Origin of the sequence: Corallococcus terminator (assembly GCF_049194865.1) — a bacterium.
GTDB classification, from domain to species: domain Bacteria; phylum Myxococcota; class Myxococcia; order Myxococcales; family Myxococcaceae; genus Myxococcus; species Myxococcus terminator_A.
Map to the genome: position 1 here is coordinate 1 of NZ_JBLZWL010000096.1, position 115,343 is coordinate 115,343.

At 67.9% G+C, this 115,343-nt stretch carries 77 protein-coding genes and 2 pseudogenes (1 of these 79 running past the window's edge); 42 read left to right on the forward strand and 37 right to left on the reverse strand.

Going from position 1 to position 115,343, the window contains the following annotated elements:
- Positions 1 to 173: 173 nt before the first annotated feature.
- Positions 174 to 686: a methylated-DNA--[protein]-cysteine S-methyltransferase gene (locus tag ACN469_RS29150; RefSeq protein WP_498773035.1), complete on the reverse strand. Its 513-nt coding sequence runs from the start codon at positions 684 to 686 to the stop codon at positions 174 to 176.
- The gene (locus tag ACN469_RS29155) at positions 686 to 2,197 is read right to left on the reverse strand and encodes a DNA-3-methyladenine glycosylase 2 family protein (protein WP_498773037.1); all 1,512 of its coding nucleotides are present in this window, start codon (positions 2,195 to 2,197) and stop codon (positions 686 to 688) included. The genes ACN469_RS29150 and ACN469_RS29155 overlap by 1 nt, the downstream gene beginning before the upstream one ends.
- 158 nt (positions 2,198 to 2,355) lie before the next feature.
- On the opposite strand from ACN469_RS29155, the gene ACN469_RS29160 reads away from it, so the two are divergent.
- The 4 genes from ACN469_RS29160 (at position 2,356) to ACN469_RS29175 (ending at position 6,744) form a co-directional block, all read left to right on the forward strand.
- Positions 2,356 to 2,520, forward strand: coding sequence for a hypothetical protein (locus ACN469_RS29160; RefSeq protein ID WP_498773039.1), 165 nt, complete (start codon positions 2,356 to 2,358; stop codon positions 2,518 to 2,520).
- A 340-nt stretch (positions 2,521 to 2,860) separates the two neighbouring features.
- A complete protein-coding gene (locus ACN469_RS29165; RefSeq protein ID WP_498773041.1) occupies positions 2,861 to 4,099 on the forward strand; it encodes a M12 family metallopeptidase in 1,239 nt (412 codons plus the stop codon).
- A 160-nt stretch (positions 4,100 to 4,259) separates the two neighbouring features.
- Positions 4,260 to 4,805: an alpha/beta fold hydrolase gene (locus tag ACN469_RS29170; RefSeq protein WP_498773043.1), complete on the forward strand. Its 546-nt coding sequence runs from the start codon at positions 4,260 to 4,262 to the stop codon at positions 4,803 to 4,805.
- Positions 4,806 to 4,989: 184 nt separating this feature from the next.
- Complete coding sequence (locus ACN469_RS29175) at positions 4,990 to 6,744, forward strand: LVIVD repeat-containing protein (RefSeq protein WP_498773045.1); 1,755 nt, start codon at positions 4,990 to 4,992, stop codon at positions 6,742 to 6,744.
- A 155-nt stretch (positions 6,745 to 6,899) separates the two neighbouring features.
- On the opposite strand, the gene ACN469_RS29180 is transcribed toward ACN469_RS29175, so the two are convergent.
- The gene (locus ACN469_RS29180) at positions 6,900 to 19,394 is read right to left on the reverse strand and encodes an amino acid adenylation domain-containing protein (RefSeq protein ID WP_498773047.1); all 12,495 of its coding nucleotides are present in this window, start codon (positions 19,392 to 19,394) and stop codon (positions 6,900 to 6,902) included.
- Positions 19,395 to 19,718: 324 nt separating this feature from the next.
- Here ACN469_RS29180 and ACN469_RS29185 point away from each other — a divergent pair, with 324 nt between their 5' ends.
- Entirely contained in the window at positions 19,719 to 21,083 is a 1,365-nt protein-coding gene (locus tag ACN469_RS29185; RefSeq protein ID WP_498773049.1) for an AHH domain-containing protein, read from the forward strand.
- Positions 21,084 to 21,098: 15 nt separating this feature from the next.
- Entirely contained in the window at positions 21,099 to 22,358 is a 1,260-nt protein-coding gene (locus ACN469_RS29190) for an imm11 family protein (RefSeq protein WP_498773051.1), read from the forward strand.
- A gap of 25 nt (positions 22,359 to 22,383) precedes the next feature.
- Here the strand turns inward: ACN469_RS29190 and ACN469_RS29195 are convergent, their stop codons facing one another.
- A complete protein-coding gene (locus tag ACN469_RS29195) occupies positions 22,384 to 22,881 on the reverse strand; it encodes a hypothetical protein (RefSeq protein ID WP_498773053.1) in 498 nt (165 codons plus the stop codon).
- A gap of 277 nt (positions 22,882 to 23,158) precedes the next feature.
- On the opposite strand from ACN469_RS29195, the gene ACN469_RS29200 reads away from it, so the two are divergent.
- Positions 23,159 to 24,307 carry a hypothetical protein gene (locus ACN469_RS29200; protein WP_498773055.1) on the forward strand — a complete coding sequence of 383 codons (1,149 nt, stop codon included), beginning with the start codon at positions 23,159 to 23,161 and terminating at the stop codon, positions 24,305 to 24,307.
- 127 nt (positions 24,308 to 24,434) lie between these two features.
- The gene (locus ACN469_RS29205; protein WP_498773057.1) at positions 24,435 to 24,707 is read left to right on the forward strand and encodes a DUF4265 domain-containing protein; all 273 of its coding nucleotides are present in this window, start codon (positions 24,435 to 24,437) and stop codon (positions 24,705 to 24,707) included.
- 113 nt (positions 24,708 to 24,820) lie between these two features.
- Here the strand turns inward: ACN469_RS29205 and ACN469_RS29210 are convergent.
- Positions 24,821 to 25,279 (reverse strand): annotated as a pseudogene (locus ACN469_RS29210) (ISL3 family transposase); the annotation flags it as partial.
- A 106-nt stretch (positions 25,280 to 25,385) separates the two neighbouring features.
- Here ACN469_RS29210 and ACN469_RS29215 point away from each other — a divergent pair.
- The gene (locus ACN469_RS29215; protein WP_498765577.1) at positions 25,386 to 26,972 is read left to right on the forward strand and encodes an IS1182 family transposase; all 1,587 of its coding nucleotides are present in this window, start codon (positions 25,386 to 25,388) and stop codon (positions 26,970 to 26,972) included.
- 438 nt (positions 26,973 to 27,410) lie between these two features.
- Positions 27,411 to 28,209 (forward strand): IS5 family transposase gene (locus ACN469_RS29220; RefSeq protein WP_498765451.1). Its coding sequence is split into 2 segments (ribosomal slippage): positions 27,411 to 27,734 and positions 27,736 to 28,209, totalling 798 coding nucleotides; the frame shifts between segments, so codons are not numbered across the junction.
- A gap of 639 nt (positions 28,210 to 28,848) precedes the next feature.
- On the opposite strand, the gene ACN469_RS29225 is transcribed toward ACN469_RS29220, so the two are convergent.
- A complete protein-coding gene (locus ACN469_RS29225; RefSeq protein WP_498773059.1) occupies positions 28,849 to 29,325 on the reverse strand; it encodes an SMI1/KNR4 family protein in 477 nt (158 codons plus the stop codon).
- On the reverse strand, positions 29,325 to 29,624 hold the full coding sequence (locus ACN469_RS29230) for an HNH endonuclease (protein WP_498773061.1): 300 nt from the start codon (positions 29,622 to 29,624) through the stop codon (positions 29,325 to 29,327). The genes ACN469_RS29225 and ACN469_RS29230 overlap by 1 nt, the downstream gene beginning before the upstream one ends.
- A gap of 259 nt (positions 29,625 to 29,883) precedes the next feature.
- Between ACN469_RS29230 and ACN469_RS29235 the strand changes: the two genes are divergently transcribed.
- On the forward strand, positions 29,884 to 30,561 hold the full coding sequence (locus ACN469_RS29235; RefSeq protein ID WP_498773063.1) for a DUF4386 domain-containing protein: 678 nt from the start codon (positions 29,884 to 29,886) through the stop codon (positions 30,559 to 30,561).
- On the opposite strand, the gene ACN469_RS29240 is transcribed toward ACN469_RS29235, so the two are convergent.
- Complete coding sequence (locus ACN469_RS29240) at positions 30,539 to 31,144, reverse strand: Crp/Fnr family transcriptional regulator (protein WP_498773065.1); 606 nt, start codon at positions 31,142 to 31,144, stop codon at positions 30,539 to 30,541. The two genes, ACN469_RS29235 and ACN469_RS29240, sit on opposite strands and share 23 nt — an antisense overlap.
- 132 nt (positions 31,145 to 31,276) lie before the next feature.
- Between ACN469_RS29240 and ACN469_RS29245 the strand changes: the two genes are divergently transcribed.
- The gene (locus tag ACN469_RS29245; RefSeq protein WP_498773067.1) at positions 31,277 to 32,725 is read left to right on the forward strand and encodes an FAD-binding protein; all 1,449 of its coding nucleotides are present in this window, start codon (positions 31,277 to 31,279) and stop codon (positions 32,723 to 32,725) included.
- Positions 32,726 to 32,786: 61 nt separating this feature from the next.
- Here the strand turns inward: ACN469_RS29245 and ACN469_RS29250 are convergent, their stop codons facing one another.
- The 3 genes from ACN469_RS29250 to ACN469_RS29260 all read right to left on the reverse strand — a co-directional run bounded on the left by ACN469_RS29250 (position 32,787) and on the right by ACN469_RS29260 (position 36,682).
- Positions 32,787 to 34,205 carry a hypothetical protein gene (locus ACN469_RS29250; protein WP_498773069.1) on the reverse strand — a complete coding sequence of 473 codons (1,419 nt, stop codon included), beginning with the start codon at positions 34,203 to 34,205 and terminating at the stop codon, positions 32,787 to 32,789.
- 107 nt (positions 34,206 to 34,312) lie between these two features.
- Entirely contained in the window at positions 34,313 to 35,641 is a 1,329-nt protein-coding gene (locus ACN469_RS29255) for a M12 family metallopeptidase (protein ID WP_498773071.1), read from the reverse strand.
- Between the two features lie 219 nt (positions 35,642 to 35,860).
- Positions 35,861 to 36,682 carry an AraC family transcriptional regulator gene (locus ACN469_RS29260; RefSeq protein ID WP_498773073.1) on the reverse strand — a complete coding sequence of 274 codons (822 nt, stop codon included), beginning with the start codon at positions 36,680 to 36,682 and terminating at the stop codon, positions 35,861 to 35,863.
- Positions 36,683 to 36,718: 36 nt separating this feature from the next.
- Here ACN469_RS29260 and ACN469_RS29265 point away from each other — a divergent pair, with 36 nt between their 5' ends.
- Positions 36,719 to 37,606 (forward strand): siderophore-interacting protein, encoded by an 888-nt coding sequence (locus tag ACN469_RS29265; RefSeq protein WP_498773075.1) that lies wholly within the window; start codon positions 36,719 to 36,721, stop codon positions 37,604 to 37,606.
- 84 nt (positions 37,607 to 37,690) lie between these two features.
- On the opposite strand, the gene ACN469_RS29270 is transcribed toward ACN469_RS29265, so the two are convergent.
- The 7 genes from ACN469_RS29270 to ACN469_RS29300 all read right to left on the reverse strand — a co-directional run bounded on the left by ACN469_RS29270 (position 37,691) and on the right by ACN469_RS29300 (position 44,730).
- Entirely contained in the window at positions 37,691 to 38,647 is a 957-nt protein-coding gene (locus tag ACN469_RS29270) for an alpha/beta hydrolase (protein ID WP_498773077.1), read from the reverse strand.
- Positions 38,648 to 38,756: 109 nt separating this feature from the next.
- Positions 38,757 to 40,034: a hypothetical protein gene (locus ACN469_RS29275; RefSeq protein ID WP_498773079.1), complete on the reverse strand. Its 1,278-nt coding sequence runs from the start codon at positions 40,032 to 40,034 to the stop codon at positions 38,757 to 38,759.
- A gap of 56 nt (positions 40,035 to 40,090) precedes the next feature.
- A complete protein-coding gene (gene mxcH / locus ACN469_RS29280) occupies positions 40,091 to 42,691 on the reverse strand; it encodes a TonB-dependent siderophore myxochelin receptor MxcH (protein WP_498773081.1) in 2,601 nt (866 codons plus the stop codon).
- 304 nt (positions 42,692 to 42,995) lie between these two features.
- The gene (locus ACN469_RS29285) at positions 42,996 to 43,418 is read right to left on the reverse strand and encodes a DUF1801 domain-containing protein (protein ID WP_498773083.1); all 423 of its coding nucleotides are present in this window, start codon (positions 43,416 to 43,418) and stop codon (positions 42,996 to 42,998) included.
- 15 nt (positions 43,419 to 43,433) lie between these two features.
- Positions 43,434 to 43,832, reverse strand: coding sequence for a DoxX family protein (locus ACN469_RS29290; RefSeq protein WP_498773085.1), 399 nt, complete (start codon positions 43,830 to 43,832; stop codon positions 43,434 to 43,436).
- 18 nt (positions 43,833 to 43,850) lie between these two features.
- Positions 43,851 to 44,396 (reverse strand): SRPBCC family protein, encoded by a 546-nt coding sequence (locus ACN469_RS29295; protein ID WP_498773086.1) that lies wholly within the window; start codon positions 44,394 to 44,396, stop codon positions 43,851 to 43,853.
- Entirely contained in the window at positions 44,383 to 44,730 is a 348-nt protein-coding gene (locus ACN469_RS29300) for a metalloregulator ArsR/SmtB family transcription factor (RefSeq protein WP_176433512.1), read from the reverse strand. Before ACN469_RS29300 ends, ACN469_RS29295 begins: the two co-directional genes overlap by 14 nt.
- Before the next feature lie 149 nt (positions 44,731 to 44,879).
- Here ACN469_RS29300 and ACN469_RS29305 point away from each other — a divergent pair, with 149 nt between their 5' ends.
- From ACN469_RS29305 to ACN469_RS29345, 9 genes are all read left to right on the forward strand, one after another.
- Positions 44,880 to 47,258: an ATP-binding cassette domain-containing protein gene (locus ACN469_RS29305; RefSeq protein WP_498773089.1), complete on the forward strand. Its 2,379-nt coding sequence runs from the start codon at positions 44,880 to 44,882 to the stop codon at positions 47,256 to 47,258.
- A gap of 96 nt (positions 47,259 to 47,354) precedes the next feature.
- On the forward strand, positions 47,355 to 48,905 hold the full coding sequence (locus tag ACN469_RS29310; protein WP_498773091.1) for a GspE/PulE family protein: 1,551 nt from the start codon (positions 47,355 to 47,357) through the stop codon (positions 48,903 to 48,905).
- A gap of 247 nt (positions 48,906 to 49,152) precedes the next feature.
- Positions 49,153 to 50,283 carry a hypothetical protein gene (locus ACN469_RS29315; protein WP_498773093.1) on the forward strand — a complete coding sequence of 377 codons (1,131 nt, stop codon included), beginning with the start codon at positions 49,153 to 49,155 and terminating at the stop codon, positions 50,281 to 50,283.
- Positions 50,284 to 50,302: 19 nt separating this feature from the next.
- Positions 50,303 to 50,830 (forward strand): FHA domain-containing protein, encoded by a 528-nt coding sequence (locus ACN469_RS29320; protein WP_498773095.1) that lies wholly within the window; start codon positions 50,303 to 50,305, stop codon positions 50,828 to 50,830.
- A gap of 56 nt (positions 50,831 to 50,886) precedes the next feature.
- Positions 50,887 to 52,068 carry a GNAT family N-acetyltransferase gene (locus ACN469_RS29325; protein ID WP_498773097.1) on the forward strand — a complete coding sequence of 394 codons (1,182 nt, stop codon included), beginning with the start codon at positions 50,887 to 50,889 and terminating at the stop codon, positions 52,066 to 52,068.
- Positions 52,069 to 52,193: 125 nt separating this feature from the next.
- Positions 52,194 to 53,189, forward strand: coding sequence for an NAD-dependent epimerase/dehydratase family protein (locus ACN469_RS29330; RefSeq protein ID WP_498773099.1), 996 nt, complete (start codon positions 52,194 to 52,196; stop codon positions 53,187 to 53,189).
- 61 nt (positions 53,190 to 53,250) lie between these two features.
- Positions 53,251 to 54,108: a WGR domain-containing protein gene (locus ACN469_RS29335; protein WP_498773101.1), complete on the forward strand. Its 858-nt coding sequence runs from the start codon at positions 53,251 to 53,253 to the stop codon at positions 54,106 to 54,108.
- A gap of 34 nt (positions 54,109 to 54,142) precedes the next feature.
- Complete coding sequence (locus ACN469_RS29340; RefSeq protein WP_498773103.1) at positions 54,143 to 55,351, forward strand: substrate-binding domain-containing protein; 1,209 nt, start codon at positions 54,143 to 54,145, stop codon at positions 55,349 to 55,351.
- A gap of 225 nt (positions 55,352 to 55,576) precedes the next feature.
- Complete coding sequence (locus ACN469_RS29345; RefSeq protein WP_498773105.1) at positions 55,577 to 57,589, forward strand: glycoside hydrolase family 88 protein; 2,013 nt, start codon at positions 55,577 to 55,579, stop codon at positions 57,587 to 57,589.
- A 54-nt stretch (positions 57,590 to 57,643) separates the two neighbouring features.
- On the opposite strand, the gene ACN469_RS29350 is transcribed toward ACN469_RS29345, so the two are convergent.
- The 3 genes from ACN469_RS29350 to ACN469_RS29360 all read right to left on the reverse strand — a co-directional run bounded on the left by ACN469_RS29350 (position 57,644) and on the right by ACN469_RS29360 (position 59,964).
- Complete coding sequence (locus ACN469_RS29350; RefSeq protein WP_498773107.1) at positions 57,644 to 58,525, reverse strand: aldo/keto reductase; 882 nt, start codon at positions 58,523 to 58,525, stop codon at positions 57,644 to 57,646.
- Positions 58,526 to 58,617: 92 nt separating this feature from the next.
- Entirely contained in the window at positions 58,618 to 59,418 is an 801-nt protein-coding gene (locus ACN469_RS29355) for a M14 family metallopeptidase (protein ID WP_498773109.1), read from the reverse strand.
- A gap of 96 nt (positions 59,419 to 59,514) precedes the next feature.
- Entirely contained in the window at positions 59,515 to 59,964 is a 450-nt protein-coding gene (locus ACN469_RS29360; RefSeq protein ID WP_498773111.1) for a Spy/CpxP family protein refolding chaperone, read from the reverse strand.
- Positions 59,965 to 60,302: 338 nt separating this feature from the next.
- Here ACN469_RS29360 and dnaE point away from each other — a divergent pair, with 338 nt between their 5' ends.
- The 6 genes and pseudogenes from dnaE (at position 60,303) to ACN469_RS29390 (ending at position 67,423) form a co-directional block, all read left to right on the forward strand.
- Complete coding sequence (gene dnaE / locus ACN469_RS29365; protein ID WP_498773113.1) at positions 60,303 to 63,854, forward strand: DNA polymerase III subunit alpha; 3,552 nt, start codon at positions 60,303 to 60,305, stop codon at positions 63,852 to 63,854.
- A gap of 99 nt (positions 63,855 to 63,953) precedes the next feature.
- Complete coding sequence (gene sitA6, locus ACN469_RS29370; protein WP_498773115.1) at positions 63,954 to 64,664, forward strand: SitA6 family polymorphic toxin lipoprotein; 711 nt, start codon at positions 63,954 to 63,956, stop codon at positions 64,662 to 64,664.
- Between the two features lie 7 nt (positions 64,665 to 64,671).
- Complete coding sequence (sitI6, locus tag ACN469_RS29375) at positions 64,672 to 65,394, forward strand: SitI6 family double-CXXCG motif immunity protein (protein WP_498773117.1); 723 nt, start codon at positions 64,672 to 64,674, stop codon at positions 65,392 to 65,394.
- An 81-nt stretch (positions 65,395 to 65,475) separates the two neighbouring features.
- Positions 65,476 to 66,303 (forward strand): crotonase/enoyl-CoA hydratase family protein, encoded by an 828-nt coding sequence (locus tag ACN469_RS29380; protein ID WP_498773119.1) that lies wholly within the window; start codon positions 65,476 to 65,478, stop codon positions 66,301 to 66,303.
- A 25-nt stretch (positions 66,304 to 66,328) separates the two neighbouring features.
- Positions 66,329 to 66,727: pseudogene (locus ACN469_RS29385) on the forward strand (prephenate dehydrogenase/arogenate dehydrogenase family protein); the annotation flags it as partial.
- A 153-nt stretch (positions 66,728 to 66,880) separates the two neighbouring features.
- Positions 66,881 to 67,423: a chorismate mutase gene (locus ACN469_RS29390; protein ID WP_498773200.1), complete on the forward strand. Its 543-nt coding sequence runs from the start codon at positions 66,881 to 66,883 to the stop codon at positions 67,421 to 67,423.
- Here the strand turns inward: ACN469_RS29390 and ACN469_RS29395 are convergent.
- Positions 67,407 to 70,040 carry a U32 family peptidase gene (locus tag ACN469_RS29395; RefSeq protein ID WP_498773121.1) on the reverse strand — a complete coding sequence of 878 codons (2,634 nt, stop codon included), beginning with the start codon at positions 70,038 to 70,040 and terminating at the stop codon, positions 67,407 to 67,409. The two genes, ACN469_RS29390 and ACN469_RS29395, sit on opposite strands and share 17 nt — an antisense overlap.
- Before the next feature lie 102 nt (positions 70,041 to 70,142).
- Here ACN469_RS29395 and ACN469_RS29400 point away from each other — a divergent pair, with 102 nt between their 5' ends.
- The 8 genes from ACN469_RS29400 (at position 70,143) to ACN469_RS29435 (ending at position 83,752) form a co-directional block, all read left to right on the forward strand.
- On the forward strand, positions 70,143 to 70,946 hold the full coding sequence (locus tag ACN469_RS29400) for an SDR family oxidoreductase (protein WP_498773123.1): 804 nt from the start codon (positions 70,143 to 70,145) through the stop codon (positions 70,944 to 70,946).
- A gap of 177 nt (positions 70,947 to 71,123) precedes the next feature.
- Positions 71,124 to 76,652: a lamin tail domain-containing protein gene (locus ACN469_RS29405; protein WP_498773125.1), complete on the forward strand. Its 5,529-nt coding sequence runs from the start codon at positions 71,124 to 71,126 to the stop codon at positions 76,650 to 76,652.
- Between the two features lie 199 nt (positions 76,653 to 76,851).
- Entirely contained in the window at positions 76,852 to 78,804 is a 1,953-nt protein-coding gene (locus ACN469_RS29410) for a M3 family metallopeptidase (RefSeq protein ID WP_498773127.1), read from the forward strand.
- A gap of 72 nt (positions 78,805 to 78,876) precedes the next feature.
- The gene (locus ACN469_RS29415; protein ID WP_498773129.1) at positions 78,877 to 79,881 is read left to right on the forward strand and encodes a hypothetical protein; all 1,005 of its coding nucleotides are present in this window, start codon (positions 78,877 to 78,879) and stop codon (positions 79,879 to 79,881) included.
- 169 nt (positions 79,882 to 80,050) lie between these two features.
- On the forward strand, positions 80,051 to 81,058 hold the full coding sequence (locus tag ACN469_RS29420; protein WP_498773131.1) for a siderophore ABC transporter substrate-binding protein: 1,008 nt from the start codon (positions 80,051 to 80,053) through the stop codon (positions 81,056 to 81,058).
- A 12-nt stretch (positions 81,059 to 81,070) separates the two neighbouring features.
- Positions 81,071 to 82,033, forward strand: a complete 963-nt coding sequence (locus ACN469_RS29425; RefSeq protein WP_498773133.1) for an ABC transporter permease — start codon at positions 81,071 to 81,073, stop codon at positions 82,031 to 82,033.
- Entirely contained in the window at positions 82,017 to 82,997 is a 981-nt protein-coding gene (locus ACN469_RS29430) for an iron chelate uptake ABC transporter family permease subunit (protein WP_498773135.1), read from the forward strand. The genes ACN469_RS29425 and ACN469_RS29430 overlap by 17 nt, the downstream gene beginning before the upstream one ends.
- On the forward strand, positions 82,994 to 83,752 hold the full coding sequence (locus ACN469_RS29435; RefSeq protein WP_253994661.1) for an iron ABC transporter ATP-binding protein: 759 nt from the start codon (positions 82,994 to 82,996) through the stop codon (positions 83,750 to 83,752). Before ACN469_RS29430 ends, ACN469_RS29435 begins: the two co-directional genes overlap by 4 nt.
- Positions 83,753 to 83,779: 27 nt before the next feature.
- Here ACN469_RS29435 and ACN469_RS29440 read toward each other — a convergent pair whose 3' ends face one another.
- From ACN469_RS29440 to ACN469_RS29455, 4 genes are all read right to left on the reverse strand, one after another.
- On the reverse strand, positions 83,780 to 84,853 hold the full coding sequence (locus ACN469_RS29440) for a hypothetical protein (protein WP_498773138.1): 1,074 nt from the start codon (positions 84,851 to 84,853) through the stop codon (positions 83,780 to 83,782).
- Between the two features lie 82 nt (positions 84,854 to 84,935).
- Entirely contained in the window at positions 84,936 to 86,042 is a 1,107-nt protein-coding gene (locus tag ACN469_RS29445; RefSeq protein ID WP_498773140.1) for an esterase/lipase family protein, read from the reverse strand.
- A 321-nt stretch (positions 86,043 to 86,363) separates the two neighbouring features.
- Positions 86,364 to 86,840, reverse strand: coding sequence for a YybH family protein (locus tag ACN469_RS29450; RefSeq protein ID WP_498773142.1), 477 nt, complete (start codon positions 86,838 to 86,840; stop codon positions 86,364 to 86,366).
- Positions 86,837 to 89,251, reverse strand: coding sequence for a glycogen/starch/alpha-glucan phosphorylase (locus ACN469_RS29455; RefSeq protein ID WP_498773144.1), 2,415 nt, complete (start codon positions 89,249 to 89,251; stop codon positions 86,837 to 86,839). Before ACN469_RS29455 ends, ACN469_RS29450 begins: the two co-directional genes overlap by 4 nt.
- On the opposite strand from ACN469_RS29455, the gene ACN469_RS29460 reads away from it, so the two are divergent.
- Complete coding sequence (locus ACN469_RS29460; RefSeq protein ID WP_498773146.1) at positions 89,250 to 89,372, forward strand: hypothetical protein; 123 nt, start codon at positions 89,250 to 89,252, stop codon at positions 89,370 to 89,372. The two genes, ACN469_RS29455 and ACN469_RS29460, sit on opposite strands and share 2 nt — an antisense overlap.
- Positions 89,373 to 89,590: 218 nt before the next feature.
- The gene (locus ACN469_RS29465; RefSeq protein ID WP_498773148.1) at positions 89,591 to 90,181 is read left to right on the forward strand and encodes a TIGR02265 family protein; all 591 of its coding nucleotides are present in this window, start codon (positions 89,591 to 89,593) and stop codon (positions 90,179 to 90,181) included.
- Positions 90,182 to 90,212: 31 nt separating this feature from the next.
- On the opposite strand, the gene ACN469_RS29470 is transcribed toward ACN469_RS29465, so the two are convergent.
- The 6 genes from ACN469_RS29470 to ACN469_RS29495 form a co-directional block, all read right to left on the reverse strand.
- Positions 90,213 to 91,394 (reverse strand): M23 family metallopeptidase, encoded by a 1,182-nt coding sequence (locus tag ACN469_RS29470; RefSeq protein ID WP_498773150.1) that lies wholly within the window; start codon positions 91,392 to 91,394, stop codon positions 90,213 to 90,215.
- A gap of 96 nt (positions 91,395 to 91,490) precedes the next feature.
- The gene (locus ACN469_RS29475) at positions 91,491 to 95,549 is read right to left on the reverse strand and encodes a M36 family metallopeptidase (RefSeq protein WP_498773152.1); all 4,059 of its coding nucleotides are present in this window, start codon (positions 95,547 to 95,549) and stop codon (positions 91,491 to 91,493) included.
- 47 nt (positions 95,550 to 95,596) lie between these two features.
- Positions 95,597 to 99,289, reverse strand: coding sequence for a choice-of-anchor A family protein (locus ACN469_RS29480; RefSeq protein WP_498773154.1), 3,693 nt, complete (start codon positions 99,287 to 99,289; stop codon positions 95,597 to 95,599).
- A gap of 131 nt (positions 99,290 to 99,420) precedes the next feature.
- On the reverse strand, positions 99,421 to 101,277 hold the full coding sequence (locus ACN469_RS29485) for a Hint domain-containing protein (protein WP_498773156.1): 1,857 nt from the start codon (positions 101,275 to 101,277) through the stop codon (positions 99,421 to 99,423).
- 60 nt (positions 101,278 to 101,337) lie between these two features.
- Positions 101,338 to 102,573, reverse strand: coding sequence for a S8 family serine peptidase (locus ACN469_RS29490; RefSeq protein WP_498773158.1), 1,236 nt, complete (start codon positions 102,571 to 102,573; stop codon positions 101,338 to 101,340).
- Positions 102,574 to 102,831: 258 nt separating this feature from the next.
- Positions 102,832 to 103,731 carry a sigma-70 family RNA polymerase sigma factor gene (locus ACN469_RS29495; RefSeq protein WP_498773160.1) on the reverse strand — a complete coding sequence of 300 codons (900 nt, stop codon included), beginning with the start codon at positions 103,729 to 103,731 and terminating at the stop codon, positions 102,832 to 102,834.
- Between the two features lie 192 nt (positions 103,732 to 103,923).
- Here ACN469_RS29495 and ACN469_RS29500 point away from each other — a divergent pair, with 192 nt between their 5' ends.
- A complete protein-coding gene (locus ACN469_RS29500) occupies positions 103,924 to 104,988 on the forward strand; it encodes a serine/threonine-protein kinase (RefSeq protein WP_498773162.1) in 1,065 nt (354 codons plus the stop codon).
- 57 nt (positions 104,989 to 105,045) lie between these two features.
- Here ACN469_RS29500 and ACN469_RS29505 read toward each other — a convergent pair whose 3' ends face one another.
- From ACN469_RS29505 to ACN469_RS29515, 3 genes are read right to left on the reverse strand one after another with little or no spacing between them, the layout of a single operon-like run.
- Positions 105,046 to 106,539, reverse strand: a complete 1,494-nt coding sequence (locus ACN469_RS29505; protein WP_498773164.1) for a SpoVR family protein — start codon at positions 106,537 to 106,539, stop codon at positions 105,046 to 105,048.
- 40 nt (positions 106,540 to 106,579) lie between these two features.
- Positions 106,580 to 107,689: a DUF444 family protein gene (locus ACN469_RS29510; RefSeq protein ID WP_253994647.1), complete on the reverse strand. Its 1,110-nt coding sequence runs from the start codon at positions 107,687 to 107,689 to the stop codon at positions 106,580 to 106,582.
- Positions 107,690 to 107,715: 26 nt separating this feature from the next.
- On the reverse strand, positions 107,716 to 109,779 hold the full coding sequence (locus ACN469_RS29515) for a PrkA family serine protein kinase (RefSeq protein ID WP_498773166.1): 2,064 nt from the start codon (positions 109,777 to 109,779) through the stop codon (positions 107,716 to 107,718).
- Positions 109,780 to 110,390: 611 nt separating this feature from the next.
- Here ACN469_RS29515 and ACN469_RS29520 point away from each other — a divergent pair.
- The gene (locus tag ACN469_RS29520) at positions 110,391 to 111,974 is read left to right on the forward strand and encodes an ArnT family glycosyltransferase (RefSeq protein ID WP_498773168.1); all 1,584 of its coding nucleotides are present in this window, start codon (positions 110,391 to 110,393) and stop codon (positions 111,972 to 111,974) included.
- Between the two features lie 12 nt (positions 111,975 to 111,986).
- Here ACN469_RS29520 and mltG read toward each other — a convergent pair whose 3' ends face one another.
- A complete protein-coding gene (gene mltG, locus ACN469_RS29525) occupies positions 111,987 to 113,048 on the reverse strand; it encodes an endolytic transglycosylase MltG (protein WP_498773170.1) in 1,062 nt (353 codons plus the stop codon).
- Positions 113,045 to 113,515, reverse strand: coding sequence for a Holliday junction resolvase RuvX (ruvX, locus tag ACN469_RS29530; RefSeq protein WP_498773172.1), 471 nt, complete (start codon positions 113,513 to 113,515; stop codon positions 113,045 to 113,047). Before ruvX ends, mltG begins: the two co-directional genes overlap by 4 nt.
- Before the next feature lie 192 nt (positions 113,516 to 113,707).
- Between ruvX and ACN469_RS29535 the strand changes: the two genes are divergently transcribed.
- Positions 113,708 to 115,192, forward strand: coding sequence for a hypothetical protein (locus ACN469_RS29535; RefSeq protein ID WP_498773174.1), 1,485 nt, complete (start codon positions 113,708 to 113,710; stop codon positions 115,190 to 115,192).
- Between the two features lie 7 nt (positions 115,193 to 115,199).
- On the forward strand, positions 115,200 to 115,343 hold the start of the coding sequence (locus ACN469_RS29540; protein WP_498773176.1) for a tetratricopeptide repeat protein. 381 nt of this gene lie beyond the right edge of the window; the window shows 144 of its 525 coding nt (coding positions 1–144); the start codon lies at positions 115,200 to 115,202; its stop codon lies beyond the right edge, outside the window.

The window sequence follows — 115,343 nt, forward strand, 5'->3', positions numbered from 1 at the left end:
AAAGAGGGATGGGGGCCCTGTTGAGGGGGAGGGCGGGTGAAGAGGGGCCGAGGAGTGCCACAGACGGGGTGCGTGGCGGCGAGCATCTCGATCGTGACGCGATTGCGGCGCGCTATCGCGACGCCATGCGCGTGCTGCTGGGTTGATGCTTGTAGCGAGGAGCTTGTTCTGCCCTATACCGCGAACAGATCCACCTGACGCGGCATCGCTCCTTCCAACCGCAGCAGGAACTGCTTGGTCGGCAATCCGCCGCCGAAACCGGTGAGGCTGCCGTTTGTGCCGATGACGCGATGACAAGGGAGCACGATGGGAATCGGATTGCGCCCATTGGCCGCGCCCACCGCGCGCGTCGCCGTGGGTCTGTCCAGGCGCAGCGCGAGTTCGGCGTAACTGATCGTGCCGCCAAATGGAATGTTGGCGAGTTCCAACCACACCTGGCGCTGGAACTGCGTCCCCTGCGGCGCCAGAGGCAGTTCGAAGCCCCGGCGTTTGCCCGCGAAGTATTCGTCCAACTGCTTCTGAGTGTCCCGCAGGACCGCGTGGTCGCCTTCATGCCAATCCTCGCCACGACGCATCGGGTGGCGCGGTGTATGGAACTCGATCAGCCGCAGGCCCTCGTCATTGCCGGCAATCAGCAACGCCCCGACCGGGCTTTCGATGTGGCGATAGAACAGGTTGCTTTGCATTACGCGGTCACCTTTGCCTTCCTGATGGGTGGCCCCATTGAATCCTTCCACAGATGAATCACCGCATAGGCGCGCCAGGGACGCCAGGCTTCCGCCCGCGCGGTCAGCGCCTTCGCGCTCATGCGTGAACCATCGTTGGGTACCGCGCGCCGCAGCACCAGGTCGTCGGCGGGGAATGCATCGGGATGGCCCAATGCGCGCAGCGCGATGTCATGCGCGGTCCACGGGCCGATGCCGGGCAACGCGGCCCATCGCGCCGTGAAGTCGTCCAGCGTGCGCTCCGGCTTGAAGTCGACGTGGCCCTCCAGAAGTGCGCGCGCCAGGGTCCGTAAGGTCTGCGCACGCGCGCGTGTCAGGCCGATCTCACCCAGGTCGGCGTCGGCCAGCGCATCGGGCGTGGGGAAGATGTGGTCGAGTCCAGGCGCGAGGGGTGCGGGCAGTGGCTGGCCGAAGTGATGCGAAAGTCGCGTCGCCAGCGTGCGTGCGCCGGCGACGCTGACCTGTTGGCCGATGATCGCGCGCACCGCGCTCTCGAAGCCGTCCCAGCCGCTGGGAACGCGCAGTCCCGCGCGCTGCTTCAGCAACGGACGCAGCCGCGCATCGGCGCCGAGCGCTTCGATGATGGCCTGTGGATCCGCGTCGAGGTCGAACATGCGTCGCAGCCGATGGACGCTCTCCATCAGCTGCGAAGGGCGCGCGCCGTGCAGTTCGAGCCGCAGCGCATTGGCGTCCGCCAGGCGATGCGATGCGGGCCATTGCGAAACACGCAGCCAGCCCGGCGCATCGCTCGAGCCGAACATCCGCGAGTAACTCGTGGCATCCACCACTTCGACGCCGGGCAGCGCACGCCCGCGCAGGAAATCGAGCATCGCGATGAAGTCGTAGGGTGGGCGGTAACCCAGGCGCAGCGTCAAGGTCTCGCCGGGAACTTCGACGCGTTGCTTGCGCAGGTCGCGCGGAGCCATCCGATAGGCTTCGAGGAAGGCGGCGTTGAAGCGACGCAGGCTGGCGAAACCGGCCGCAAGCGCGACTTCGGTGATCGGCATCGCCGTTTCCGTCAGCAACTGTTTGGCGAACAACAAGCGTCGCGTGCCATGCACCCCCGTTGGCGACACGCCGAGGCGTTCGACGAACAGCCGACGCAGCTGGCGTTCGCCGATGTCGACGCGTTCGGCGAGCGCGGACAGTGGCTGTTCGTCGAGAACGCCTTGTTCGATCAGTTTCAAAGCGCGCGCCAACAGCGCATCGCCACGACGCCATGCGCCGTCGCCGGGTGACAGCTCCGGGCGACATCGCAGGCAAGGCCGGTAGCCGCCGGCTTCCGCGGCGGCTGCGCTGGCGTAGTACGTGAAGCGCTTGGCCATCGGCGCCGGACAGACGGGGCGGCAATAGATCTGGGTGCTGGTGACCGCGGTAAAAAACAGCCCGTCGAAACGTGGGTCGCGGGTGAGGCGTGCCTGCTCACAGGTGTTCGCGTCAGGGATCGCAGTGGCGTTGGCAAGCGTCGACATGAGTGCAGGCTAGCACCGCGCCGGGCGGCGGACTCGCCGGATTCGGACATCGTCATGAATGTCCGTTTCGTTCAGCGACTTTGTTCCGCCGCCGCCGCTCATACCGCTTTCATGGGTGGCGCATAAGAGGGAAGGGGGCCCTGTTGAGGGGAGGGAGGGTGCAGAGGGGCCGAAGAGGGCCGCAGACGGGCGGCCCGACCGATGCTCGCGGCCGGTGGACAGAGATTGCCCTGCTCTACCTCGTCATCTCCGTGCTCCTGCTCGCCGCAGGGCCAGGGAAGTTCGCGGCCGATGCGTGGCTGCAACGCAAGCTCGCGGCGTAGGCCGTGAGACCTGGTTCACAGCTTCCGTATGAACCGGGCCACAGCGACCCTCGAAGGGGGCTGCGACGATGCGTGTTGCCAGGAGTCACTCACTCCTGTGCTCACGCAGCAGCAGAGGGTCCGCGATATGTCCATGAATCCCCACATCCCATCCACCCCAGTCCCTCCGTCGACAACGACGGCCCACCACCCCCATCCATCGTTCCGGAGCCCGAGCAGCAAGCACTTGTTGCTGCTCGTGGCGTGGCTCGTCGCGTGCGGCCCGGTCAGTCCTTCGGAGCCTTCCGCTGACGACCCGAGCCCGGGGTTCGACGTCGCGGAGGTTCCACCGGATGCACCCGTGCATCACGTCTCCGTGAAGTTCCCGCTCGACTGGGAGCGCACGACGGTCGCCGCCCGGGAGCACCAGGGCTACCTCGTGCTCGGACACACCATCCTCGGCAAGGTGGAGCAGCTTCTTTCGATGAGCACCTCGGAGGTCCAAGCCCAGAGCCTGCCAGATGGCCCTACCTGGCAGAACAAACCCATCCTCTACTCGTTGGACAGCAACCTGTCCGCGAGTGTCGTGCAAGTCATTCGTGACGCGGCCACCTACTTCAACACCACCACCGAAGTGGATTGGCAGGAAGTGCCGGCCGCGACGACCAGCATGGTCAAGTTCCTGCCGAGCGGGTCCCAGAACAACTCTGGCTCTACGAGCTGGGGGCCACACACCCCCGAGTACGGATACTTCACCTGGGCAAAAGTGGAACTGGGCACCAAGGCGTCGGCGTCCGTGGTGCGCCACGAGATGATGCATGCGCTCGGTTTCTATCACGAGCAAGCCCGCCTCGACCGCGACACCTATGTGGATGTCATCTCCTCCAATGGCAACTCGGATATCAAGAACAGGAACCCCATCGGGCACTACGACCTCGTCTCGCGACTGCACTACGACTACTCCACGAGCGACTTCGTGTTCGACCTCAGAAACGACCCCAAGGTCCACACGCTCTTCCAGCGCGAGGTGCGCAAATACAACAACCTCCCGTCGGATCCCGTGGTGACGACGGAGACGGTCCGCCAATATGTGGGAGAAGGCGCGGAGTTGAGCTATCTCGACCGTTATGCGCTGAAGCTGAAGTACACCGTGAGCAACGATTCGCTGCCCTTCACGGTCAGCGCCACGGAAGAGACCGATCCGGTGAAGGTCGAGCAAGCCCAATTGTCGAGCGGGCAGAAGCTCCTCCGCCTGGGCATCACCAATCGCAGCGGACTCGACGCGGAGTCCTGGGCGCTTCGCATCGGATTCAAGGGAGAAGACACTCCCGCTCGGCTCGCACCGTTCGGCGTGCAGAATAACGGCTTCCTGTCGACCGGCCTGACTGCACCGCCCGCTCCGACGCCCCTCACACGCACCGAGGTCATCACGCCTCAAGAGGGGAACTCCCGCATCACCAACGGCAAGATCCTGTACGTGTATGTCGTGATGAACACGGGAGCAAACGGGGTGCTCGATGGCATCGGCTTCTGCCGGCTCAACTCCTTCGACTGCCTGACCACCCCCCTGCAAGGCCTGGACACGCTCCTCCCCGAGTGACGCCCGCAAGCGGCGCCGTCGAACACGCGCGAGACTGGAGAGGGGGCCCAAGAAGGGCCCCCTCCGTTCACCCGAACGCAGGGCGGGGAATGTGGGAGCAGTCCAGTTCTGTAGACACCCCACGCGCTTCGTCGAGGGGTCAGGAGGGGTTCGGCTCGCGGTGGACGAGTCGGGCCCGGCAGCGGGTGCGCCGAGCCTCCTCTTCGTGCACGGGCTCGCCCAGGGCCGAGGGAACTGGGACGAGGTGCTGCGAGGTCGACTGGCCGAGCGTCATCACCTCGTCGCCATCGACCTGCGCGGGCACGGGGACTCCGACAAGCCCGAGGGCGATGCTCCCTATGTTGACGGGGTCCACTTCGCGGGAGACCTCGCCGCGGTCATCCAGCAGCTCGGGTTGATACGGCCCGTCGTCGTGGCCTGGTCCTACGACGGTGTCGTCGTCGGCGACTACCTGCGGCGTCACGGCGACGACGCACTGGGTGGTTTGTTCTTCGTGGCGGCGGCGCTCAAGACGGGCAGGCCGGCGCGCGCGCTGTTCGGGCCGGGGATGATGTCCCTGGCTGCCCGGGGTGGGCCATATGCCCTTCCTGGAGGCGACAGCCCGGTTCGAGGATGCGCTGGAGTCCTTCGTGGCTCAGGCGCCCCCACCCTCGAGCTGAGCCAGGACAGCGGGCTCCAGGAGCGGCGCATGAGAGGGATGGGGTGAAGCCGGGACCCGGGCCATTGCAAGGACAGGACCCAGCCGGGCTGAAGCGCCGCGAGCACGGTGCGTGTCCGCGATTCCGTCATCATTCAGCAAGCATCCTCTGCCCGCATTAGCGCCAGGAGCGCGCCTCTCTATTTCTGGAGGCACCACCCGCACCTTCCGGGTGGTCTTCCCGAGGCCTTCCATGCACACACGTCCGTCATCGCAGGGTTCGTGGCGCTTCCTCTGTGTTCTCCTCCCCCTCCTCGTCGCCTGCGGCGACTCCGACTCCGGCAAGGACGCGGGCTCGCTTCCGGACTCAGGGACGCCTGACAGCGGCCTGCCTCCCGAGGACGCGGGGACTCCCGACAGCGGCCCACCTCTCGAAGACGCGGGCACGCCGGACAGCGGCTCGCCGCCCTGGGACGGCACGTACACCGTGCTCGAGGACCAGGGCGATTGGATCGACAGGGGCCGCTACGACACGTGCCAGTTCCTCGACGCCGAGAACCTGGACCCGCAGCGCTGCCAGAGCCTCTCGAGCTTCGACCTGTCGAGCTGCTCCACCGAGCAGCTCTCCGCCCTCGAGGGCCAGGGCATCTTCCAGCTCAGCACCCGCACGGAGCTGCGCGTCCGCGCGGACCGCCCCACCTCCACCTCCGTCTCCAACGGCAGCGGCGCCTTCCAGCTCAGCCTGGATGGCTCCAAGGACTCGATGGGCAATGCGCCCCTCCTGGCCCGCGTGACGGAGGGTGGCACCTTCTTCGTCGCGGGACGCCGCACCAACTGGACTCCCATGGGCGACGCCACCACCACCACCGCGTTCGCCGGCTGCCACGTCCCCTCACCCGGCGTCATCACCGGCTGTTACGTGTCGTGCTTCGACAGTCCCTTCTCCGGCTACAGCAAGACGCTCGGTACCTTCGAGGCCTACCGGATGACCTGGGTACCTGGCGAGGGCGAGTCCTCCGGTGGGCTCTCCCGCGTGGGAGAGGCCTCCACGCCCATCGGCCTGCCCGTGGACATCTACGTCGCCAAGGAGCACGCCTATGTCGTCTCACTGGGGCGGACCCCGCAGGTGGGTGGCCTGTCCGTCTTCGACGTGAAGGACCGGACGAACCCCACGCTCGTCAAGACGATCAGCATCGCCGGGGATGGTGCCTGGAACGGCGTCTGGGCAAAGGGGGACGCGCTCTACATCGCCAGCGACTCGTCGGGGCTCGTCGTCTTCGACATCAGCGACCCGGCCAACCCCGTCTTCGTGCGCCGCGCGGAGGGCCCGGCCCAAGTCCACACCGTGCTCGTCGAGGGCAACCGCGTCTATGCCAACAGCGCCGGCACGGGCACCTATGTCTATGACATCACCACGCCGCTCGAGCCCACCTTGCTCCAGCTCGTCACGCCCACGCCCGGGGGCTTCAGCGGCGGCCCGCATGACTCCTTCGTGTACGGGGACCGGCTCTACATCAGCAACGCGGACTCGGGCTTCTCCATCATGGACATCACCGACCTGGACAACGTCCAGCACCTCGGCAACTACACACCCCCGGGGTCCTTCGTCTACGCCCACCACAACGCGGTGGGCACCTTCGCGGGACGCACCATCGCCTTCGAGGGAGGGGAGGGCGCCGGCGCCCACTTGCGCGTGCTCGACGTGACGGACCCGACGAACATCCCGCTCATCGGCACGTTCCGCATGCGCGCCCCCGCGTCCATTCACAACCTGCTCCTGCGCGGCAACCTCCTCTACATCGCCTGGTACCAGGAGGGCTTGCGCGTCATTGACGTCTCCAATCCCACCCAGCCCCGGCAGGTCGCCCACTTCAACACCTTCCGCGAGGACCACCCGGACCAGATGCCCGGCAGCCTCGAGGGCGCCATCGGCGTGCGCATCCCCGGTGACGGCTACGTGTACGTCGTGGACTCGGCGCGCGGCCTCATCATCCTCGACGAGCTGTAGCGGCGGAGTCGTGCCCGGACCCGGTGGAGTGTTCCCCGGGTCCGGGCCCACGGCCCGCGCTCCACCGGCCGCCGGAAGCTGTCCGCCTGGGCGTGCTCCGGTTCGGTGGACAGACTGACGATGCCGCTGCCCATTCGAACTTGGCCGGCGCACAGTCACTTTGTCGGGGATTTCCTTCCCGTTGCGCGACCCGGCCCCTCTCCGCACAGCAGCTCGGAGAGCCGCAGGTCCGGATTCGCGCACGCAACCTCCAGGAGTCTCTGGAAGTCCTCCACGATGCGCTCCACCGTTCGCGCTTCGTAGAGGTCGCCATTGGCCTTGGCTGTCACCGAGACGCTGTCCTCCGACTCGGAGATGAAGAAGAACATGTTGACCATCAGGTTGCCGCTCTGGGGGATGCTCAGGCGGTCAAGCTGAAGTCCTTCGAGCGCGAGCTCGGATGCCCCGGCTTTCTGGAAGGTCTGCAGGTTCAGGCCGGGAAAGGTGCGCGCGCTCTGGCTGTCTGGGTTCTGCCCGATCATGTCCAGCACGCGCTGATAGGGCAGGGCGGAGTGCGCGAGCGCGCCAAGCACCGACTCGCGCACCCGTGCGAGCAACTCCTGGAAGGTGGGGTCTCCCTCCAGGTGGGTGCGGATGAGGACGATGTTGGTGAAGCAGCCAATGAGGTTCTCCACGTCGAGATGCTCGCGGGTTCCGATGTTGCTGAAGACAGAGACATCCCGAGCGCCGCTGCGCAATGCGAGCAGGGACTGGTAGGCGGCCATCGCAATCATATACAGCGTGGCGCCTTCTCGCTGGCTGAGCGCCTTGATGGCGGCGGACAGCCTCGCCGGGAAATGGGACGTCGCTGACAGCGTGCTGTAGCTGCGCGTGTCCGGGCGAGGCTTGTCCAGGGGGAAGTCGACCATGCTCACCCCACCAGCCAACTGCCGGCGCCAGTAGGACTCGAGCGACTCGAGGTGCGCCCCGCGCAGCTGCTCATGCTGCCACCATGCGAAGTCCGAGTACTGGATACGCAGCTCGTGCAGGAGCGGCTCCTCGCCGCGGGAGCAGGCCTCATAGGCCAGGCCGACCTCCTGGATGAGGATGGCCTCGGACCAGCCATCCCAGGCGATGTGGTGTGTCATCACCAGCAGCACGTGCTCCTCGGGCCCGAGCATGTAGAGCCACGCCCGGAACATCGGCGAGGCCAGGAGATCGAACGGCAGCGACGTGTCCTGCGTCACGCGGTGGCGCACCTCTTCTTCGCGCTCTTCCCGAGGCATCCAGGAGAACTCCCGCTGATCCAGCCGCACCGGCTCTGGCGGGGACACCTGGAAGACGAAGCCCTCATCGCTCCGGGCGAAGTGGGTCCGCAGGACTTCATGACGCTCCACGAGCGCGGTCAGGGCCCGCTCGAGCGCCGGGATATCCAGCCGCCCGGTGATGCGGACACACAGCGGGACGTTGCCAGTGCTCCTGGGACGGCTCGGGTTCGAGCCCGCGTAGCCGAGCCACCGGCGCTGCGCGATGGAGGCGGGGCCCGTGGCGCGCCCGAGTGCGGTGGGGCGCTTCAAGGCGAGCCGCGCGGACACCTCCGTCTCGGCTCCTCCGGTTCGCGAAACATCCGCGCCGAGCTGCTCCAGGGCCCGCGCGAGCGCCTCGAGGTTCCGGTGCTCGAAGAGCGCGCCCAGGGGGAGGGCGACACCAAAGGCGGCTCGGATGCGCGACACGACCTGGATGGCGAGCAGCGAGTGGCCTCCCAACTCGAAGAAGTCGTCGTCCAGTCCTGGCCGCGCGGCCCCCAGCACTTCGGTCCAGAGCATGGCCAGTCGCTGCTCTGTCCCCGTGCGGGGCTCCAGGTACTGACGCCCTTGCGAGCCGGTGGACTCGGGAGCTGGCAGCGCGCGCCGGTCCACCTTGCCGTTGGGCGTCAGCGGGAGGCTGTCGAGCAGCACGAGCGCCGAGGGCCGCATGTACTCGGGCAGCGTCTGGCGCAGGACGTCCTTGAGGGAGGCGGAGCTTGTCCCCGGCGCGACGACGTAGGCCACGAGGCGCTTGTCACCCGGCGCGTCCTCGCGCACGAGGGCGATGGCCTCGCGCACCTGGCCGTGCCGGCGCAGCGCGGCTTCGACTTCGCCGAGCTCGATGCGGAAGCCTCGCACCTTCACCTGCTGGTCGATGCGGCCGCCGTACCGTAGCGAGCCGTCCTCCCTCCACCGCACCCTGTCCCCGGTGCGGTACATCCGGGTCCCCGGCTCAGGACTGAAGGCATCGGGGACGAACCGCTCCGCCGTCAGCTCCGGGCGGCCGAAGTAGCCGCGCGCCAGGCCGGCGCCGGCCAGATACAGCTCTCCTTCCACGCCCACCGGTACGGGCTGCAGCAGCGCGTCCAGCACGTAGGCCCGCGTTCCCGTCAGGGGGCGGCCAATCGCTGGCTCACTTCCATCCCTCGGGGCCTGGGCCCACGTCGAGTACGTGGTGTCTTCAGTGGGGCCGTACAGGTTGTTGACGCGCTCCACGTGGGGAGCGGCCAGATGGATGGACTTCACCAGGGCGCCGGGCAACGGCTCACCGGCAAGGTTCACCGTGAGGACCGAGGACGGAATGGCCCGCGCGCGCACCAGCTCCGTCATGGCGGAAGGCACGGTGTTGATGAGCGTGACGCGACTGGCGGCCGGCAGCTCCGGCAGCTCCAGCGCGTTCTGGGCCAGCACCACGGCGCCGCCGACCGACAGGGGCGCGAAGAACTCGAAGACGGACAGGTCGAAGTTGATGGATGTGGAGGCCAGGACCCCCGCGAGCTCCGCCTCTGAGAATGCCCGGGCGGCCCAGCGCAGGAAGGCCACCGCGCTCCGGTGCTCCAGTGCGACGCCCTTGGGCCCGCCGGTAGAGCCGGAGGTGTAGAGGACATAGGACAGGTGCTCCGCGGTGACGCCGGAGCGCGGGCCGTGCGTCCGCGCTTCCGCGAGTGCGGGGCCCGTGTCCAGCTCCACTCGTGTTGCGTCGCAGGGGGGCAGCGAGTCCAGGAGCTGGCGTTGGCCCACCAGGACGAGCGGCCTTGCGTCCTCCAGCATGACCGCGAGGCGCTGGCGCGGGTAGGCCGGGTCCAGCGGCACGTAGGCACCGCCCGCCTTGAGGATGCCCAGCAGGCTCACCAGCAACGACGCGGAGCGCTCGGCGCAGACGCCCACTCGCACCTCCGGCCCCACGCCCAACCCGCGCAGCCGGTGCGCCAAGTGATTGGCGCGCTGATCGAGTTCTCGGTACGTCAGTGCCTCGGTACCGGCCACCAGGGCCACGGCGTCCGGCGTGTGCAGGGCCTGTTGTTCGAAGAGGGTGTGCAGGCACAGGTCCGATGGGTCCGTCGCGCCGCCATCGCTCCAATCCACCAACAGCTTGCGCCGCTCGGCCGCGTCCAGCAGCGGCAGCGAGAAGACGGGTTGCTCGGGATGGACCACGAGCCCTTCCAGCAGGACCCGCAGGTGCCCCAGCAGCCTCGCCATCGTGGCCTGCTCGAACAGGTCGGTGTTGAACTCCAGGACTCCTGACAGTCCCTCCGCCGACTCCGACAGGGACAGCGTCAGGTCGAACTTCGCCGTGGAACCTCCGCCGGCCTCGGCTGCCTCCATCCGCAGTCCCGGCAGGCGAATGGAGGAGACGGGCGCGTTCTGCAGGATGAACATCACCTGGAAGAGCGGAGCGCGGCTGAGGTCGCGCTCGGGCTGAAGCTCCTGCACCAGCTTCTCGAAGGGGACATCCTGGTGGGCATAGGCGCCCAGCGTCACCTCGCGCACCTGGGCCAGCAGCTGGCGAAAGGACGGGTTTCCCTCCAGCCGGGCGCGCAGCACCAGCGTGTTGACGAAGAAGCCGATGAGGCCCTCGGTCTCCGCACGGGTGCGGTTTGCGATGGGCGAGCCGACGCAGACGTCGTCCTGGCCCGAGTAGCGCGCGAGCAGCAATTGCCACGACGCGAGCAGCACCATGAAGGGCGTGGCCCCTTCGCGCCGCGCCAGCGCCGTCACCGCCTCACTCACGCTCCGGGGCAGCGTGACTGGCAGCCTCGCGCCCCGGTGGGTTTGCACCGCCGGACGCGGCCTGTCGGTCGGCAGCTCCATGGCGGAGGGGGCTCCGGCCAGCTGCTCGCGCCACCAGTCCAGCTCCTGCTTCAGCACGTCGCCCTGGAGCCACTGGCGTTGCCAGACCGAGTAGTCCGCGTACTGCACGGCCAGCGGCGCGAGGTGGGCGGGAGGTCCGCCGGTTCGCTCGCGGTAGTACGCGCCCAGCTCTCTCACCATGATGGCCGAGGACCAGCCGTCCGAGATGATGTGGTGCAGCGTCACCAGCAGCAGGTGCTGCTCGGGCGTGAGGCGCACCAGCGTGGCGCGCACCAGCGGCCCGCTCGCGAGGTCGAACGGCCGCTGCGCCTCCTCGTGTACCAGCCGCCGCGCCTCGTCCTCCCGCACGGCTTCGCTCATGGCGGACAAGTCACTCACTGGCAACTCCAGCGGAAGCCCGGCGTGGACGTGCTGTGTGGGCTCGCCATCGCGGACGACGAAGGTGGTGCGCAGGGACTCGTGCCTCCGCACCAGCGACTGCAGTGCTTCGCGCAGGGCCCCCACGTCCACGGCGCCCTCGAGCTTCAGTGCCGACGGCAGGTTGTAGGTGGCCGCGCCCGGCTGAAGCTGGTCGAGGAACCACAGGCGCTGTTGGGCGAAGGAGAGGGGAATGACGCCGTCGCGCGGCGCGGGTCGCAGCGGCGGCGGTGCGAGTCCGGGGGAGCGCTTCGCGGCGTCCACCTGACGAGCGAGCTGCTCGACGGTGGGCGACTCGAAGAGGACGCGCAGGGGCAGCGTCACGCCCAGCGCGGCGTGGATGCGCGAGACGACCTGGGTGGCGAGCAGGGAGTGCCCGCCCAACTCGAAGAAGCTGTCGGTGGCGCCTACGCGTTGCGGGCCCAGCACCTGGGCGAAGAGTCCAGCAAGCTGTTCCTCCGTCTGGGTACGCGGCGCGACATACGGACGGCGGGAGTCCTGCTGCTCCGGAGCGGGCAGGGCCTTCCTGTCCACCTTGCCGTTGGGCGTCAGCGGGAAGGCGTCCAGCGCGATGAAGAACGAGGGCACCATGTGCTCGGGCAGGTGCTCGCGGAGGAAGTCACGCAGCGCGGAGGTGTCCAACGTGTCCTCGGCCCGTGCCGACGGAGTGGGTACCACGTAGGCCACGAGGCGCCCATCACCGGAGGCGTCACGATGGACGCTGGCCACCGCCTGTTGGACGGACGGGTGGCGTGAGAGCACCGCTTCGACTTCACCCGATTCGATGCGGAAGCCGCGCACCTTCACCTGGAAGTCGGTGCGGCCCAGGAAGTCCAGCGTGCCGTCATGGCGCCAGCGCGCCAGGTCTCCGGTGCGGTACAGGCGGCCGCCCGGGACACCTGAGAAGGCGTCCGGCACGAAACGCTCGGCGGTCAGCTCCGGCCGGCCGAGGTAGCCGCGCACCACGCCGTCACCGGCGATGAAGAGCTCGCCCGGCGCTCCCGTGGGCACGGGCTGTCCGGACGCGTCCAGCACGTACAGGCGCGTATTCGCGATGGGCGCGCCAATGGAGACCGTCGCCACGCCCGTGTCGCCGTCGCTGACGGAGTGGGTGGAGGACCAGACGGTGGTCTCCGTCGGGCCGTACAGGTTGGTGAGGGTGGCGGAGGGCAGGGCCTCGCGCAGCCGCGCGGCCAGGTGCCCGGGCATGGCCTCGCCGCCGACGAGCAGGTGGCGCAGTGAGCCGAGGGCCGGGACGGACTCGGCGGCCAGCACCCTGCCGCGGGCAAAGGCGGGAGTGCATTGCAGGTGAGTGATGGCGTGGCGACTCAGCGCCTCATGCAGGGAAGGCGCCGTGCCTCGGCGAGAAGCGGTGCGCTCATCGTGCAGCACCACGTGGTAGCCGCGCGTCAGCGTCCACAGCAGCTCCAGCACCGAGATGTCGAAGGAGATGCTGGTGACGGCCAGCCAGATGCCCGGCGTGGATGTGCCCAGCAGCGCGTCCATGGCGCCCAGGAAGTTGGCGGCGGTCCGGTGCGGCACCATGACGCCCTTGGGCAGGCCGGTGCTGCCTGACGTGTAGATGACGTACGCGAGGTGATCGGGCATCGAGGCACCGGGTGCGCGCGCTTCGTCACTTGTCTCCTCGTCGATGAGCAGCACCGGAACGCCCGTGGCGGGCAGGGTGCCCAGCAGGTGGCGCGAGGTGAGCAACACCTGGGCTCCGGAGTCCTGGAGCATCCACGCGAGGCGCTCGGTGGGGTAGTCCGGGTCCAGCGGGAGATAGGCTCCGCCCGCGTGGAGGATGGCCAGCATTGCGGCCACCATGTCGGGTGAGCGCTCCAGCGACAGGCCCACGAGGGTATCCGAGCACACGCCGAGCCGTTGGAGGCGCGCGGACAGGCGCAGCACGCGCTGGTGGAGCTGGCGGTAGGTGAGGTGCTCGTCGACGAAGGAGAGCGCGGGGGCGTCCGGCGTGCGGGTCACTTGCGCCTCGAACTGCTGGTGCAAGCAGGCGGAGTTGTAAGCGCGGGTGGTGTCGTTCCACGCGCGCAAGACCTGGTCGCGCTCGTCACCGGTCAGCAACGAGACGTGGCCCAGGCGCTCCTCGGGCCGTGCCAGCAGGGCCTCCAGTGCCGCGCTCCAGTGGCGTAGCAGGCGCTCGGGAGCCGCCGCCTCGAAGCGGGCCGCGTCGAAGAGCAGTCGCAGCTCCAGCGAGGCCCCAGGGATGACGTAGGCCTCCAGCGCGGTGTCCGCCTGCTCCAGCGCGCGGAAGTCGCGGATGCCCAGCTCCGCGCTGGCCGAGCCCACCGCCGCGTCCACCGGGTAGTTCTCCAGGATGAAGAGCGACTCGAAGAGGGGCGTGCCTCGCGCGACGTCGCTCCACCCCTGCACGCGCACCAGCGGCGTGTGCTCGTACTGGCGCAGCTCCAACTGCTGCTCCTGCAACCGCTTCAGCCACGAGAGCACAGGGGCTTGATCGTCCACCTGGATGCGGATGGGCAGCGTGTTGATGAACAGGCCCAGGGCGCGGTCGATACCGGGCAGCACGGTGGAGCGGCCGGAGCCGGTGGCGCCGAAGAGGATGTCCTGCTCACCGGTGAGCCGCGAGAGCACCAGCGCCCAGGCGGCCTGCACCACGGCGTTGAGCGTGAGCTGGTGCTGGCGGACGAACGCCTGCAGCGAGGTGGTGGCCCGCGCGCCCAGGTGGACACGCAGGTGCTTGCGCTGGAGGGCCGCACCGGTCGACTTCGGCAGCGCGCCGGGCAGCGGCGTGGGGGCGGTGAAGCCTTTCAGGGCCTCGCGCCAGAACGCCTCCGCCGCCTCCAGCGGCTGCTGCTGGAGCCAGGCGATGTGCTCACGGAAAGCGGGTGCGTCGCTTCGGGCCGGGGGCTTCCTTCCGACGCGCACCGACGCGTAGGTGGTGAAGAGCTCCTGGAAGAGCAGCCCCAGGCTCCAGCCATCCAGCACCAGGTGGTGGAACGTCCAGAGGACGTGGTGGGTGCGTTCGTCCAGGCGCACCACCGTCAAGCGCATCAGCGGTGGCGTGCGCAGGTCGAAGCCTCGTGCGCGGTCCTCGTCCAGCAGGGACTGGAAGCGGGAGGGGTGCTCGGCTTCAGGGACGCCTCGCCAGTCGAGTTCGCTCCACGGCAGCTCCGCGCGCGCATGCACCTGCTGCAGCGGCTCCTCCATGCCTTCGGTGAGAAATGCAGTGCGCAGCATGGGCTGGCGTGCCACCACCACGTCCCACGTGCGGCGCAAGGCGCCCAGGTCCACCGTGCCCCCGAAGGTCCACGTCAGCTGCGTGACGTAGACGCCCGAGGCTGGCGCCATGCGGGTGTGGAAGAGCATGCCCTGCTGCAGGGGGGAGAGCGGATAGAGGTCTTCCACCGCCGTGCCCGAGGGCAGCAGTCGGTCCAGCTCAGCCTGCTCCAGCCGGGCCAGCGGGAAGTCCGTCGGTGTGTAGCGGTGCACGTCCGCCGACTCTCGCGCGGCGATGAGCTCGCGCAGCGCTCCCAGGAAGCGCTGCGCCAGGAGCTGGATGGTCTCTTCCCGGTGCGCGGCCTGGCTGTACGTCCATGCCAGCGTCAGCCGGCCCTCGAAGACGTAGCCGTTGACCTCCAGGAGATGGGAGAGCGGGGCCTCGGGAGCGCGCGTGGCGCCCATGGGCTCGCGCGTGGCGTGGAAGGGAAGCGTCATGCCGCCCTCCGGCGCCTGGTTGAACTGGCCCAGGTAGTTGAAGAGCACCTGCGCTCGCGGCTGCGTGCGCAGCCTGCGGGCCTGCTCCGGGTCCGCCAGGTGGCGCAGGAGGCCGTAGCCCAGGCCTCGCCGGGGCAGCCGCCGCAGCGTGTCCCGCACCGCGCGCAGCCGGTCACCCAGGCTGGCTGTGTCCGAGACATCCAGCACCACGGGGTAGAGCGCGGTGTGCCAGCCCACCGTGCGCGACAGGTCCACGTCGTCGAAGAGGGCTTCGCGACCGTGGCCTTCCAGCTCCACGCGCAGCTTCGGCTGCCCCGTCCACCGCGTGAGGCTTTCGGCGAGTGCCGTCAGCAGCACGTCGTTGATGTGGGCTCGCCACGCGGTCGGCGTCTCCCGCAGCAGCAGGCGCGTCTCTTCCTCGTCCAGGGAGACCTCCACCACGCGCGAGGACGCCACGGAAATCTCACCGCCGGGCCCGTCCATGGGCAGGGCGTGTGCCTGCGCCTGGCCCTGCTCCAGCCAGTAGGGCAGCTCGCTCGCGACGCTCTCGGAGCTGGCGAAGATGGCCAGCTTGGAGGCCCACGTCTTGAAGGAGGTGGATTTGGGCGGCAGGGTCACCGGGCGGCCCTGCGTAATTTGTACGTAGGCGGTGCCCAGGTCCTCCAGCAGCGTGCGCCAGGAGACGCCATCCACCGCGAGGTGGTGCACCGCCAGCAGCAGCTTCTGTTCCTGCTCCGGGCCGAAGTCGAAGAGGGCGGCGCGCAGCAGCAGTCCCTCGTCCAGGCGCAGGCTGGCGTGCAGGCGGGTGGCTTCGGCCTCCAGCGCCTGGGATGAGTCCTCACCGGACGCGGAGGAGAGGCGGATCTGCTCCAGGCGCATGGGGGCTTCGAGGCCCGCGAGCTGCTGTTGCCAGGTTCCGTCCAGGCGGCGCGTGAAGCGCAGCCGGAGCGCGTCGTGGTGTGCGACGACGGCGTGCAGCGCCTTCTCCAGGCTCGGGACGTCCACCTTCTCGCTCGCGGAGAGCATGACGGCCTGGTTGAAGTGGTTGGCCTGGGGCAGGTGCTTCTCGAAGAAGTCGTGCTGGATGGGCGTCAGCGCCACCTCGCCCAGCACCAGCCCCTGCTCGGCCCGCGGTGTGCCCTGCTGCTTCGCCACGCGCGCCAGGGCCTCCAGCGTCTGGTGTTGGAATAACTGGCTGGCCGCCAGGTGCAGGCCTGCCTGGCGTGCTCGCGAGACAACCTGGATGGCGAGAATGGAGTCGCCACCCAGCTCGAAGAAGTTGTCGTCCGGGCTGACGCGGGGCACGCCCAGCAACTGCGTCCAGACGGCGGCCAGTGCCTTCTCCTGGGGTGTACGCGGCTCGACGCGGTCACCACCGGCCTCGGGCGGCTTCGCGTCCGGTGCGGAGAGGGCCTCGCGGTCCACCTTGCCGCTGGGCGACAGCGGCAGCTCCCGCAGCACGACGAAGGCCGAGGGCACCATGAACTCGGGCAACCGCTCGGCGAGAGCGGTGCGCAGCGCCTGGACATCCAGCGCGGCTCCCTCTTCCGAGGCCGAGGGCACGCAGTAGGCGACGAGGCGCACGGTGCCGGGCACGTCTTCGCGCACCAGCACCACCGCCTCGTGAACCGAGGGGTGCTCGCGCAGGGCCGCTTCAATCTCCCCCGGCTCGATGCGCCTGCCGCGCACCTTCACCTGCGTGTCCACCCGGCCCACGAAGTCCAGCGTGCCGTCCTGGAGCCAGCGCACCATGTCCCCGGTGCGGTACAGCCGTGCCCCGAGCTCGCCGCTGAGCGCATCCGGCACGAAGCGCTCTGCCGTCAGGTCCGGCCGCCCGAGGTAGCCGCGCGCCAGCCCGTCGCCTCCGACGTACAGCTCTCCTGGCACACCGCGCGGCACGGGCCGCCCGTGAGCGTCGAGCACGTACAGTCGCATGCGGGCCAGGGGCCTACCGATGGGCACCGAGGTGGCCCCCGCCGGAAGGCTCAACAGGGGGTGGAAGGTGGCGCACACCGTGACCTCGGTGGGGCCATAGAGGTTGACGAGCTGTCCGGGACGGCCGGCGTGCAGGACCTGTCGCACGGCCTGGGGAGAGGCCTTCTCTCCACCGAAGAAGACGTAGCGCATGGCCGAGAAGGCGGAGGGCTTCTCGTGGGCCACCTGGTTGAAGAGGGCCGTGGTGAGCAGCGCGCAGGTGGCCTTCACCTCGGCCAGCCGCAGCGCCAGGTCCTCCGGAGAGAGCAAGACATCGCGGGGGATGATGACCAGCCGCGCGCCGTTGAGCAGCGCGCCCCAGAGCTCGAAGGTGGCCGCGTCGAAGGAGGGCGTGCCCACCTGGGCCATGCAGTCGTCCGGGCCCAGGTCCACGTAGTTCGTGTCGCGCACCAGGTGGACGATGGAGCGGTGCGAGATGGCCACGCCCTTGGGCTTCCCCGTGGATCCCGACGTGTAGAGGACGTACGCGAGCTGGTCCGAGGAGACGCGGATGCCCGTGGGCGGCTCGACGGGTTCGCGGGAGATGACCGGCCAGTCCGAGTCCAGGCACACGGTGGGCCGCGAGTGCGGAGGCAACAAGGGCCGCAGTGGCTGCTGCGTGAGCACCACGGCCACGCTGGAGTCCTCGAACATGAAGGCCAGTCGCTGGCGGGGGTAGGCTGGATCCAGCGGCACGTAGACGCCTCCGGCCTTGAGGATGCCGAGCATGCCCGTGACAAGGTCCGGGCCCCGCTCGACGCACAGGCCGACGCGCGCCTCGGGCCGCAGCCCCAGGGACAGCAGGTGGCGCGCGAGCTGGTTTGCGCGCGCATCCAGCTCGGCGTAGGTGAGGGTGCGGCCCTCGTGCTCGACGGCCACGGCCTGGGGTGCCCGCGCGGAGTGGTGCGCGAACAGCTCATGCATGGGCATGTCCCGTGGGTACTCCGCGCGCGGGCCATTCCCATCCACCAGGAGCTGGCGCTGTTCCTCGGCGTTCATCAAGGGAAGCGCGGACAGCCGCTGGTCCGGGTTCGCGGCGACTGCGTCCATCAGCGTGTAGAAGTGCCCGCGCAGCCGCTGGAGGGTCGCCGCGTCGAACAGGTCGGTGTTGTATTCGAACCAGCCGAAGATCTCGTCCGGCCGGTCCTCGCGCAGCTCCAGGAGCAGGTCGAACTTGGCCGAGCCCGGGTCCACGAGGAGGTACGTGGACTTCAGCCCCGGCATGGACAGGTCCTGGCGCGGGGTGTTCTGGAAGCCGAACATGACCTGGAAGATGGGGTGACGGCCCAGGTCGCGAGGAGGATTGAGTTCCTCCACCAGCTTCTCGAAGGGCAGCTCCTGGTGCGCGTACGCCGCCATGCACACCGCCTTCGCGCGCCGGAGCAGATCGCGGAAGGTGGGGTCGCCGTCCAGGTGGTTGCGCAGCACCAGCGTGTTGACGAAGAAGCCGATGAGTGACTCGAGCTCCGGCACGTTGCGGCCGGCGATGGGTGAGCCGACGGTGATGTCCGTCTGCCCCGAGTACCGGTGCAGCAGCGTCTGGAAGGTCGCCAGCAGCGTCATGAAGAGGGTGGCCCCCTCCTGCTGGGCGACCTCCTTCAGCGCGCGCGTCAGCGCCACGGGCAGGGTGACGAACTGGCGCGAGCCCCGGTAGGTCTGCTCCGGGGGGCGGGGCCTGTCGGTGGGCAGCTCCAGCGGCGCGGGCAGCGTGCGCAGGTGCTGCTTCCAGAAGTCCAGCTCCGCGCGCAGCCGCTCGCCCTGCATCCGCCCGCGCTGCCACGCGGCGAAGTCCGGGTATTGAATCACCAGCTCCGACAGGTCCGCCGCCTGACTGGTGACTTCCGCCGCATAGAGCGCCATCAGCTCGCGCACGAAGACGCCCAGCGACCAGCGGTCGGTCACCAGGTGGTGCATGGTGACGAGCGCCACGTGGTCATCCGGCCCCAGCCGCAGCACCTTGCCGCGCAGCAGCGGCCCGCGCGCCAGATCGAAGAGGCGCTGCGACTCCTCGCGGGTGCGCCGCTCCACCTCCGCGTCCTGTGCTTCCTTGGGCAGGTGCGAGATGTCCTCGATGGGGATGTGCAGCCGCAGCTCCGACAGCACCACCTGCACGGGCATGCCGTCGTCGCGCGCGGCGAAGACGGTGCGCAGCGAGTCGTGGCGCCGCACCACGCCGTTCACACACCGCTCCAGCAACAGGATGTCCAGCGCGCCAGTGAACTGGACGGTGATGTGGACGTTGTAGGCGGAGGAGCGGCCTGCCTCGAGCTGGTCGACCACCCACAGTCGCTGCTGGGGGAAGGACACCGGCGCCGGTCCCAGGTCCTGGCGCTTTGGGATAGTTCGCTCGACGGCCTTCGTGGAGGCTGCCTGGAGCTGCCCCTTTTTCTCCTGGAGCAGCAGTTCGTACAGCGCGCGCTGCTTCGGGGTGAGCTGGTCGGGGTTCTTCGAACTACGGTTCATGGAGGAGGCTCTCAGGTGGGGTGCGGACGCCCGTCTTCACGGCTCAAGTCCCGCGAAACCGCGTCATGAGGCGAGCGGTGAGCGTCACCCGCATGAGTTCGGCTGCCGCAGCGGCCGGAGCCCACGGGACCCTTCACCGGGAAGAAGTCTGCCGCCCGGCGGGCATGCGCCACAATGGGGTGCCTTCCACCCGGCTGGGGCAGGTCCAGCAGCGCCGGTGGCATGAAGCGCCGGATTCCTCAAGCTTCTCGGGGCCGGTGAATCTGCTTGGATGCTTCATGGCGTTCGTCCCTCAAGATGGAAAGCAATGACGCGGAGAAGAGCATGACGCTGCGCTGGGTCACGGTGGTGCTGCTGGCATTGCTGGGAGCAGGCTGCGCGAGTTCAAGGGAGGTGCGACTGGATACGGGCGAAGGACGGCCCTTCGTCCACGAGCCGCGCACGGATGCAGAGCCAGTCAGGCTGGAGCCTGATGAGTTCACCGAGGCGGTCCAGCAGTTGGCGCGCACCACCCCTCCTTTCGCTCGGTCGAGGGACGCCGCGATGCGGCTGTTCCACCTGGACCCTCCTCGTGCCTCAGCTCATGTGCGGGGGCGCCTGGGACTGGTCTCCGTCGAGGAGCCGCGGCGAGGGCGCCTTCTGGTGGCCGAAACGCCGGACACGGAAACGGAGCTGGCGAGTGCCTACGGGCGCTGGTGCCAGCGTCAGGAGCAGTCCCGTGACTGCCTCCATCTGCTGGACGAGGGAGTCGCCCTGGACGAGGAGGGCAAGCGCACCCTGGCCTTTCGTCTGGCGCTGGATTCGGTCTGGGACGAAACGGAGGAGGCCCTGGAGGGGCTGACGGACAAGGAGTCGATGATGACGATGCTCGCCACGACGGGCGCCGTCTACTTCGCCTTGTGGCTGCTGCCCGAGCCCCTGCTTTCGAAGGGCATCGCGGCGACGCTGACGGTGGCGCTCATCGCCTACTTGGGATGGGACACGGTGTGGAGCCTCGTGCAGGGCTGGAGGGTGCTGGCGAAGGAGGTGGAGGAGGCAACCACCTTTGATGGGATTCAGGACGCGGGAGATAAGTACGGAGAGGTGATGGGGAGGAACGCCGCGCGGGCGTTCGTCATGCTGGCAATGGCGGCGCTGGGAGGCACGGCGCAGACGCTGGCGGCGCGGATTCCCACGCTCCCTGGCTCCGCGCAGGCTGCGCTGGTGGGAGCAGGGCAGGGCGGCTTCAGGTTGTCTGCAGCGGGGCAGGTCACCTCCGTGGCGGTGGCAGCGGGAGGTGTCATCACCATCGCGCTGGACCCGGAGGCTTTCGCGGAGACGGCACGCGGTACGCAAGCCGTGGCGTCCGAGCCGGTGGCGACGAGTGCCCACGAGCACCACATCGCCACCAACAAGTGGTGGGACTCCTTCAACAACGGTGGTCCGTGGTCACCGGAGTTCAAGAAGCTCTTCGACCGGGCGGGCATGTCCCTCAATGACGCGGCCAACAAGGTTCGCGTACCTGGCCACAAGGGGCCTCACCCAGAGGCGTACCACCTTGAGGTCTTTCGCCGATTGCAGCGAGCGACGTTCCGTTGCCGGAGTATCCAGCAGTGCCGAGACGGATTGACGGCGGAGCTGAATCGGCTGGCCATGGAGATATCCAAACCAGGCACCCTGCTCAATAAGATGGTGACGCGCACCGAGTGATGCGAGGAGTGCTTCATGGCGAAGCGATACTTTGATCTATTGGATGACATGGGGGCCCAGGGGCGCTGGTTGCTGGGAGACCCAACGGATTCACAGGGAAAGGAGGTGGACGACCCGTGGCAGTTCGCGGATGGCCGTCCCGTTGTGATTGAAGAACGACTCCAGATTCCCATCGACCATCCCGGGAAGCCTCTCGATTTCTCCCTGGCTGGCGTCGGTGTCACCCCCATTGTTCACGAGAGGGTCGCGAGCATCTTGACGGAGCTGGCGCCTGATGCCGTACAGGCCATTCCAGTCGACGTCGCCGGAGAGTCCGAGCCCTACTACATCCTCGTTGCTACTCGACTCATCCGGTGCATCGATGACCAGTTGTCCGCGGAGGTGCAGTACTGGAAACCGGAGGATGGTCGACCGGACAGGCTCGGCGACTACCGGGCTGTACATGACATGCGCATCGACCCGACGAAGGTGGGCGATGCGAAGGTGTTCCGAACGTGGGGGTGGAGCATCGCGCTCATCGTGTCCGAGGACATCAAGGATGCGATGGAGCGAGCGGGTGTCACGGGGGCGAAGTTCCAGGAGGTCACCGGTCCGAGCGCCATCAGCCCAGAGGAGCGAGCACGCAACCATCAGCTCATGGCGCTGGCGGATCAGGCAGACGCTGCCCGCCAAGTCTTCTGGCGCACCCTGGGGAAACTGGATGAAGAGGTCATCATTCCCATTGTCGTCGGAGGCAACTGGCCGGCCCGGCGTCAGATGTGGCGTGTCATCCACCGCGAGAATGGGCGGACCCTGCTGGTGACACACGGGCTCTCGGACTTCTTCTTCGTGGACGGAGTGGATCCCGAGCCGTCCGTGGGCTTCGGCCTGGAACTGGCTTTGGAGACGAATGAGCCCCAGGCGCATGTCGAGAAGAGCTGGCTCCTGCAGTTGCTGGAGCGGGTGGGGGACGAAATCGCGGCACACGAAAGTGTGCGTGGGAAGGTGAAGGCAGGCTTCCTCTCCATGGAGGTCTCTGGCCAGGGAATGCCCGAGCCTCTCCTGACAAAGGATGGCCGGGTGGGGGTGCTGCTAGGCATGGAGTCGAGCACGCTGCCTGTCCGCTTCACCATGCCAGCCGGAGAGGTCCGGCTGGTCACAGTCAAGGTGTTGATGCCCGCGGAGCTTGCGTATCTGCTGGAGCACGGAACGCGCGGCCGTGAGGAACTGGTGCGGCGCTTCGCCCAAGATGGGCAGGCGCATCTGTCCCGCGCCTGGCGCCAGCCCGTGGTGTGACGGACTCAGCCAGCCTGCGTCCTCCTCAAGGCTTCGTCGCGCGCCGGGCCCGCTCCATACTGTCCTGGCACTCGGCGGGTGCCTCACGCAGGCCCGCGCAGTGTCGGAAGGCCTCTTCCGCCTCGTCGAAGCGCCGCTGCTCCATCAACACCGAGCCCAGGAACTGCCAGACGAAGGGGTCCTCGGGTGCGAGCTGCGAAGCCTTGGCGAGGGCCTGCAGTGGATGGTCTGGGTTGAACTTGATCGCCAGGAGGAGGTGCCGCTTCGCCATCGCGGTGTCGTGCCGCAGCAGCGCGATGAGGCCCTTGTTGGCGTGCAGCTCGGGGTTCTGAGGACTGAACTCAAGGCCCAGGTCGCAGTGCACTTCCGCCTTGTCCAGGTTCCCCCTGGCCAGCTCATCCCCACACTGTTCGACGGCGTTGGGATGGAGTCCGCACTCAATGACCGGCGGGTCATGCGCACAGGCACCGAAGAGCAGCGTGGCCACGGAGCACAGTGCGAGAGCGGGTCTTCGGATGCGCATGCGGGGGAATCCTAGTCCGGGCGGGTATCGAGTCTGCCCGCGGCCACGAGTCCATCCGCTCTCCTCAATCGCGGGGGGATGACTGGTGTCAGGGTGCTGATGACCACAGACATCAGGGCGCGCTCGCGGCCTTCTGAGTCCCTGCCTCCAACCCATTGAAATCAGGGAGGGGCCTTGGCCACATCCGGCCACCTTTGCGTGGCATGTCGGGTGCAATCAGACAGGACATCGCCGCACTGACCGACCCCACCCGCTGCACTGTTTGAGGAGCCCCCCCATGCGTACTCGCCGCCTCGGTTCGTCCCCCTCCCGCTCCGCGACGCTCCCTTCCTCCTCCTCTTCGGTGTCCAAGCCCAAGCCCCCCGCGCGCGCCAACACGCTGCCCGCCTCGTCGCCGTCCTCGCAGACGCTGAAGCCCTCGCAGACGAAGCCCGCCGCGAGCACGCCGACGGCGCCGGAGTCCAAGCCGCTGAAGCACCCGGGCATGCCCGAGGGCGGCCCCACCTACAGCCCCTGGGAGAAGACCACGGGCCAGGCCTCGGACATCATGGTGAGCGGTGGTGACAACAAGCTGACGCCGCCCCCGGGAGCGAAGCAGAACATGCTCGTGGACCGGCCGGGCCGGCCCTTCGAGCAGGACACGTACGGCGGAGGCAAGCTGAGCGGCAACGTGGGCTCGATGCAGGCGTCCACGTCGAACTACAGCGGCAATGGGGTGCGCTACCACTCGGCGCAGGCCGAGGTGAACGGGCCAGGCGCGGCGTACGAGCTGCAGAAGACGCACGCGGGCCGGTTCGGTGTGACGAGCGGCCAGCTGACCGCCGAGGCGAACAGCTTCAAGGGGCAGGCGCAGGCCGGGTACTCGCTGGACAGGAACTCGCACGCGTACACGGGAGCGCTGACGGCGAAGGCGGAGACGGGCGTGGGCGTGGGGGCGAGCGCGAGCCACGACTTCAACCGGCACGTGGGCGGCTACGTGAAGGGCGAGGCCAAGGCCTCCGCCAACGCCTACGCCGAGGGCGTGGCCAGCCTGGATCCGAGGACGGCGACGGCGATGCTCTCGGGGCAGGTGGGCGCGTCCGCGACGGCGGGCGCGTACGGCACTGCGGGCGGGCACCTGGGCCGGCTGCACGGCTCCGTCACCGGCGGAGTGGTGGCGGGCGCTGCGGCGCAGGCGGGAGGCAAGGTAGGGCTGGAGAATGGCTTCTTCAAGACGGCAGCGGACGTCAACGCCGCCGCGGGAGTGGGCACCCACCTGAAGTCCGACGTGGCGGTGGACCTGCGCCACCACATCAAGCCGGGAATCGCGTCGGGCCTGCGTCCCGCGCTGGGCAACGCCGCGAGCGTGGCCTCTCCTGCGAACACCCTTCAGCCCGAGAAGTCGCGCCTCGAGAACCTCTTCGCCCGCGCCTTCCACACGGCCTGATTCGTCTCGGGGCGGCGGCTTCGATTCCCTCCGCCTCCACTAAAAGCAACCCGCCGCTCTCAATCACACTTCCTCTGAGGAAAGGGGGCGGGGAAATCGGTTCTTGTCGGACCCAAGTGAGCGCGGCATGGCCATGAAGGCTCGTGAGAGCGATCAATACGTCAAGGTGTTGTTCGGGTTGGAGCAAGACGAAGATTGCTACCCTCCAGCGGTGGCGGAGACGCCCTGGGCTGTCCGGGTTGGCGACGGGCTCTTCCAGCTCGACAACATTCCCTTCTTCGTGCGCGGCCTCGCGGTGAATGACATCGTGCTCGCGACCCCCGAGGAGGGCGTCTTCCGCTACAAGGAGGTCGTCCAGCCGTCGGGGCACTCACCCCACTCGGGCCCACCATCCGCTTAACCATCTGCGTCTTGAATGCGTCTGTGTATGGCACTGCAACCGCCTGCGCTCGCCCCCATTGGGTGGTCAGCTCGGCAGATCAGCCGAGGCGACATCTTCCCTGACACAGGAGGCCGCCGCGAGGTGTCACGAAAGCCTTGGTCTCGAATCTCCCGCCAGAGTTCGCAGGCGTTCTCACACCCCGCGACTTGTCGCCGCGTCAGGTACTCCAAATAAGGGTCGAGGATGCTCGGTCTGGGCACGCGCGCCGCGCGCTCGGGGAAGACTTCGGCGGCGGCGTATTTGCGCACCGTCCCTCGCGCAAGTCCCAGGGTGCGACTGATTCTCAGCAGGGGTTCCCCGGCCAGGTGACGCCGCCGTACGGCTTCGTATGCAGCGACACGCCGGGAGCGGCTCTCCTCTCGGGCGTGAGCATCGGCGTGAGTTCGCGAGAAGCTGGTGTGACGATGTGCGGGAGGAGTGTCTCCGCTCGACACGGCTGGTAGTGCTCGAAGGAGGGGGTGAGCGCTGGTCATCCAGCGTTCCATCATTTGCCGTCCATTCAGCAGCAAGTGCCAGCGGTCCGCCACCTGCTAGAGCGCCGATCAGGAATCAGCCCGAGGAAAATCGATCGCTTACGAGCACGGTCGACGCGGGCTGTCGCCGAGTGCTCAGGTCACCTCCTCACGGAGGTGCCACTTGGACCGATGGAAGCCCACGATGGAGTGCAGTGCCCGCGAGCAGAAGCTCCTGAAGCTCGCCGGCAAGAGTCGGAAGCTCTTCGTCTTTCTGCGCGAGCACCGGCACGAGTTGTTCGACGACGCTTTTCAGGCCGAGTTGGAGTCGATGTATCGACAGACGGGCCAGGGTGAAGCCGCGCAGCCGCCTGCGCTGATGTGCATGGGCCTGTTGCTACAGGCCTACCTGCAGACTTCCGATGCGGAAGCGGTGCGTCTGTCGGCGAGCGACCGCTGCTGGCGGTTGGTTCTCGGAACGCTCGATGATGAAGAAGACGCGCCCGCGTTTTCGCAGGGCGGGCTGCAGCAGTTCCGCGAGCGCCTCATCGCGCACGAGATGGACCGTCGGCTGCTCGAGCACACCGTCGAGGTGGCGAAGCGGACGAAGGGGTTCGATTCGAAAAAGACGCCGAAGACGTTGCGAGTGGGGGTCGACAGCCGCCCTTTAGAGGGAGCCGGGCGGGTTGAGGACACCATCAACCTGCTCGGCCACGCAGGCCGCAAGGTGGCCGAGTGCATGGCGCTCGCGCTCGGCACTGACGTCGAGGAGGTGTGTCAGCAGGCCGATGCGCCGTTGCTGAGGGCCAGCAGCATCAAGGCCGGCCTCGACATCGACTGGAGTGCGCCCGACGCGAAGCTCGACGCACTCAATCGCCTGTGCCGACAACTCGACCGCCTCATGGCCTGGGTGGCGAAGCAGTCGAAGTCGTGCGTCGAGGCGCCGCTGACGCGTTACATCGAAGCGCTCGCGCAGGTGCGCGAACAGGACCTCGAGCCTCGCCCCGAAGGAGGCGTTCAGATTCGACAAGGCGTGGCAGCCGACAGGCGCATCTCCATCGAGGACGCCGACATGCGCCACGGGCGTAAGAGCAAGAGCAAGCGCTTCAATGGCTACAAGCAGCACGTCGGCATCGACCTCGACACCGAGCTCGTGGTGGCCTGCGCCGTGTCACCCGCCAACCGCCCCGAAGACGAGGCGACGGACGCACTGCAGGAAGACATGGCCCACCAGGACCTCTATCCCGACGTTCTGCTCGTCGACAGGGCATACCTCAACAGCACGATGGCCGAGGACGTGCTGGCCAGCGGCGGCGACCTCGTCTGCCGGCCGTGGCGAGGAGCCAGCGCGAAGCCGGGACTGTTCGGCAAGCGCGACTTCAAAGTGAACATCCGCGACGGTACCCTCACGTGCCCCGCGGGTGAGGTGGAGCCCTTCGAGCCCGGCGCCGTCGTGCACTTCGACCCGGAAGCCTGCGGACCGTGCAAGCTGCGCCCCAGTTGTACCCAGGCCGCATCCGGTAAGGGGCGCAGCGTCACGATGGGCGATGACGAGCGGCTCCAGCATCGCCTTCGCTCACTTCTGCAGTCGCGCGCGGGCCGCGCACAACTCCGCGAGCGGGTCGGCGTCGAGCATCGCCTGGCTCATCTCGCCAACCGCCAGGGTCCGAAGGCCCGTTACCGAGGCACGCGCCGCAACCTCTTTGACCTCAGGCGACTCTCGGTCGTCCAAAACCTTGAGGTCGCCGCGCGCTTCCAGCTCGCGGCGTGACCTAACCTGTTCGGCGCTCTAGCGGCGGTGCCCTCCGGGCAGCCTTGAGCCGCCTCGTGCTCCGGCTCAAGCTGCAACCGTCGATTCCCCAAGGGGAATCGCCTCAAGAAGAGGCCATCATCGGCGGTGACACCCGGCCGCGCACGTTCGTGATGGACTCCAGTGGTTTCGCGCGCTTGCTGGAGGTGCCCATCAACGAGCCGGTCCGTGGAACGCCGTGGAACCATCAAAAAGCGTGCTCGGCAACAGTCGGGGAGCTGAATAGAAGGCCAGGCCAACTGGCAGGGCCTTTTGTCTAACACGGGCCTCGTGATGAACATTGCGAGGCCTTCGTGCTTAAGAGCCTATTTCGGTAGGGAAGAAGTCGGCCAGCCTGCTGCGTTCTGACGGCAGGAGGGCAGACGTATGGGGCTGGTGAAGAAGGACGATGGTTGGAGGATGCCGGACGAGCTGTGGGCGAAGCTGGAGCCGTTGCTTCCCCGCCGGCCTACTCATCCGCTGGGATGCCACAACCCGCGAGTGCCCGACAGGCTGGCCATGGACGCCATCCTCCTGGTGCTGCGTACAGGCATGCAGTGGGGCGCCCTTCAGGCCACCGGCCTATGCCACCCCTCTTCCGCCTACCGGCGCTTCCGCGAATGGCTGGCCGCCGGTGTCTTTCGAGAATTCTGGCGGCAGGGGCTGCTGGCCTACGACGGCCTGGCGCGCATCAACTGGAGTTGGTTGGCATTGGATGGGGCGATGGGGAAGGCACCGCTGGGTGGGGGAAAAAACCGGCCCCAACCCCACCGACAGAGCGAAAACAGGAACCAAGAAGAGCCTGCTGACGGACTCGCGGGGCGCCCCCCTCGGCCTCGCGGTCGGTGGCGCCAACACGAACGATTTCAAGCTGGCGCGCACCACGCTCGAATCCATCCCAGTCGCCAGGCCCACGCCCACTGAATCCGCACGTCAGCACCTCTGGGTGGACAGAGGCTATGACTACGACGTGGTGCGCCAGCTGGCGGAAGAGTTCCACTTCACGCTGCACCTGCCTCGACGCGGGCGCGGCGTGCGCACCAGGACAAGCAATTCTCGGAAGAAAGCACGACGGTGGATGGTGGAGCGCGGGCACTCCTGGCTGAACCGCTTCCGTCGGCTGCTGGTGCGGTGGGAGAAGCGCGAGGACACCTACCTGGGAATGCTGCACTTCGCGCTCGGCATCATCACCTGGTTCCACGCGCTCCTACCGAAATAGGTTCTAAGCCCTTGAATCACAAGGGGATTCGACGCGTGGTGCTGAAGAGGTCGCTATCGTGACCTGCCTGCGATCCATTACCCGGTCCATCACAGGATCCAACTTCAAGTGTTCCGGACTTCCGTCTATGGTTCCGCGTCCCTGCATGGCAGGGCATTGACGGGAGAACTCATGTCTTCGATGAAGAGGTTGGTTGCTGGTGCCTTCGTCACGGCGTCCTTCGTTGTCAGCATGCCGGCACTGGCGGGGGGCTGCGAGGAAGTCTTTGAGGAGTGTAGATATCTAGCGCTCAGGGAGACGGACGAAAGGGCCCGCGACTATCTCGAGAACCAATGCTTCGCCGAATACGAGTTGTGCGTGGCTCAGCCTGGAAGCCTGTGCGAGGAGCCTTCCCTGTCTGGTGTTGGCGGCGCCGCGCCCGCTGCCCCAGGACCGCAGGACCGAAATCGCTGAGCAGGACGGCTGACGGCAGGCCGAGCACCTCTCCGAGACACAGGATGCGGGACTGGACCAACGAAGTTCCGCATCCTGACGGCCCTGACTCGGTGTAACAGACCGACGGCTGGCGTCCTGGCTCGCCGCTCGCCGCATGGCATGGAGGGGCCAATGGCTCTGACCTTTCTGGTGAGAGCCATCCCTTTACGACCTGCGGATTCGAGGGGATACCTCATCGGACTGAAGGGATGACACGAAGGTACCGAAGTCATCGGCAAGGAGGTAGGCGCTGTTCGTGCCAGAGGGGGCATGTGCATCCCAGTAGTAGATGCCGCCCTCATCACCGCCCGAAGTCGCCAAGCAAATTTTGTCGGAGCCTTCTGTTGTCGCAATAGGAAGGAGCCACCCAGGAATGCGTCCTTCAAATACTCGAAGGTTCCAATCCAGATTGCACGACTCGACAGGATCGTTGAGGCCGAAGAACACATGGATTCGGCCGTGCGGATTCTCTTGAAACCCATCAATCTGGAAGAGGTCGCGCTCTGGCATCCTGCCATTCGTCACCAGCAGGAAATCCCGAAACTGGCGAGGAAGCTTGATGCCGTGCTGCGCCTCGAACAACTGGACCTCTTCGTCGCTCCGCGAAGGTCCACCCTCGGTTGTCCGCACCAGATGAACCATTATTGGCCTCCCGAAAACCCACCCGTGTGGCCCGTTCGCGCATGAACTCCAGTTGGAACAAGCCGCATGGTCGGTCGAGCCTGATGGTGATGCCACGTCATCCCTTTGGGTGTCGCCTGAAGTCCAGCGGCGCGGGTCGCCGCAGCGACGCCCCCGGTCCTTGAGCCAGTATAGGCAATCTGCACCTCGACTTCGACGACTCCAGCGGCCCGGAAGTAGGGATAACCGTCTACGTCGAAGGGGACGCCCCGTAGCAGAGTGATTCGTCCCAGCGAGAGGCGCATTCCGGATAGGAGCATCCGCCGAAGTCGCGTCGCGTGGAGCGCTCTCTGCGCTGCGACTCCTCGTCGCGCCTTCCCTCGTTGGCGTAGTCCGTGCGGAATCGCGATGGGCCTCCGCCAGCATCGCCTGGGCCTTGCCGGGATTGCCGCGAGCCTCGTACAGGGCCTGGCAGCCGCCACGGCGGGGCCGTCGTTTCTTGACCCGAGTCAATGAACCAAGCGGAGGCCCCTTCTACTCTCGAGGCCTCAACGGTGCATCACGGCACCGCACCTCGATATGAACACCGCCAATCGCAAACCCGGCAGGGTCCTGGGTCTCCTCTTCATCCTCCCTTTCTTCGCCTACGGGATCGGCTCCGCCGTCATCAGCTCTCTACTGGAGGGCGCGGACCCGCTGTCCCAGGTCATCGAGCACCGCACCCGGTATGTCGCCGGGGCGCTGCTCCTGCTGCTCAACTCCGCGACGGTCATGGGCATCGGCGTGCTCTTCTTCCCCATCGGCAAGATGCACCACCCAAGTATCGCCCTGGCCTATGTCTGCACGAGGGTGATGGAGGCGCTGTTGCTGACAGTGGGAGTCCTCTTCCTGCTTTCCATCCTCGATCTCGGGGAAGGTGCACAAGGCCTCGGGGCCTTCGGGTCGCAGGATCTCCTGACCCTGACGACGCTCCTCGCGAGAGGGAACTTCTGGGCCTACCAGCTCGCCATGCTCGTGCTGGGAGCGGGCAGCGTGGCGTTCTGTGTGCTGCTGTTCCGCTCCGGTCTGGCGCCATCCTCCCTGGCCCTGCTCGGAGTGGCCGGCTACGCCCTGCTGGCGCTGGGGTGTGTTCTGGAACTCCTCGGGCTCCGCGTAGGCACCTTCCTCTCGCTGCCGGGTGGGCTGTTCGAGCTGGGCCTGGGCGGCTGGTTGATGGCGAAGGGGTTCCGGCCCGTCACCCGCTCCGCCGCGGCGTAGGGCGTCCGCCCCTGGACGCAAGGCGCTTGCGGATGCGGCTCAGGGACTCGGGCTTCACGCCGACGTAGCTGGCCAGTTGGTATTGCGGAATGCGCTGGAGGAGGTCGGGCCGCGTCTCGAGCAGCCGCAGGTAGCGCTGCTCAGGCGTGTCGATGACGTACGAAGTCAGGCGGTCCTGCTGCTCGGCCAGCACCTGCTCCATGGTGCGCCGGGAGATGGACTCGAAGCGCGGGAAGCGCGCGAAGAGGTCGCTCTCCTTCTGTTCGGTGCCCACGACCAGCGTGGTGTCCTCGGCACAGACGAGGAAGTGCTCGGCGGGAGTCTTGTTCATGAAGCTGCGCAGGGAGAGCACCCACTGCTCTTCCGAAAAGAAGCCGTTGCTGCGCTCTTCACCGTCCACCAAGCAGTACTGCCGGACGCAGCCTTCCAGGACGAAATAGCATTCGGTGCAGACCTGCCCCTGCTCCAGGAGGACGGTGCCCTTCTTGAACGTCCTCACCACCATGCTGTCCAGAATCGCCCGGGCCTCCTCCTCCGAAAGCGGGGACAGCCTGGAGAAGTAGTCGATGAGCTTGTGCTTCATGGGCGTGAAGGGAGCGTAGCAGCGCGACCCGAAGCTGGCGCGTTGCGAACCATGCGATGGAGCCCGAGGGGAGGGCAATTGTTGGGGGACGCGGCGGCGAGATAGAAGGCTCCGACGTCGAAGGAGGAGTGAATGTCGAGTCGAACCGTCTCCCGGAGGACGTTGCTCCAAGGTGCGTTGGTGGCAGTGGCCTTCAATCCGATGAGCCGCGGCTGGGCTTCCACGCTGGAGGCTGGCGCGGTCCCCCTGCCGCCACTCGATGGCGAGTTGCTGATGGACACGGCGTCGCGGACCGCGGCCGCGGAGGACTTCGGCCACATCCTCCACCGCACGCCGTGGGCGGTGCTCGTTCCCGGCTCGGTGAAGGACATCGTGGCCATGGTCCGCTTCGCGCGGCGCCAGGGCTTGAAGATCGCCGCCGCTCGGGGCCTCGGTGAGAGCCACAGCACCTTCGGCCAGGCCCAGGTGCCGGCGGGCATCGTCATCGACATGTCCACGCTGTCGACCATCCACGAAGTCCGCGAGGACAGCGCCTGGGTGGATGCGGGAGTCCGGTGGCACGAACTGCTCCAGGCCTCGCTTCCCGGAGGCAGGAGCCCTCCGGTGCTGACCGACTACATCGAGCTGAGCATCGGTGGGTCGCTGTCGGCGGGGGGCATCGGCGGGCAGGCATTTCGCTGGGGCCTCCAGGTGGACAACGTCCTGGAGATGGACGTCGTCACGGGGCGGGGCGAGCTCGTGCGGTGCTCGCGCTGGCGTGAGCGGCCTCTGTTCGACGCCGTGCGCTCGGGCTTGGGCCAGTTCGGCATCATCGTGCGAGCGAGGGTGCGGCTTGTCGAAGTGCCGCCCCGCGCTCGGACGTACACCGCGCTGTACAACGACCTCCACCGCTTCATGGAGGACCAGCGGCGGGTCATCGAGGACGGTCGCTTCGACTACGTCGAGGGCTCCGCCGTCGCCTCCAACGGGGGCCGGGCGTATCAGCTCGAGGTGGTGAAGTACTTCACCCCGGGCTCGGAGCCGCACGATGCGACACTGCTCGCGGGCCTGGGCTTCCAGCCGGGAACGCTCCAGGTGAGCGACGGCAGCTACTTCGACTTCGCCAACCGGCTCGCACCGCTGATCGAGCTGCTCAAGCAACTCGGCGTCTGGGGCTTCCCCCATCCGTGGCTGGACATGTTCGTCCCCGCCCGGTCCGCCGAGGCCTTCATCCAGGAGGTCCTCTCGCAGACCACCGAGGCCGACATGGGGCAGGGGCCCATCCTCCTCTATCCCTTCCGCTCCTCGGAGCTGACCGCGCCCTTCCTGCGCACCCCCAACGACAGACACATCTTCCTCTTCTCGCTGCTGCGCACCGCCATTCCACCGACGCCGGAGAACGTCGCGTCCCTCGTGCAGAAGAACCGCGCCATCTTCGAGCGGCTCATGGCCATCGGCGGGAAGATCTATCCCGTGGATGCCGTGCCATTGAGCCCCGCCGACTGGCGCCGCCACTTCCACCCCAGTTGGGAGCGGTTCGAGCACGCGAAGCGGCGCTACGACCCAGACCGCATCCTCACGCCGGGACAGGGCATCTTCTGATCGACGCCCCCCCCGAGTGCTCGGAGCCGCATCCCATTGGAGTGGCTCTGAATCCTGCCGCCTAAGTGCTTCGGATCAGGAAGTGGGTTGTCCGGGTGACCCCTGCCGAGGCCAGCGCCGCGGCAGTGGGGGGCCACGTACCCGTCACCTGATACGGGGTCAGCCGATTGCCAGCGGCGTCGCGCACGTCGAGGGTCGTGTTGAAGCCGTCCGTCCACCAGTTCGATGTGGGCTGGATGCGGAACGTCACGAATCCATCCAACTGCGCGAACGCCGTGTGACGGAACTCGCCGCCGCGCACGTACAGCCGCCCACCGGCACGAGCAGCGCCCGTGTTGGTCAACTGGATGTGACAGGGAACCTGCCCCGCGATGAGGTTGTTGTCCACGGACGCGATGCAGTCGATGATCTCTATCAGCGCGTTCGTTGACTCGAACCCGATGCACGAGGCGTTCGTGTACCCGCCCAGGGAGTTGCCTCCGTTGATGGGGGGCTGCCGGTTCTGGTTGTTGGTGATCTGCTCTATCTTCAACCGCTCCATCCGGTAGTGGTTCGACAGGGCCGTGCCTGAAGCGACCGCTTCGTCGTTCGCGGCGTACCGGGACACGTTGGAGTGATGCATCCAGCAGTTGGTGACGTGCTGGGTGACGCCGCCGTTCGTCATGAACGGCCCGCACTTGCGGGGGCGTGTCGTGTCGTAGCGGGGACTCATTCGCCCGTCGAACTCCGTGTTCTCGTAGGTGACGTGGTTGCGCTGGCTGGTGATGTTTCCCAGCTCAAACGGAGGCTGACTGGTCATCGCCTTGCCCGCGCCACGGAACCGGCAGTGCGTCACCAGGGAGGCGGGGTGACGACGACTCGAATCCGAGTAGATCGCCACGCCCAGATGCGGTGCCGACTGCGGAACGTACACGCCGCCCGTGATGTCGCCGCTGATCGACGTGAGGAGCGGCTGCGGCGCGGCCTCGAAGCCGACGCCACCCAGATAGATGGGTGCCGGTGCGTTCGCGTACTGCGTGTCGAGTCGGCACATGCCCATCAGCAACTGGTTGAAGGACGCTTGGGTCATGGTGGACATATGCGACAACTGCGCCTGACTCACCGACCCCGCCGCCATCTCGATGATGGACTGGTCTGGCCCAGCCCCGACGAACCCCGCGAGTTTCTGGAAGAAGAACCCGAACGCATACGTGGGGAGGCCGCTGGAGCCAATCGCGCGGAACTGATTGAGAGTGAATACGCCCGCCGGGAGCCGCACGATGACCCGTCCAGGGGCCGCGTTTACCGTGGCTTGCAGTTTCGTGTGGAAGTCACCCGCCACGGTGCTCAGCGGCGCCACCGGCACGCCCGCAGGGAGCTTGGACTCCCACGCGCTCGCGGAGGTGTATGCCCAAGGTGGGGTGGCCTCGGACCAATCCCATCCGGCCAGCATCACCTCGGGAGTCTGCGATTTGTCGTCAGGGAGAACGGGAGGTGCCATGGGGTCGCTCCTTACATCGGGTTGCTACGCATTGATACCCGAGCCCTCTGACATTTTTCCCCGGGCAGAAGAGTATCTCCTTCCGCCCGGAGTTCCCTGGCAGTCCCTTACTCGAAGGTGACGATGAATTGCTCCCAGGGGCCCACTGCGGTGCGGTCTGCGTTCATCGTGCCACCGCCGCCGCCCTCGGCCACCAGGTAGTGGGGGTAGCCGAAATTGAGCGTCGCCAGGGCCACGGTGTCTCCGGTGCCGATGGTGTTCAAGCCAGTGCCGGCCATCTTCCAGATGCGGAAGGTTTCATGGTCGCCAGGTGCCGTCGGGGTGGCTGTCACCCCCGCGCCGCCACCGTTCACGGCCATGACGTAGTTGCCGTTGTACGTCTGCAGGTTGATGAGGTCGCCGGTCTGCAACTCGAAGCCGTTGCGGTCCACCACGTAGAACCTCTCCCACGCACCCACGGCGGTGCGGTTGACGTCCACCGCGGCGCCGCCGCCGAGCTCGGCCACCACGTAGTGGCCGCTCGCGGAACGCAGGGTGAAGGTCCTCGAGTAGATACGCGCCACCGAGGCCGCGTCCGTGACGCTCAGCGCGTCGCGCTGCCCGATGGCCTGCCCCCCCAGGGTCTCGATGGTGGGCTGCCCGTTCGACGAGAACGCCGTCCTGGGGTAGTGCATGATGGAGGCGTAGTCATAGCCGAGGATGTCGTCGCCGTTGGCGATCTGCTGGTTGAAGTTGTGCTCATAGCCAGCGGTGATGTTCTCGGGCCGGATTCGCACGTAGTTGTTGCGGTCCTCGCGCGACTGCTCGTGCCAGAGGCCCAGGGCATGTCCGATTTCATGGATGGTGTTGCCCGTGCTGCACCCGCCCTCCAGCCACACTCCCTGCCTGCCACCAACGCGGCCCACGGTGGCGCTGCACCCGGTGCCTGTCTGGAAGTGGATGTAGTCCGGGTACGTCCCCGCGTTGGCCGCGGTGCGCAGAACGAAGCGGAGGTGCGTGCGCTGTTGCCAGTGATTGATGGCGTCCGTGATTCGCGCCTGGTTTGGCACGGCCGCGTCGATGCTGTAGGGCACCTCGGAGTTGGGCCAGCGGATGTTTGCTCCGGTGATGGCCACGCCCTGGGCCTGGACCCCGGGGGCGTCGAGACCTCCCCGGGCCTTCACCTCGCGCACGCGCGCCTCCATCGCCTCCACCGTGCCGAGAACCATGTCCCCCTCGAGGATGGCCAGTCCATCCACCTCGGCATACTTCACTGGCACGAGCTTGCCCTTCGCCGCGCTCCACGCGTAGCCCTCACGAACCGTGGCGCCAGCCGGCACTCTGGCCAGCTCCGGGTCCAGGCCACGACGCGGCTCCAAACCCTCCTCACCACAAGCGGTGAGCAGCAGGCTGGGAATGAGCAGTGCTACCAGGTCAGCTTTCGACTTGCTTCGCATCAGGGTGTCTCCTCTCCCGAAGGCACTCGGGACGCGCGAAGGCTAGTTCACTGTCGGTGAATCCTGACGATGTTTGTTCGATGCGATTGCCTGAGCAGTACGGCGCCAGAAAGTGGAGGACAAATCATCTACCTGGTCGAGCCAGGGTCCTGCGTGACTTTCTGCTGGAATGCACCTGTGTCTGTCGAAAATTCCATCGCTGCTGGCACGTCGCGCGCATCAAACGGGCGCGGCCAGTCGGCTCGCCATGTACCGCGCGGGCGAGGTCCCGAGCGCCTTGCGGAACATGGTCACGAAGCTGCTCGCGCTCTCGTAGCCGAGGTCCAGCGCCACGCTTTGCACGGCCGCTCCGCGAGAGAGTTTTTGAATGGCGAGGATGATGTGGAGCTGCTGGCGCCAGCGGCCGAAGCTCAAACCTGTCTCCTCGACCAGGAGGCGGTTCAACGTACGCTCACCGATGCCAATTCGCTTCGCCCACGTCTTCGTCGTCGCGCGGTTCGCCGGCTCGGCGGTCATCGCATCCACCAGACGGCGAAGCCTCGAGTCGCTCGGCATCGGCAGGCGATGCTTCTCTATTGAAACCGTTGCCAACTCGTCGAGGAGCACGCTCACCAGTCGCGCGTCCGGTCCTTCGAGGTCGTAGAGCGCGGGGCGTGTCGCCAGGCGAAGCAAGAGCTCGCGCAAGAGCGGCGTCACCGATACCGCACAGCACTCCAGCGGGAGGTTCGGCGCCGCGCCGGGCTCGACGAAGACGGTGTAGCCCTCGAGCGGCGCGCGTGCGCGGATTCGATGCGTCACTGACGCGGGGACCCACAGCGCCGACTGCGGCGGTACAATCCAGAGCGCGTTCGACGCTTCGCAGATCAACTCACCGCGCACCTGGTACATGAGCTGCGATTCGCGGTGCGAGTGAGGCTCGCTCTCAAGCCCGCCGCTCGCCATGCTGAGGCCGATTGCGCTCGCCGGTCGCGCGACCGCGGTCTTCCATCGCCCACGCGCCTCAATCGCGAACCGGCTCGCGAGCGACTCGAACGACGCCACCTCTCCACGGGGCGCACTCGCGACCTGGACGTCTCCGTGAGTCGTCCAGCCCATCGGATGCGCGAGCCGTGTCGCCCTCGAACTCCGCCGCTTCACCGCCATGGCCGTTTTGATAAACAATTTGTCCTGATTGCGCAATGCGGCCACGGGCGCTGGTTGCTTATGTTCTCCTCCATGCCCCCGCCGTCCACCGTGCCTTCGGGCGTCGTCGAGTCCGTATTCCATCGCCTCGTCTCGCGTCGCGCGTGGGTTCGCGAAGTCGAGCCCGTGGGCGATGCGTTCCGACTCGTCACGCTCGTCGGAGAAGATCTCGAAAACCGCCGCTGGGTACCCGGCGACATGATTCAGATTGGCTTCGCCGGCCTGGCCGGGCGCGCGTACACGCCGCACTCCTTCGACCCCCGAACCGGCACCACGACGTTTCTCGGTTACGTCCACGGTCCCGGCATCGCGTCGAACTGGCTCGCTTCGGCGACCACCGGAGAGCAGCTCTTCCTCGTCGGTCCGCGTTCGGCGCTTGACCTCTCCGCCGTGAATCGGCCGATGTTCTTCTTCGGCGACGAATCCTCGTTCGGCACCGCAGCCGCGATTCGAGCGACGTCGGAGGGCTTGCGAGAGGTTGCGTTCTCGTTCGAGGTGGAGTCCAAGGACGCCTCGCGCCTCGTGCTTGAGCGCATCGGCATCACGAACGGCGTGACGCTGACCCTGCGCGAGCCGGAGGATCGTCACCTCGAGCGCATCGAGAGTGACCTCACGAGCGCGCTCCGAGCCGCGCCGCGGACGCGATGCGTCTTCACCGGGAAGGCTTCATCGCTCCAGCGCCTCTACAAGGCGGTACGACGAGCAGGCCTCTCCACGAAACAGGTCACCAACGTCGCCTACTGGGCCCCAGGACGAAAGGGATTCTCCGGCGTTCAGCGTTAGCGACAACGCCGAGCCCTTTCCCCACAGACCAGACTCCTGCGGTTCCATGCGCAGGTCTGATGCAGGGGAAGGGCCCGTGCGGGCCTACTCGGCGCCTGGAAGCAGGGCAGGGGCGGAGAAGAAGAGCAGCCCACGGTTCAGCATGGGGAGCGATGCGCTGTAGTGGTCGTCACCGGGAAACTCCAGGTATCGGACCTCGAAATCTCCGCCGCCCAGGGCCGCGAGCTCCACGGAGAGCTCACGTGCATTGTCGACCATCCGCCGCTCGACGGTGAGCATGCCCCGCGGCCCCTCGCTCTTGCGCGGCTTCTGCTCCAGCCCTCCCACCGTGAGCAGCACGCGCGCCTTCACCGGCGTCCGTGCATGCTGCTCGAGGAGCACCTTCTTTTCGGTGAGCACATACCGGTCGTTCCACCAGATGGACGGGCTCCCCGCGATGAACGTGCCGAAGGACGTGGGCCTCGTGAAGAGCGCATGCAGCACCAGGAGCCCTCCATAGGAGTGCCCCATCAGCGCGGTGCGCGAGGCATCAAGCTGCAACCTCGATGCAAGCGCTGGCTCAAGCTCCTTCTTCAAGAAGTCCAGGAAGCGATCCGCTCCTCCCTGCTTCTTCGAGAACCGGTCCCCCGTGTTCGACAACTCTGGAGCTGGTGGCGTGTAGTCCTCACCGCGCGCCTGGTCGTTGTAGGGCTGGTCTCCCGGGTAGGCCAGCCCGACGATGATGGGCGGTGTCGCCGCGACGCCAAAGCCCTTCGCGAGCCTGGGGAGGACGCGCGTGAGGCGGTCCAGGGTGGGGAAGTGAGCACCGCCATCCAGGAGGTAGATGACCGGATGGCCCTCGGCGGGCGCCTGGCCCTCGGGGACCGCCACGTACACCCGATGAGTCCTTCCGGTGTGGGTCGAGTCGAGATCGAACTGGAAGGTCCCCGGAAGCGTCACCGGCGGCCACTCCGTCCGAGCCACCGGCGCGGCGTGTGGCCCCGGAACCGTGGAGCAGCTGGCGGTCAGCAGGCCCGCCACGAGGAGCAAGTGGATGCGCATCAGGTGACCACTCTTCGGGAGCCGGGGAATGAAGAGGCTCATGACAGGAGACGATGGGCGCAGAGCCCCCGCTGATGCACGGCGGGGGCTCTGCTCGGACCACGAAGGGCTAGCGGATGCGGAGCAGGCCGCGCACCTGGCCCTCGACGACCGTCTTCGCGTCACCGAGGCCCGTCGTGGGGCTCATGATGCGGAAGCGCGTCTGGGCGTTGTCATTGATGAACTCCGGCAGCACCAGGAACTCACCGGGGTTCTGCGGGATGGTGCGGCCGTTGGTGGACACGAGGTCGCTCCGGACGACGGGCGTCGCGGTCGGCGCGTCGCCGAGAGTGACTTCCCACAGGTTCCACCAGGCGCCCGTGGCGGCGCTCTGCCCGTTGAAGGGCCTGGAGGCGGCCACCGCGCTGTCCCAGGCGGCCTGCGCGGCGGTCTTGTTCATCACCCGCAGGTACGCCTTGCCGGGCGCGCCAGGCAGCAGCATGCCCGCGATGTCGCCGTCCGTTCCGGGGGTGACGAAGGCATCGAGCGTGGTGAACCAGTTATCGAACTCGCCGGTCGCGGGGTCGAAGCGAATCATGCAGGGCGTGGCGGTCGTCCCGGGAGACACGAAGTGCGCGCCGCTGCCGAGGGGCTCGGTGGCGTAGTAGATCTTCCCGTCCGTGTGCTTGACGCCGTCGCGCGCCCAGCCGCAGCGCGAGTCCGTCTTGACCGAGACTTCGTCGGTCTGCGTGTTCACGACGACCAGCGCCGTCTTCGCGGGAACCGTCCGCACGTCCGAGGCGTGCCAGCCACCGGCGATGATGACGTTGTTGCCGGCGGTGACGGCCAGGCTCTGCGAGTAGCGGAACGTGAAGTTTCCGTCCTTGAGCTGGGACGTCAGGTCCTTGGACGTGACGATGGCGAGGTCCCGGGGATTCCAGATGACCAGCCTGTAGTTCACGTGGTCGAAGTAATAGGCCTTCGTCTCGCTGACGAAGTAGTGCTGGGCCTGATAGCCATTGACCGAGGCGACGCCCTGGCTGATGAACGACAGCGCATCCCCGGCCACGGGCGCGCCGCTCGCGTTGAGGGTGTAGGGCGTTACGGTCGGCACCTGATTGCTGCTGACGAAGAACTTGCCCGAGCCCGGGTAGCCCGCGGTGATGTACGCGTCCGAGGGGAGCTCAATCGCGTTGGCGACGCCGACCGTCTGCTCCTTCTGGATGTCGTCCACCGTCAACAGGTAGCTCTGGGTGCTGCCACCGGTGATGGCCACCTGGGTGATGACGGCATACAGGGGGTCGACGGTTCCCGCGTCGGGGGTCGGCTGGGGAGTGGGCGGGTCGTCCGAATCCGAGCAGGCGGTGGCGGACACGGCGAGGGCGAGGAGTGCGATTTTCAGCTTCATCGGTCTTCCTTTGGCAATGGGTGCTGCGCGGGTTTCAAAGCGACTCATCGAGCGCTTCAGAGGTCAACCGTGGCGCGCGCGGAGAACGCGCGGCCCGGCTTCTGGACACCGACGATGTCGAAGGCGCGAGCGTCGGTGAGATTCTGGAGATTGAAGGAGAAGGAGAAGGCGCGTTGCTGGACGCGGGTGCGGTAGGTGAGCGCGGCGAAGTGCAGCACCTGCGTGGGCACCCGCGCCTTGTCGCCCCCTTGCCCGGCGCTCTCCCAGGAGCGGTAGAACGACTCGACGAAGCGGGTCGTCCACTCCAGGCCGAGCGCGTCCTCGGAGCTCAAGAGCCGACTCACCTGGAACCGCGCGGTCGCCGAGGCCTGGAGCCAGGGCATGTTGGGCATGCGGTCCCCGTTGAAGCGGGCGAACTGCCCGTCCTCCGCGAGGTTGCGGAAGTTGAGCCACGTGACGGAGCCGGAGAGCCCCACCCAATCGCCGGGTGAGTCCCAGTCCAGGCCCGCGTGCGCCGTGACGGAGCGGGCGTGGTCCACGTTCTCGTAGGCCTGGGTGGCGTCGCCGGGGAAGAGCTGGATGAGGTTCTCGATATCCCGGACGCCCGCGACCGCGTTGGCACCGAAGCGGCCGACCGGCGTGACGAGCGAGAGCAGCTCCACGCCCAGGTTGGCGTTGTGGCTCGACTCCGGGACGAGCTCCGAGTTCTCCGAGAGCAGCCCTCCATCGCCGAAGAGCTCGTCCACCCTCGGCATGCGCGTGGTCCGCTCATAGGACGCCTTGAGGAGCAGCCAGCGCGTCACGCTGAAGCGCAAGGTGTCACCGAGGCCGCCGGCCCACCGGACCTCCGCGGCCTCCCGGTTCGTCCCCGAGGCGAAGCGCTGCGAGTAGCCCTTCACGAACACGGTGTTCTCCAGCCGGCCTTCCCAGAGGCTCTGCCGATGGGAGAGCCCGCCGAAGGCGGACGTGAGCGTGAGCGGAATCCGGAGGGGGTCCTCCTGCTCCAGGCGGGTGAGATAGGCGTTCTCGCCGCTGCGTTCGCTGTTGTCGACGCCGAGCGAAACCTCCAGGTCCTCCGCGTCGAACAGCGTCCCGAGCAGCCGCGCGCGTCCAAACCACGTCCGGCGCGTCTGGGTGTTCTCGAGAGGCGACGAGCCAATCTCTCCGGCCCTGGCCTGTCGCGAACGACAGGTGCCGTACCAGTCGTAAAGACAGTCGGAGACGTCGAAGAACTCGCCCACACGCTGGTTGTACCCGGCGATGGCGAGCATCTTCAGTCGCTCATGGGGCGACACCTCGTAGCGAAGGCCGAGGCCCAGGCTCTCCTGAAGGGAGGTGACCGCGCCATAGGGCTGGATCATGAACTGGTCGTGCGGGACGTCCTTGTCGTAGCGGCCGAGGTAGCCATTGAGCACGAGCCGGTCGATTCCCGGCAGCGCCTCCAGCCCCACCTCGAGACCGCCGCCCGTCGCCCGATAGGCGTCGTGGTTGCGAGGCAATGCGCGAGGCGACACGCGCCCCGTCACCGGGTCGTCGACGGGGACGGTGACGACGTAGTCGTTCCGCGAGCGGTCATGGAACCCCGCGGCTCGCACGAAGACGTGCTCGTGGGCCCGCCACGTCAGCCTGCCGGTGCCCCGGTAGCTGCCGAAGGACCCGCCCTGGAGCGACAGGGACGCGCCCGTCTCCGGCGCCGCGAGGTCGGAGCGCAGGTGGATGGCACCTCCCAGCGCGTCCGTCGCGAGGCGCACCGGGACGACGCCGTTGAAGACCTCGAGCTGCCGGATGAGGGAGACGGGAACGCTTCCGAGTCCGTAGACATACGGCGAGTACTCGATGGGGACGCCGTCGAGGAGGACGCGCACCTGGTCGCCGGAGAGGCCCCCGAGAGAGAGGTTGGTCCGGCTCCCCAGTCCTCCTGTCCGCTGGACCTGCACGGCGGAGGCACGCGTCAGCACCTCCGCGAGGTCCTCGGCGCGCTCATGGGCCTTCTCCAACTCGACGACGTCCACCGACTCCGAACCCCGCACCAGGGCTCGGGCTTCAGTCGACTTGCCGCGGACTACGGAGGTGAAGGCGGGAGACGCTGACTCCACGGAGGGCTGTGCGGTCGCCTCCTGCGCGGGCGTGTCGGTGGTGCCTTGGGCGCCGCTCTCGACGGCTGGCGGCGCGTCCTCGGGCGGAGGGGCGAGGACGAAGTGGTGGATGAACTCGAACTGGCAGGGGACGGGGTGGCCGTCCTGCATCGCCGGGGTGAAGCGTGCCTTCTCGAGCGCGCTCACGGCCGCCTCGTCGAGTCCGTGCCCGAGTCCCTCGACCACCTCCGCGCGGGTGACGCGTCCCTCCTCATCGAGCGTCAGGAGGAGCTTCACCGCGCCCTCAATCCTCGCGGCGAGGGCGTCGGGCGGATAGACCGCCTCTGGCTGGGCCAGCAGCACCGGAGGGATGACTCCGCCGGATGGCGCGGGCTCACCATCAGCCTCCGGCCCCCGCGAGTGCGGAGCCTCGACGGAAGGGGCAGCGGAGGTCGTCGGCGCCGGGGTCTCGCTCGCATCCTGTGCCCGCGCGGCTCCCATCGACAGCAGGGCCAGGAGCGCGAGCGTGGGGACCAGGGAGGACGGCGCGGGGGCGCCCGGCCAGCGACGAAGTGTGGGCATGTTCTCGGTCTACGGGCAGGCGTCGCGGGCGTGAGGGTAGGCATGATATTGATATTCAAAATCAATATCGGCGCGGCAGACCTCCTATCAGTGGTGGCGGTGTAGGGTCAATCGGGGAGGACCTTCAGGGTGGGGCTGCCCGGCGCGGGTGGAGCTGCGCGCTACTGGGACCGATAGCGAAGAACCCGGCTTCGAGGTGCATGGCGACCTGCGCCCTGGCCTCTCCAGCGACGAGTTCAACGTGTTACTGGCGTGGAAGGCACTGACGCTTTCGGCTGCCGGTGCCTTCCACATTGAGGCGAACTCAGGGCTTCGCTTTCGCCTTCGAGGGCTTCGCCTTGCCCGCACTATTGAGGGCGACCGCCTGGCGAATGAGCTCCTTGAAAGCGGATGCGTCCACCTTCTCGCCTTCGCGGATGTCGATGGCGCGGCGCGCGTTTCCTTCGAGGCTCGAGTTGAAGAGCCTGGACGAGTCCACCAGGGACGCGCCCTTGATGAAGGTCAGCTTCACGACCTCCTTGTAGGACTCGCCCGTGCAGATGATGCCGTCGTGCGACCAGACCGGAGTGCCCATCCACTTCCACTCCTCGACGACCTCCGGGTCCGCGTCCTTGATGAGCTTGCGCATCCTGGCGAGGGTCTCCCCGCGCCAGCCTCCGAGGTCGACGATTCTCTGGGAGATGAGCTCCGACGCCGGAGGGCCTTCACTCGCGCCTGCCTTCTTCATGGTCTCCTCCAGAAATCAGGCGTGCGCCGGGCGGAGCTCGACAGCCGGGGCCTGCAGACGGCGCCAGAAGAAGTACGAGAGCCCCCAGAGCACACCGGTGACCACCGCGTAGATCCACCTCTCCAGGCCGTGACCCATCGCGAGGTGGGCAATGAGCGCGGAGACGAGGGTGAAGGCGAAGCCCGCATAGGCCCACTCCTTGAGCCGCGCCGGCACCGGCGCGAGCAACAACACCACGCCGATCAACTTGGCCCACGCGAGCTCTTTGCGGAAGTAGTGAGGGAAGCCAAGCTCGGCGATCGCCTCCGCCACCTCCGGCAGGCTCAACTGTGCGTAGGCGGTGAAGCCCATCTGCAAGCAGAGCAGCGCGGTGACGACCCAGAAGCCAATGACGATTCCTTTTGAGCGATGCATGTTCATCTCGGGTGACCGTTAGAAAGTAGGGGGCTCAACGCCGAACTGCCTGGCGTACTCGACGTTCAAGCGCTGCCAGCCGTCGAACTGCATGGCGTCAGGGCCGACGAGGCGTCCGATGGGCTCACCGGCGAGCAGCCGATCCATCACATCGAAGCAGATGTGCCATCCCGCGGCGCCCATCGAGATGAAGCCACGGTTGATGTTGTGCCAGAGGGTGAGCCGGGTGCCGGCTCCCCGCGGCTCCAGTTCCCAGCGGAGGTCTTGTCCCCCCCAGCTGTATTCGAGCAGCTTCGGCTCCTCCGCCCGCTTGATCTGCGTCTCGGCGACCATCTGCTTCGGCGCGCCCACGGTCGACAGCTTCGCGGTGCCAACGCTCCCCAGATTCCGGTCGGAGTCGAACGGCGCCCACTCGCGCAGGTGCTCGGGCTCGGTGATGGCCCTCCAGACCTTCGCGGGAGGGTGGGAGAGGTCGCGCACGAGCACGAGCGTCCACTTCTCTCCCTCTTTCTGGATCCTGGCACCCGACGCGGCACCCGGCGTGTAGCGCTCACGGCTGCTCATGTTTCTTCCTTCCTTTCACTGGGGGGACCTTGTCCATCTTGTCGAGGTGTTGCTCCAGCGCATCCAGGTGCTTCGACCAGAAGCGCCGGAACGGAATCAGCCATTCGTCGACTTCCATGAGCGGCTCCGGTCTCAGTCGGTAGAGGCGACGCTGCGCCTCGATGCGTGACTCCACGAACCCCGCGTCTCGCAGCACCCGCAGGTGCTTGGAGACAGACGGCTGCGACAGTCGAAGCTCGCGCTCGAGGTCACCCACCGAGCGCTCCGACGAGAGCAGCAGACTCAAGATGGCCCGTCTGTGGGGCTCCGCGATGATGGCGAACGATGATTCCACGCTGGATATATACCCATTCAGGTATATAACCGTCAAGGCATGTTCCTCGCCGTCGACCGTCGGTCGACATAGAAGCCAGGCAGCCGAGCGGTCGGCCCCGCTCGGATTTCCCACACCCCAAACTCCCCTAGCCGTTGGTGTCCTACGCCATGAACGAGCGCAAGACCTCCCCCAGCCAGCCTCCCGCGGACCGCCATGACCTGATTCGCGTCCGAGGTGCTCGTGAGAACAACTTGAAGGACGTGAGCGTCGAGCTCCCGAAGCGGCGACTGACGGTGTTCACCGGCGTGTCGGGCTCGGGCAAGTCGTCGCTGGTGTTCGGCACCATCGCCGCGGAGTCGCAGCGGCTCATCAACGAGACCTACAGCGCGTTCGTGCAGGGCTTCATGCCGAGCCTGGGCCGACCCGAGGTCGACGTCCTGGAAGGGCTGACGCCCGCCATCATCGTCGACCAGGAGCGGATGGGCGCCAACTCCCGCTCGACGGTTGGCACTGCGACCGACGCCAACGCGATGCTGCGCGTGCTGTTCAGCCGCCTGGGCAAGCCGTACATCGGTTCGTCCAACGCCTTCTCCTTCAACGTCCCGTCGGTCCGTGGGGTGGGGCAGATCTCCATCGACAAGGGCGACGGCGAGGCGAAGACGGAGAAGCGCGAGTTCACGGCTGCTGGCGGCATGTGCCCGAAATGCGAAGGCATGGGCTCGGTGACGGATATCGACCTGTCCCAGCTGTACGACGACACGAAGTCACTCGCCGAGGGCGCGCTCACGATTCCTGGCTACACCGCCGACGGCTGGCAGGTGCGCATCTTCGGGGCCTCGGGCTTCCTCGACCCGAACAAGCCCATCCGCAAGTACACCAAGAAGGAGCTCCACGACTTCCTCTATCGCGAGCCGACCAAGGTGAAGTTCGAGAGCATGAACCTGACCTACGAGGGGCTGGTTCCGCGAATCCAGAAGTCGTTCCTGACCAAGGACAAGGAGGCGATGCAGCCGCACATCCGCGCGTTCGTGGAGCGGGCGGTGACGTTCACCCCCTGTCCCGAGTGCAATGGCACCCGCCTCAACGCCGCGGCCCGGTCCTCCAAGATCAAGAAGCTCAACATCGCCGACGCCTGTGCGATGCAGATCAGCGACCTGGCCGAGTGGGTGCGCGGGCTGAACGAGCCCTCCGTCGCGCCGCTGCTGACGACGCTGCGGCAGACGCTCGACTCGTTCGTGGAGATTGGGCTGGGTTATCTCAGCCTCGACCGGCCGTCGGGGACGCTGTCGGGCGGCGAGGCCCAGCGCACCCAGATGATTCGTCACCTCGGGTCCGCGCTCACCGACGTGACGTACGTGTTCGACGAGCCGACCGTGGGGCTCCACCCGCACGACATCCAGCGGATGAACAACCTGCTGCTGCGGCTGCGCGACAAGGGCAACACCGTGCTGGTCGTCGAGCACAAGCCGGAGGTCATTGAGATCGCCGACCATGTCGTCGACCTGGGCCCCGGCGCCGGCACCGCGGGGGGCCAGGTGGTGTTCGAGGGCACCGTCGCCGCGCTGCGGGCGAGCAAGACCCTCACCGGCCGGCACCTCGACGACCGGGCCTCCTTGAAGCCGTCGGTGCGCAAGTCATCGGGGGCGCTGAAGGTGCGCGGCGCCAGCTCCCACAACCTGAAGAAGGTCGATGTCGACATCCCGCTCGGCGTGCTGGTGGTGGTGACGGGCGTGGCAGGGTCGGGAAAGAGCTCCCTGATTCACGGCTCGGTGTCGGGCCGGGAGGGCGTGGTGTCGGTCGACCAGGCCCCGATTCGTGGCTCGCGGCGGAGCAACCCGGCGACGTACACCGACATGCTGGAGCCCATCCGAAAGGCGTTCGCGAAGGCCAACGGCGTGAAGCCCGCCCTGTTCAGCGCCAACTCCGAGGGCGCCTGCCCCACGTGCAATGGCGCCGGGGTCATCTACACCGACCTGGCGATGATGGCGGGCATCAGCACGCCCTGCGAGGACTGCGAGGGCCGACGGTTCCAGGCGGCGGTGCTGGAATACAAGCTCGGCGGGCTCAACATCGCCGAAGTGCTCGACCTGCCCGTCAAGGACGCGGTCACCTTCTTCGGCTCCGGCGCGGCGCGTACGCCGGCCGCCCATGAGATTCTCAAGCACATGGCCGACGTCGGGCTCGGCTACCTGCGGCTCGGTCAGCCGCTCACCACGCTGTCGGGTGGCGAGCGGCAGCGGCTGAAGCTCGCGACGCACATGGGCACGGACGGCGGCATCTACGTGCTCGACGAGCCGACCACCGGCCTGCACCTGGCCGACGTGGAGCAGATGCTCGGACTGCTGGACAGGCTGGTCGACTCCGGCAAGTCGGTCATCGTCATCGAGCACCACCAGGCGGTCATGGCGCACGCTGACTGGATTATCGACCTGGGGCCGGGCGCTGGCCACGAGGGCGGCAAGATTGTCTTCGAGGGCACCCCGGCGGACCTGGTCGCGGCGCGGTCGACGCTGACCGCCGAGCACCTCGCGACCTACGTCCGCTAAGAGCGGCGGCTGGCCCGGTACCGCCATTCCCTTCCGGGCCTCGGGAGGAATGGCGGTGCGCCCGACATGACTCGCGACTGATAGCCTCGGTCCGCCATGTCCGAGGATTCCCCCGCCTTCGCAGAGCTCGCGCAGTTCACCCTGGACCGGGCCTCGCTCCGGCTGCTTCCCGAATCGTTCTGCCGTCGCAACCAGGTGGCGGTGCTGGGCAAGGTGGACCCGGCGGCCCACGACGCGCCGGTGACGGTGGGCACGACGAACCCGGACAATGGCGCGATTCTGGAGCTGGTCACGGAGTTCCTCCGGCGCCCGCTCCACACGGTGCGGCTGAACACCTACGAAATCGAGTCCGCGTTGGAGGTCGGCTTCGGCGCGGGGCCTCGTGTCACGGCGGACGTCGTGCTGAGGCCCGGCGTCAAGCTCACCCACTCGCCGACCACGGTGGAGCTGGTGGAGCACGTCCTCTTCAACGCCGTGGAGATGAAGGCCTCCGACATCCACGTGGAGAGCTACTTCGACGACGTGGACCTGCGCTATCGCGTCGACGGCATCCTCCATCAGTCCTACACGGACATCGACCCGCGCTCTCTGCCGGGCGTGGTCAGCCGCGTGAAGGTGTTGGCCGGACTGGACATCACCGAGCGCCGCCGCCCTCAAGACGGTCGCCTGCGCGCCATCGTCGAGCGGCCCGAGGGGCGCAAGGTGGTGGACTTCCGCGTCAGCGTGGTGCCGAGTCCCGCGGGCGAGGACGTGGTCATCCGCATCCTCGATGCGAGCGTGGGCCTGGTGCCCGTGGAGAAGCTGGGGATGTCGCCCCCCATGCAGGCCGTCTTCCTCCAGTTGCTCTCCAACCCGGAGGGCCTGGTGCTCGTCACCGGACCCACGGGTAGCGGCAAGACGACGACGCTGTACTCGGCGCTGGCGCAGCTGAATGACGGGCGGCGCAAGATTGTCACCGCCGAGGACCCCATCGAGTACTACGTCCCCAAGGTGAACCAGAAGCAGGTGACGCCGCAGATGCCCTACGCGACGTTGCTGCGCGCTCTCTTGCGCCAGGACCCGAACGTCCTGCTCGTGGGCGAGGTGCGCGACCTGGAGACGGGCAGCATGGCGCTGACGGCCGCGGCCACGGGACACGTGGTGCTGGGCACGCTGCACACCGCGGACTCGGTGGGCGCGGTGGCGCGCCTGCGAGGCCTGGGGCTGGACGACGTGGACGTGGCGGACTCGCTGCTGGCGGTGCTGACGCAGCGGCTGGTGCGGCGCATCTGCGAGCAGTGCGTGGAGGACACGCGGCCCACGCCGGAGCAGGCGAAGCTGTTGGGACGGTTGCTGGATGGGGTCCACACGCGCGCCGGGCGAGGGTGCGCCGCGTGCAACCACACGGGTTATCGAGGCCGCTCCGGCATCTTCGAGCTGCTGGTGGTGGACCCTGACCTCCAGGACCTCATCGCGCACGGCGAGCCCACGGTGCGGCTGCGCCGATACGCGCGGAAGCACGGTCTGCGAACGCTGATGGAGGACGGGCTCGACAAGGTCAACGCCGGAGCCACCACGGTGGCGGAGCTGGTGCGCGTGGTGCCCTATCGGCACATCCTCACGACGCGGGATGAGCGCTTCGGTGTGGAGCCGGACGACGAAGCGTAGACCCACGCCGTCGCGGCGCACGGGGCTTCCCGGGTCGAGTGCTTCACTTAGGAGTCAGGCGATGCGGCGAGCGCCACGACGTGGCGGTGATGTTGTCGCCAGGAGCGAAGGGTGACGTCCTGGGGATGACCACGTGACAACCTGGTGACGCGCTTTCCGGACGACGCGGGAGCGCTTGAGTCGAGAGCGCACCGTCGTCGGTGCCACGTCGCCTTCACCCGGCGGAGCATCCAGGAGGACCATCGTCTTGTGGCTCACGAAGGAAGGAGCGGTCTGGCGGGCGCGGCTGCGGCCCTCCTATGCGTCACGGTTCGCGCTCGCGCTCTGCTGGGTCTTCTGGACCGTGGGCTGGAGTGCCGGTGTCGCGGTGGGCTTCCGCGCGCTCCTCCAGCTGCTCCTGGCGCTCCTGCGGCCCATCCCCCTGGTGGCGCAGGCGTCGACGGTACCGACCTCGACCGCGGGCGCGGTGCTGGCCGCCATGTTCCTGTCGGCGTGGGTGCTGGTCTGGACTCCCGTGGGCGTCGTCGTGCAGGTCGGGTTGTTGTGGGCGCTCGCTGGCCGGGAGCACGTGACGGTTGATGCGCGAGGAGTGACGCGCAAGCGGTGGTGGGGGCCGTGGCATCGCGAGCTGCGCGTGCGCTACTCCGACCTGACGGACCTGTACCTGCTGGGGCCGGGCAATGGGGTGATGGCGCTCCTTCCCTCGGGGAAGACCGTCGCGTTGGCCCAGAATGGCACCACGGAGCAGCACCAGGAACTGTGGACGCGGATGCGCGAGCTGTCGGGGCTGGGGGGCCCAGCGACCGAGCTGAAGCATCATGTGCCGATGGGGAAGGAAGTGGTGTCGCTCGCGCAAGGGGGCGATGTGCTCAGGCCCGCGCGCTACATCCGGGTTCGCTGGGCCTGGTTCCACGGCTTGGTGACCACGCTGCTCATAGGGGCCGTGGTCTGTCTGGCATGGCGACAGCTCTTCGATGGCGCCAGCCTCCTGGCGACGCTCCTGGCGGTGGGGCTGGGGGCGCTGGCCGCGCTGGTGGCGCGGCGGGACTGGGGGACGCTTCAGGTGCGAGAGGGCTGGGAGGTCCGCCCTGGCGTCATGGTCCACCTCCAGCGTGGACTCTGGCGCGCGGGTCGGGTGCGCTATCAGGTGACGGAACTCGAGGTGGAGCGGCATCGGCCCGAGGACGACGACGACGGCGACCCGAGGTTCTCGCTCCTGCTGCGCACTCCCCAGGGCGCTCAAATGTTGATGCGCGGGACGGTGGACGTGCGTGCCCTGGAACACCTGGGCTACTGGCTCGCGCACCGGCTCGATGTCCCCCTGTCGCGTAACGCGCTGGACGCGGTGAGCCGCTCACCCGCAGAATCGCGCGCGTGAGCGATTCGGGGGAGCAACCATGATGACCGTCCAGGAACTGCGCGCGCTGAGCTCCCGTCTGACAGAAGCGTTCTTCTGCAAGCAGGTGGGGCCGTTCGTGCTGGTTCAGCGTCCGCCCAGCCCGGTGATGGCGCAGCTGGCGCTGAAGATGGGCGCCGCGCGCACGACGATGGCTCGCGACATCCCCAGCCTGGAGCGACAGCAGGTCGCGCTCTGGCTGCACTTCGACGCGCTCACCGTGGCGACGCTGCCGCCCGTGGAGGGACAGGACGTGCTCACCGTGGGGCGTCAGCCGGACTGCGACCTGGTGGTCAACGAGCCCTCGGTCTCCAAGCGCCACGCGAAGCTCTGCTGGTGGGGGCCGTCGGTCGGCTGCACCTTGGTGGACCTGAAGTCGAGCAACGGCACGTTCGTCAACGCCAAGGAGGTGGAGTCGGGCGGAGAGCTGCACGTGCGGGACGGAGACCTGCTGGGCTTCGGAGACGCGACGTTCGCCTACCTGCTCGCGCCTTCTTTCTATTCGAAGATGAAGCGCGTCGTCCCGTGAGCCCCCCGGTAGGATGCCCCCAGGGGGCGTGAGCGCACCCCTGGAGGGATGTGGCCGTGGACGCGAAGCCGGATGACTTTGGGCCGCCGAGAGATGAGCAGGAGCTGTCCGCCGTGGCGGACATCCTGATGCACGCCTATGCGATGACGCCGGCGGACTGCATCGCATGGAGGCAGCGGCTGGACTCCCGCGACCTGCGGCTGCTGCGCGAGGGCGGGAAGGTGGCGGGCACGCTGGTCTCCATCCGGAAGGGCCAGTGGTACGGCGGGCGCAGCGTGCCCGTCGTCGGTGTGGGCGGTGTGGGCGTCTCGCCGCTCCATCGAGGGCAGGGGACGGCGACCCGGCTGATGACCCGACTGGTGCAGGAGGCGCGCGAGTCGGGCGCCGCGCTCTCCATCCTCTACCCCGCCACGCAGCCCCTCTATCGCCGCGCGGGCTATGAGCAGGCCGGAGCGCGCTACGAGACGCGCGTGCAGATGTCCGCGCTGGAGATGGGCGAGCGCTCGCTGTCGCTGCGAGCCATCGAGCCTCGCGACGAGGAGGCCATCGCCGCGTGCTACACGAGCGTGGCCCGCTTCCGACAGGGCTGGTTGGACCGGAGCGAGTTCTCCTGGGGCCGCGTGCGCAACCCGCGCTCCGAGCCCGTCCACGGCTATCTCGTGGAGGGCAGCGCCGGTGTGGAGGGCTACGTCTACCTGGCGCGCCGGCCACTCAAGGACTTGAAGCAGGAGCTGGCCCTCACGGACATCGTGGCCACCACACCCGCGGCGGCGCGCAGACTGCTGCGCTTCCTGGGCGACCACCACTCCCTGGGCACGGAAGTGGTGTGGTACGGCGGCCCGGACGACCCGTTCCTCCTGCTGCTGCGCGAGCAGTCCTATTCGGTGAAGGTGTACATGCACTGGATGGTGCGGGTGCTGGATGTCGTCTCCGCGCTGGAGGCCCGTGGCTGGACGCGGGGGCTCTCCGGCTCGCTTCACCTGGAAGTGACGGACGAGCTCTTCCCGGAGAACCAGGGGCGCTTCGTGCTGAAGGTGGAGGACGGCGTGGGCCGGGTGACGCGCGGCGGCGAGGGCCGGCTGCGGCTGGACATCCGCCAGCTGGGCCCGCTGTACACCGGCTTCCAGTCCGCGGCCTCCCTGCGCTCGGTGGGGCTGGTGGAGGCGGACGATGCCTCCGTGGAGGCGGCGATGGCGCTGTTCGCCGGGCCGCAGCCGTCCCTGCGGGACATGTTCTGAGAGAGGGCGGGGGCTCCTCGTCGGGCGCCAGGGCGCTCGAATGGGGGCCCAGGCCGTCGGGTGGCTACCGCGTCGAGGGCGGGTGATGGTAGGAGCCCGAGACCTCATTGCTAGGGGAGCAGTCCATGCGGGCGTTCGTCACCGGTGGTTCCGGTTTCGTGGGCAGGTACCTTCTCGCGGCGCTCAAGGCGCGCGGCGACGAGGCTCGCGCGTTGGCGCGCTCTCCGGAGGCCATCGCGACGGTGGTGGCCGCGGGCGGAGCGCCTTTCGAGGGCGACCTGTCCGATGTGGCGAAGCTGAGGGAGGGCATGGAGGGCTGTGACACCGTCTTCCACTCGGCCGCGCTGGTGAAGTCGTGGGCGCCTCGCGCGGAGTACTACGAGGCCAACGTGCGCGGCACGGAGCGGGTGCTGGAGGCCGCTCGCGCCGCCGGGGTGAAGCGGCTGGTGCACGTCAGCACGGAGGCGGTGATGGCGGACGGCACGCCGCTGGTGAAGGTCAACGAGACCTGGCCGCTGCCGGAGCGCCCCATCGGCGACTACCCCTCCACCAAGAACGAGGCGGAGCGCCGCGTGCTGAGCGTCAGCTCCGCGGACTTCACCACGGTGGCGGTGCGTCCGCGCCTGGTGTGGGGACTTGGTGACACGTCGGTGCTGCCGCAGATGGTGGACGCGGTGCGCACCAGGCGCTTCAAGTGGGTGGGGGATGGGCGCTACCTGACGTCCACCTGCCACGTGGCCAACTGCGTGGAGGGCATGCTGCTGGCAGCGGAGAAGGGCCGTGGCGGCGAGGCGTACTTCCTCACCGACGGCGAGCCGGTGGTGTTCCGGGAGTTCGTCACCGCGATGCTCAAGTCGCAGGGCGTGGACCCGGGCAACAGCTCGATTCCCTACGGTCTGGCCGCGCTGGTGGCCACGGTGGCGGACCTGGCGTGGAACACGCTCGGGCTGCCGGGCCGGCCGCCCCTCAGCCGCACGGAGGTGCTGCTGATTGGCCGCGAAGTGACGGTGAGCGACGAGAAGGCCCGGCAGGAGCTGGGGTACGAAGGACGGATGCCGCGCTCCATCGGCCTGAAGGAGATGGAGACGGCGTTCCAGGAGCGGTCTTCGCGCGCCGCGTGAGGCGCGACACGTGCGCGTGCGCTAGCCTAGCGGGCCGGCCGATGCGCGAGGAGGATGGGCCATGCGAAGGTTCGAGTTCGTCGAGGGAACCAGCTCCAAGTTCTGGCAGCCGGAGGTTCAGGGCAACAACTTCATCGTCACGTTCGGCCGCATCGGCACCGCGGGGCAGCGCAAGGAGAAGGCGTTCCCCGACGCGGCGGCCGCCGAGCGTGAGTACGAGAAGAAGGTCGCGGAGAAGGTGCGCGAGGGTTACCGCGAGGTGACGGCCGATGGTGCCGCGCCCGCGCCCGTCGCCGCCGCGCCGCGCGCGCCCGAGAAGGTCGCGCTGCCTCTCCGCGTGCCCGTCGCCCGGCCCACGCCGGAGACGCTCAAGGCCGCCGCGGATGCGCTCGCGGGACTGCGGGCGCGGCTGGGCTGGCGAAGCTGGGAAGTGACTTCACGGGCCCGGAGCGCGCGCCGTGCGCTGCGAGCGCTCGGTGGCGTGGACCCCGCCGCGCACGCGGAGCTGGCCTCCACCTTCGAGGCGCTGATGGCGCGCGTCGTCGCCTCGCCGAAGGACGGCCGGCTGCCGCTGCGGCACGCGCTGGGCCTGCTGAGCGAGCTGGACGTGGCGGCCTTCTCCCGCGCCGTGGAGGCGTGGCGTCGCGCACCGGAGACGGAGGCGCTCGCCATGGTGCGGCGGGCCGAGTCGCTCGGTGAGCCGGAGCTGGCGCTGCGGCTGGGGCTGTTGCTCGCGGAGCGTCCGGGCATGAAGGGCAGCGCGTCCGAAGAGGGCTGGGGCAAGCGCTGGGGCGTGCTGCGTCCGCATGTCGAGGCGAAGCTGACCTCGTCGGGTGGCTCGCTGACGGAGTGGGTGAAGGGTGTGAACACGGGGAGCGACACGCAGCTCGCTGGTCGGCTCTCGCGCCTGGAGGCGTGAGGCGAGGCGGAGCGCGAGGGGGGCGCATCGACACATGACACCCAGGGTTCTCATCGTCGTCGGGCTCTTTCTCGCGCTGGGCGGGGTCCTCTACCTGTCCGCCAGTCGTGAGCCACCGGCTCCGGGTGTCCAGGAGGCCGGCACGCCGGTGACCGCACCGGCCCGGCCTCCGAGGCCCGGCGAGGTGGTGGACATCTCCTTCCTCTACAGCACGGAGAAGAAGGAGTGGGTGGAGGCCGCGGCGGCGGACTTCCAGAAGCAGCATCCCCACATCCGGCTGAAGCTGGTGGGGCGCGGGTCGCTGGACGCGGCGCAGGCCATCCTCGACGGTCGTGAGCAGCCCACGGTGTGGAGCCCGGCGGACAGCGCGGTGCTGCGCATGCTGGCCTCCGACTGGGCCACGGACCCCACGCGAGGACCGTTGTTCGCGGAGGAGGGCGAGCAGGCTCCGCGTCCGCTGGTCATCACGCCGCTGGTCTTCGTGGTGTGGGAGGACCGCGCGGAGGTGCTGCGCAAGGCGAGTGGTGGCGGCGCGGTGTCGTGGAAGGTGCTGCAGAAGGCGGTGACGAGTCCCCAGGGTTGGCCAGCGATTGGCGGCAAGCCGGAGTGGGGGTTCGTGAAGCTGGGCCACACGGACCCGACGCGCTCCAACTCCGGGCTCCAGGCGTTGTTGCTGGCCACGCTGGAGTACTACGGCAAGCGCGGTGGGCTCACGGTGGCGGACCTGCTGGACCCGCGCTACCAGGACTGGATGAAGGCGCTGGAGCGAGGCGTCACCCGCTTCGAGCCCTCCACGGGCACCTTCATGGCGGACATGGTCCGCTTCGGCCCGTCCCGCTATGACATCGCGGTGGTGTACGAGAACCTGGCCATCGCGGAGCTGTCGCACGCGCAGGGCCGGTGGGGCGACTTGCGGGTGTATTACCCGGCGCTGACCTTGTGGAGCGACCATCCCGCGGCGGTGCTCCAGGCGGACTGGGTGACGCCCGCGCAGAAGGCGGCGGCGCTGGAGTGGCTGCGCTATCTGCAGAGCCGTCCGGTGCAGGAGCGCGCGCTGTCGTTCGGCTTCCGCCCGGCGGACCCGGCGGTGCCGCTCAAGACCCAGGACCCGGAGAATCCCTTCACGAAGCTGGCCGCCCACGGAGTCCGCGTGGATGTGCCTCCCGTGGCGGAGGTCCCCGAAGGCCCCGTGGTCCGCGACCTGCTGACGCTGTGGCAGCGCGTGTTGACCTCCGGTCGTTAGCGCCTCCGGGATTCCCGACGTCTGCCGTGCCCCGCGGACGGACGGCACAAGGCGTTACTTCACATCCGCGCTGTCGCGTACCTGCCACAGCACCCCCGGGACCGAGCTTGGACCGGTGGGTGCGAGTGCTTCGCGGGCATGCGGCCGGTCGCTGTCATGCCGGGCCTCGCTGGACGAGGGACAGGCATGCGGCCACCTTGGCCGCGAGTGAATCAAGGGGGTCTCATGAGGCGATCCGAGGCGGGGATGCTGAGGAAGGTGATGGGCGTGTTGGGGGTGGTGTTGCTGCTGATGACGAGCACGGCCCAGGCGTTCGACGACGCGGATGCGCTGAAGGTGGTGGGCTTCGCGCGAACGCAGCTGCGCAGGACGGCCACCGCGATGCCGAACACGTCGCGCTCTCCCAAGGCCTCGCGTGCCGACGGAACGTGGTCGACGGTGGCCAACACGGACGCGGTGGCGTGGACGCAGGGCTTCTTCCCGGGGAGCATGTGGCAGATGTTCCAGGTGGGGCTGGAGCCTTCATGGCAGCAGAAGGCCGACCAGTGGACGCGGCCCCTGGAGGGACAGAAGACGAACCGGCAGACGCACGACCTGGGCTTCAAGCTGTTCACGAGCTACGGCCAGGCGTACCGGCTCACGGGGGACCCGTACTATCGCGGCGTGCTGCTGACCGCGGCCGAGTCGCTCGCGACGCGCTACAACTCACGCATCGGCATCATCGATTGCTGTGATTGGAACTCGGCGTGGGACGTGCCGCTCGTCACGGACACGATGATGAACCTGGAGCTGTTGCTGTGGGCGGCGGCGAACGGGGGACGCGCGGAGCTGCGGACCATGGCCATCAACCACGCGCTCACCACGCTGCGGGACGCGGTGCGTCCGGATGGCAGCTCCTTCCACTACGTGGACTACAACGCCGCGACCGGGGCCATCCGCTCGAAGGGCACGTTCCAGGGGTACTCCACGAACTCCACCTGGGCGCGCGGCCATGCGTGGCTCATCTACGGCTACACCATGGTGTACCGGTACACCGGGGACGCGCGGATGCTCGCGGCGGCGCGCAAGGTGACGGACTGGTACCTGGACAATGTGCCGGCGGACATGGTGCCGAAGTGGGACTTCAATGCGCCTGGGACGCAGAAGGACTCCTCGGCGGCGGCCATCGTCGCCTCGGCGTTGCAGGAATTGAGCAACCTGGAGACGGATGCGGCGCGCAAGACGCGCTACCGCGACGCGGCGCTGCGCACGCTGGACACGTTGGTGTCGCCGGCGTACTTCGCGCAGGGGACGAACAGCCCGGGTCTGCTGCTGCACGGCGTGGGGCACCTGCCCGCCAACCAGGAGATTGATGTCAGCCTCATCTACGGCGACTACTACTTCCTGGAGGCGGTGCTTCGCTTCAACCCGAACCCGCCGTACCCCTGGTACTCGAAGATTGCCTTCTTCGAGAGCCAGCACCTGCTCGGCGCCACGAACACGGGCGTGCGCACCGTCGAGTTCGACGTGACACCGCTCGCGGCTTCGCAGGACGCAACGGTGGGCTACACGGACAGCTCCACGTCGGTGACGGGCTACTCCGTGCTGAACATGACGGTGCGGATGAACCTGGATGGGTACTTCGACGTGCGCAACGGTGGCACGTACGCGTCGCTGGTCCAGGTGCCCTACGTCAACGGCCAGACGTACCACGTGCGCCTCGTAGCGGACCTTCCCGCGCAGCGCTACAGCGTGTGGGTCCGTCCTCCGGGTGGGAGCGAAGTGCAGATCGCCAACCGCTACCTCTTCCGCACCGGGGCGCCGTCCATCAACGACCTGGGCCGCGTGTCCGTGCGGACGGTCATCGCGGACAGTGACTTCCGGGTGCTGGGGCACACCGTGACGTCTGGTGGAACGACCGCCGCTGGCGAGGCCGACGAGCGGGTGTCCGCGTCGATGGCGCAGCCCGAGGGCCAGGTGCTCTCTGGTAGCGAGGAGCCCGCTGTCGCGCCGGTCGCGTGGCTCGCGGAGGACGCACCGTTGCTGGAGCAGCTCGCGGACTTCGAGCGCTGGGGCCCGGTGTCGGAGGCGCCCGCGCCCGGTGACGTGGACGAGGTCGCCGTTGCCCATGCGGCCCAGCGCGTGGCCACCGAGGCGATGCCCGAGGGCTTCGGGTGTGGTGCCGCGGGTGCGCTGCCACTCCCGCTGCTCCTGCTCGCGCTGCGAAGCTGGCGCCAGCGTCGACGCAAGCAGCACTGACGGCGGGCGTGACAGCGGCCCGCTCCTCCTCTCATCGAGGGGCGGGCCGTGCGCTCAAATCACGCCGTCCCAGCCCGCGTCGTTCCGACGAAAGGCCTCGCGAAGAAGGGAGCCCTGGGTCTCGGGGAGCGGGCCCCTCTCCAGCAGCCGGACATTGCGCAGCAGGTTGTCCAGGTTGGCGGTGCCGACGATGCAGGTGGACACGCCGGGGGCATGGGCGGTGAAGCGCAGCGCCAGCTCGCTCCAGTCCAGGTCACCCGGGTCCACGGCCATGGCCTTCATCCGCTCCCAGTATTGACCCACGTCATGCGCGGGGGGCCGCGTGTCGAAGCGCCAGGCCGCGTTGCCCAGGGGGCGCTTGGCGATGACGCCCACGCCCAGCTCCCGCGCGCGAGGCACGGCCGTGTCGAGAGCGCGCTGGTCGAACACGTTGACGGAGGCCTGCACGCTGCCGAAGGCGCCGTTGGACAGCGCCACCTGGAGGGCCGCGTTGTCGCCGGAGTACGCGGCCACTCGCACCTTGCCCTGGGCCACGGCCCGCCGCAGCGCATCCACCAGCTCCGTGCGCTGGAGCACCTCGCTGGGACACGAGTGGAAGTGCAGCACGTCGATGACGTCCGTGCGCAGCCGCCGCAGCGCCTGGTCCACGCCGAGGGTGATGCACTCGGGCGTCCAGTCCTCCACGCCGGGGACGCCGTAGCCGCACTTGGTGGACAGGAGGAACTCCTGCCTGCGCCCGGCGAGGAACCGGCCGATGCGCTCCTCGGACAGGCCATAGCTGGGAGCCGTGTCGACCAGGTTGAGGCCCGCGTCGAGCGCGCCATTCAGCAGCGCGGACGCCGCCCGGTCGTCCAGGTCATCACTTCCCACCTGGCCCGCGCCGAAGCCGAGCACCGACACCTCGAGTCCAGTTCTCCCCAGCGGACGGCGCTCCACGGTGACTTCCTCCTCGCGAGCCCCGTGCACGGGACGCGCGCACGGGGGATGCTCGGGAGCATGTCACGACGAGGCGTGCGCGCCAGCCCGGGTCAGCGACCCGCGCGCGCTGCCAGGTCGATGAAGCCTTTAATCCAGAGGAGGTTCACCGCGTGGCACGCCTCCAGGCTCATGGGCGTGGTGGTCTCCAGCGTCGCCGTGTAGGGCACGCCCTGGCGCATGTACCAGTCGGTGACGCTGCCATCGTGGAACACGATGAGCCCGTCCTCGTCGGTGATGTTCTGCTCGTCGACCTTCTGGTTGCGCACCACCGTCGCGTGCTTGGACGAGGCCTCGACGAACGGGCGATAGACGGCCTTGTCTCCAAAGACATACGCGTACGTCGCGGCGCCGCCCAGGTAGTTGTCCTGGTGGATGTCCAGCGCGGCGTTCGGAGGCCGGAAGCGCGCCAGGTCCGAGCGCACCAGGCGCGTCTCCTTGGGCCCGCCGTCGAAGAGGGCCCAGCGCAGATGGTCCTGGCCCTCGTTCAGCTCACCGCGCCACTCGCCGGGCGCCACTTCGTAGCGCATGAAGTCGTTGTTGGGCTTCTCGCCGGAGCGGTTGTAGCGGGTGCCATCCTCGAAGCCGGAGGGGTTGATACAGGGATATACACGCAGGCCCACGCCGCGTTGTTTCGCATAGGCCACCACCTCGGGGAAGCGCTCGGCCAGCGTGAGCGGGCCCGCGGGCTCCTCTCCGTGGAAGCCCGAGGTGATGACCAGCCAACGCTCTCCCGGCACGGTGATGCGGAAGAGCGGGTAGGGCTGGCCGCCCTCCAGGACCTGGCCGTACTCGGCCACTTCTCCAAGGTTCTCGAACGAACGGATGCGTTGCGCGTAGTCGGTGTATCTCACACCTGCAACCTATGCGTGACGCTCCCCAACGCCTACCCATTCCTACCCGCGGACATGGGTGGGCGTTGAGTGGGGGACGGGCTCCCCCGGTGTGTCTCACTGCATGCCGGTGCGCTCACGGAACTCGGTGGCCAGCTCCTTGCGCTGCTCCGGCGTCAGCGTGCCGTGGACCTCCAGCGCGGCATCCGTCGCCTGGTGTGCAAACGCGCGCATGGCGTCGATGCGCTCATCCACCAGCGCGTGGAGCTTCTGCGCGTCGGGCTTGTCCGACTCGAGCTGGGTGACGACGTCCGAGCGCACCGCGTGCTGCTCCTGCGCCAGCTTCGCGCCCTCGTCGAAGAGGCGGTCCTTCACGGCGTTGATGGACTGGCGCTGCGCGTCCGTCGCGTCGATGTCATCCAGCTTGTCGTTCAGCTTCCACGACACCATCTGCTTGATGCGCTCGGGGTTGTGGCCCCAGCCATGGTGGCCTCCGCGGAAGGCGAATCCGCTGAGCAGGACGACGGCGACGACGGCGGAACCGGCGATGGCGAGCTTCTTCATCATGGGGCACTCTCCGAATGCGGGGCCCGACGCGGGCCCGGGTGGCTTCGCCGTGTTGGCGACGTTGCCCAATGTGCCGGGCCGCTTTATGGGGCGCTTGTACCGGGCGTGAAGAAATGTGAAGCCCCTGGGCCCTGGATTTTCGCCCCGGGTGCGCCTGCCTGGACGCCTGGAGGGAGAGCCCGGCCCCATGCGTCCAAGGTGCCCCGATTTCGGGTGGCACCCCGCCTTTCCGCTCCCGACAGAACGTCTTTCGAGGCCGATTTCTCGGCCTGTGGGACGTGCCGCGCGGAAGCGCTTTACGGAGTGGAAATAGGCCGGGAGCCGAATACTCTTCGGTCATGTCCTTTACCCACCTCCACCTGCACACGCTCTACTCACTGCTCGATGGGGCCATCCGGATGAAGGACCTCATCAAGACGGTGAAAGAGAAGGGGATGACGAGTGTCGCCGTGACGGACCACGGCAACATGTTCGGGGCCATCGACTTCTACAAGAAGGCGAAGGACGCGGGCATCAAGCCCATCCTCGGCATGGAGGCGTACGTCGCGGGCCCCAAGGGTCGCGAGGACCGCTCGGAGAAGGTCTCCCACCACCTCATCCTGGTGGCGAAGAACGCGGAGGGCTACGCGAACCTGCGCTACCTCTCCTCCACCGCGTACATGCAGGGCTTCTACTACCACCCGCGCATCGACAAGAAGGTGCTCGCGGACCACAGCAAGGGCCTCTTCGCGCTGACGGCGTGCCTCGGTGGAGAGGTGACGAGCGCGTGCTTCCGCGGTGACATGGACCACGCCCGCCGCGCGGCCCAGGAGTACAAGGACATCTTCGAGCCCGGGCACTTCTTCCTGGAAGTGCAGTCCAACGGGATGCCGGAGCAGGACAAGGCCAACACGAACCTGATGCAGCTGTCGCGGGACATGGACCTCCCGCTGTGCGCCACCGCGGACGCGCACTACATCAAGCGCGAGGACGCGCGCGCGCATGAGCTGCTCATGTGCATCGCCAGCGGCAAGACGTTGGCGGACAGCAAGCGGATGAAGCACGCCACGGACAAGCTCTACGTCACCAGCCCCACGGAGATGCTGGAGTTCTTCAAGGACATCCCCGAGGCGGTCCACAACACCCAGCGCATCGCCGAGCAGTGCAACCTGGAGCTGAAGCTGGGCAAGCCGATGCTGCCCACGTTCAAGGTGCCGGACAGCCACACGCCGGACACCTTCATGTCGGAGCTGGCCTACGAGGGCCTGCGCGAGCGCTTCATCGAGCTGGCGGCCACCGTCGGCTATCCCATCGACCGCGAGCAGTACCAGGCGCGCCTGACGCTGGAGCTGGGCGTCATCCAGAAGATGGGGTTCAGCGGTTACTTCCTCATCGTCCAGGACTTCATCAACTGGGCGAAGAAGATGGGCATCCCCGTGGGCCCGGGCCGTGGCTCCGGCGCCGGCAGCCTCGTGGCCTACGCGCTGCGCATCACCGACGTGGACCCGATTCCGTACAACCTCCTGTTCGAGCGCTTCCTGAATCCGGAGCGCGTGTCGATGCCCGACTTCGATATCGACTTCTGCCAGGACCGGCGGGACGAGGTCATCCAGTACGTCGGCCGCAAGTACGGCGAGATGAACGTGGGGCAGATCATCACCTTCGGCTCGCTCAAGGCGAAGAGCGTGCTGCGCGACGTGTGCCGCGTGTTCGCGCTGCCGTTCAGCGAAGGTGACCGCATCGCGAAGCTGGTGCCGGAAGTCCTCAACATCACCTTGAAGGAGGCCATCGAGATGGAGCCTCGCCTCAAGGAGATGATGGAGAAGCCCTCCAACATCGGCGAGGTGGAGGGGCGGCCCGTCACCACGAAGGACGTGCTCGAAATCGCGCTCGCGCTGGAGGGGCTGCACCGCCAGCCGGGCATGCACGCGGCCGGCGTGGTCATCGCCGACAAGCCGCTGTGGGAGTACGTGCCCGTCTACCAGCCGCCGGGTGAGAAGACGCTCATCACCCAGTTCGCCAAGGACGAGGTGGAGGCGGCGGGCCTGGTGAAGTTCGACTTCCTCGGCCTGAAGACGCTCACCGTGATTCAGCACGGGCTGGATTTGGTGAAGCGCAACCACGACAAGGACATTCCGCGGCACGAGATTCCGCTGAATGACGACAAGGTCTGGGAGTTGATGGCCAAGGGCGACACGGCCGGCGTCTTCCAGATGGAGTCGAGTGGCTTCACGGAAATGGTGGTGAAGCTCAAGCCGTCCTGCTTCGAAGACGTCATCGCCGCTGGCGCGCTCTACCGCCCGGGTCCGCTGGACTCCGGCATGGTGGATGTCTTCATCAACCGCAAGCACGGCCGGGAGAAGGTGTCGTATCCGCATCCCGCGCTGGAGCCGGTGCTCAAGGACACGTACGGCGTCATCGTGTACCAGGAGCAGGTGATGCAGATTTCGCAGGTCCTGGGTGGCTACACCCTGGGCCGCGCGGACCTGCTTCGCCGCGCCATGGGCAAGAAGAAGGCCGAGGTCATGCAGGCCGAGCGGGCCGGCTTCCTCGAGGGCTGCGCGAAGAACAGCGTCGACCTGAAGGTCGCCGGTGAAATCTTCGACCTGATGGAGAAGTTCGCCGAGTACGGCTTCAACAAGAGCCACTCGGCGGCGTACGGCCTGGTCACGATTCACACCGCGTGGCTGAAGGCGCATTACCCCTGCGAGTTCATGGCGGCCCTTCTCTCCAGCGAGAAGGACAACACGGACAAGGTGGTGAAGCACATCGGCGAGGCGCGCGAGTCGGGCCTCCAGGTGTTGCCTCCGGACGTGAATCAGTCCGACCTCCAGTTCGGCGCGGTGGAGGGGAAGATTCGCTTCGGGCTGGGCGCCATCAAGGGCGTAGGCGAGGGCGCCATCGAGTCCATCCTGGAGGCGCGCAAGGACGGGTCCTTCAAGAGCCTCTTCGACTTCTGCGAGCGCGTGGACAGCAGGCGCGTCAACAAGAAGGTGTTGGAAGCGCTGGTGAAGGCGGGCTCGTTCGACTTCGAGAAGCGTCCTCGCCGGCAGGTGTTCGACACGATTGAGCGGGCGATGAACCGCGGCTCGTCGAGCCAGAAGGACAAGGCGGCGGGGCAGAGCTCGTTGTTCGGCATGTTGGCCGGGCCGGCGTCGGGTGGCGCCGCGATGAAGGACGACTACGTCGTGGTGGAGGAGTGGTCGGAGAAGGAGCGGCTGGCGCTGGAGAAGGAGGCCATCGGCTTCTACGTGTCCGGCCATCCGCTGCATCAGTACGACAAGGAGCTCAAGCGCTACGCGAAGCCGATTACGGCGGTGCAGCGCGCGCGCAAGGACGACAAGCTCACGGTGGCGGGCGTCGTCACGGTGTTGCGCGAGCGGCCCACGAAGACGGGCAAGCGCATGGCGTGGGTGACGATTGAAGACCTGTCCGGGTCGATTGAGCTGGTGTGCTTCCCGGGCAAGGACGGCACTCGCAATGTCATGGGCCGGGATGGCAAGTGGGCGAAGCAGGGGCCCAAGCCGGGGTTCGAGAACTGGGAGCACCTGCTCAAGTCGGACGACCCGATTCTGGTGACGGGGACGGTGCAGATCAGCCAGCGTGACGAGGACTCGCCCACGCCGGAGCTGATTGTCGATGACATCCAGAGCCTGAAGGAGGTGCGCGAGAAGCGCACCAAGCGGCTGGAGCTGCGCGTGCCGGCGGACCTGCTGACGGAGGACCGCGTGGCGAAGCTGCACGAGCTGGCGAAGAAGTACGCGGGGGCCACGCCGGTGGCGGTGAGTGTGCTGTTCCACGGTGAGGCGGAGGCGCTCATCGGGAACACGTCGCTCAAGGTGCAGGTGCATGACGACCTGCTGCTCGCCGTGGACCGGTTGTTTGGAATGCGGGTGGTGGAGTTCGGGTGATGCTTGTGGCGCTCCTGGCCTGCGGGCTGGGGCGTCACCGCCTTGTAGGAAGCCATGAGAGGGCGTTGGTTGGCGCTCTCATCGGCTACGGTTCGAGGCATGTCACTGCTTCGTTGGCTTCTCCTCGGAGTGCTGTTGTGGGGCTGCTCGTCCTCGGGGCCGTCCGGTGCCCTGTCGCGCGGGGCTGCTCCCTCCATGGGTGTCTGTGAGCGTGCGCACGAGGAAGAGTGCGTCGCCCTTGCCTGTGCTGGGGAGGAATGCAGCCTGTTTGGCTGTGAGGACGTCGACCCGGAAGCGCTGTCGTCCGGGGCGGAGTCACCTCGTGTCGAGCCCGTCCTGGCCATGAGGCCGCCGCCACGAGCCCCTCCGGCTTTTCGCAATTGGGGGAGCCTGGGAATCCGTTCGGGTGCACGGTCTCGGATGACGTTTCACTTCCGCTATCGTGAGGGGTTCCTCCCCGCGTTGCCGCGTGGGCCAGGAAAGCTGGTGCATCACCACTTGTTTCCCCAGGAGCAAGTGCTGGCGCGGTGGTTTCAGGAGAGCGGTATCGACATCCACAAATTCACCATCCTGATTCCCGAGCACATCCACCGGCAGATCCATGGTGAAACCGGGCGCGGTGGACTGTGGAACCAGGCTTGGAGGGACTACCGGAGGAGCACGATCGAGGATGGCCGCAGCGCCACGCGCGAGGAACTTCATCGAAAGGCGGTTGAACTCATTTTTCGCTTCGAGCTGACAGGTCCCGTGGTGCCCTACAATGCGCCCCTGGCGCCGTTCAATTCGATGCCTCAACTCCGTGCTCCCTAGAGGTTCGATGAGGTTCTACAGAATCGAAGAGGACACTTCGCTCGGCTGCGATGGATATCTGGAGGCGGTGAACAAGTGGTGTCTGCCGGGTGTGGAGCCCTGTCCGAAGTGTCGTCTCGGTGGAGGCACGCCGTGGCTTGCCTACCCTTGTGTGGACCTGTCCGGGTTGCCGCCTCATGAGCTGCGGAAGCTGAAAGACCCATGGCCGGTTCCGTTCGAGGAGTTCTCGCGGCTGCGTGAGTTGGTCCGCCCCCTGGCCCCGTCCTGGGCGCTGCTGGAGCCCGGCACTCAGTATGGCCCTTGCAATGGGAAAGGCTTTGGGCGCTTTGGTGCGCTCTTCGTGCAGGACTCTTTCGCGCTCTTTCTCCGTCGAGAAGTGATGGGAGCCCTTCAGTCCGAAGGGTTGCGGGGGCTCCAGGGCTGCCCCGTCGACATTCGGTTCCGAGGCGCCAATCCGCCCGAGTTGCTCGAGCTTCAACTGGAGCTTCATGGGCGGATTCATTCATCAGGACTTGCGCCGTTGCGGAGCGAGCCCTGCTCCACTTGCGGCAGGCGCTCCGGCAAGTGGATCCAGCACTTCATCCTGGATGCCGCATCGCTTCCCCAGGACGTGGATGTCTTCCGGCACAGTGAAGCCTGGGGGATCCTTATCGTCACCGAGCGCTTCGTGGACACGGTGAAGCGGCTGGGACTGGACGGGGTAACGTTCAGTGAGTTCGAGGTCCGCTGAAAGCGGATGCCGCGCTTCTCCAACACCCCACTGCTTCCGCGTGGGTGAGGTACGGTTCGCCCACTCACGCGGGAGGCCGTCATGGACACCACCTACAAGTCGCTGCGCATCGAGAAGGCGGATGGAGTCGCCGAAGTGATTCTCCTGGGCCCCGGTCGCGGCAACGCCATGGGCCCGGACTTCTGGCGGGAGATGCCTGAAGCCATTCGCGCGCTCGACGACGACGAGTCCGTGCGCGTGGTGCTCGTCCGGGGAAACGGCGACAACTTCACCTACGGCCTGGACCTGATGGGGATGATGGAGTCCCTGGGGCCCCTGCTCATCGGTGACAACAACCTCGCCCTGGAGCGCACGAAGCTCCTGAAGCTGATTGGCGACATGCAGCAGGCCACTGAAGGTGTCGCCCGCTGTCGCAAGCCCTTCATCGCCGCCGTGCACGGCTGGTGCATCGGTGGCGGCATGGACCTCATCGCCGCGTGTGACTTCCGCTACTGCTCCCGCGACGCGAAGTTCTCCCTGCGCGAGGTGAAGGTCGGCATCGTCGCGGACCTGGGCGCCCTCCAGCGTCTGCCTCGCATCATCGGCGAGGGCCACACCCGCGAGCTGGCCTACACCGGTGGCGACGTAGATGCTGAGCGCGCTCTCCGCATGGGACTCGTCAACGAGGTCTTCCCGACGGCTGACGAGATGCTCACCCAGGCCCGCTCCATCGCGCGGCGCATCGCCGAGAACCCGCCCCTCGTCGTCCAGGGCGCCAAGCAGGTGATGGAGTACTGCGCGGACAAGTCCACGTCGGACGGCCTGCGCTACGTCGCCGTGTGGAACTCCGCGTTCCTCCAGTCGCACGACCTCGCCGAGGCCTTCTCCGCCTTCGCCGAGCGCCGCCCCGCGAAGTTCCTGGGCCGGTGAGCCCGCCCCTCTCGCGAGGGGCTTTCACCCGCTGCGCTCACAGTGCGAGGATTCCCATGAAGTCGAGTCCCGGGAGTCCCACGGAATGACGGAGACAGTTGGGTTGCTGGGCTATGGGCGCTTCGGTCGCGCCCTCTCGGGGTTGCTGTCCGACGCGGGTGTGCCGCACAGCGTGTTCGACCCGAGGCAGGACGAAGTCCCTCCGAAGCTGCAAGCCACCTCGCTCGCGGAGCTGGCCTCGCGCTCCACGGTCTTCGTCCTGGCGATGCCTGTCACCGCCATGCACGATGCGCTGACGGCGCTGCGCCCCATGTTGTCGCCCACCCAGCTCGTCATCGACGTGGGCAGCGTGAAGGTGCGGCCGGTGCAAGTGCTCGCCTCCGTGCTGGGGCGCGACATTCCCTGGGTGGGTACGCATCCGCTCTTCGGCCCCGCGAGTCTCGCGCGTGGGGATGCGCGGCGCACCGTGGTGTGTCCCAACTCGCTTCACCCCGAAGCCACCCAGCGGGCACGTGCGTTATTCGAGCGGCTCGGCTGCGAGGTGACGGAGATGTCGCCCGAAGCGCATGACTCGCTGATGGCTCGTACCCACGTGCTCACCTTCTTCCTGGCCCACGGACTCGTGAAGGCGGGAGTGGGGAAGGACCTGCCGTTCGCCCCTCCCAGCTTCCAACCCGTGGCCCGGCTGGAGGAGTACGCACGCACGGAGGTCCCCCACCTCTTCAACGTCGTGCAGTCGGAGAACCCCTATGCGCGCGAGGCCCGCGCGGGACTCCTCGACGCGCTCACGGAGCTCCACCAGGGCTTGGAGGCCTCCGCGAAGGCCATTCGCACCCCTACCGCGCCCCCCGCACTGCTGGACGTGCGTCAGCGCATCGACCAGGTCGACCGCGAGCTGGTGTCACTCTTGGCGCGGCGAGCGAGGCTGGTCCAGGAGGCGGCCCGCGTGAAGTCGGAGCACGGACTCCCGTTTCCCGACACGGAGCGGGAGTCATCCATGCTCGACATCCGACGCGAGTGGGCGGAACACGATGGGCTCCAAACAGGCGCGCTGGACGACGTCTTCCACGCTGTGTTGCGGCTGTGTCGCGACACCGCGAGCACTAACGCTGAACGGTGAACGTGGGGTTGAGGACCTTCATGGTCCCCTTCGTCACGCCGAACTGCTCGTGCACGGCCGCGCGGCGCACGGTCTCCGCCGGGGAGATGCGGCCCGCGAGCAGCTCTTGATACGCCCCCAGCACGCGCGTGGCCTCCTCGCGCGACTCCCGCACGAACTCCACCCGGAAGCGCCGCACGCCGCGCGCCAGCAACGAAGGCACCAGCGACGCCGCGCTCTGCGCCTGTGCGTTGAACACCGTGTTGCGGCAGCCCACGTCCACCACCACCGGATGCTCCAAGCCCTTGTGGTCTCTCAGCGACAGCCGGTGCTTCTCGCACGGGCGTCCACAGCTCTTGAAGTCGCGCCCATGCGACAGCGTGTGCGAATACACGCAGTGCTCCGTGTGGAACGTCGAGATGTGGTGGTGCACCGTCACCGCGAAGCGCTCGGCGGGCAGGTGCTCCAACATCGCCCCCAACTGCACCGCGTCCAAGTCGTGCGCGAAGGTCAGCGTGTCCAACCCCAACCCGAGCAGATGCAGCGCCGTCACGGAGTTGGTGACGTTGAGCGAGAAGTCGCCATGCAGCGCCGGCCGCGTCTCCCCCGGAGCGAACGGCCGCTCCAGGAAGTGCATCATCGCGCCCCAGTGCCGCGCCAGCACCGCGTCCGGCTTCAGCTTCGCGATGCGCGCGTCGTAGCCTTCCTCGCCGGGCTTCTGCACCCGCATCGTCGCAATCGTCACGCGCAGCCCCGCCGCGCGCGCCCGCTCCACCGCCCGCTGGAGCCCCACCAACTCCATCCAGTCCAGCTCCACCTCCGGCAGCCCCGCCGCAATCACCGCCTCGAGCTGCTCGTCCGTCCGGCACAGCGGCAACAGCCGCGCGCCCTCGGCCGTGGGTGACGCGACGACGCGCTCCCGCTGAGAGGCGCGCACCTCCTCCAGCACCGCCGTCTCCCGCACCGTGCGCGCCGGCCCGCGAGACACCGCCTCCGTCAGCTCCGCCACCAGCGAGCGACGCAGCGCCTTCAGCTCCGACACCGGCAGGTGCAGCCCCGTCGCCAGCGCCGTCGTGTCCAGCTCCGTCAAATGGAACGACGTACCCCCCAGCGCCGCCAGCTTGTCCTTCAGCAGCGCCGCGTCCATCCCACCACCGCGAGCCTGCGCCAGCGGCACCGCGCTCGACGCCGTGGCCACATGGCCTCCTCGCGCCGTGCCCGTCACCACCAGCGGCCCACCCGCCGTCCCCGAGACCGTCAGCGCCAGCGGGACACGGCCCTCGGGCTCGCCCTGCGCCAGCAGCTCCTCCGTGTGCTTCGCCAGGGAAGGATCACTCGTCACCCAGACGCGCTGCCCGCGCACCACCCGCGCCATGTCCGGCCCGGGATTGCCGAAGCCCAGCACCCAGCCGTCGCCCGTGCGCTCGACGCGGAACAGCGGCCCGCCCGCCTCGTGCTTGTCCTCCGGATGCCCATCGTCGAACACCACGCCCATGCCCGGGCGAGGGGACAGCTCCGCGGCCACCGGCGCATCACCCTCCAGCGGCGACGACACCTTGCCCTGCGGCGACTCCGCCTTCGTCCGCGCGTCCTGCTGCTGCCCCAGCCCGCCCGTCCACGGACGTCCCTCCGGGTCCTCCGCCACGAGCACGTCGCGGCCCTGCACCGCCTCCACCACGCCCAGGTATGCGCCCCGGTGCTTGGGGAACCTCCCCTCCACCAGCGTCTGGTGGTCCGAGCCCGCGAAGAAGCCGTGCGAGAAGCCCCGGCTGTACGACAGCGTCATGTCGGCCAGGTCCTTGCGCAGTGCCCCCGTGTCCGCCTTGCCCGCCGTCACCCCGTCCACCCAGCGCCGATAGCCCTGCACCGCCGTGGCCACGTACTGCGGCCCCTTCTGCCGGCCCTCGATCTTCAGCGAGTGCACGCCAATCTCGATGAGCTTCGGCACCGCCATGACCCCGGCCAGGTCCTTGGGGCTGAGCAGGTAGCGCACGTCGCCCAGGTCCTTCGTCTCTCCATCCACCACCAGGTCATACGGCAGTCGACACGACTGCGCGCACTGGCCCCGGTTCGCCGAGCGTCCACCCCACGCCTCGCTGGTGAGGCACTGGCCGCTCCACGACATGCAGAGCGCTCCGTGGATGAACACCTCCAGCTCGATGTCCGTCTCCGACGCCAGCCGTCCAATCTCCGCCACCGACAGCTCGCGCGGCACCACGATGCGCGTGGCACCCAGCCCGCGAGCGAAGCGCGCACCCTCCGCGCTCGAAATCGTCATCTGCGTGGAGGCATGGACCTCCATCTGGGGACACACCGCGCGAGCCACCAGCGCGATGGCCGGGTCCTGGACGATGAGCGCGTCCACGCCCGCGGCGGCCACGCGCCGCAGGATGTCCTCCACCACCGGCAGCTCCGGCTCGAACACCAGCGTGTTCATCGTCAGGAAGGCGCGAGCCCCCGCGCGGTGCACCAGCGCGAGCGTCTCGGGCAGGGTGGCGAGCGAGAAGTTCTCCGCCCGCGCGCGGGCATTGAAGCCCTCGTCCAGCCCGAAATAGATGGCGTCCGCGCCACTGGCCAGCGCGGCCTTCATCGAGTCGAGGTCTCCAGCGGGGGCGAGGATTTCAGGACGACGGCGCATGGCTCCGCCCTCTACCACAGCGAGCCCCTCCACGCGCCCGTGGACGCAGTGCGGCAGGTTCTGTTCAAGTCGCCGCCCGGTTGCTTCCACAGGAGACGAATCATGGCTGAAGGCGTGTTCAAGGACGGGCTGCTGGCGGGCAAGGTGGCGTTCATCTCGGGCGGCAGCAGCGGCATCAACCTCGGCATCGCCGAGGCGTTCGTGAAGGCGGGGGCCAAGGTGGCCATCAACGGTCGCAACGTGGAGAAGCTGGAGGGCGCCGTGAAGGGCCTCCAGGCCCACGGCACCGCCATGGGCGTGGCCGCGGACGTGCGCGACTACGCCGCCGTGGAGAAGGCGCTCCAGACGGTGCGCGATGCGTACGGTGAGCTGGACATCCTCATCTGTGGCGCCGCGGGCAACTTCCCCGCACCCGTGCTGGGCATGTCCTCCAACGGCTTCAAGGCCGTCATGGACATCGACGTGCTGGGCACCTTCAACCTCTGTCGCGCCGGCTTCGAGCACCTGCGCAAGCCCGGCGCCTCCGTCATCAACATCTCCGCCCCCCAGGCCTACCTGCCCATGGCCATGCAGGCCCACGTGTGCGCCGCCAAGGCGGGCGTGGACATGCTCACCCGCGTGCTCGCGCTCGAGTGGGGCGGCGCCGGCGTGCGCGTCAACGCGATCACCCCCGGCCCCATCGAGGACACCGAGGGCATGCGCCGCCTGGCCCCCAGCGCGGAAGGACACCAGAAGCTCGCCCAGGCCCTGCCGCTCCAGCGCTTCGGCACCAAGGCGGACATCTCGCGGCTGGCCCTCTTCCTGTCCTCGGAGGGCGCGTCCTACATCACCGGCTCCATCATGGTCTGCGACGGCGGCCAGTCCCTGCTGGGCGGCGCCGCGCTGATGGCCGCCATCGGGATGTAGCCTCCGCGCCTGGCTCGGGAGGAGGCTGGGGTGTCCACGACCTCCTCCTGGGTGAAATCTATTGTAATTGCAAACTTGTGGCCCGGGTCTACGTGGGGCCGCGAGGTCTGGTACAAGGCCTTGCAACTCGCGAGCGGAGTCTTCCCTGGGGGGACTGCTCGCATCCCGGAGACACGCATGTCCGTACGCCTTGCCCCGTCAGCCCGACTCCTCGGGTTGGCTGTGTTGAGCCTTGGCCTGTTGCTTGGCTGTGGCGATGACTCGAATCCTCAGCCGCTGCCGACGCCCGCGACGCTGCCGGACGCCACCGCGTCCACCGTGGTGCTGACGCCGCAGGGAGCGTTGCTGGCGGATGGCGAGGCCCGGGGCGAAGTCACCGTCATCGTGAAGGGCAAGGACGGCACGCTGCTGTCGGGCCGTACGGTGACGGTGGCGGTGGCGGGGGAGGGCAACACGGTGACGCAGCCGGGGCTGACGAACAGCCAGGGCGTCGCCGTCGCCTTCGTGGTGTCCACGCGCGCGGGCGAGAAGCGGGTGACGGTCTCCGTCGCCGCCGAGGGGAGCGCGGTGGTGCTGGCCTCGCATCCCTCGTTCACCTTCGTCGCGCCGGTGGCCACGCGGCTGGCGTTCTCCACTTCGGCCCTGGAGGCCACGGCGGGCGCGGTCATCAACAGCCTGGAGGTGCGCTTCCTCGACGCGCGCGCGCGGCTCGTCGCGGGCGCGACGGAGCCGGTGACGCTGTCGCTGGCGGCGAACCCGGGGGCCGCCACGCTGGAGGGCACGCTCACGGTGGTGCCGGTGGATGGCGTGGCGCGCTTCTCGGACGTGGTGCTGAAGAAGGCCGGCGCGGGCTTCCAGTTGCGCGCGGCGGCGACGGGCGTGGAGAACGCGACGACGGAGACGTTCACCGTGGTGCCGGCCCAGGCGGCCTCGCTGGAGCTCGCGGGCCTGGCGTCCACCGCCGTCGCGGGTGCGGCGCGGTCGGCGCAGGTGACGGTGTTCGACGCGTTCGGCAACGTGGCCTCGAACTACACGGGCACGCTGGCGGTGCGCTCCTCGGACGCCACGGCCTCGTTGCCCGCGTCCCATGTCTTCACCTCGGCGGAGGCGGGCCACTTCACCTTCACGGGCATTGTCCTCAAGCGCGCTGGAAGCCAGCAGGTCACCGTGCAGGACGTGGGCGTCGCCACGCTGAGCGCTCAGCAAGACGTGGGCGTGGTGGCGGCGGAGGCCTCGGCGCTGGCGTTCACCCAGGTGCCCACGTCGGGTTCGGCGAGCATGGCGCTGTCCTCGGTGGAGGTGTCGCTCCAGGATGTCTTCGGAAACAACGCGGCCGTGGGCGCGCCCCGCGTGACGGTGGCGCTGGTGGAGGCCGGTGACCTCTCCGGTGTCGTGGAAGTGGCGCCGGTGGATGGCGTGGCCCACTTCACCGGGCTGCGCGTGAGCAAGGAGGGCAGCTTCCACCTCCGCGCCAGCGCGCCCGGTTTGACGGCGGCGAACAGCACCGCCATCGCCATCGTGGATGACGTTCCTCCCGCCAGGCCCGTGCTCTCCATGGGAACGCTCGGCGTGGAGTCCGCGACGGTGACGTGGGTGGCCGTGGGTGATGACGGCAACGTGGGCCGGGCGCTGTCGCAGTCGCTGCGCTACTCGCTGGCCCCCATCACCACCGACGCGGAGTTCGACGCGGCGACGCCGGTGGGCGGCGTGAATGCTCCCGCCCTGCCGGGCACCGCCGAGTCGGCCCAGCTCACCGGCCTGGTCGCGAACCAGACGTACCATGCCGCGCTGCGCGTGGCGGACAACCGGGGCAACACCGCGCTCTCCAACAGCCTGTCCTTCCAGACGCTGAATGCCGAGGTGACGCAGGTCGCCTTCACCACGCAGCCGGTGAACGGCACCGCGGGTCAGTCGCTCGCGGACGTGCGCATCTCCCTGCTGAACGCGCAGGGAGAGGTCGTCACGGCGAGCAACCTGCCGGTGACGCTGTCGCTGGTGGGGGGCACGGGCTTCGAGCCGAAGCAGGTCTCCGCCGCGTCCGGTGTGGCCCTCTTCTCGGGCCTGCGCGTCGACACCTCGGGCACCTATCGCTTCCAGGCCAGCGCCAACGGGCTGACGGTGCAGAGCGATGAGTTCGTCATCGTGGCGGGTGCGCCGTCGCGGCTGGCGCTCACGGGGCTGGTGGCGCCCGTCGTCGCGGGGCAGTCCCAGAGCGTGGAGGTGGCGGCGTTCGACGACTTCAACAACGTCGCCAAGGGCTACACGGGCACGGTGCGCTTCACGTCCACGGACCCGGCGGCGGAGCTGCCCGCCGACTACACCTTCACGGCGCAGGACCAGGGGCGCCACGTCTTCGCGGGCGTGGTGCTGGAGACCACGGGGCTCCACCGCGTGACGGCGACGGACACCGCCAACGCCCAGCTCACGGCCTTCATGGAGGTCGAAGTGACGAATGACGGTGCCCACCACCTGGTCCTGGAAGGGCTGCCGACGCAGGTGGCCGCGGGCAGCACCCACGAGCTGACGCTCAGCGTGAGGGACCGCTTGGGCAACCTCGTCACGGGCTACACCGGTGAGGTGGACTTCGTCTCGGACGACCCCCGGGCGACGCTCCCGCCCGAGCATGTCTTCACCGCCGAGGACGCCGGTCGCCACACCTTCAGCGCGACGCTGGAGACCTCTGGCGCGCACTCCATCACCGTGTCGGAGGTGAGCGGCGCCCTGTCCGTTTCCCAGGGCACGCAGGTGTCCCCGGGGTCCGCGGAGTCGCTGACGCTGGGGCTGTCCACGAACACGCCGGCCGCCGGACAGACGGTGGCGACGACGGTGACGCTGGTGGACGCGTATGGCAACCAGGCCGCTGGCTACCGTGGCACGGTGGCGCTGAGCGTGGCGCAGGACCCCGGGGCCTCCGTCCCGGGTGCGTACACCTTCACCGAGGCGGATGCGGGGCGGCACGTCTTCAGCGTGACGTTCGCCCAGGCGCAGGCGACGACGCTGTCCGCGGTGGACACGCAGCAGGCGACGCTGACGGCCTCCGAGGCCGTGACGGTGAGCGCCGGTGTGGTCGCCGCGCTGCGAGTCTCTGCCGTGACGGCGCCGCTGACCGCTGGTGTCGCCCAGGCCTTCTCCGTCAGCGCGAGGGACCGCTTCGGCAACCTGTCCCGCGACTACGTGGGCACGGTGCAGCCGTCGTCGACGGATGCGCAGGCGGGGTCTCTCACCGACCACACGTACACCGCCGCCGAGCAGGGCGAGCACACCTTCTCCATCACGCTGCGCACCGCGGGCGCTCAGAGCGTCACCTTCACGGCCACGGCGCTCTCGGTGTCGGAGACGCTCGCGGTGACGGTGGAGGCCGCGGCTCCGGCGCGGCTGGGCTTCGTCTCGGTGCCGGCCTCGGCCTCGGTGCGTCAGGTATTCCCCGAGGTGAGCGTGGCCGCGCAGGACGCGTTCGGCAACACGGCGTCCTCCGTGACGTCCGTGGTGACGCTCGCGCTCTCGGGCGGCGGTGTGCTCTCGGGTGACGTCTCGGCCACGGCCGTCGCGGGCGTGGCGCGCTTCAGCACGCTCTCGGTGGTGCAGGAGGGGGACTACACGCTGACGGCCTCGGTGGCTGGTGGAGGCCTGACGGCCGCCGCCAGCGCGCTGACCATCATCGACGACCAGCTGCCGGCGAAGGTGGCCTCGCTCGAGGCGAGCGTGGTGGGCACGGACTCCGCGCGGCTGCGCTGGGTCGCCACGGGTGATGACGGCCAGCTCGGCCAGGCCGCGTCCTACCAGCTGCGCTACAGCCTGGCGCCGCTGAACGAGACGAACTTCGAGGTGGCGGTGCTGGTGCCCACTGGCGCGCCCGGCCTGCCCGGCACGCAGGAGGAGGCGACCATCGCGAGCCTCCCCACGGGCCGCACGTATCACTTCGCCGTGCGCGTGCTGGACGGCGCGGGGAACACCAGCCTGCTGACCGGAACCTCGCTGGACCTGCCCAGCGCGTGTGGCAGTCACGTCTGCGCACCCCGCGCTTCCGAGTGCTCCGAGTCGGGCGTGGAGGTCGTGACGTACGAGGCCCTCTGCGAGGTGCTCGCGGGCGAGCCGACGTGCCGCTACGTGCCCACCGCGACGGCGTGCGCCGGTGTGGATGCCGTCTGCTACCAGGCGGCGTGCACCACGGCGGCCGCTCCTGGCGAGCGCGCGCTCATCATCACCGAAATCATGGCGTCCCCGAGCACCGGCACGACGGAGTACGTCGAGGTGACGAGCACGTCCGACGCGATGCTCAACATCAACGGCCTCTCGCTCATCTCCTCGGGCACGAGCACCGCCTCGGTGGACCGGGGCGTGGGCGCGGCCGTGGTGCTGCCGGCGCGGGGCGTCGTGGTGCTGGCGAGCAACCCGGACTTCGCCACCAACGGCGGCGTGGCCGCGGACTACGGCTACGGAAACGCCCTGGACCTGGAGACCACGGGCCAGCTGTCCCTGCGCGTGAACGGCGTGGTGATGGACGACGTCACCTATGACGAGGAGTTCCCCTTGGTGGCGGGCCGCTCGCTGAACCTGTCCTCGGAGCTGGTGGGCAGCACCGCGAGCCGCTACTCCTGGTTCTGGTGCGCCTCCAGCGAGGAGCTGTCGGGCGGAGACCGGGGCACGCCGGGCCAGCCCAACGAGACGTGCGGCGTGGTCATCCAGCCGCCCGTGGAGTTCTGCAACATCGAGTCCCCCAAGTCGTTCCCGACGGCGATTGCACCGGGCTCGTTCCACGAGGTCACCAGCCGCGTCTTCGAGCCGTCGGTGACGACGCGCAGCACATCGGGCAATGACCACTTCCCGTACCTCGTCTCGGAGCTGGGCTACGGCACAAATGCCAACGCGCCCGAGTCCTGGACGTGGGTGCCCGCGACGCCGAACCCCAGCTACGGCGCGGCCGGCGGCAACGACGACGAGATGTTGGCCACCCTGCAGATTCCCGCGAACGGGAGCTACCTCTACGGCTTCCGCTACCGCTTCACGCGCGGCCCGGTGGGCGCCGATACGTGGGTCTACTGCGACCAGAACGGCGTCGTCGCGCAGGGAGTCCCGGCGAGCTACGGCACCGTGACGGTGGACGAGGTCATCCCCGTGTCGGACCACGTGGTCATCAGCGAGGTCAGCGGCCGTGGCGCCACGTCCCAGACGGACGAGTTCGTCGAGCTGCACAACCCGACGAACCAGGCCGTGGACCTGAGCGGCTGGATGCTCCAGTACAAGTCGGCGACCGGCAACGCGTACACGGGCACCGTCGTGATTCCCGCGGGCAAGGTCATCCCGGCGCACGGCTACTTCCTGCTCGCGAACACGGGCTACACCGGCACCGGAGCGCTGGCCGCGGACGCGACGTGGTCCGGCTTCGACATGTCGGCCAATGTGACGGGGGGCGGTCATGTCCGCATCGGCCGGGACTTGACGACGCCCTCGCCCATTGAAGTGGACAAGCTGGGGTGGGGCACGGCGAATGCGCCGGAGGGCAGCGCGGGCGGTCCGTTCCACCCGGCGGCGGGCGGCAGCATCGAGCGCAAGGCGCTGCCCACCTCCACGCAGGCCACGATGGCGGAGGGCGGCTCCGACGCGAGCCGGGGCAATGGTTCCGATACCAACAACAACTCGGCGGACTTCGTGATTCGCGCCACCCGCCAGCCGCAGAACTCCTCCAGCGGAACCGAGCTTCCGTAGTCCTCGGGACAACTCAAGCGGGAGGGGAGGCCGTCCTGGCTGTACGCCGGGGCGGCCTCCTTGTTTTCCGAGGGTGGGGCCTGGCTGTCCCACTGTCGGCCAGCGTGCCGTTCGGGCATCAAAGGCTGCTGCTCGCGGGCGGCGGGCGGATTACCTTTGCGGCGCACACTTCCCGTCAGCACGCCCAGGAGAGCAGCCCGTGCCTGAAACGCCTGTCCCCGACGCCGTCCGCCTCATCACTTGTCCGCCCGCGGAGTTCCGACGCTCCGGCGAAGCCGCCATGGAGGCCACCCGCGCCGGAATCGCCCGCCTCAAGGCGCTTCGCGCCCCCTTCGACGTGGTCCAGGTGCTGGAGCTGTATGACGAGGCCATGGCCTCGCTCGATGACGCGGGAGCCCGCGCGAGCGTCGCGCGGCACTCCCACCCGGACGCCGCCATGCGCGAGGCCTCCGAGGCCGCCGAGCAGGAGCTGGAGACGCTCGCCACCGACATCCGCATGGACCGGGGTGTCTACGACGTGCTCGCGTCGCTGGACCTCTCCGGCCAGGACGCGCAGACGCGCAAGTGGATGGAGAAGGTGCTGCGCGACTTCCGCCGCTCCGGCGTGGACCGGGACGACGCCACCCGCGCCCGCGTGAAGGCCCTCAACGAGGAGCTGGTCCGCATTGGCCAGGAGTTCAGCCGCAACATGCTCCAGGACACGCGTGCCGTGTCCCTGCCGCCCGCCGCGCTGGACGGGCTGCCGGACGACTATGTCCGCGCCCATCCTCCCGGCGCGGACGGCCAGGTGAGCATCACCACCGACTATCCGGACATCATCCCCTTCATGACGTACTCGCGTGACGCGAAGGCTCGCGAGCAGATGTGGCGGGCCTTCCGCATGCGCGGACACCCCAGCAACACGGACGTGCTGGAGCGCATGGTGGCGCGCCGTCACGAGCTGGCGACGCTGCTGGGCTACCGCAACTGGGCGGCCTTCGCGACCGAGGACAAGATGATTCGCGACGAGCAGGCCGCCGCGGACTTCATCGCGAAGATTTCGGACGCGTCCGGCGCGCGGATGCAGCGCGACTACGGGCTGCTCCTGGAGCGCAAGCGCCGCGACGTGCCCGACGCCGCGCGCGTGGACCCGTGGGACCAGGCGTACCTGGAGGACCGCATCAAGGCGGAGCAGTACGCCTTCGACTCGCAGGCGGTGCGGCCGTACTTCGAGTACACGCGCGTGAAGCAGGGCATGCTGGATTTGACGGCGCGGATGTTCGGCGTGACGTACCGGCGCATCCAGGACGCCACGGTGTGGCACCCGGACGTGGAGGCCTACGACGTGCTGGAGGGCGGCGCGGTGAAGGGCCGCTTCTACCTGGACATGCACCCGCGCGCGGACAAGTACAAGCACGCGGCGCAGTTCACGCTCACCAGCGGCAAGTCCGGGCGGCGGCTCCCGGAGGGCGTGCTGATGTGCAACTTCCCCAAGCCCGGCACGGAGCCCGCGCTGCTCCAGCATGACGACGTGGAGACGTTCCTCCACGAGTTCGGCCATCTGCTGCACCACATCTTCGGCGGCCACACGCGCTGGGCCGGCGTGTCCGGCGTGCGCACGGAGTGGGACTTCGTGGAGGCGCCGTCGCAGATGCTGGAGGAGTGGGCGCGCGACACGGCGAGCCTGCAGACCTTCGCGAAGCACTACCAGACGAACGAGCCGCTCCCCGCGGAGATGGTGACGCGGATGCGCCGCGCGGAGGAGTTCGGCAAGGGCCTGTGGGTGCGCCAGCAGATGTTCTACGCGGCGCTCAGCCTGGAAATCTACCGGAGGGACCCGGCGGGCCTGGACGCCACCTCGCTGGTGCGCGAGCTCCAGGGCACGTACACGCCGTTCCCCTACGTGGAGGGCACGTACTTCCACCTGTCCTTCGGACACCTGGAGGGGTACTCGTCCAACTACTACACGTATATGTGGTCGCTGGTCATCGCGAAGGACCTCTTCACCGTGTTCCAGAAGGAGGGGATGTTGTCCCCCGAGCCCGCGAAGGCGTACCGGCGCGCGGTGCTGGAGCCGGGTGGCTCGGACGACGCGGCGAAGCTGGTGCACGCCTTCCTGGGTCGCGACTACGACTACACCGCGTACGAGGCGTGGCTGAACAAGGCGGCGTGAGCATTGTCCCAAGGTCCATTGGCGGCTCCCCCACGCCCTGAAGAAGGATGGGCGTGGAGGGAGTCACCGACCATGGACAACAGAATCGTGGCAGCCGGGGTGATGTTGAGCGCGGCGATGGCTTTCGCGCAGCCCACCCCGCAGCAGCTCGAGGCGGCGAGGCAGACGGCGCGGTCCACGCAGAACGCCTGCGGGGACGTGCGGCCCTTCTACTGGGAGGTGGGGGACGCGAGCGGGAAGGTCGTCGGCGAAGCGGTCGGTCTGCTCGCGCCGTTGGCGGGGAGCGTGCTGAGCCTCGCCTCGGCCTCGAAGTGGCTGTATGGCGCGTACGTGGCGGAGGTTCGCGGCGGCGCGCCACTGCCCGGCGACCTGCCCTTCCTGAACTTCACCAGCACCACGCCCCTGCTCGATGCCGCGGGCGCCTCGGCCTGCAGGGCGCTGCTCACCACCGTCCACGGCTGCAACCTGAGCAGTGGAATCACCGGGCCGCTGTCCGGCTACGGCCCCGCGACGCCCACGCGTTTCGTCTACCAGCCCGGACACCTGGAGGCGCACGCCGACTACGCCATGGGCCTGGGCGCCTCGGGCACGCTCGCGCTGGCCTCCGCGCTGGAGAGCCGCCTGCCGCTCAACCTCTCCTATGGCAACGTCAACCTCGCGGGAGGAGGCCGGGCCAGCGCCACGGAGTACGCGAAGTTCCTGCGCGCGCTCATGACGGGCTCGCTGCAGCTGGGCGCCCTGCTGGGCACCTCCAGCGTCTGCGCCTCACCGGCCTGCGGCAACACCGGCTACAGCCCGTGGTTCGCGAGCGAGCCGGCGCGCTACTCGCTCGCCCACTGGGCGGAGCCGGACGACGGCGCGGCCGACAGCGGGGGCTTCAGCAGCCCGGGCCTGTTCGGCTTCTACCCGTGGGTGTCCAAGGACAAGTCCACGTACCTGATTGTCGCCCGGGAAGACCTGCTGGGCGCGGTGGGCCAGACGGCCAGCACCCCCGCGGAGCAGACGCCCTCCGGCAAGTCCGTGCTCTGCGGCCGGCTCATCAAGAAGGCCTACTACACGGGGCAGGCCCAGCCGTGAGCGGAGCCTGATTCCCCGGCCGCGCGGTGGCCGTCATCCTCCTTGGTCCTACATGTCGATATTGATTTGCAGAATCAAGTAGTGCGTGCCCCCGCACGGGCTGCTATGTGAGGCCGCGCCGTCCCGCGCCCTTCGCTTCCGTTCGCGCGCGCACTGGCTGGATGAAACCGTGAGCACACCTGACAGGCGTCCCGTTCCCCTCTTCGCGATTCTCGGTGTCGTTGCCCTGCTGGCCGTCGTCGGAAGCGTCGTGGCGTTCCAGCGCGGCGCTTCGTCGTCCGCGCCGGTGGCCCAGGCCGCCGAGGCACCCGAGGCCGCTGTGCCCGCCGCGCAGGGCCGCACCGTGAAGCATGTCCAGGGGACCTCGGTCGTCCCGCTGAATCCCCAGCGCGTCGTGGTCTTCGACCTGGCGGCCCTGGACATCCTCCAGGCGCTGGAAGTGAACGTGCTCGGCGTGGCGGGGGAGCAGTTCCCCCACCACCTGGCGCCGTTCGCCGACGCGAAGTACCCGCGCATGGGGACGCTGTTCGAGCCCAACTACGAGGCCCTCCACGCCGCGAAGCCGGACCTCATCATCACCGGGGGGCGCTCCAGCGCGAAGTACGCGAACCTGTCGAAGATCGCCCCCACCGTCGACCTGCCGATGAGCGGGACGAACTACATCGACACGGTGGTGGCCAACACGGAGCTCTTGGCGAGCATCTTCAACAAGGAAGAGAAGGGCCGCGCGCTCGTCGCCGACCTGCGCGCGTCCATCGCGAAGCTGAAGGAGACGACGGCGACGCGGGGCAAGGGCCTGGTGGTCCTCGTCACCGGAGGCCGCATCAGCGCCTACGGGCCGGGCTCGCGCTTCGGCGTCCTCCACGGCGACTTCGGCGTGCCCGTCGCCGCCGAGGGGCTCAACGCGTCCCTGCATGGCGAGGTCATCGGCTCGGAGTTCATCCGGGAGAAGAACCCCGACTGGCTCTTCGTGATTGACCGTGACGCGGGCATGGGCCAGCGGGGTGGGGCGCAGCAGGTGCTCGACAACGAGCTGGTCCAGCAGACCTCGGCCTGGAAGTCGGGGCAGGTCGTCTACCTGGACCCGATGACCACCTACCTCATCGGAGGTGGCATCCAGGCGGTGGAGGCCCTGCGCCGTCAGATTGAGGAAGCCTACGCAGCGCGAGCCCGGTAGGCTGTCCGGGTCGTGAAACGCTTCATCGCCGCCGCCGCCGTCATCGCCCTGCTGGCCCTGGTCAGTCTGTTCATTGGCGTCAGCAACGTGTCGTGGAACTCGCTCTTCTCGCCGAGTCCCGATGAGCGTGCCCTCCAGGTGCTGGTCATCAGCCGCATCCCCCGGCTCCTGGCCGTCATGCTGGTCGGTACGTCGCTGGGCGTGGCGGGGCTCTTGATGCAGATGCTCGCGCGCAATCGCTTCGTGGAGCCCGCGACGGCGGGGTCGGCGGAGTCCGCGAGCCTGGGGGTGCTGGCCGCCACGGCCCTGGCCCCGCAGCTCCCCGTGCTCGGCAAGATGCTCGTCGCGGCTTGCTTCGCCCTGGCGGGGACGGCGCTGTTCCTGCTCATCCTCAAGCGCATCCCCCTGCGCTCGGTGCTCATTGTTCCGCTGGTGGGCCTGGTGCTGGGCAGCGTCTTCGATTCGGTGACGACCTTCTTCGCCTATCGCTTCGATTTGCTCCAGTCCGTCAACGCGTGGAAGACGGGAGACTTCTCCACCGTCCTGCGCGGTCGCTACGAGCTGCTCTGGGTGACGCTGGTCCTCACGCTGGGCGCCTATGTGGCGGCGGACCGCTTCACCGTCGTTGGCATGGGGGAGTCCTTCACCACCAACCTGGGACTGCGCTACTCGCGCATCGTCGCGTTGGGGCTGGTCATCGTCTCCCTGGTCACCGCGATGGTGGTGGTCACCGTGGGAATGGTTCCCTTCCTGGGGCTGCTGGTGCCGAACGTCGTCAGCCTGTTCATGGGCGACAACGCGCGCAGGTCCATTCCCTGGGTGGCGGTGGGTGGCGCGGGCTTCGTCCTGCTCTGCGACATCATCGGCCGCGTGGTGCGCTTCCCGTACGAAATCCCGGGGGCGACCATCGCCGGAGTCATTGGCAGCGTGCTCTTCCTCTTCCTCCTCCTGAGGAGGGATGCCCGTGTCGGCTGACGGCCTCGTGGTGGTGAGGCGGCCCGAGCGCACCCTGCTCATCCTCGGGTGCGTGGCGGCGGCCTGCGCGGCCCTGTTCATGCTCATCGACGTGGGCGGACAGTGGGACTTCGTCCTGCCGTTCCGAGGGCGGAAGCTGGCGACGGCGCTGCTGGTGGGCTACGCCATCGCTGTCTCCACGGTGCTCTTCCAGACGGTGACGGGCAACCGCGTGCTGACGCCCGCGATTCTCGGGTTCGACAATCTCTACGTGCTCATCCAGACGTGCCTGCTCTTCTTCCTGGGCTCCAGCACGGTGGTGAACCTGGACCCCCGGCTGCTGTTCGGCGTGGAGGTCCTCATCATGGTGGCCTTCTCGGGGGTGTTGTACTGGGGGCTGTTCGGCGGCGCGCGCAGGAGCCTTCACCTGGTGCTGCTGACGGGCGTGGTGCTGGGGGTGCTGTTCCGGAGCCTGTCGTCGTTCCTCCAGCGCCTCATCGACCCCAACGAGTTCATCTTCCTCCAGGACCGCTTCTTCGCGAGCTTCAACAACCCGGACCAGGAGCTGCTCGTCGTCTCGTTCCTGGTGACGCTGGGCGTGTCCGTGCTGGGCTTCCGGATGCTGCGCATCTTCGATGTCCTGGTGCTGGGGAAGGAGACGGCCATCAACCTGGGCGTGGACTACCAGCGCACGGTGGCGCTCATCCTGGTGCTGGTGGCCATCCTCGTCTCCGTGTCGAGCGCGCTGGTGGGGCCGGTGACGTTCTTCGGCCTGCTCGTCTCCAACCTGGCCCATGCGGTGGTGCGCACGTACAAGCACGCGCTCATCCTGCCCGCCGCCGCGCTGGTCGCCGCGGTGGCCCTGGTGGCGGGGCAGGTCGTCCTGGAGCACGTCTTCGCGTTCGACACGAATCCGCGCGTCATCATCGAGTTCGTCGGAGGGCTGGTGTTCATCACGATGCTCATGAGGAAGGCCCCGGGATGATCGAGGCGAAGAACGTCACCAAGCGCTACGGCACGACGCTCGTCGTGGACGACGTCTCCCTGCGGCTGCCCGTGGGCGGCATCACCTCCATCATCGGCCCGAATGGCGCGGGCAAGTCGACGCTGCTGTCGATGATCTCCCGCGTGCTGCCCATGTCCTCCGGCAACGTGCTGGTGGATGGGCTGGACGTCGTCACCACGCCGGGAGACGTGCTCGCCAAGCGGCTGGCCATCCTGCGTCAGGACAACCACCTCACCTCGCGGCTGACGGTGCGCGAGCTGGTGACGTTCGGCCGCTACCCCCACTCCAAGGGGCGGCCCACGGTGAAGGACCAGGAGCACGTGGAGCGGGCGATCCAGCACATGGGCCTGGAGGCGCTCTCCGCGCGCTTCCTGGACGAGCTGTCGGGAGGCCAGCGCCAGCGCGCCTTCGTGGCCATGGTGCTCTGCCAGGACACGGACTACGTCCTCCTGGACGAGCCGCTCAACGGCCTGGATTTGAAGCACGCGGTGTCGATGATGAAGCAGCTGAGGACGGCCGCGGACACGCTGGGCAAGAGCTTCGTGCTGGTGCTGCACGACCTCAACTTCGCGTCCTGCTACTCCGACCACCTCATCGCGATGCGGGACGGCAAGGTCGCGTTCCAGGGGCGCTCGGAGGACATCATGCGGCCGGACGTGCTGCGGGCTGTCTATGACTTGGAGATCGCCATCCAGCAAATCAATGGCGATTGGATTGCCACGCACTACCGCTGACGGGGCCGGCCGGGCCCTGGGGCGCCGTCAGTTGCGTCCCCACACACGGGGGCGGGCGAAGCGCAGGAAGCCACCGGCCTCTTCCTGACCAATCGTCTCCGCCTCACCGCCGAAGTAGCGCGCGCGAAGCTCCACCAGCTTCGCCTCCAGCGCCTCTCCGGACAGCTCCTTCGCCAGCGCCTCCCGCTCCGCCATGTACTTCGCGCCCGCGTCCCAGCGCGAGTCCCGGCTCTGGTCCAACGCGTCCCAGCGCTGGAGCGCCTCGTCGTCCAGGCCCATCTCCTTGCGGACCGCGCGCAGGTTCTTGGCGCGCTCGTCGGCCGGCATGGCGCCCAGGTCCGTCTGCACGGAGGGCAGGTCCAGGAAGCGGTTCATCAGCTCCTGCTGGTGGCGCTCCACGTAGGCCGCGGCCTGCTCCCCGTGCACCTCCTGGAGGCGCTCCTTGTAGGTGGACAGCTTCTTCTCCAGGCTCACGCCTTCCTGCGCGCCGAGCGTCCGCAGCGTGTCCGCGATGGCCTGGTTCTTCCGCTCCGACACCCAGATGCGCTCGGCGTTCTCCTTGCCGAAGAGGCGGTGGCGCGCGTCCCACGTCGCCGCCCGGCGCTGCGTGTCGGTCAGCCCCCGCAGGTACGAGTCGCTGTCCTTGACCCACTTCTCGTAGTCCACGCGGTTGCGCAGCATCGCCGCCAGCGTGTCGTAGTGCTCAGGGAAGTTCGCCTTGAGGAAGGCCAAGAGCTCCTGCTCCCAGCGGTCCGGGAAGCGCTCCTGGAAGAAGCGCATCAGCTCCTCCACCATCCGTATCTGGAGATACGGCTCGTGGAGCTTCGCCCCGTACTTCTCGCGCAGGGACGTCGCGAACGCCTCCAGCTCCTCATCCCCGGCACCGCGCGCCGGCACGGGGGCGGGCATCACCGGAGGCGGCGTGACGGCCGAGGGGCTGGTTGTGCCAGGTGTCGTCGGTGCGGCTCCCGGGGGAGCGGGCGTCGTCGCGGGTGTCGCGACCGGGACCGTCGCCCCGGTGGGTCTGACGAGTCCCCAGCCCAGCACCCCGCACGCCACCGCCACCGCGCCCACCAGCAAGACCTTCGTTCGCTGTCGCATGCATCAACTCCCTGTGGGCACGGTGAAGAACGCCGGGAGGCCAGGTGACGGCCCTCCCGGCGATGAACGGCTCAGCGCGGGGTCAGTCGACCTTCGCGATGTAGTCGATGATGGCCGCGTAGAACTCCATCTCGCTGAACGTGTCGGGCCCCAGGCCGATGACGTCCAGGTGGTCCTGGTTGATGACGCTGGACATGGAGGTCGACTGCAACGAGCTGGGCGCGTTGATGTTGGACACGTAACCCAGCGCGGAGTCCTGGGCGATGAGGTCCGAGCCCAGGCGCTCCGTGTAGCGCAGCCGGTAGCCCATCTGCTGCGAGTTGATGCCCACCAGGCCGTCGTCGTCCTGCTCGGCCTTGTTGCCGTCACCCTTGCCCCAGGCGCCGTCGTTGTCGCAGTCATCCACGCAGTAGCCGTCCCCGTCGATGTCGAACAGGAACTGACGCACCAACCACAGCGCGGGATTCACGCTCAAGCCCTGCTGCGCGGTGATGAGCGACGCGTAGTGGGACGCGTAGGACGCGTTGATGGGGTTGGCGATGTTGAAGGCCTTGGCGCCCGTCGTCTTCCCGTCGTTCGCGTCCGCGTCGTTGTAGATGAGCGCCTTCACCGCCGCGTAGCCGTCATTGCCCGGCGCGTAGACGATGTCGCCATAGAGGCGGAACAGCGCGTCCAGCACGCTGGTGATGCCGGGCCCCAGGTCCAGGATGTACTTGGCCACCGGCGAGCCGCGGTGAGGCGAGGACACGCTCACCAGCGCCTTCACCACCGTGTAGCCCTTGCGCTCGCGCAGCACGCGCGCGGCCTTGCGCACGTCGAAGCCGCCCTGCGAGTGGCCCACGAGATTCACATAGGACGAGCCCGCGGTGGCCATGAAGCCCTCCACGTCATTGGCCAGGTCCAGGCCGCGCACGTCGGAGTTCTGCACCGGCGCCACCGCCGCCGCGAAGGCGCGCTGCCCGCTGTTCAGGCCGTCGTTGCACGACACCTCGAACAGCTCGTTGCACGGGTCGCCCACGAAGGTGCCGTAGTCATCTCCCCAGTAGTCGTACCCGAGGATGTCGTCGAAGCCGCCCAGGCCGTGCGCGAACACGACGGGGTAGGTGGTCTTCTCCGCGGCGGTGGCCGGGCCTACGACGCCCAGGACACCGAGCGTCAGGACTGCAAGGAACAGCGGCTGTTGCTTCATGGGGGACTCCTGTCTTTGGGAGGAACGCCTGCTGCAACCGATGCACGTCGGAACAGAACCTCGGGAGCCGGCCTCACGAGGAGGCACCCCTGCGGCGACTCAGCCCATCCCCACAACCGAGCGAATCCCGAAGAACGAGAGATCAGTGCCTCAGGATTGATTCCAGAGTCAATACGTCGCGTCGCGTCAGCCCTACGGGACGAGTCGTCTGTCTGGTGGCGCACTGCGTTGTCTGTGATTGCGCGCTGCGCTGTATCAATGCGTCAATTATTGCGCGTCGCGTCGCGACTCGAGGCTCGCGAGAGAGACACGGGACGCCCGTCAGGGCTTGCCGCGCACGACGCGGGGCAGGCCCGCCTGGGCGTAGGTGCGCTTCTCGCGCAGCAGGCCGCCCTCCCAGTGCAGGACATCCACGCCGTACCAGCCGAAGTCCCTGCCGTACGCCAGGCGGTAGAGCCACTGCCGGGGGCCGGGGGCGCGGGTGAGCTCGTGCTGGCAGCGCCAGCTCAGCACCACCTTGCCGGAGGCCGCGTCCACCACCACGTCGTCCGTGAGGAAGCGGATGCGGCCGAAGTCGCCCCGGAACTGCGGCGCGAAGGCGGCGCGCACCTGCGTAAGGCCCCGGCAGTGCTTGCCCTCGAACGTCACGTAGAGGGCGTCCGGCGCGAAGTAGCCCATCACCGCGTCCAGGTCATCGCGGTTGAAGGCGTCGGTGAAGTCCAGGACGCGCTGAATCAGCGCGTCCCGGAGTGGGTCGCCCCCCGTCGCTCCAGCGGGCTTCGGGGGGCTCTGGCTCACGGCTCCACCGGCGTCTGCTGGATGCGCCAGATTTCTTCCGCGTACTGCTTGATGGTGCGGTCCGAGGAGAAGATGCCGGCGCGCGCCACGTTGATGACGCACTTGCGCGTCCAGTTCTCGGTGTCCTGGTAGACGCGGACGACCTCGTCCTGCTTCGCCGCGTAGGCCGCGAAGTCCGCCAGCACCAGGTAGCGGTCCTCTTCCAGCAGGCTGTCCACCAGCGGCTTGTAGAGGGCGCGGTCCTCCGGAGAGAAGAAGCCGGTGGAGATGAGGTCCAGCGCCTCGCGCAGCTCCTGGTTCTTCTCGTACTCGTCGCGCGGCCGGTAGCCGGCGCGCTTGCGGGCAATCACCTCGTCGGCGGTGAGGCCGAAGAGGAAGAAGTTCTCGTCGCCCACCGCCTCGCGAATCTCCACGTTGGCGCCGTCCAGCGTGCCCAGCGTCAGCGCGCCGTTGAGCATCAGCTTCATGTTGCCCGTGCCGGAGGCCTCCATGCCCGCCGTGGAGATCTGCTCGGACACGTCCGCCGCGGGGATGATGCGCTCGGCCAGGCTCACCCGGTAGTTGGGGGCGAAGACGACTTGCAGCCCCGTCGTCCCCGCGTCGCTGTTGACGACTTCGGCGATGCCGTTGATGAGCCGGATGGTCAGCTTCGCCAGGTGGTAGCCCGGCGCCGCCTTGGCGCCGAAGAGGAACGCGCGCGGGTGGATGATGGTGCTCGGGTCCCTGCGCGCCCGCATCCACAGCGCGACGATGTGCACCGCGTCCAGCAGCTGGCGCTTGTACTCGTGCAGGCGCTTTATCTGCACATCGAAGATGGCGTCCGGGTTGAGCCGCACCGAGCGGATGTCCCGGATGTGGTTGGACAAGTCCTCCTTGTTGGCGCGCTTCACCTCGCGGAACGCCTTGCGGAAGACGGGGTCCTCCGCGTGCGGCTCCAGCTCGCGCAGCTTGTCCAGGTTGGTCGCCCAGCCCTCGCCGATGCGGGACGTAATCAGCTGGGACAGGCGCGGGTTGCACCACGCCAGCCACCGGCGCGGCGTCACGCCGTTGGTCTTGTTGTTGAAGCGCTCCGGATACATGGACGCGAAGTCCGGCAGCACGTCCCGGCGCAGCAGGTCCGTGTGCAGCGCGGCCACGCCGTTGATGCTGTGGCTGCCCACCACCGCCAGGTGGGCCATGCGAATCTTCTTCTCCGGGCCCTCCTCCACCAGGCTCATCCGCTTCAGCTTCTCCTGGTCATAGGGGTAGCGAATCTGCACCTGGCGCAGGAAGCGCTGGTTGATTTCGTAGATGAGCTCCAGGTGCCGGGGCAGCAGCCGCTCGAACAGCGTCGCGGGCCACTTCTCCATCGCCTCCGCCAGCAGCGTGTGGTTGGTGTAGCCGAACACCGCCTGCGTAATCGACCACGCCTCTTCCCAGCCCAGCCGCTTCTCGTCCACCAGCACGCGCATCAGCTCCGCCACGCCGATGGCCGGGTGCGTGTCGTTGAGCTGGATGGCCGCCTTCTTGGGGAAGTCCCTGAAGTCCGTGTGGTTCTTCAGGTAGCGCCGGACGATGTCGGCGATGGAGCACGCGACGAAGAAGTACTGCTGCTTGAGGCGCAGCTCCTTGCCCGCCTGGAACGCGTCGTTCGGATAGAGGACCTTGGAGATGACCTCCGAGTCGTTCTTCTCCACGACGGAGCGCTCGTAGTCGCCCGCGTTGAAGAGCAGCAGGTCGAACTCCTCGGACGCGCGCGCCTGCCACAGCCGCAGGGTGTTGACGGTGTCATTGTGGTAGCCCGCAATCGGTGTGTCGTAGGGGACGCCCACCACCGTCTTGCCGCCCACCCAGCGCGCCACGGGCTTGCCGTCCGGGCCCTGGTGGTGCTCCACGCGCCCGAAGAAGCGCACCGGCACCGCCTTCTCCGGCCGGACGATCTCCCACGGGTTGCCGAACTTGAGCCACTCGTCGGCGCGCTCCACCTGGTAGCCGTCGACGATGTCCTGCGTGAAGATGCCGAACTCGTAGCGGATGCCGTACCCCATGCCGGGGTAGCCGAGCGTCGCCAGCGAATCCAGGAAGCACGCCGCCAGCCGCCCCAGGCCGCCGTTGCCCAGGCCCGCGTCAGGCTCCATCTCCAGGAGGTTGGTGAGGTCCACCCCCACCTCGCGCATGGCCTCGGACGCGGCGTCGTGCATGCCCAGGCTCAGCAGGTTGTTTCCCAGCGCCCGCCCCAGCAGGTACTCCGCGGACAGGTAGTAGGCGCGCTTGACGTCCTTCTCGTAGTACGTGCGCGCGGTGCGGACCCAGCGGTCCGCCAGCCTGTCGCGCACCGCGAGGGACAGCGCCATGAAGCGGTCATGCGCGGTGGAGGTCTCGTAGTTCTTCCCGCGCGAGTAGCGCACGTGGTCCAGGAAGGAGCGGCGCATGGACGTCGCGTCGCGCCCGGTACGACCGCTGTCGTCGTTCGAGGTCGACGCCGAGGGACGGGGCTGCGGAGAAGCAGAGGCGGGAGAGGCCATGTCGCGAGAGGTCTCCATCCGGGTGTGACTTCGGGTGGGAAGGGTGATGCGGGGTGTCAGGGTATCGCAGCCTTGGCGGACCTCGCATGGGAAAGCGCGGAGCCAGGAAGGGGGTGGATGCTCCCTGGCAAGGACCTGGGACGTCCAGGAGCGATGCGGGACGTGTGTCCATCCGCCCGCTTTCCCACAGCGCGCGCGTGGAACGGGCGCCCTTGAGCGGCCGGTTTGATGTAGAAATCAACGCTCATGGCCTTCCCGAAGAATGACTTGGACCAGCGGCTCGCGCTGGTGCGGCCCGAAGACACGGTCCGCGGCCTCATCTTCAACGCGGTGCTGACGCTCGCGGAGAGGCAGCTGGGTCCGGACACGGCCGCCCGGCTGCGGGAGCCGCTCTTCAAGCGCTCCCCGGTGGACTTCTTCTCGTACTCCGCCGTGGACGCCATCCGGTTGCTGTACGCCACGTCGGAGGCGCTCGAGAAGGCGGGGCGCTTCAGCACCCAGGAGGACGCGGTGCGCGCGTGTGGTGCCGCCGCGGTGACGGGCTTCTTCTCCTCCACGGTGGGCCAGACGCTGACGCGGCTGATTGGCAAGGGCGACCCCAAGCGCCTCTTGTCCAACGCGCCCACCGCGTACTCCACGCTGGTGAGCTACGGGCGCCGGGACTACACCGTGGTGACGGAGCGCCACGTGCGCCTGTCCTTCCACGGCGACATGCAGCCGGTGCAGTTCCACGAGGGCGTGCTCCAGGAGGCCCTGAAGGCCATCCAGTGCAAGGGCACCGTGGTGGGCACGCCGCACGGCTACTTCGCGGCGGACTACGACATCGTCTGGGAGTAGTCCGCCGTGCCTGCCCTGCCTCGAAGAAGGCTCAGGGCGCCGCGGGGGCCTGCCCGGCGACGGCGGCCACGGACACGGCCTCCATCTGTCCGGCCAGGTCCTGCGCCTTGGCGAGGAAGTCCGGCAGGAGCGTCTTGGGCAGCGGGTCCGCGCGGGGGAACTGCTGGTTGAGCGGGTTGGTGTACCCGCCGCCGCGCTTCATGCCGAAGTGCAGGTGTGGCCCCGTGGAGCGGCCGGTGTTGCCCGAGTAGGCGATGACCTGCTTCTGGCTGACCCGGGCGCCCGCGCGCACGCCCTCGCCCAGCTTCGACAGGTGCATGTACTGCGTCTCGAAGCCGTTGGCGTGGCGCAACACCACCATGTTGCCGGCCGCGCCGGCCCAGCCCGCCTGCGTCACGGTGCCGTCCGCCACGGCCCACACGGGCGTGCCGATGGGCGTGCCGTAGTCCACGCCGTTGTGGTTCTTCAGGTACTGGAGCACCGGGTGGAAGCGCGAGCCGAACTTGCTGGTGACGTGCGCGTACTTCAGCGGGCTCTTGAGGAAGGTCTTCTTCGCGCTGGCGCCGTCCGACTGGAAGTAGTTGGGCTGCCCGTCCGGGAGGACGTAGCGGTAGACCTTCTTGGGGCCCACGAGGCCTCCCTGGTACTGGGCGGCGAGCACCTCGCCGTAGCGCAGCACGCGGCCCTTGGAGACGAACTTCTCCACCAGGGCCCGGGCGGTGTCGCCCTTGCGCACGTCGCGGTAGAAGTCGATGTCCCAGGCGAACACGTCCGCCAGCACCATGCCGATGGCCGGGTCCTCGCCCGCGTCCACCGCCGCCTCGTAGAGCGACGTCTGGATTTCGAGCGAGACGACGGACACCTGCTTCTCCACTTCAATGGAGCGCTTGCTGCCCACGTACTTCTCGCCGTCGCGGCGCACCTGCCACTCGTCGACCAGGCTCTGGCGGTAGTCGAAGAAGTCCAGCTCGCCGTCGCGCAGGACGATGCGGAGCTGGTCCCCCACGCGGGACTTGCGGAAGTCGAACACGCCTTCCAGTGCGGAGATGACCGCTGTCACCTGGGCGTCGGGTAGCTGGGCCTCATGCAGCGCGCCCGCCAACGTCTGGCGCGGTTCAATCCGGCGGTTCTTGATGTCGTACCGGACGGCGGCCTCCGAGGAGGAGGACACAGTCAGCAGGGCGGCCAGGGCGAGGAGGGGGGCAAGTCGCATGGGGCGGGGAGCGAGTGTAGTGGACACCCGTGCCCCTGCCCAACTGGCGGCTCTGGTTTTTCCCGTGCCTGCCTGCCCGGCTGCTTCGCTCCGTCGTCAGCTCCGGCGTCGGCGGCGGGCCGTGAGCAGCAGCGCGCCGAGCAGTCCCAACGGCCACGCGAGGCCCGTGCCTCCGCCCCCGATGCTCGTGCAGCCGGTGTCCTGCCCCGGGCGCTCGGGCGGCTGGAGCACGCGGCCGGAGTCGTGCCCCGCGTCCGGCCCCGCGTCGGGTTCGGGCTCGGGGTCCGGCCCCGCGTCGGGTTCAGGCTCGGGGTCCGGTCCCGCGTCGACGACGACGGGCCGTGGCCGGATGATGACCTTCACCACCGCGGAGTCGGAGAAGTCCGCGTCGCTGACGGTCAGCTCGAACGTCAGCTCCGTGTCCAGCGCCACGGTGGGCGCCGTGAAGTCCGGCTGCGCGGTGTCGGCGCCGAGCAGCGTCACCGGAGGCCCCGAGCGCTGCGCCCACGAGAATGTCAGCGTGTCGCCGTTCGGGTCGGTGCTCCCCGAGCCCTCCAGCGTCACCGGGTCCCCACTGAAGACGGTCTGCTCGCCCCCGACGAGCGCCTTCGGATGGCAGGTGCCGACGTCCTCGGCGAGCTTCAGGAAGGGCGGCTGGGTGGCCCCCTGGACGGTGATGTTGTCGACTTCCCAGCCGTGGGCCGAGAGCGCCACGGCCGAGCCCAGCCGGAAGCGCAGCTTCACCGTGGTGCCCTGGAGCTTCGTGCCGAAGTCCAGCGTGACGGTGTTGGTGTTGGGCCAGGAGGGGTTCCTCGCCACATACGCCAGCCTGCCGCCCAGGTTGTTGCCGGTCTGTGTGTCGAGCGTTCCCGAGTAGGCCACGGTGACCAGCTCGCGAACGTCCCTCCACTCCATATCGGTGCTCCGGCGGAACTCGATGACCCCGCCGTTCCAGTAGCGGACCACGCCGGTGTGCTCGTTGATGCGGTAGGCGAAGGAGTGGCGGTGCTCGAAGGTCAGGCTGAGCCGCCCACCCGAGGGGACCTCGAGCGCGGGCGTCTCCAGCGCCGTGTCCGCGAAGTCGTAGGCATCCTGCGCGAACCAGAGGCGCTCCCCTTGAACGCGCGGCGAGTCCTGGATGCGCCAGGCCTGGTCCGCTCCGCCCTCCAGCACCTGGGCGTTCCAGACCGTCCTGTGGCCTTCGACCTTGTCCGTCACGGAGGGGGCCAGGTCGTAGTTGAGCTGGGCGGTGCGCTGCTCCGTGCTGGAGGGCTGGCACGAGGTGGGGATGTCGAGGACGACGTCGTAGAGCGCGGTGCGGGCCCCCACCAGGGACGCGGCGAGCTCCACGGGAATCAGCACCTCCTTGCTGGAGAACGGCTCCACGACGTCCACGAAGACGGTGCCTCCCCCGGGGAACAACAAGGCGGGCTCGTTGCTGGAGGCGCTCACGCTCGCGCCCGTCGCGGCGGCCGGGCCGTGATTGACGAGCTTGACCACGATGTCACCCACCTCCGCGGCATCGAGCACCCCGTCGTCCTTGTCACACGAGCGCCTGCCCTCACGAAGCTGGACGCTCTCCACCCGCAGGTCGGATTGGACGTCCTGGGCCTCCACGAGCTCGCTGAAGCTCACGGAGTCACGAGGAGGCGCCACCGCGCAGCTCCCAGCGCCGCGCTGGGCGAAGGCCTGGGCCAGGAGGAGCATGTCCTCCAGGTCCTCGGTCGCCACGGCCATGAGCAGCGCGTCCCGTTGCTCCGTGAAGGTGGCGTCCATGGGCGCCGCCTCCATGCCGGCGACGACGTAGCGGGCCATGCGGCGCTGGGCCTCGGCGAACGAGGGGATGCGCGGCGAGGCGCCTCGGCTCTCCTGGAGCAGGGCCAGGTAGCCGTCAAAGAGCATGCTGGCCCAGACCTCTCCGGCGTTGTGCATCTCGGAGTTCTCCACCCCATTGGCGCGCACCGGGTGGGTGTCGGGCAGGGGGAAGTCATCGGCGATGTGCCGGAACCGGAGCGCGTTTTTCGTCGCCGTCCGTGAGTACGGGACGCGGCGGACGCCGAAGTAGGGGCTCTGCCCCTGGGCCTGGGCCGCATAGCCGCCGACCGCATACGTGCCGTCGAGGTCATCTTCCTCGCGGACCATCAGCTGGAGGGCCGTGAAGTCGCTCCAGCCTTCACTCATGGCGTCGCATTGCGCCGTCACACAATCCGCCAGCCGATGGAACAGCACGTGCCCCCACTCGTGGGCCACGATGGTGTTGTCGAGCGTGCCATCCCGCTCGATGCTGGCGACGCGCCGCATGTCACCGCGCAGCGCGCCCTGGGCGAGCCGTGCCTTGAGTGCCTGGCCCTCCGCGTGGGAGAGCGACAGCACGGGGAGCGTGGGATTGGGCGCCGGGTCCCCTTCGTAGAGGGTGGGCGCGGGGGCCCCTGGGATGTGATTGATGACGATGAGGCCCGCCGCGTGGGCCAGCTCCGCGTGGAGGGCCTTGCGCTCGTCCGTGCAGGTGCCTCGCTGGACCACGAGGATGGCGCCCTCGGCGTTGCCGTTCACCAGCGGCTGACAGCCGTCCTCCTTCGGCGCCTGGCCGTCATCCGCGAGGACGAGGAGCGCCTCCTGGGTGAAGTCGCGCGCGCCGAACGTCGCCTTGCCGGTGGAGTAGGAGGTGCCGTCGACGGTGAACGAGCGGACCTCGGGCGTCTCCCAGAGATAGAACTCCAGCCGGGGAGGGAGGCTGTCCGGAGGCACGTAGGCGAAGGCGTTGTTGCGTGCCCTGGCATCCGGCCCCTGGTTCTGGGCCTCGGCCCGCAGGGCGTCTCCTTCATATCCGCCGCGCCCCAGGTTGTTGTCCTGGGCGTTGCCCGCGAGCTCATTGAAGCCGGCGCGGTAGTAATAGTCGTGCAGCCAGTTGGTGGTGTAGAAGAGCTGGACCACCGCCGCGGCTGTCTGTGATTGAGAGGCCAGGGGCTGGAGGTCGGGGTCGTACTGATAGGGGAAGTCTCGCGTGCCGGCTGGGAGGAGCGCCTGGACGTCGTTCCCCGCGGGCCCCTGGGAGTAGCCGTCCGGACTGTAGTGGTCGGCATAGGCCCAGACATTGTTGCCCCGGGCCTGCGTCGCGTTCGCCGGCAGCCACGGATCCACCGTCAACGAGGGGGCGGGGTGGACCAGTCCGTCCACGAAGACCTGGCTCGGAGAGGTGAAGCCGGGCTCCTGCCCGTCCGGCAGGCCCGTGGGATGGGGAGAGTAGTCGCTCTGTGGACTGTCCAGCGGGACACCCTGGGAATCCGCCCAGACGCGGTACGAAAACACGTCATGTGAGATGCGATTGCGGCGATGGAGCACGCGGCCATCTTCCGTGTGCAGGAGATAGCCATACCCTTGCGGGTGTTCATCACCCGGACGTTCGGAGAGCAGCTCCACCGAGTGCGCCGGGAGCAGCTGCCCGCTGACGGGAAGGTACACCTGGCGGACCTGGGCCGGAGTCACCAGCGAGACTCCAGCGCCCTTGTTCACGTTGGCGGGCACGAAGTCGAAGAGCGCCGCACCCGCCCGGGTGTGGTTCCGCTCGCGGACCTCGCCCGCCAGGGATTGGCCAGACAGGTCTTCCAGGGCGCGCAGCACCGCCTCGCCGGGAGACTGGCGGAGCCGGGAGAGCGCCTGGGTGTCATCGGCCCGTTGCAGGGCGCGCTCCACTCCGCGACTCAGGTGGCCGGTGAGGCCCACGAGCCCCAGGTCCCGGGTCATGAGCACCTTCAGCTCATTGCGCACCACCTCCAGGCCCGCGACGCGCTGCCTGAAGAACACGATGAACCCACCGCGCTCCAGCTCGTGCACGCGATGGACATACGCCGCGCGCAGGTCGGCCGGGGACAATCCATACAGCGACGCCTGCTGTTCGAGGTACCTTCGCGCGGCCTCCTCGGGGGTGTCATGGGGGGAGCGCGAGCGCGACGGAGCGCGCTCGGCCCACACCATCGTCGGGGTGCCTCCCTTCACGTCGCGGGAGACGACCGCGACGGAAGGGGACGGCGTGGTGCTCCCGACCTGCTCACGCGCGTCGGGAGCAGCTCCCGGGGGGACCTCCACCGCGCACCCCGCGCCTATCGCCAGGGCACACACCACGATGGAGACACTGCTCAGAAGACTCTTGCCCACTTGACCCCCACGGGTTCACTGCCTTCCCTTGACGGGAACTCCAGACCTCAATGGCAGATGGTAGTATCCCGCAAGCGGCTGATATGGCCAACAGCATTGCCTGTCAGGGAGCGGGCGTAGATGCCCCCCTTCCAGCTGCCGTTCTGGAAATTGATGTTGGCGTTGGGCGCGAGGACCGTGCCGCGGAGGTTGTAGTTGCTGGCGGTGAGGGTGGTGGCGTCCGGGAAGTTGAAGAGGACGCCTGTCTCGTCAATGCCTCCGGCGAAGGTCTGTCCGAAGTTGGCGAGGTTCGCCGTGGGGCCGCGGACGTTGATGACAGCCAGGGAGCCGGCGGGTGCGTCCAGGGAGAGCTGGGTGGCGCCGGTGAAGATGCTGGCATCCATGTTGAACACGTTCAACCTGGCGTCGGCGCCGCTAAGCAGGATGCCTCCCAAGGGCGCGCGCACGGTGGTGCCATTGCGAGGCAGGTTGTTCAGGCGGGTGGAGAGGTCGCGCAGCGTGGCGAAGCGGGCGTTGAAGTCGATGGGCGTGCCCCGGGCCGCCGTGCCACGGTTCACCACGACGGAGCCGCTGGGGAAGAGCTGCGCGCCATATCGGGTGTTGCCCCAGACAGTGCCGTTCTGGAGCGTGAGGTTGCCGCCCGCGACCAGGACGTTGGTGGCCTCCGTCGCGGGGAGCCTCCAGCCGACCTGGAAGTTCTTGAGGAGGATGTTGCCGCCCGCGGCCACCTGCCCTCCGACGTCGAAGCCGTCGCGGTAGTCTCCCAGGACGTAGAGGTTGTGGTCCGCGAGGTGGACATCCAGACAATGGCCGATGCTGCCGTCGTCGACGTGCACGGTGATGCTGGTGTGGGCTGCTCCGTTCCCGATGCCGATGGTGGCGAGCCCCTCTCCTTGGGAAGTCACGGTTCCCCCCATGGTCACCGTGGCGATGGCGGGGTTGGAGGTCGTGTAGATGGTGCCGAGTGCTGGCGAGGAGATGTCTCGCGTCACCCCGTCATCATAGTGACCCAGCACGACCAGGCGCCGGATGGCACCCTCGCCGCGAAGGGTGGTGTCACGGTTGATGACCGAGATGGACTGAAGCCTCGCCGAGGAAACGACGGGCAGGCTGATGGACGCGGACTGCGCGGAGTTGCTCGCCGCATCGAACCCCAGCGCCCTGAGTGTCACCGTGCCCATGGCATGCGGCGGAACCTCGAACTGGGTCGTGAACGGGGCGACGTCCATGAAGGCCGCCTGCCCGCCGCCCGTGACGTAGACACTCTGCGGGGAGAAGCCATTGATGCCCTGCACGCTCACTGTCACGCGGCTGCCCGGAGCCACGGGCGTGCCAGGGGCGGGCGAGACGATTTGCAGGCTCTGGGGGGTCAACAGGGGGCTGGCTTGTCGGGGCGGGAGGGGCGCCTCGAAAGGCGCGACGCTGGGCGGGCAACTGGTTTCCCGCGTCACGTTTCTCGGAGAGATGATGGACGCGGCGAACAAGTTGCTGGAGACGGGGCTGTTGAGCAACTCGATGACGCGATTATTGTAGGTCGTATTCTTCATGGACCTGAAGTGATCGCTGTATTTCTTTGGGTCGCCCGCGGTAGGACTGTCACTGACGGGAATTCCGGTGATGGCGGTGGTGGGAAAACCACCCTGTTGGTCTGCCTCGGCGAGGAACAGGTCGTATGGGTCGTCGCAGAAGATGCCGCTCCTGGTGTTCGTGGCCGCATCCTTCTTCGCCAGGATGAACCTCTGCCGACTGGCCGCGGTGAGGCTTGGGTATTGGCCCTGCAGATTCCTGTACAAGACATTGATGGGATGGAGCAGCATCGGGAAGGCGGTGTTTGTGGCGATGGTGTTCCCTTGGGTGCCGACCAGCGCATGCGATGGGACCCGGGTGTCCTGAATGCTGTTGATGGTCAGGCTCTGGGTCCGGAGGTCATCGATGGCGCCGCCCAGCGTCCCGTCGATGAGGATGTCGACATCGAACAGGGTGTTGTTGAGGGTCGTGATAGGCAACTCAGTGCCATTGGCGGGAATTGGCAGTGTTTTCACGTACTCTCGCATCTCCACGATTTTGTCCGCGATGCGCGCGCCCACATGGGGGGTGTTCATGGTGATGAGCCGGTTGAGGGAGCCCTTATCGAAGTTCGAGTCGTCGCGGTAGTTGCCTCGGTCGACGAACTTGCGGGCCATCAGCCCTCCCATGCCATGCGCGAGGACATCCACCTGGGTGACGGCGACGTTGTCGTGGCGGTGTTCTGTCAGGGCCTCATCGACCGCTCTGGCGAAGACGTCCTTGTTCTCCGGGGTGTCGATGCCCGCTGCGTTGGAGTGCGAGTAGTCGGCGCAGGTGATGTCGAAGAGGGTGCTGTCGTAGATGAGTGCGTTGCCCTTCCAGGCGGTGCAGCTTGACCAGATGTCGTGGATGACGACCAGCGGGGGGCGGACCAGGGTGAGCGGGAGGAACTCCGTGGCCTGCGTCCCTCCCGTCGGAGTGAAGGCCGCGAAGAGGTTCGTCACCCGACTGGCGAGCGCGGCGGAGGCTCCGTCGTTGAAGTCCTCGGGGCTCGTGTACAGCGCCAGCGCGTAGTAGCTCGTGCCGACCAGCACGGCGGGGACCGACACCGAGTCGCCGCGCGTGGAACTGCCGATGGCACTCAGCGCGCCATTGGGGAGCCCCGCGCCTCCCGGCAGGGAGAACACCATGTTTCCCGGGCCGGAGACCTTGGAGCGCACGACGAGCTGGGTGGCGCCGTCGGCCACCACCGCGCGGATGTTGGCGCCCTTCGTTTCGTCCGTGAGCAGCACCGGGTCCTGCTCCACCGAGCGCGAGCCCCTGTGGATGAGGTCTTCGTTCGGGTCGACCACCTGGAGGCTCGTGAAGGCGACGTTGTCCAGGAGCACCGCCGAGTCGAGGATTCCGTCCCCGAGGTCTTGAATGGAGAACTCGAGGGTGAGGGGGCCACCGCCTTGGACAGGCACGTTGACGATTTTGTAGTTGGTGATGCCTGCGTCCGGGAATATCGGGATGCCGGAATAGGTGACGGGGAAGTAATCAACATCCGCCGGGTCGTCCGCGAACAGGTCGAACCCGGTGTCTTTCGCGCGCGTGTGGGAGACATCGAAGAAGTGGGCGCTGTTCACCGTGACTTCTTCGACCACCCGCGTGCCATTGGCGTCCGTCACCCGGGCCTGGAACACATCATTGAATTCACTGCCGATGAAGTCGGGGGACTCCGCGCTCAGGAAGCGGTAGTGGAAAGACAGGCGGGAGATTCCAGCGCGCAGATTGAAGGTGAGCCGGAGCGTCACGACGTCCCCGGCGGTTCCCGAGGGCGCGAAGTCCGTGCCGGGTTCGGCGGCGTTCGTGAGGACCGTGTTCTGGTTGGGGGCCTGGTCGAGGAGGCCGGTGCTCAGGACCGCCAGCGTGGTTCCCGCCCGGGGCTTGATGTCTCCGAACTGGGGGAACACCAGCGCGACGTCCGCGGCGGGCGCCGTCAGCGTGGCGCTGGTCACCGAGCCCGCGGGGAGGTCCAGCGCGGCGACGAGCTCGGTGGCCGTGGCGAGCGTGGCCCCGGCAGTGGCCGTCACCAATCGCCGGCTCGCTGCCCGCTGGCGCTCCGCCCTGGCCTCCGCGCGCAACCCCTGGGGGTGTTGTTGTCCGCTGTCGGGTGGCGGGGGACTGGCCTCACCACACGCCATGGCGAGCGCTACGACGAATGGGAGCAGGAGAACGTTGCGCGTCTGCATCAGGTTCACTCCGTTGCATTGAGCAGGTGGGACGGGGGAGGCGAGCTTCAGTGGGCGAAAACGGGCACGGCCACCCAGCGGTTGCCCACTGGGTGGCCGGTGCCTTGAACGACAGTGGCCCTGCGGGGGTGCTACTTGCGCCGGGCGGCCATCTGGTAGTCGCGGTGCCACTTCTTGGGCAGGTGGGCGAGCACGTCGCCGTCCTTGCGCGTCATGGCGATGGACTCGTACTTCTGCTGAATCTGGCCATCACCGACGACGAAGCCGTTGGCGTAGACGACGGTCTGGTCCGCGGCGAGCGCCAGCTTCTCCGCGTCCGAGCCCACCTTGACGTTGTAGACCTTGCCGGCGTACGGCTCGCGGCTGACCTCGACGAGCTTGCTGGGGCCCGTCCTGGTCATGACGACATCGCCCTTCTTCAGGGCCTTGGCCTGGACCATGCCGCGCGCCAGGACCTGGATGGGGTGCATCTCCGTCATCAGCAGGGAGCGGCCCGCCTCGCTGCGGATGCGCACCATGGGGACGGCCTCCACGCCAATGGCGGTGTCCATGACGGTGAGCGCGGGCTGGTGCGGGTTGCGCACCTGGTCACCCGCCTTGACGGACTCGATGGGCGCGACCTTGCCCGCGGCCAGCTCGATTTCAGTCCCGGCCGCCAGGCAGCTGTTGGTGATGATGATTCTCTTGATTTTATAGGGCTGCCGAGAGGCGGGGTCGCTGGTCAGCGTGATGGAGGACTGGGCCTTCTTGGTGGTGGGGCCCGAGGTGATTTGGAGCGGCAGCGTGATTTGCGCCGTCAGGGTGACGGAGTCCTGCACCAGGCGGCAGCCGTCGTCGAAGAACGCGGCGTTCGTCTCCGTCAGGTCCCAGGAGAGCGTCTTCTTGTCCGTGCTCAGGCTGACCCGGTTCCAGAACTGGCCCATCCTGGCCTGCAGGGTATTGGCGTCCGTGACATCGCACCCGCCGCCCGCCTTGGCGAGGATGAGCTTGATGTGTCCGGAGTCGGGACGCGCCACGTTGTTGTTCAGGTCGGCCTTGTATTGATTGATGGCGGCGGCGTCGAAGATGTGGTCGCTCTTGATGGCGACGCTGCCCTGGAGCGGCAACTTGACGGACTGGTCGTTGCCAGTCAGGTCATAGTCGCAGTCGTTGGTCCAGGTGCGATTGAGGCAGATGGAGATGATGTTGTCGTTGTTCTTGATATCCAGCGGCGCCAGGATGACGGGGGTGTGCAGGCGGGGCACCTGGTTGACATCCGTTTCGACCTCGGAGCCGACCTCCTTGAAGAGATACGAGTCCTGGAAGCCTTCCACCGAGTCCTCGACCTTGTAGGACGCGATGCGGTAGCGCGTGAGCCGCGTCAGCGACAGGTCGCCCAGGGCGTTCGCCGTCACGTTCGTTCCCTGGTCATACTCCTCACTCCAGGAGAGCTCGCCCAGCGGAAACCCGGTGGTGTCCGTATAGGTGGTGTCCGTATAGGTGTAGAAGGAGCCGTTTGGAAACGAGGAGAGGGAGGTGCCGAGCCCATCGTTGGCGATGTCGGTGCCCTCGCCAGCGCTGGCGATGATGATGGCGTGCTGCTCCTGTCGCGCCACGGAGTTCTCCGCGACGTTCTTGTCCAGGGGCAGCAGGCCCGGCTTGTAGCCCAGGGCCACGTGCTCGCGGTGCCGCGTCTCCATGGCCTCGAAGAGGTAGGGAGAGTTCGCGGGCGTCTTGCCGGCGAGCTTCAGTCGCGCGAGCGCGAAGCGGTACTGCGCCGGGTCCGCCAGGTTCAGTCGGATGCGGACGTCGGGCTTCGCGATGCGGTGCAGGTAGCCCTGGTCACTCTGATACGTGGCCCACTCGGCCTTGGTCAGCCGCGAGGCGTCTCCCAAGCCTTGCAGGGTGCGGCCGAAGTTCGCCACCTGTTCGTCCCGTGGCGCCGACGTGCAGCCCGACGACAGCAACGCCAGGCCCGTGGTGCAACCCATCATCAGAAAACGACGCATTCCCATCATGGTGCCTCCTCCGCTTCAGACTGCTGACAAGGTTTCAGGGACGCGCGCGCGTCATTCACAGACCTGGGCGTAATCCGGGCAGCAGTCGTTGAACCGCGCGCAGCCCGAGTCACAGAAGCAGCCCTCCGAGGCTGCTCCGCAGAGCCCCACGCAGCTGCCCTGCGTGGGGGCGCAGATGAAGTTGCCCTGCTGCAGGTCGCTGAAGAGCAGCACGTTGGGTGAGTTCTGGGGGTCGGACACGCAGTCGAGGGTCGCCGCGCCCTTGAGGTTGAGAGCGATTTGGGCGGGGGTGGCCTGGCGATGGATGCTCAGGTACTGGGCCACGGCTCCCGCGACGTGGGGGCTGGCCATGGAGGTGCCATCGTCGACGTGGGTCGCCACCGCGTCACCGATGGACGCGCCGAGGATGCTCACGCCTGGCGCGAACAGGTCCACGCAGGTCCCCCAGTTGGAGAAGTCCGCCCGCGTGTCCGCGTCGTCGACGGCCCCGACGGTGATGGCCGTGGGCACGCGCCCGGGGGACCAGTTGCAGGCATCCTCGTCGTCATTGCCCGCGGCGACCACGACGGTGATGCCCCGACTCACCAGGTTCGCTACCGCCGCGTCGACGGGCGCATAGCTGGGGCCGCTCAGGCTCATGTTGACGACGCAGGGTCCATCCTGGACGGGGCAGTGCGTCCCGACGAAATCCAGCCCGGCGATGACGCCAGCCCAACCGCCCTTGCCGTCACAGCGCAGCACCCGCACGGGGTGGAGGGTGGCCTCCTTGGCCATTCCATGGAGGGTGCCCAGGATGGTGCTGCTGACATGGGTGCCGTGGCTGTTGCAGTCGTCGGTCCCCCACCCGTCCAGGATGGAGGTGAACCCCTGGCCTATCCGCCCCGTGAAGTCGATGTGCTCCGCGTTGAGGCCGGTGTCGAGGACATAGACATGCACCCCGATGCCGGTGCTGCCATGGTCTTCGTAGCTGCCGTCGTGGCCCTGGCGCTGGTCCACGCGGTCAATGCCATCCGAGGGGCTGGGCACCAGGCCGCTGATGGAGACCCGCCGGTTCTCGTCGATGGACGCCACGCCCGGGTCTCTCCTCAGCCGGGCAAGCTCCGTGTCGTCCAGCCGGGCGGCGAACCCCGGGATGATGGAGTACGGGTGCAGGAGCGCGTTCGCTCCCCCCGCTCGGACGACCTGGGTCGCCGCCGCCTGGATGGACGTCCCGGTGATGCCCTCGGAGAAGCGGACGATGTATTCGCCAGGAATGCGCAGCTCGGCGGGCGACCTCCCCAGGCGCACGAGCTCGCGCGAAGTGCCAGTGTCTGGCTGGGGCGCTGGTGACTGCGTCTGGGACTCACAGCCGCCGCTCCCCGCCAGGGCGAGCGATGCGAAGACGGACAGGAGCCAGGCTCTCGTTCGACGAACGCGGTGGGGGTGGGGCTCTCGGGACCGCATGTCTTCTCCGCTCGCGACGGATGAGCGGGGCCTCGCCTCACCTCGATGTTCGCGAGCTAAAGACGCACGCCAGCGGCGACCTATGCGGTGATTTTCAATGATTCACTGGGAGTGAATAGTTTCATTGAGGATGCGGCTGAGGCTGAGATTGATTTGACTCTCCACGCTCCTGAGCGCGCTGGTGAACTCCTGGGAGGAGAGGTCCAGCCGCTCCTTGAGGAGTCGGCGGGTCTCGTCGTGGACGGCCTGCCGCGCGCTCTGGAGCCACCGTGAGACGGTGGATTGATTGACGCCGAAGAGGGTGGCGATCTTCGTCGTGGAGAGGTGGTCCACGAAGTGGAGCCGGAGCAGGTACCGGTGCTCGCTGGGCAGGGTGGCGAAGGCCTCTTCCAGGGCCTGACGGAACTCGTCGCGGTAGCGCCGCTGGATGGCCGTGATTTCAGGGTCGGCGCCCTGGGTGGGCAGCAGCTCCAGGAGGGCCTCCCCCACCGCGCCTTCATCGTGATTCTTTCGAAGCAGGCTCAAGGCCATGCGCAGGGAGACGACCCTCACCCAGTTGGCCAGGGTGCCCCGGCCCGAGTACTCCGAAATCCTCGGTGCGCTGTCGGTGCGCACCAGCAGCCGTTCCCGCACTCGCTGTCGGACCTCGTCGAGCACCGTGGCGGACAGCCGCATGTGCGCGAGCGCCGACGGCAGGCACGCCATGTGGTGTCGCTCGAACGCGGCGAGCGCCATGGGGAGGCCCTCCGCGCAGGCGCAGGCGAGGAAGAGGTCTCCTGGGACGAACTGGGAGAGCAACTGCTCCACGTCCTCCCCGGGAGCCCGCCGTGGGAAGTGCGTGGCCAGGTGGAGGATGAAGCTGTCGGCGCTCAGGGGGATGTCGGGCCACTGTTCGCACCCCGCCCGCCAGCAGCGGAGCAGCAGGTGCTCGAGCCGCTCTGGGGACATGGCCCCTTCGCCGTGGAGGCCCACGCGCGCGAGGAACAACGCTGCGAATTCCAATCCCCCTCCCTCCTGCGCATCATTATAGTGCACATTCAATAATTCCGGACTATGCAGGTTAATCTGGGTGAAGGTAGTCTTGGTGCATGAAACGGGGGAGTTTTCGAGTCAAGAGTCTTCCGTGCGAGGCTTCACTTGGGGTGTGCCAGGGGGTATCAAATCCTTTCAACCAGCTGCCTGTGCGAAGACGACGTGGTGCGCCTGATGGAAGGGCGGCTGGAGACAGGGGCGCGGGCTCGGGTGCATCACCACGCCGCGGCGTGTCCTGCCTGTCGTGAGCTGCTGGTGGCCGTCGTGCGGAGCGAGGCGTTTCACGCGGCCTCGGCGGAGTCGGTGCTTGCTCCGGAGCGGGGGCCTCCCCTGGGGGAGACGTGGAGCCCGCCGACGGAGCTGGACGAGTTCCGTCTGAGGCGGCTGCTGGGGCGAGGCGGCATGGGCGCCGTCTTCCTCGCGCATGACACCTCGCTGGACAGGCTGGTGGCGCTGAAGCTGAGCGTCGCGCTCCAGCCCGATACGAGCACCCTGAAGAGCTTCGCCATCGAGGCGCGCGCGATTGCCCGAATCAAGCATCCCAACGTCGTCACCGTGTTCCGGGCGGGTGAGGTCGCCGGGCGCCCGTACCTCGTCTACGAATACGTGGATGGCAAGAGCCTGGCGGAGCTGGAGCTCCCGCTGCCGTGGCGGTACGTGCTCGATATCGCCGTGGGGCTCGCGCGGGGGCTGAGGGCCGCGCACCAGCGGGGCGTGCTCCACCGGGACCTCAAGCCGAGCAACGCCATCCTGGAGAAGGACGGCACCATCAAGCTGCTCGACTTCGGGCTCGCGGCCTTCGTGGGGATGGAGCACTGCACGCCCTGGACGGTGCCAGGGGTGGTCGGCACGCCGCGCTACATGGCCCCGGAGACGCGCCTGGGCGCGCCCGCCACGCCGCAGAGCGACCTCTATGCGCTGGGCCTGCTGCTGTACGAGCTGTGCACGGGAACGGTGCCGCGCACGCGCAGGCCCGTCACGGCCGTCATGGATGCCGGCCCCGCGTGCGTGCCGCTGTCGGAGCGGGTGCCCGGAATTGACGTCGACTTCGCGCGGGCCATCGAGCGCTGCCTCGCGGAAGACCCCGCGGGGCGCTTCAGTCGAGCTGACGCGCTCTGTGACGTGCTGGAGCGGCTGGCCTCGCCGGGCGCCGATGCGGCCTTCTCTTCCGAGAGCTCCACGTCCGCGTCGGAGGAACGCCCCTGGGGGGCGCTCAACCCCGGCTGAGGACTCGACGACGAGTCCCCCGGGCGCCACAGAGGCGCGCCCGAGGGGAGGGGAGCGCTACAGCTCCACCTTCTTCTCCGTCTGCGTCGTGCCGTCGAAGCGGAGCATCATGCCCTTGTTGTCATAGCGGGTGATGATGTTGACGGGCCTGCGCCAGAGGGACTGGAGGTTCTTGAGCGTCTCGCGCGCGTAGTCGCCCTTGAGGTCCTGGCCGTCGTGCTTGTGCGCGAGCAGCAGCTCTCCGCGGTTCTCGTGGTTGCCGTCAACGACTTCGATGATGGGCTGGCCGAAGTTGGTGAGCCCCTGGAGCAGCTTGCTCTTCACCTTGCGGAACTCGCGGTCCAGAATCTCCCACGAGTTGCGTTTGTCATTGAAGCCATACACGAAGAGCTTCTGCTCCATCGCGAACTCGGGCGTCAGGAACGTGTCGATGAAGGTGATGTCGTTGTAGTGCTTGCGGACCTCGAAGATCTTCTCGCGGCCGGCGCCCGACTTCTTGTCCCAGGAGCGGCGGGCGCGCAAATCGTCGCACTCGTCCCACTCCTTGCCGAAGCGGCCCTTGTTCCACCGCTCCTCGATATCCCGCCACAGCTCGATGCCCAGCTTGTAGGGGTTGATGGCGCCGGGACGGGTGCCCATGGTGCCGGAGTGGTGGTCCGCGTAGTCGATGATTTCGTCATCGCGCAGGGCGCGGCGGGTCATGATGGTGGAGTGCCAGTAGCTGGCCCACCCCTCGTTCATGATTTTCGTCTGGCCCTGGGGCGCGAAGTAGTGCGCCTCCTCGCGCAGAATCGCGAGGATGTCCGACTCCCACGGCTCCAGCGGCGCCTCTTCCAGGAGGAAGAGCAGCACGTCGCGCTGGGGGCGCTCGGGGAACTTCTTGGCCCGCTGCTTCTCGTCCTCCGCCTTCTTGCGCTGGGAGTCGAGGAACTCGGACGGGTTGATGTAGCCGCGCATGTACTCACGGCCGACCTTGAAGCCCTCCACGCCCTCGTTCGCCTTGAGCTCGTCCGCCGCGCGCTTGGGGTCCGGGTTGCGCCGGATGTGGGGCGAGTGCTGGTCGATGAGGTTCTCCAGACTGAGCGTGCGGTCGATGAAGTCCTCGACCTTCTCCACGCCAATCTTGTCCACCCAGCGCCGGACGCGCGTGGCGTGGTTGGCCATCTCATCAATCATCCGCCGGTTGGTGTGGCGGAAGGAGAAGTTGTTCTTGAAGAAGTCGCAGTGTCCGTAGACGTGGGCCATGACCAGCTTCTGGTCCACCTCCGGATTGCTCTCCATCAGGTACGCGTAGCAAGGGTCATTGTTGATGACGAGCTCGTAGATCTTGCTGAGCCCGTACTCGTAGCCCTTGGCGAGCTGTTCGTACTCCATGCCCCAGCGCCAGTGGGGGTAGCGCGTGGGGAAGCCGCCGTAGGCGGCCACCATGTTCATCTCGTCGTAGGACACCATCTCGAAGACGGTGTCGAAGAAGTCGAGGCCGAACTCCTTCGCGTAGCCGTGGATTTCATCCCTCAGCGCGGCGAGACGGGGTGTGAGGCTCTTGGGCATCGGGAAGTCTCTCCGAGGGGCACGTGGGGGAGGCCAGACGTCAGCGGCCCTTGCCGAGGAAGTCCTTGATGGACGCGTAGATGGCGTCCTTGTCCGCGATTTCGCTGAGCGCGACGTTGGGCGTGTCTCCCACCGCCTCGCGCAAATCCTTGATGAACTGGCCGCTGCCGTAGGGCGACTCCACCTGGCCGTAGGCGAACTGGTTGACGTTGGGCAGCACGTCGTTGCGCAGCATCTCGATGCACTGGCGCGTGTCGTCCGCGCTCCAGTTGTCACCGTCGCTGAAGTGGAACGGGTAGATGTTCCACGCGCTCTTGGGGTAGTCCGCCAGGATGATGTCCCGGCAGAGCTTGTATGCGCTGGAGATCATCGTCCCGCCGGACTCGCGGGTGTGGAAGAAGGTGTCGCGGTCCACTTCGCGCGCCACCGCGTCGTGGATGATGTAGCGCGCCTCCAGGCCCTTGTATTGGTGGCGCAGCCACGTATCGAGCCAGAAGCTCTCGATGCGGACGATCTCCTTCTGCTCGTCGCCCATGGAGCCCGACACGTCCATCATGTAGATGATGACCGCGTTGGTCTCCGGCAGGTTCTGGAGCTTGTAGCTGCGGTAGCGGCGGTCTTCTCGCGTGGGGATGATGACCGGGCGCGCGGCGTCGTACGTGCCCGCGGCGATCTGCCGCCGCAGGGCCTGCTTGAAGGTCCGCTTGAAGTGCCGGAGCGACTCCGGACCGGTGGTGTTGATGCCGGTGTAGCGAATCTTCTGGGTGACGAGCCGCTCGTTCTGACGCCGCTCGATGTTGGGGAGCTGGAGCTCCTCGCCCAGGATTTGCGCCAGCTCCTCCAACGTGACGTCCACCTCCAGGGCGTGGTCTCCCTCGCCCTGGCCGGCCTGGTGGCCCTCCCCGGGCTCCACGGCCCCGGGGCCGAGCTGCTGACCCACCTCGCCCTCTCCCTGGCCGACGCCGCCCTGCTCCTTGTGGCCGTACTTGAAGCGAGGGATGTCGATGAAGGGAATGGGGATGCTGATGGCATCCTTGCCCTTCTTCCCAATCATCTCGCCTTTCTGCACGTACTTGCGCAGGTTGGCTTTGATCTTCCCGCGGACGATCTGCTTGAAGCGGGAGTGGTCCTGGTGGATCTTCAAGGTCACGACGGCTCGCCCTTCTCCTGAGGTGGTTACTCCTTCGCGTCGCCGCGGGCGAAGATGCTCGCCACGAAGTTCAACACGTCGGTGGAGCAGATCTCGCAGTAGCCGTAGTTCTTCATCATCCGGTCCTTCACCAGGTCGATCTTCTCCTGGGTCTCCTTGTCCACGACGGAGGAGACGAGGTTCTTCAGCTTGATGCTGTCCTTCTGGTCCTCGAACAGCTTCAGCTCCAGCGCCTTGTGCAGCCGCTCGTTCGTCCGGTAGTTGAAGGTCTTCCCCTCCACCGCCAGCGCGCCGATGTAGTTCATGATTTCGCGGCGGAAGTCATCCTTGCGGCTGTCCGGGATGTCTATCTTCTCCTCAATCGCACGCATCAGGCGCTCATCGGGCTCCTCGTAGAGGCCGGTGTACTTGTTCTTGACCTTCTCCTTCTGGGTGTAGGCCTTGATGTTGTCGATGTAGTTGCCGCACAGCTTGCCGATGGCGTCCTCGTCGGCGGAGATGGCGCGCTGGACCTCGTTCTTGACGATGTCCTCGTACTCCTGCTTCACGGAGGTGAGCAGCTCCTTCATCCGCTTGCGCGCGTCCTCGTTGCTGATGAGCGAGTGCGTCTTGAGGCCCGCCTCCAGTTCGTTGAGGACCATGAAGGGGTTGATGCAGCCATCGCCCTTGTCGCTCACCAGGGCGTTGGAGATCTTGTCCTGGATGTAGCGCGGGGAGATGCCCTCCAGGCCCTCCCGGTTGCTCTCCTTGCGCAGCTCCTTGATGTTGTCCTCGGTGAAGTTGGGGAGCGTCTTGCCGTTGTAGAGCTTGAGCTTCTGGAGGAGGGAGAGGTTGTGCTTCTTGGGCTCCTCCAGGCGGGTGAGGACGGCCCACATGGCGGCCATCTCCAGCGTGTGCGGGGCGATGTGCTTGCCCTTGATGGCGCGGGAGTTGAAGTCCTTCTCGTAGATCTTCACCTCCTCCGCGAGCTTGGTGATGTACGGCACGTCGATCTTCACCGTGCGGTCGCGCAAGGCCTCCATGAACTCGTTGTTCTCGAGCTTCTTGTACTCGGGCTCGTTGGTGTGGCCGAGGATGACCTCGTCGATGTCCGTCTGCGGGAACTTCTTCGGCTTGATCTTGTGCTCCTGCGACGCGCCGAGCAGGTCGTAGAGGAACGCGACGTCCAGCTTGAGCACCTCGACGAACTCGATGATGCCGCGGTTGGCGATGTTGAACTCGCCGTCGAAGTTGAAGGCGCGCGGGTCGGAGTCGGAGCCGTACTCGGCGATCTTCCGGTAGTTGATGTCGCCGGTGAGCTCGGTCGAGTCCTGGTTCTTCTCGTCCTTGGGCTGGAAGGTGCCGATGCCGACGCGGTCCTTCTCGCTGAAGACGAGCCGGTGGACGTGGATGTGGTCCATCACCCGGGCGAAGTCACCGTGGTACTGCGTCATCAGGTCCTTGAAGACGAAGCGGCAGGCGGGGCACAGCTCGGAGCCGTCGGGGATGGTGTGGCCGGCCTCCGGCGGAGAGATTTCCGCGTAGACCTTGGCGCGCCACTCCCGGGGAACGAGGTTGAGGGGCTCCTCGTTCATGGGGCACTTCATCTTCTCCTTCGCGGTGGTGCCATCCGGCAGCTTCTTGTCGGTGGTCCAGGAGAAGGTGTACGCGGCGCCTTCCGGCGTCTTGGAGTAGTCCTCCGTGCCCTTCTTGAGCAGGCGGGCGATGGTGGACTTGGAGGAGCCGACGGGGCCGTGCAGCAGGATGACGCGCTTCTCGGTGCCGTAGCCCTGGGCCGCGGACTTGAAGACGTTCACCAGCTTCATCAGCGGCACGTCCAGGCCGAAGATGGCGTCGCGGCCGCCGAACTTCTCGTCGCTGAAGAAGTGGTAGCGGATGAGCTTCTTCTTGTTGTCGATGTACTCCGTCTTCCCGTGGCTGAGGATCATGTCGTAGATCCTCTGGAAGGCGGTGCGTGTCACCTTGGGGTTCTTGCGGACCACTTCGATGTAGTCCTCGAAAGAGCCCTCCCAGGTGAGCTCCGCATAGGTCTTCGCGTCCTGGAGCGCGGCGATCTTGGAGACCCACGAACCCTTTTCAGCGTCCCTCATGTCTCTCCCTCGGGGGCCGGCCAGGGGTGCGAAATGTTCACACCCGAGGGGGCCAGAATGGTGAACCTGGAGGGCTGGATTGCCATTCCACAACCATCCCGCCGAGGTCCCAGGCACGACAGCCCTGCAGCCAATTCGGGACCCCGCCGCGGAATGGGACCGCGCGTTAGGCTCGTGTCAGGGGCAGGACGCCGACCAGGCGCGCCCCCTCCACGGGGTGAAGAGGCAGAGGTGATTATAGGGCCGCGCTCGCGAGGGGGTAGGCTCCCCCTCCGAACGCGAAGGGTATTGAACGCCTGAAGGGGTTTACGGGTGTCCGCCGAGGGCCAACTGTCCGCTGGTTGTGGGGCGGCGTCTCCGTTCGCTCCACATGTCGGCGCCAGGGTTTGCATTCGTGCGTGGAAAGAGCGGCGACCAGGCGGGCGACCCGGGCCTGGAGGGTGATACATTCGCTCGTTTGCGCACGGTGGGTGGCCCTACAGGAGGCACACGCACGGTGAGGCTCCGCGCGTTCCGGGGCGGGCTTCGCCGGGGGTGAAGCGAGCGGGAGTGGGAGAAGCCGGGGTCGTCAGCTTGGCTTTGTGCCGTGCCTGCGTATCCTGCCGCGCGTCATGGCGACCGCACCTACCCCCGTCTCCCATCCTTCGTCCCCCGTGCCGAGCCTGGCGGCGGTCCCCACCCCCTCGCACGAGCCGAGCACACGCTGGCTGTTGGGGGTCCTGCTGGTGATGGCCCTGTTGCCGCGGCTGGTGGTGTTCTTCGTCAACGAGAACCTCTACGGCGACGCGGTGGTGCGCACGGAACTGGCGGAGCGCTGGCTGCGCGAGCCGCACGTCATCACCGCGTACGGTGACGGCGCGTACCAGTTCGGTCCGCTGCACCTGTACCTGGTGGGCCTGGCCCTGTCGGTGTTCGACAGGGAGGTGGCGGGGCGCGTGGTGAGCCTGCTGTTCGGCGTGCTGTCGGTGGTGCCGCTGTTCGCGCTGACGCGGAGGCTGTTCGGCTGGCGTGCGGGCGTGGCGGGCGGGCTGGCCTTCGCCGCGTGGGGCATGCATCTACAGTTCTCCACCACGGCGGGCAGCGAGGCGGTGTCGCTGTTCTTCATGCTGGCCTCCTTCGCGCTGTACGCGGAGGCCGTGGACGAGAACCGCTTCGCGCCGCTGTTCCAGGCCGCGCTGATGATCAACCTCGCGTGCGCGCTGCGCTACGACGCATGGATGTACATCCCGCTGATGTGCGTGGCGCTGCTCTTCAGCAGCCAGGACAAGGTGGCGTCGATAACGCGCGCGGTGGGCTTCGGGCTGGCGTGCCTGCCGTTCCCCTTGCTGTGGATGCAGGGCAACGAGCTGATGCACGGCGACCCGTTCTTCCCCGTGAAGGCGGTGGAGGAGTTCCACCGCGGCTGGGTGCTGTCGTCGGCGGGCTCGGGCGCCGCCATCGGGTGGCGGGTGCAGCAGCTCTTCTTCTGGCCCGGGGTGGCGCTGCTCACCCTGACGCCAGGCGTGGCGCTCCTGGGCATGCTGGGCATGGTGAAGGCGTGGAAGGCGCGCCCGGACACGCGCTGGCTGGTGGCAACGGCGGTGGTGCCCACCGCGTACTTCACGTTCCGCGCGGTGGTGCTCTTGAACTTCGTCCCGCTGGGGCGCTTCACGGTGACGCAGCTGGCGGTGCTGCCGGTGTTCGTGGCCTTCGGCTTCGCGGCGTTGGTGGGCAGCAAGGGCGAGGGGCTGCGCAAGGCGGTGCTGGGCGTGACGGCGGTGCTGGCGGTGGTGCTGCCGGTGGCCATGGGCCTGTACACGTTCCGCGCGGAGGGACGGCTGCAGAACTCCTTGCGGCCGGTGAGCCCCACGTCGACCAACCCGGTGCCGGTGATGCAGGTGGCGGACTACGTGAAGGAGCAGGTGGCGGCGAAGGGGGGCGCGGTGGCCCTCGACGACGACCCCAGCTACATGGACCTGCAGGTGGCCTTCTTCTCCGGGTTGCCGGAGGAGAGAATCGCCCGCGTGCGCTGGGACACGTTCCGCAAGCGGTTGGAGGAGACCCGGCCGGAGGTGCTGGTGCGCTTCGACGAGGGCGCGCTGGTGAAGGTCCCCGGCGTGAAGCTGGAGGGGCGCACGCTGACGCTGGACGGCGTCGCCTACGAGGAGGTCGATGGCTTCACCGCGCCCCTGCACGTGTACCGCCGCCGCCCGTAGCGGCCAGGGGCCTCACGGCTTCCGAGGCGTCGCCTGCTGCTTCTTGAAGTACTCCACCTGCCACTGCTTCACGAGCGCCTGGTGGCAGTCGTAGGTGGGGCAGAAGACGTGCGTGCCGTCGTTGCGCGACACGAAGAAGAGGTCCTCGCAGTCCATGGGCGAGAGCGCGGCCTGGAGTGCCGCGGCGCCCGGGCTGGCGATGGGCCCCGGAGGCAGGCCCGAGACCTTGTAGGTGTTGTACGGGTGAAGCGTCCGCAGGTCCTCGCGCGTGAGGTTCTTCGTGAAGACGCCGCGCAAGAGGCGCATGGCGTAGAGCACGGTGGGGTCCGTCTCCAGGCGCATGCCCTTGCGGAGCCGGTTGTGGAAGACGCAGGCGATGCGAGGCCGCTCCTCGGGCGCGCCCGTCTCCTTCTCCACGATGGAGGCGAGCGTGAAGGTCTGCAGCAGGCTCAGCTTCACGCCCGGCTTTCGCGCCGCGTCCGCCGTGCGGTACTCCTCCAGGGCTCGCGCCACCATCTTCCCCAGCACGGCCTCCTCGCGGACGCCCTTGGCGAAGGTGTACGTGTCCGGGAAGAGGAAGCCCTCGATGGACTTCGCGGGCACGCCCGCTTCACGCAAGAAGGCCGCGTCGGCGGTGAGCGCCTCCAGCTTCTTGAGGTCGAGCCCCAGTCCGGACGCCGCGAGCAGTGGGAGGATCTCCTCCGCGCGCAGTCCCTCCGGCACGGTGAAGCGGTGCGGCTTCACCTGACCCGAGACGACCTTCTCCGCGGCCTGGGCCGGCGTGAGGGTGCCCTCGAACGCGTACTCACCGGCCTTCAGCCGAGGGCCGAGGCCTTCGTGGCGCAGGTAGCGATAGAACAGCTCCGCGTCTGTCACCACGCCTTGGTCCGCGAGGAGCCGAGCGAGCGCGCGAGGCCCGGTGCCAGGAGGAACGTCCACCGTCACGGGCGCGGGCAGCGCGGTGGGCGTGGCGGCGAAGTCCGCGAGGTGGCGCGACTGCTGGAAGTACCAGCCACCCCCGCCCGCCGCCGCCAGGACGGCGAGCACGAGCACCGCGGCGAGGGCCTTCTTCACTCCGAGGGCTCCGAGCCGTAGTCGTCGTAGTCATCCGCGTGGAACGCCGCCTCCAGGGGCCGGCGGGCGTCCAGCCAGCCCTGGAGGATGAACTGCGCGGCCACCTGGTCGATGACCTCCTTGCGGCGGGCGCGGCTGACGTCCGCTTCCAGGAGCGTGCGGGTGGCGGCCACGGTGGAGAGCCGCTCGTCCAACAGCTCCACCTGGACGCCGAGCGACTGGGTCACCGCGTCCGCGAACTTGCGCGAGGCCTCCGCGCGCGGGCCCTCGGAGCCGTCCATGTTGAGTGGCAGGCCGATGACCATGCGGTCCACCTCGTGCTCGCGCGCCAGGGCGCCGAGCGCGGCGAGGTCCGCCTTGAGCGAGGTCCGTCGGAGGGTGGTGACGCCCTGGGCGGTGAGACCCAGGCCATCCGAGACGGCCACGCCGATGGTCTTGGTTCCAAAGTCCAAACCGAAGGTGCGCATGTGCCGGGGACCTTAACCGCAATCCTCCGTCGCGGACCGCTCCGTCCGACGTCGGGGACGCGCCTTGCCTGTCAGTCAGGCTAACCGACGGAATTCGCTGTGACGGCATGCGAGCCGTCGTTCGGCATCCCCGCTGCAAACCCGACTGCCCATCGCACGGCACTGCTTCCAACACGCCGCGCGGGAGGGCTCATGGTGGACTTTTTGAAGGGCGCGACGAACCTGCTGGCCAGCCCCGAGGGCACGGCGGTGGAGGGTGCGGGTGACACGCGGGGGCTGCCGCCCCTCATCTCCCATTCCATCAAGACGGTGGAGGGCGTGGCGACGGGCAACGTGTTGCTGGCGGCGAGCGGTGTGGCGGGCGTCGCGGAAGATTTGAAGAAGAACCCGCCCGCGAAGACGGAGTACGCGGCGTCGAGCGGCGCTGGGGTGAAGACGGAGGGCTACGCGCCCATCCTTCCCACCGGCACCAGCGCGCTGGACCCGAAGATGCTGGACTACGAGGACGCGCTGAAGGTGCTGGAGGCGAACTTCGACCAGCTCGACCTCGCGGATGGGAAGAAGTCGGGCTCGCTGTCGAAGGACGAGCTGCGGCGCGCGGCCCATGACACGAGCCTGTCTCCGCAATTGCGAAGCGCGGCCCGCTTCCTGACGGAGAACGCGGCGCTGTTCGAGAGGGTGGATTCGAGCGGGCTGCTCGCTCGGTTCATGCCGGCGGTGGGGAAGCTGTACAACGACGACCGCATCAAGCTGCCGGGAGTGCGCTCCGAGCTGAAGCGCGTGGGCGAGGAGTTCGCTCGCTACGGGCGGCCGGAGCGCCCTCGGACGCCGAAGCCCGAGCCCGAGACGTGTCCTCCCTCGACGGGGACGCCGGGCACGCGTCCTCCTTCGACGGGAGGTCCGTCGCCGGGCACTCCTTCACCGGGCACGCGTCCTCCCACGCCGGGCACCCCTTCGCCGGGCACGGGGTCGACGCCGGGCACGGGGGGCGGGCAGGGCCCCGTGGGGGGTGGTGGCAAGCCGCCCACGTCGAAGGACCCGGACTTTCGCGAGTACCTCGAGGCGGTGGCGGTGCTGCGCGACAACTGGGGCACGTTCGACACGGCGGCGGGGACGAAGGATGACCGCGTCACGCGCGAGGACATGGCGGCGCTGTTGTTGAGCCCCGCGGCGTCATCGACGTTGAAGAAGGCCGCGCAGTTCTTCAAGGACAACCCGCTGTACTTCGACCGGCTGGAGATGGCGGCGGGCATCGACGGCCGCGACGGCATCATCGGGTGGCTGGACGTGAAGGCGGAGCTGGAGCTGTCGGGGGGCGCGAAGCCGGGCACGTCGCCGACGAAGGTCTCGAGCGCGCGGAGCATCCTCGACAACCCGAACATGAGCATCGAGGACAAGGTGCAGGCCATCCTCGGCGCCATCTCCACGGAGACGGACGCGGAGATTCTGCAGGTCATGGACAGCATGGCGAGCGCGGGGGAGGACCGCGCGGTGCTGGGCACGTCGGACGCGGACAAGAAGAAGGCGGCGACGCTCGACGGGAACATGCGCGAGCTGGAGCTGCGGCTTCAGCGACTGCTGGAGAAGCGCAAGTCCATGTTCGACCTGATGAGCAACATGTCAGCGAAGTTCAACGAGATGGCGAAGACCGCCATCTCCAACCTGCGAGGCGCCTGAGGGGTCCATGGGACGCGTCATCAAACACGAGGGGGCGGAGGCGATGCGGATGGAGAGTGGAGCGGTGCAGCGGATGCGGTCCTTCGCGCGGGGGGAGGCGACGTGGGCGGAGGTGGAGGGGATGACCTTCGAGGAGGCGAAGGCGATTGCG

Bases quoted from the DNA above. Each gene is read 5' to 3' on its own strand.
- ACN469_RS29505 (WP_498773164.1), bottom strand. From the start codon at position 106,539: ATGCCCAAGAGCCTCACACCCCGTCTCGCCGCGCTGAGGGATGAAATC.
- ACN469_RS29285 (WP_498773083.1), bottom strand. From the start codon at position 43,418: ATGAAGAAGGCAGGCGCGAGTGAAGGCCCTCCGGCGTCGGAGCTCATC.
- ACN469_RS29240 (WP_498773065.1), bottom strand. From the start codon at position 31,144: ATGAAGCACAAGCTCATCGACTACTTCTCCAGGCTGTCCCCGCTTTCG.
- ACN469_RS29255 (WP_498773071.1), bottom strand. From the start codon at position 35,641: ATGCGAAGCAAGTCGAAAGCTGACCTGGTAGCACTGCTCATTCCCAGC.
- ACN469_RS29465 (WP_498773148.1), top strand. From the start codon at position 89,591: ATGGCCTTCCCGAAGAATGACTTGGACCAGCGGCTCGCGCTGGTGCGG.
- ACN469_RS29435 (WP_253994661.1), top strand. From the start codon at position 82,994: ATGATCGAGGCGAAGAACGTCACCAAGCGCTACGGCACGACGCTCGTC.
- ACN469_RS29380 (WP_498773119.1), top strand. From the start codon at position 65,476: ATGGACACCACCTACAAGTCGCTGCGCATCGAGAAGGCGGATGGAGTC.
- ACN469_RS29430 (WP_498773135.1), top strand. From the start codon at position 82,017: ATGCCCGTGTCGGCTGACGGCCTCGTGGTGGTGAGGCGGCCCGAGCGC.
- ACN469_RS29295 (WP_498773086.1), bottom strand. From the start codon at position 44,396: ATGAGCAGCCGTGAGCGCTACACGCCGGGTGCCGCGTCGGGTGCCAGG.
- ACN469_RS29400 (WP_498773123.1), top strand. From the start codon at position 70,143: ATGGCTGAAGGCGTGTTCAAGGACGGGCTGCTGGCGGGCAAGGTGGCG.
- ACN469_RS29205 (WP_498773057.1), top strand. From the start codon at position 24,435: ATGGCCATGAAGGCTCGTGAGAGCGATCAATACGTCAAGGTGTTGTTC.
- ACN469_RS29330 (WP_498773099.1), top strand. From the start codon at position 52,194: ATGCGGGCGTTCGTCACCGGTGGTTCCGGTTTCGTGGGCAGGTACCTT.
- ACN469_RS29180 (WP_498773047.1), bottom strand. From the start codon at position 19,394: ATGAACCGTAGTTCGAAGAACCCCGACCAGCTCACCCCGAAGCAGCGC.
- ACN469_RS29535 (WP_498773174.1), top strand. From the start codon at position 113,708: ATGGTGGACTTTTTGAAGGGCGCGACGAACCTGCTGGCCAGCCCCGAG.
- ACN469_RS29405 (WP_498773125.1), top strand. From the start codon at position 71,124: ATGTCCGTACGCCTTGCCCCGTCAGCCCGACTCCTCGGGTTGGCTGTG.
- dnaE (WP_498773113.1), top strand. From the start codon at position 60,303: ATGTCCTTTACCCACCTCCACCTGCACACGCTCTACTCACTGCTCGAT.
- ACN469_RS29515 (WP_498773166.1), bottom strand. From the start codon at position 109,779: ATGAGGGACGCTGAAAAGGGTTCGTGGGTCTCCAAGATCGCCGCGCTC.
- ruvX (WP_498773172.1), bottom strand. From the start codon at position 113,515: ATGCGCACCTTCGGTTTGGACTTTGGAACCAAGACCATCGGCGTGGCC.
- ACN469_RS29445 (WP_498773140.1), bottom strand. From the start codon at position 86,042: ATGAAGCAACAGCCGCTGTTCCTTGCAGTCCTGACGCTCGGTGTCCTG.
- ACN469_RS29185 (WP_498773049.1), top strand. From the start codon at position 19,719: ATGACGCTGCGCTGGGTCACGGTGGTGCTGCTGGCATTGCTGGGAGCA.
- ACN469_RS29190 (WP_498773051.1), top strand. From the start codon at position 21,099: ATGGCGAAGCGATACTTTGATCTATTGGATGACATGGGGGCCCAGGGG.
- ACN469_RS29360 (WP_498773111.1), bottom strand. From the start codon at position 59,964: ATGATGAAGAAGCTCGCCATCGCCGGTTCCGCCGTCGTCGCCGTCGTC.
- ACN469_RS29455 (WP_498773144.1), bottom strand. From the start codon at position 89,251: ATGCGCCGCTCCTTCCTGGACCACGTGCGCTACTCGCGCGGGAAGAAC.
- ACN469_RS29150 (WP_498773035.1), bottom strand. From the start codon at position 686: ATGCAAAGCAACCTGTTCTATCGCCACATCGAAAGCCCGGTCGGGGCG.
- ACN469_RS29345 (WP_498773105.1), top strand. From the start codon at position 55,577: ATGAGGCGATCCGAGGCGGGGATGCTGAGGAAGGTGATGGGCGTGTTG.
- ACN469_RS29415 (WP_498773129.1), top strand. From the start codon at position 78,877: ATGGACAACAGAATCGTGGCAGCCGGGGTGATGTTGAGCGCGGCGATG.
- ACN469_RS29230 (WP_498773061.1), bottom strand. From the start codon at position 29,624: ATGCTCCTATCCGGAATGCGCCTCTCGCTGGGACGAATCACTCTGCTA.
- ACN469_RS29485 (WP_498773156.1), bottom strand. From the start codon at position 101,277: ATGCGTCGTTTTCTGATGATGGGTTGCACCACGGGCCTGGCGTTGCTG.
- ACN469_RS29155 (WP_498773037.1), bottom strand. From the start codon at position 2,197: ATGTCGACGCTTGCCAACGCCACTGCGATCCCTGACGCGAACACCTGT.
- ACN469_RS29310 (WP_498773091.1), top strand. From the start codon at position 47,355: ATGTCCGAGGATTCCCCCGCCTTCGCAGAGCTCGCGCAGTTCACCCTG.
- mxcH (WP_498773081.1), bottom strand. From the start codon at position 42,691: ATGCCCACACTTCGTCGCTGGCCGGGCGCCCCCGCGCCGTCCTCCCTG.
- ACN469_RS29245 (WP_498773067.1), top strand. From the start codon at position 31,277: ATGTCGAGTCGAACCGTCTCCCGGAGGACGTTGCTCCAAGGTGCGTTG.
- ACN469_RS29275 (WP_498773079.1), bottom strand. From the start codon at position 40,034: ATGAAGCTGAAAATCGCACTCCTCGCCCTCGCCGTGTCCGCCACCGCC.
- ACN469_RS29340 (WP_498773103.1), top strand. From the start codon at position 54,143: ATGACACCCAGGGTTCTCATCGTCGTCGGGCTCTTTCTCGCGCTGGGC.
- ACN469_RS29480 (WP_498773154.1), bottom strand. From the start codon at position 99,289: ATGCAGACGCGCAACGTTCTCCTGCTCCCATTCGTCGTAGCGCTCGCC.
- ACN469_RS29440 (WP_498773138.1), bottom strand. From the start codon at position 84,853: ATGCGACAGCGAACGAAGGTCTTGCTGGTGGGCGCGGTGGCGGTGGCG.
- ACN469_RS29470 (WP_498773150.1), bottom strand. From the start codon at position 91,394: ATGCGACTTGCCCCCCTCCTCGCCCTGGCCGCCCTGCTGACTGTGTCC.
- ACN469_RS29305 (WP_498773089.1), top strand. From the start codon at position 44,880: ATGAACGAGCGCAAGACCTCCCCCAGCCAGCCTCCCGCGGACCGCCAT.
- ACN469_RS29175 (WP_498773045.1), top strand. From the start codon at position 4,990: ATGCACACACGTCCGTCATCGCAGGGTTCGTGGCGCTTCCTCTGTGTT.
- ACN469_RS29320 (WP_498773095.1), top strand. From the start codon at position 50,303: ATGATGACCGTCCAGGAACTGCGCGCGCTGAGCTCCCGTCTGACAGAA.
- ACN469_RS29335 (WP_498773101.1), top strand. From the start codon at position 53,251: ATGCGAAGGTTCGAGTTCGTCGAGGGAACCAGCTCCAAGTTCTGGCAG.
- ACN469_RS29200 (WP_498773055.1), top strand. From the start codon at position 23,159: ATGCGTACTCGCCGCCTCGGTTCGTCCCCCTCCCGCTCCGCGACGCTC.
- sitA6 (WP_498773115.1), top strand. From the start codon at position 63,954: ATGTCACTGCTTCGTTGGCTTCTCCTCGGAGTGCTGTTGTGGGGCTGC.
- ACN469_RS29520 (WP_498773168.1), top strand. From the start codon at position 110,391: ATGGCGACCGCACCTACCCCCGTCTCCCATCCTTCGTCCCCCGTGCCG.
- ACN469_RS29235 (WP_498773063.1), top strand. From the start codon at position 29,884: ATGAACACCGCCAATCGCAAACCCGGCAGGGTCCTGGGTCTCCTCTTC.
- sitI6 (WP_498773117.1), top strand. From the start codon at position 64,672: ATGAGGTTCTACAGAATCGAAGAGGACACTTCGCTCGGCTGCGATGGA.
- ACN469_RS29290 (WP_498773085.1), bottom strand. From the start codon at position 43,832: ATGCATCGCTCAAAAGGAATCGTCATTGGCTTCTGGGTCGTCACCGCG.
- ACN469_RS29460 (WP_498773146.1), top strand. From the start codon at position 89,250: ATGGACGTCGCGTCGCGCCCGGTACGACCGCTGTCGTCGTTCGAGGTC.
- ACN469_RS29270 (WP_498773077.1), bottom strand. From the start codon at position 38,647: ATGCGCATCCACTTGCTCCTCGTGGCGGGCCTGCTGACCGCCAGCTGC.
- ACN469_RS29195 (WP_498773053.1), bottom strand. From the start codon at position 22,881: ATGCGCATCCGAAGACCCGCTCTCGCACTGTGCTCCGTGGCCACGCTG.
- ACN469_RS29395 (WP_498773121.1), bottom strand. From the start codon at position 70,040: ATGCGCCGTCGTCCTGAAATCCTCGCCCCCGCTGGAGACCTCGACTCG.
- ACN469_RS29250 (WP_498773069.1), bottom strand. From the start codon at position 34,205: ATGGCACCTCCCGTTCTCCCTGACGACAAATCGCAGACTCCCGAGGTG.
- ACN469_RS29390 (WP_498773200.1), top strand. From the start codon at position 66,881: ATGGCTCGTACCCACGTGCTCACCTTCTTCCTGGCCCACGGACTCGTG.
- ACN469_RS29225 (WP_498773059.1), bottom strand. From the start codon at position 29,325: ATGGTTCATCTGGTGCGGACAACCGAGGGTGGACCTTCGCGGAGCGAC.